The organism is Burkholderia lata, from assembly GCF_902499025.1.
Classification (GTDB): domain Bacteria; phylum Pseudomonadota; class Gammaproteobacteria; order Burkholderiales; family Burkholderiaceae; genus Burkholderia; species Burkholderia lata_C.
In genome coordinates this window covers 229,118-344,460 of record NZ_CABVPW010000002.1, presented here as the reverse complement: position 1 = coordinate 344,460, position 115,343 = coordinate 229,118, and the positions used below count along the sequence as shown (strand labels likewise).

Below are 115,343 nucleotides of genomic sequence, written 5' to 3'. Positions count from 1 at the left end.
CGGGCTCGAACAGATCGGTGGGAACGGCCGGCAGCGACAGGAAGGGCGCCCACGAGCCATCGGCATGCGCCTGGGAGAATCGGGTGCCGTCCGGCGCCGCTGCAACCAGGGCCGGCCGGCCGCATCCGGTGATGTCGATCAGCGCGGCGTCATCGGCGAACCCCAGGCTGGGAAACCGCGCCGGCGCACCGGGCGGCGCATAGCAGATGGCTTCGTCGGCGACGCCGGGGCCGGCCCGCGGGTTGGGCTGCGGACCTTGCGGCGCCAGGAAGAGAATCGTGCTTTGCAACCGAAAAAGAATGCCGGGAATGCCTTCGCCGTAAAGATCCGCCAGTTGAAACGGCGCGGGCGGGGCGACTCCGGGCACCGGCCGGCCGAAACCATCCACCATCGGTTCGAACTGGCCGGTCGAGGGGGCGAAGGGCGTATAGCCGAGTTCCAGCGGCGGCAACGCCTGTGTCGTATAGGCGCCGCCGTTCAGACGACAGCCCAGCGCTTCGATCATGCGCAACTGCGTCAGCACCGGCGACTCGCTGTAGCTGAAGCGCGTCATGTGAACCAGCACCGGCTCAGGGCCCAGCTCCGCGAAGCGATGGAACATCAGCACGTGGCGGCACAGGCGGTAGGTGCGTATTTCAAAGCCGGCGTTGTAGATCGAGAAGGGGTCGGCACGCGCCGGCCACAGCGCACCGGCCGGCGGCCGGTACGGGTCGGGCGGCAGAGGGTTCAGCGAATATTCGCCATAGTCGAAGACGATTTCGAAGTGCCACGAGGCCTGGTCGAGATCGTTCAACGCATGGACCGGCCGGTCATTGCCATAGAGAATTCGGTCCGGGTACTTGTTGGCATTGAGCGCGCGTCCGTGTTCGTAGATCGCGGGCGATACGTTGTCGTCGTTCTCGGGCCGATAGCGGTACGCGACGGCATCACCGCGCGCCATCAGCTCCGCGTCGATCAGCCAGGAGAAGATATGCGTGGGCGCCGACGGATCGGCGATCCTCGATGCATCGTCGCGACCGAAGAAGGTCTGGCGGTTGTCGCCTTCGAGCGTGCGCCAGAAGCTTTTCTGACTCACCGGGTCGATCCAGTGCTCGATGGCCGCGAACGTCGATTCGACGCGGGGCAGATAGGTGAGCACGTCATGGCCGTCGCGATGGCCGACGGGAACCGAAGCGTCGCGCACGAGCGGCGTGCCGTCGGGCAGCAGGAAGGTATCCGTACCGTCATAGCGCGGTTGGCCGCTGCTGGTCTGACGGGTGATCGCCGGCAGGCCGATATCGAAGCCGAGCCCGTAGAGGCCGTTGCCGCTGCCGGATCGATATTGCAGGGTGACGTCGGGCGCGCCGTCGCGGCAACTCGTGACGGGAATGGGAACGGCGAATGCCGCGGCGCCCGTGAAGCCGCCATTCCGGAAATTGGCGCCGATGCCCTGGATCGCGCCGCCGCCTTTGGGCAATGCGACGCGGGCCGCCTTGATTCGGGCGCGGTCACCAGCCGGCGCGCCGTCGCCGGATGCGGACACCTCGGTCTGCGGCGCGACCGGCTCCGGAATCATACGGGTGCCTCCGACAGCGGATTGCCCCAGCGGCTGAAGCCGGGGCGGTTCGGATCCTGGCCGGGACAGCGCTCGTCGGCCAGCCGGGCTTTGTTTTGGGTGACGCAGCCGCACAGCCCGCAGATCTTGCGATTGGCTGTGCCGCCGGTCAGCGCCGCGGCGATTTGATAGGCGACCTTCCGTTCGGGCTTCGTATGATGCGGACAGGCATCGCAGGCGGCCAGCCTTGCCGTATAGAGGGCATCGTCGGCGGTCTTGAAGCCGCTGCGCCCCCAGGCGACGAAGGATTTGGCGGCCTTGATCAGCAGGGCGGCGCTGCTCTGGTCCTGGGGCGTCTCATCGGCGGGTGTCTCATCGGGACGTTGCTGCGCCGTGCGCTGGCAGACCTCGGGATGGTCCAGCAGATGGTCGCGGAAGGCCGGCGCGCGCCGGGAGGTGAACAACGTCGTCGCGTAGGTCGGATTGTCGATCACGGCGGCGAAGACCTGTCGTGAGACGGGACGGTCGAGGCCCAGGTAACGGCCCAGGCTGTCGCAGCCTTCTTCGACGCTGGTCAATGTCTGGAAGTCGGGCGGGATGGTCGTATCGGTCATGGCGAGATTTACCGGGAAGCAGAAGTTCACTCCGCTCCCCATGCCGGAGCATGGGGAGCGGCTCCTTACGTTGCGTTACGGCGTGTGGAAGCCGCTGCTGACGTAGTTCGGATCCAGCGTGTTGCCCTCGCTCGATTTGACGTTGGAGGCCGTGATGGTATAGGCGGTCTTCGGGGCAAAGCCGCCCTTGATGGTCACCTTGTTGCTTGCCGCGCCGTTGCTGATCGTGAGGATCTGGTCCATATGCGGATGGAAGAAGTAGTTGTCCTTGTCTTCTGCCGATGCCATGTCGATCGGCGCGCTGAAGGTCAGCGTGACGCCCGAGTCAGCGGTCGAGGATGTTGCGGACAGCAGCCTCAAGTCAGCCGCCGGCGGGCCGCCGGCGCACATCGGCAGCGGATTGAAACCGATCGCCTGCTGATAGGTCGTGATCCGGCAGTCGAGATTCGTCGGATGGCATCCGGCGGCCGGATGATCGGCCCTGCTCGGGATCAGCTTGAAGGTGGCTTCGACCTGACTGATCGCATCGAAGATCACGTCCGGATAAAGCCGATTGAATACGGTCTGCAGCGGCGCGGGTGCGTAGTAGTCCGCCTCGGGCTTGCAGACGAAACCGGCCGGTTGTTGCGCCTGATTCGGGAAGCGGCTGATCAGGTAGCCCAGTACCAGCGAGAGGCCCTGCCATTCGAGCGGTACGGCGCGCACGAGACCGCCTTGCACCAGGACGTATTTGGTCGTGCCCAGATAGAAGGCGTAACCGTTGGCCTCGCGTGCCGACGCGTCGAAGACGAAATGGATATCCGGGAAATACGCGTGGAAGAGCTTCATCAGCCAAAGGCAATCGCCGGCGCGCTGCGGGTTCCGCGTGACCGGATGGAGGCCCCCGATCCTCAATTCATCGGCCTGAACCTCGGTGAGGAAGCCACCTTTCAGCGCAGCCGGCGGGACCGCCAAGGTCGCACTGTGATCGCCGTGCAGAGTAACCGCGCCGCCCTGGGCATTCGGCTGCCGAATCACCTGATGGGCGCCGGTCGCCGTCGCCAGGAACTGCGCGAAGTCATGGCGCGGCCGCGCAGCCAGCGTGACCGCGGCATTGGCGTCGGCGGCCTGGTCGTGCCCGCGCGTGGTCACCGCCGCATAGACGCCCGGCGCGGTCGCCAGCCCCTGCTTGACCAGATCGTCATAGAACGTCTGGACGGCGAAATCGCCCGACAGGATGCCGTCCGTATCGATCAGGTGGCCGTCGAGATCGATCGGCTTGCCGATCGAGGTGGCGATGTTCCATACACCGCCGGTATAGGATTTGATCTCCAGTCTGGTGACGGCGGCGGTCGTGCCGTCGGCCAGCAGAAGGCCGGTGCCGACCGACAGCATCTGCGCCTGAATCAGCTTGCGCGTGTCCGCCAGGAGGAACGTGTGATTCATCGTCACGGTGACCGTGCGTTCGTCCGCGCCGATCTTGAACGATACGTAGGCCATTTCGGGCTGCACGCTGATGGACGAGGTGCCGTCCGAAAACGCGACGCTGCGTTGCTGCGATGCGCCGGTCGGATCGAAGGCCAGGACGGGGTCCTGTAGCGCGAGCGTTTGAATGGCCTTCGTCTGCGTGGCCGACACCGAAACCGGCGTGTCGAAGGCCAGGCACGAGCAGGTGCAATTGCAACAGTACCCTGTGTCCCGGTCGCAGACGAGGACGAGGTGGTTGACCTGCCAACCCTCCTTTTTGCAGGTTTCGTTGATTTGCGTCGAGTTGAGGCTGCAATGCTGTGCCGAGCAAGTCGGTGTTGCCATACGACCCTCCGAAGTTGACGTTAGAGTGGTGAGACGTGCCGTCCGCAAGCGCATCGCTCAGGGGCGGCGGGCACTGTAGGTCGGCAGAAGGCCGATCGACAGAACTTTGGCGGGGTCGAGCAGACCGGTCGCCGAATCGGCAAGGCCTGGCGGGACACCGCTCCTGGCCACGATCAGCGACCAGGGTTGATCGACCCAGTTGTTGATGCTCTGGCCGGTCAGGCTGGCGGCGCCGTTCACGGCATCGAAGGTCAGCGACAAGCTGGTCGCGCTGTTGCCCGTGCCGATCCGGAGCGTCGCCGTCAGGGGGCCGCCCATCGATACGCCTTGCGCCAACTGCAGGAGGGCATCGATCTCGGTGATCTGATTCAAGTTCAGATTGGCCGGGAACCAGTCCTGCGCCATCACGATGTCGCAGGACTGCTGGGTCGCGCCCGCCGGCGGGTGGGTAAAGCCGAACCACGCGGTCGGGAAATTGGCCGCCAGGTTGAACGCGCGCTGGCCCTGGAAAGGAATGCTGTTTATCTTGTTGCGCACCTGGGATGAGAAGACCGCGCCGCCGTCCTGCGCGGTATAGCGCAGGCGGATGATGACGTCGGTCAACGTCGAATAGTCGATGCGATTGGTGTCGAGCGGCATCTCCAGGCGCCAGGAGGAGATGGCGCCGGTGCCCTCGAACGGCATGTACCGTTCGTCGTTCAGTTCGTCCTGGAACGTGCCGGTATCGCTCAGCCCGGTGGACAGCGCGACCTTTTGACTGGCTCGCCAATTGGCACGCAGCACGCTGGTATCGGGCGTCGCCGATCCCAGGCCCAGCAGATAGTCCACGCCGTTGATGTCCGGCTTCAGGAGGATCTGGCTGCCGGTCTGCCTCAGGATTGCCTTGATGTTCTGGTTAGGGCCGAGGATCGCCGGTATGGTCACCGAGACCGATTTGATCTGTCGGGCGTACTGGCCGGGATAATCCAGATCGAACAAATATTCGCTGAACCGGATATCGCACGTGCCGGTGCGCTGGAATCGCAGGAAGGCTTCCGGATCCAGTGCGAGCAGTGAAATCGTCTTCTCGATTTCAAGGCGCCGATTGTTGCCGCGGTAATAGCTCGACGTCATCTGGGCGAGGCTGGCGGACAGCTGCTCGCCGGCGAGCAGGCCCTTGCGCAGCCCGTCCCAATAGTCGAAGGTGATGAACTGGTCAACCGTATTGGTTTCGAACTGGTAGCACTGCTGGGCCGACACGGCCAGTTCGAGCGCCATCCGATAGGCCTGGCCGTAGATCGTGCTGAGCCGCGAAATCATCCATTGGTAAAGCTCGGCATTGGTGAATTTGCGGCGCAGGAAATCGTCGACCTCGACCGCATTGTCCTGGTTGCGCCGGTGAATGGACAGTTGATGTTGGGCGATCTGCAATTGCAGATTGGCCGCACGGATCTGGCTGTCCAGCACCTCGACGTCGAAACCGGCCTGGGTCAACTGCTGTTGCCAATCCTGGTCGCGCCGCTCGAAGCTGCCGACGGTCTGGCTGACCTCGCCGACGCCCTTGGTGGTCTGGGCCAGGATGTCGAACACCTGGGCGGCCGCGTGCAGGCTGCTGCCGATCTCCCGGCCGCCATAGGTCATGGCGAAAGGCGAGCCGACATCCGGCACCAGGAAGGCGCCCGAGGCAAAGGCTTCCAGCACGCCGCTCGTCGTGCCGAAAGCGGTCGACAGGATCTGCATGGCGATCTGCAGGCGCTCGACCGGCAGCAGGCCGGTGTCGATCAGTGATTGATAGAAGTCGCGCCGGGATGACGCGGCTTCGTGCGACACGGTCAACCCGGCAATCTGTTCCTGGTTTTCCGAAATCTGCAATTCCAGCGATTTGGTGGTCAGGTTCAGGATCTGGACCGTCTGAATCGCGTTCAGTCGCGCCAACGATTCGGCATCCTTCTTTTCCAGGGCGGAAAGAAGGAGATTGCCGAGTTGACTGAGCTGGGCCGAAAAGTCGCCGGCCATCCGCGCGATGGTGGAGAAGCGATAAGGCGGCGCGCCGGACTGCAACTGCTCGGCGACGCGCGCGCCCATGCCGGCGGCTGCGGCGCGCACCAGCGCCATGGGATCGATCGGCGGCTCGAACAGTGCCAGTTGCCGCACGACACCCTGGATGTTCATGCAATGCCGGATCTTGTAGAGACGGTCTTCGACCAGATCCCAGTATTTCATCAATGCGCTGTTTTCCGGCGCGCAGAAATAGGCATCGAGTTCGTTGACCGGGACGTAGCGATCGGCCTGGTTCAGTTGCACCGCGCCCTTCGACGTCGGTGGCGCCACGTTCTCCATGTCGATCAGGAATTGCGGGATATCGGTGCCGTATTTCGCCTGGATCTGATTGAAGGTCGATGGTGGCTGCTGGGTGCAGGCGCCGACATCGACCGGTCGCGGTCCCAATATGTCGCGCGCCAGGACATAGAGGAGGGTTGCCTGGGTGATCGATTCCCAGCTGTCCTTGGTGAATTCGAAATCGCCCCATTCCAGCAGAATGTCGATGTAGCGCATGACGATCGCCTTTTGATAGGCACTGCCACGCAAGCGGGCGATCACGTGTGGCTGGAACGGGTAGTTGTTGTAGGCCCTGATCTGGGCCGTGTCGGTCAGGATCGACTTCAGGGATTCGACGTCGAAGGTGCGGAACGCGATCAGGCGCCAGAAGCGCGTGGACTGGTCCTTGACCGTCGGATCGGAATTGATCGGCACGGTGGGGTTGAAGATGTATTCCAGCCAGCTCCGTGCTTCCGGATAGCGCTGGTTGGCCCGCAGCTGGTTGGCGATCAGCCACGGGCAGTAGAGAAACATCTCCCAGAAGTACAGGCCGTAGGGGCCCTTGTAATCGATCGTGTCGCCGGCGAGGTAGGCGGGAGGATCGATATTCGGCGACTGCTGGCCGTCATCGTAGAAGCGCGTGAACGGATAGCTCGGAATGATCGGGGTGGCCTGGGTCTCCGGCTGAAGCAGCTGGGGCACGCCGCCGACGAACAGCGCCTTGTTGAGGCGGGCGGTCGCGCCGGTCGACAGCCGCTCGGCAGACCAGACGATGTTGTTGAAGTTGCCGGGCGTGTCGGTGTATCCGGTCGAAATCAGATTGGTCTGATTGGTTTCGCCTCTCACATTGACGTGGGCGTAATCCTCGAGCAGCTTGATCCCCGGCTCGGTCGACCGGATCATGAAGGTCTCGTCGCCGTTGTCCCAGATGAACCAGAACGGCTGATTGATGGTCGGCGCGGTGAAGCCCGCGCGGTCGTTGACGTTGTAGAGAAGCGTCAGGTGATTGATGGGCGTCCAGATGTAGGCGGCGCCCTGGCCGACGGCATTCATGAGGAACACGTTGCTGAAGTCGACGATTCTCATGACCGGCGAACTACCGGCCGGCACGACCGTTCGCGGGACGATGGGCACATAGGGCTTGGGCGTGCCGGGCGCCATGTCGTAGATACCGTCGATCACGTAGGTCGGCGACACATCCAGCCCTTGCAGCAGCAACCGGCCCTGATTGACGTAAGTCGAGCCGCGCAGGCCCTGAGTGGTGGCCTTGACCGCGTACAGGCTCGACTCATAGATGTTGGTGGCCAGCGCGTAGGCGTCGGGATTGGTAATGACGCTCGGGTCGGGCCGCGTCGGATCGTTGGGCGAGCCTCCCGGCAAGTCGTAGAACTGGCCGTAATTGACGAGGATCGTATCCTGGGCGCCGTCCTTGCCTTTGATCAGGAAGGGCACGGCCGTCTGCCATTGGACCTGGCTGACGTTGAAGTTTGCCGGGTTGATTTGGGCCGTGCTGTAGTTGCCCTGCATCGGGGCAAAGTTGATCGTGAAATGATCCAGCGTCTGCGGCAACACCCATTTGCCGCTTTGGTTGATGAAACTGTATTTCAGCGTGGCACCGGTATCGAGCGAGTTGGTCGCGCCGCCCCCCTGGATCTGCGAGGCCGAGGTCGCGTTCTGCTCGACCCAGAACAGAAACATCCGGTCGTACGCATAGAGCGGCGCGGCGTTCGGCGTCGGCATCGTCAGATCGATCTTCTCGAACGCCGTCCAGCTGATGTCGTCGATCTTGCGCTGCGCGTAGTAGTCGTAAGGCTCGGTCGCGGTGCGTGAAAGCAGGTAAAGCGTCGGGGTCATCGCGCCCAGTGCATCGGGATCCGGCATCGTGCCGCTATAGGAGCCGACACGCTTCAGCGCGGTCAGCGCGCTGAACGATTCGAAGTACTCGACGTAGGTGTCGTTGACCGTCTCGGGCGTGATGTCATTGGAGGTCAGGGTGTCCTCGGCCGTCTGGAACTGCGGCGTCTTGTCGGGACGCAGGCCGGGCTCGAGGTAGTTTTCCGGATAGAGAAAGACCTTGCGATTGGCTTCCCATAACCGGTAGGCGCCGAGCCACGTCCACCAGACTTCCGGAATGGCCACGTCGGTAATGCCGGGCTCCAGCATCATGCGGGCGCGCTGCATGTAGAGCTGTACCGACTGGATGGCTTGCGCGATATAGGAGATATCGGCGCAGCCGCACATTTCGACGTCGATCAGCAGGTACGTGTAGAGGCTCTCCGCATCGGTGATCACCGGGTATTTCTTGCCCAGGCTGAAAATGGCATAGGGCAGCAGCGCATCGCGCCTGGCCTCGTTGACCGCGTTCTCGATCGGCCGATAGAAGGTTTCCCATTGCGGTCCGCCGTAGCGCGCCTTCAGCGAGCCGATCGTAGCGGTAGCGGCTTGGCTGTATGCCGTCCACGCGGCGTTATCGACTTGGGCCGGCAAGACGTTGAGCCGGGCCAGGGTCAGCGTGCCATGGATATCCAGGCCGAGGCTCGACGCAGTCTTGAAGCAGGCCGCCATTCCCGTCAGGCCCATGACCGTGTTGTAGCCCGATCCCGTGCCGAACAGGGCCGCGCGCAATTCGCAGATCTGGTCGACCGGCCAACCGGTCATCAGCGACAAATCCTTGAACTTGGGATCGCTCGCGCAATCGCCCTGGTCGGGCGCCGCGAGATAGGCAGGCAGGCGGCCGTCCTCGTCGTTGAAGTTCTGCCGCAACTGCCGATAGGCCCACAGCGCACGAATATTGGCGAGGCTGAGGGTGGTCATGTCGGCAATGCCGAACGGCGCGGGATACTGGACGACGAAGCTGACGTCGCTGGCGGTAAAGGCCAGTTGCTTGAACAGCGTGACGAGGCGCGTCATCAACGCCATGAAATCCTGCAGCTTGACCGGCGGAGGATTGCCATCCGGCGGTGTCAGGAAGGCCGCAACGTAGTTGTCCAGTTTGACCGCGGCGGCGACGACCGGCCCCAGCGCGAGCATGCTGCCTGTGTCGGCCCCCAGCGCGACGCCCAATTGCTCGGACAGGTGAAAGCGCTGGATGCCGCGATTGGGATACTCGACCGTGGGGGCGCCGCCGAAATTCAGCAGCACGTCCACGACGTGGTTCAGCCGGCCCTGGGTGGCCAGGAGTATCTCGCGCACGTCGGCGATCATCGCCAGGCGGTCGGGGAGGTCGGTGAACAGGAAGTCCAGATTCGTCGAGGACGAGAATCCGGCACCGAGCACGCCCTGTTGGTTCAACACCTGATGCGTGATCAGGTCGGCGTAAGCGCCCTGGGATTGCGTGGCGGAAATCAGCGGCGTGATGAAGGAGTCGCCGTGCAGCGGGTCGATGAACGCGATCGCGGCAAAATCCGCCGCCTTGTCCAGCACTGCGCCATGAACGGTCAGGAAGCCGGCCTCGGGGGCGGAGAGCTGGAGGAAGTAGGATTGCGACTGGTCGGCGGTGATGTCCTGATTGATGAAGCCATTGCCGAGAACCAGCCAGTTTTGTGCCGTCTGCCACAGGGCGGCCAGGAAATTCGGCAGGTCGGCGGAGAGGAACGCGGGCGAGAAGGTTTTCGATACGCTGCCGGTCATGCCGTAGTCCAGCGCATGGATGCTGAGGCGCGAATGCTTCAGCCATGCGGCCCAACCTGCCGCGCTGATGGTCGTATCGAGGTTGGCGGTTGCGCCGATATTCAGCAACTGCAGCAGGGTCAGGTATTCGGTGACGGTCAGCCCGGCCTGGCGCGCCAGCTTGGCATAGGCGTACAGCAGCGACATGTTCGGGACGGTCAACGGTATGGCCGTGCTGCCGGCGGGCAAGGCCCCCGAGGCGATCAGCCAGTTCAGCGCCGCCTGACCGATGGCGGTCAGATCGTTGTCGACGACGTTGAGGCCCGAACGCAGGCGCGACCGGACACCCGCCACCTCCGGCCCCGTTCCCGCGTCGGCCGCCGGCGTCCAATTGGCGACGCTGTCCTGGTAAAGGGGGTTGCCGGCGTACTGCGGGTGGTAGATCGGCAATGCGTCGGATGGCGTATCCGGGGTGGGGATCACCACCATCACCGCATTGCTCTGGGCCTGGGTGAACGCCGAGCCAACCGTCAACGTCGTATTGGCAGGTACGGTCGATACCACCCGTACCTCGCCATTGACGCGCACGCGCATGCCGGGGGAGATCTGCGTGGTGAAGCTGGTTCCGGTGCCGGTTACCGTCGTGCCGGCGGCGGTGATCGTCACGGAGCCCTTGGCCGTGAAAGCCGGCATCGATCCTGCAGGCGTACCCAGGACCGACGGCGCGTTGAACAACTGGTCGAACGGATCGAGCGGTCGCCTCGGGTCACCGACGCCGATCGTCTTCAGCGGCTGGAACAGGGCACTGGCTTCCAGCAGCGTGCAGGACAGGCTCTCGGCCAATTGTTGTGTCCGGCCGATCCTGGAAATGGCCTCGGCGTCGATTTTGCCTTGGCCGACCGTCTCGATCATCCAGTCGAGATCGGCCGACGCAATGCCGCTGGCATTGGCAAGGCGGATGAAACGGTTCAGCCGGTCCAGCGCCGCCAGGTTCATATTGGCGATACGCGACACCGGGTGGTCCGGGTCGGTTTGATCGACGGTGAGCCTGAGGCAGGTCTGCGCCGTTTGGCCCTGGTTGATGAACAATTGCACCGCGATGCCGGCAGCTATTTCGGCATCCGACAGATTCTGCGACAACAACCCGGACAGCGCCTCATAGGTCATGCCCGTGCGCTGGCAGAAGACCAGCGAGGTGCCGAGATCGGTCGGCGGGGTCAATAGCTTGCCGTCTGCAATGCCGTAATAGGGGCCGATATCCGCGGCGCTCGTCAGGACGGTGGTGACGATCTTCTGCGTGGTCGGGCTGAGGCCGATCGCCTCCCGGCCGATCGCTTCGGGTCCGGGCAAGTTCGAGGCAGGCGGCGTCTGGTCTCTGGCCGCGAACACGTCGTAGAGCTGCAGCAGCGTCGTACCCAACGCCGCGCTGTAGAGCCGCGTTTGGGTCAACGGCAGGATGGTGGGAAGCGCGAACGGATAGACCTGGGCGGTGAACGCGCGGAACACGTCCGGCCATTGGGTAGCGCCCGCGATATTGGCCTCCAGCGCCTCATTGACAATCTGGAGATAGGGCACGAGCTGCCGGGTCATTTCCGGTGTCAGCGGAATGTTGCCGATATCGGGCCGGCGCTGCGCCAGGTGGCAGCCGTCGGGAATGCCGGGGTTGTAGGTCGCCGTATCGATGTACTGATAGACCACGCGCAGCAGGTCGACGAGGTAAGCGGCCGGACTGAAGATCGATTGATCCGGATCGCAATTGCAGTAATCCAGCGACCCGAAAAAGTCCTGATAGCTGGGAATGGCGCCGACATAGTCGAGCATGTCGGCGCCGACCGTGTTCATGGCGCCGGCGCGAAAGGCCGCCGAGCCAACCGAATAACGCAGCGCGAAGGCGGCATTCTGTGCGCGGATCTTTGCCTGGACCGCGCTGCGGTGCAGGGTGCGGGCATCCTCGTCGGTCAGGGCCAGTTGCCGCGCGTGCTCGGCGATGAATTGCCGCTCGGAATTCCGAGCGATCTTGTGTGCCGAGGTCAGCCCCGCGGCGACCAACCGGTCGGCCAGCTTGCCGTCGTCGGTGATTCGCAAGAGTCGCTGATACGTCTTCAGCGTCTCTATCTCATGCGGTGCCAGCGTGTCCAGGCCCGGGGTCGCTTCCGCGCGATGCAGGAAGAAATCATGCGTGCCGAGATTGAAATCCGGATTGCGGTTTATAACTGCGGAAAATCTTCCATCGGCAATATCGTTTAGATAAACCACAATAAACCCCGGTATTGGCTAACAGGCTGTTGAAATCCCGTCAGAAGTTGTCATTCGGGCGGAAATGGCAAGCCTCGGCGGCCGATTCGCTTATACGGATCGGCACAGCAACTTCCGGTATGGGACTGATACCATTCGCCGGTGAACTCCGCGACTCGCAGGCCGAGACGAGACGCTGCAAGATCAGGTCGCGAGCGATGTGGCGAGATATTTCCATTCACTTGAACGACACCACCATGTTCTGCGTATTGCCAATGCGCACGTATCCGAAATTGAGCGACTTTTCGGTAGATCGTGGTGTGCCGTCGATTGCGACAACAGGCGGGTTCAGCTTGGCTGGTTTGGCGAGCGCGCTTCCCGCGTTCGAGTTTCGCGGGGATTCAAGGTAAGGATTTCCGGCACGGTTTGCTCCTGAGTCATTCGAATGTGATTGACGAGACTTCGGATTTTTCTGCTTTGCTTGTGCGTCGAAAGGACTTTATCCGGTTCTTGAAAAACGACATCTGTTAAATCTGACAGGTAAATGGGTTGATTGGTGTTTTTCCCTGGGTTTTGTGGGGAATTATAGAAATGAATTCTTTAATTGTTTGATTGTTGCATGTTTAAAATCAATCCATGATTCGTGCATCAATGGGGGTGCCATGAAAAAATGGCCTCGTGCTTTAATGAAAAATGGATGATCGCGAACGAGTGGTAGCAATATAGGAGAGACTTGCGCTCGAATCGATTACACGTGATTACAACGAGTGTCGTGGGCACGCTTTTCTCGACGAAGCGCCGCGTGAAGGATGCCCGCGCAAGCATTGCGACTCGCCATGGATGCGCTCAAGCGCGTGGATGAAGGAACTGGAAGGCGAGAACGCGCGGCTGCGCAAGACGTACATCGACGAGCAGCAACTGGCGGATTTGTCGTGCGTGCTCATTGCGATCTACGGCAACAAGTACACGGGTCACCCACGCATCCAGTCGCTCATGGAATAGAACCCCATCACGCCCTGCGTAAATCGATTTTATCCTCTTTATTATTTCATTTTTCCGCCCTGTCGCCTCCAATTTGACACTGCGCCAAAGAAGCGCATGGCGCGTTCCATTGCAGATGAAAATTCATTCTTCATTCAAATCAGGTTGCAGTATTAGTGAGCGATTTCTAGAATCAGCCTTAATACAAGGCGTGAAGACACCGCTTTTTGCGGCATTTCCCGGGGGACGCACCATGAAAGCGGCTTGCATCGCTGGATGGGCAGTGTTGATGCTTGTGGCCAACGAAGCCGCGCTGGCGCAATTGGCCGCGCAGCCTTTTCTTCCCCCGCCAAAGCTGGCAGAGAAGGGGCCGCTGGAAGCGCTGGCGACAATCGAGAAGCAACCCTCTGCGACGACATGCAATCCTTCGGGCGATATCACGCGTGACGGGCAGACCGTCACGCTGAACCTGCAGGTCGAGAAGCGAGAGAACAAGATCTACAACCCCGGCAATCCCAACGGGGCGGAGGATCGCGTCAGGCTGCGGTCGTATGGCGGCTGCCTTTCCGGCCCGCTGCTTGAACTGAAACCCGGCAACACGCTGCGGGTGAATCTTGACAACCGGCTGGACAAGAATGACCCGAGCTGTCCTGGCGGGCACGATCCGGCGGGCGGGAGGCCAGGCTGCTTCAACACGATCAACATGCATTTCCACGGACTGCATGTATCGCCTGCCGGAAACAGCGACAATGTCCTGCTCAACATCGGCCCGCAAACAAAATTCGAGTACGAGATCAACATCCCGGCTGATCATCCGTCGGGCACCTTCTGGTACCACGCGCACCGCCACGGCTCGACTGCGCTACAAGTCGCGAGCGGAGCGGCAGGGCCGCTGATCGTGCGCGGCAATCGCCGCTACGTCGGCGCAGCACCGGGAGACATCGATACCATCCTGCACGACGCCTCGGGACGGCCGATCCCCGAGCAAATCTTCCTCTTCCAACAGATTCCGTACGCCTGCTTCGACGACAAAGGCGAGATCATCCAGGCGAATGGCCAATGGTCATGTCCGCCCGGAAAGGTCGGTGTCGTTGAAAAATTCAAAGAGCAACTCTCTTCGGCAACCGTATGGGACGACAGCGGCCGGTTCACAAGCATCAACGGCGTTGTTCAGCCGACGCTACGTAACGTAGCCGCTGGGGAAATCCAGCGCTGGCGCTTCATCCACGCAGGCATCCACGACACGATCAACTTGCAGATCGTGCCGATGGCCACCAATACGCCCGAGTCCCGGGCGGCGCTCGCGGGCGTACTGGCGGGTTCGCGCAAGGAGCAGCTGGCCGCGATCGCGGCACTCTGCCCGGTGCTTGTGCCGGACAAGAGCATGACTGTCGATCTGGTGCCTCAGTTTGAAATCGCATCAGATGGCCTGACCCGTACGGCCATTCGTGCGATCGGCGTCGACAAGAAAAGCGTGAGCGGCGGCATCGGCAGCAATTTCCTGCAGCCGGGCTATCGCAGCGACGTGTTGATCGCGTTCCCGCGGCCAGGTACCTATTGCATCCTGAACCAGGCTGCAACGCCCGAGGAGCGCGCCCACGCTGGCTCCCATGGCGGCGGGCAAGGGCCAAACGAGACGCAACTGCTTGCAACGGTGGTCGTGTCGGACGGCAAGCCTGTGACTGGCGATCTCAAAACCTATGTCGAGCAGGCTCTCTACGACGGGAACAAGGCCGACAAATCGCTTCCGCCGGCGGCCTTGAATGGACTGCTGGCAGGTGACCTGACACCCTGGCGTGCCATGGACGACCTCAAGAGTGTGGCTGTCAACCCCGCTGTGCAGAAGGTCGATTTCTTCATCGGCAATCCGCCCTTCCCGCCGGCGCCGCCTGCCACGCCACCCGCCAAGCCGGGTGCGCCCTGGACTGGCCCGTTCGGTTTCTACATCAACTACAAGGCCTACGATCCGGACCGCGTCGACTTCACGCGCCAAGTGGGCACCACGGACGACTGGGTGCTCAGCTCGCAGGGCGAACCGCACATCTTCCATATCCATGTCAACCCGTTCGAGGTGATGGATGTCCGCCACGCGCTGCCAGGTGCGCAGCCCACGAGCATCTTCGGCCCGAACGGAGAGTGCCTGATTTCACCCGACGAAGCCGGCCTGCAAAACCAGTATTGCGGGATGTGGCACGTCTTCAAGGACACCGTCTTCGTGCAGAACGACTACCAGGTGCTTGTGCGCACGCGCTACGACCGTTACATCGGCGAGTTCGTCATCCACTGCCATATCCTCGATCACGAAGACGGCGGGATGATGACCAACATCCGCATCGTTCCGGATGCGACGGCGCCCGGCGGCGGCATCGGCATGGTTGGCATGAATCACGCGAACCACGACCATCCGGCCGGCGACTTCCCCTAAACCCGCGTCAGGGCTTCCACACCGTAGCCTGGCGACACCATCGCCCATGCATGCGGTGCTGATTGGCCTGCGCGTTGATTTTTCTTTCGTCGAAATACCGCCAGGAGAGATACATGGCATCCAGCCTGGCGGCTTCGGTCGTCGCCAATCCCGGCTGGTATGGACCGCTTCCCGTATGAGTTGATGGGCAACCCCGCCATCGAGGTAAACCCGCTTGAGACGGGCTGACGGACCAGGCGCCTCTTCGCAACAGGCGCCACAGTGAGCCCTTCCCGGAGTGACCTGGAGGTACACCATGACGCAAGAGCGCCCGCCGTTCCACATCACGATCCCGATCTATCCCGGAGTTGACCTGCTGGACGTGGCCGCGCCGGTCGAGCTGTTCAGCTGGATGGCCGAAACCTGGACCACGCGGGCGACGACGATCACCCTGGCCGCGGAGGACTCGAGACCGCTCAACACTCGCGATGGCCTGACCCTCACGCCACAGCGCCGGTTTGCCGACTACGCTGAATCTGTCTCCCAAACCCACTTGCTATGGGTGCCGGGCGGGAATCCGAGTGCCCTGCGGCAGTTGATGCAAGGTGGCCCGTATCTGGACTTCCTGAAGGCGCAGAGCGCTGGCGCGAACTATGTCTCGTCCGTATGCGAGGGCGCCATGCTGCTTGCCGCCGCAGGTCTGCTCGACAACTATCGGGCGACCACGCATTGGGCGTTTATCCCTTGCTTCAGCCGATTCCCCGCGATCAAGGTAGCCGATGGCTTCCCCCGCTATGTCATCGATCGCGACCGGATCACCGGCGGCGGTATTTCGTCGGGACTGGACGAGGCGCTGGCCATCATAGAGCTTGTCGCAGGATCGGATGTCGCCAAGGACGTCCAGATGACCACGCAATATTTCCCGCGACCGCCTTTCCAGCAAACCATCGTTCCGGCCACGCACTGCCCGCTCGATACGTGATGCCGATGGCGAAATGTCTTGTTGACCTTCGGGGCACGGACTTGACCTCTAACGCGTCGCGGGTACGACGGTTGTCCATCGACTACGTCGATCGCGATTTCCGGAGCAGGACTTTACCTGAGGCACACTTGAACCACAGCCGCACCGCACCGACACCGCCCGCGACCGGAATCCGCGGCAACAGGAACGAATCGTCGGACGCACCGGCACAACCGCGCCGGGTCGTCGTCGCATTGCGGTAGCCGGCGGCGGCGACCTGGTCGCGGACGCGCGGATCCAGGTCGCCGTACGGGTAGCAGAACGATTCGACGGGCTGGCCGCCAAACGCTTCGAGCCGCTTCTTCGATTCGGTGATCTGAACCTCCGACACGTGCACCGGCACGTGCGACAGCGCGACGTGATCGAGCGTATGCGAGCCGATTTCATGGCCGTGATCGCGCCAGGCGAGCATGTCCGCGCACGTCATGAGCGGCGAGCGTGCGGTATCGGCGCCCGCATCCCAGTCGTTCTCGCCGCCGAACCGGCCGGCGACGAAGTAGCAGGTCGCGGTGAAGCCGAGTGCGTTCAGCACGGGCATCGCATGCGTCAGCACGTTGAGAAAGCCGTCGTCGAACGTAATGCCGAAGACCTTCCCGCTGCGCTCGCCGCGCAGGTACGGCTGAAGTTCGCGCACGCTCAGGCCGCGATAGCCGAGCCGCCTGAACAGCGTCATCTGGCGTCGGAACGCATCGGGCGCGACGCTCAGGCTGCGCAGCCGGTCGGGCGGCGGCGGCAGCGTGCGGATCTGGTGATACATCAGGATCGGGTAGCGCGTGGCGGACGGCAGCATGAGCGGGTCGCGGGAACAGGGAATTACGCGGCCTTGCGGAAAATCCGCAGGGTCTTGAAGTCGCCGATTTCGACGAAATCGGCATTTGCCGCCCATTGCTCGATGATCGGCTCGGCCTTCCGGTATGCCGACGAGCCCTTGTAGAACAGCAGGTGGCCGTCGCGCGCGGTATGGCGGGCGAACAGGTCGAGCACTTCGGCGTCGGTCTTCGCGCCGTAGCGGCTGTTCGTCTCGTCGCGGAATTCGCACAGATGGAACAGCGTGACGACGTCGAACGCGGGCAGCAGGTCCGAATTGCTCGTGTAGATGTCGCCGAAATAGGCCAGATAGGTCTTGCTCACCTCCGGTTGCCGCGTGACGAGATCGACGTACGACTTGTATTCCTTCGGCGACGCCGTCACGCCGAAGACGGTGTTGTTCAGGTGCGGCCGCGCGCATTCCACGCCGACATGATGGTGGCCGCCGGTGCCGAAGTGATAGATGCGGATGCCGTTGAGGCGCGCGGTTTCCAGCCATTCGACGAAGTGCACGTCGCACGGGCACTCCTGCGTGCGCAGATCCCAGTACTTCTTCCAGATGTTCATTGCCATTAAACGGACCTCAAGGATGTCGCCCAACGATTGGGGTTGTGTCGAATCGATTTCTGATAGACGGACTGCGTCGCGTCGACGAATCGTTCGAACGAGAACTCGCGCTTGCCCTTCAGCCGCGCGCTGCGTCCCATCGCGCGCACGCATCCGGGCTCGCGCATGATCGCGCGCAGGATTTCCCCGATCGCTTCCGGCTCGCGCGGCGGGACGACCCAGCCGTCCACGCCCGGCTCGACGTTCTCGGGCAGCCCGCCCACGCGCGTCACGATCGCGGGGCAGCCGAGCGACATCGCTTCGCGGCACGCATACGACAGGCTCTCGTGGTACGACAGCACGAACGACACGTCGATGATCGAGAACGGCGTCCGCACATCGTCGAGGCGCCCGGTGAAAGCGGTGCGCGCGGCCATCCGGTGCAGCGCGATCTGCTCGCGTTGCTCGCCGGTCGGCTCCGCGCCGACCAGCAGCACGCGAAACCGCTCGCGCTCGTGTTCGGGCAGGCGGCCCAGCGCCGCGATCAGGTCCATCCAGCCTTTTTCCGGCGCGGTGCCGGCGCTGCTGCCCAGCACGATCGCGTCCGCGCCGGACGGCCCGAACAGCGCGATCTTGCGGCGGCGAATTTCATCGCTCGCGAGTCGTTCCGCGGCCTGCCGGCGCACGCCGTGCTTGACGACCGTGACGTTCCCGTACGGCGACCGGAGCGCGAGCATGCCCGCCACGTAGTCGCTGACCGCGATCGTGTGGTCGGTGGCGAGGCGTGCGCGCAGCATGTTGCCGAAGCTGTCGGCCCGATACGTGTTGTGCTTGGTGAGCACGACGGCGGGTCGATACCGGCAGCCGAGCAGCGCGAGCATCACCTGCCGGTGATCGGCGGACCCGTTGACGTGGATGACGTCGAAGCGCTCGGCGACGATCCGCTGGCGCAGCCGGAGGATTTCCTGGCACAGCCGGTTCCAGCGCGGCTTGAATTCCATGTCGAAGATGGCCACGTCGGGGCTGTCGTTCAACAGTCGCGACAGGCGGCTGCCTTCCGGCGACGCGACGGTCACGCGATGATGCCGGCTCATCGCGGCGGCGAGATCGCGGACGTAGGTGTCCTGGCCGCCGCCGTAGTCGCCGTGGAAGTTGGTATACAGAATGTTCATCACGATGCCGCCTTTTCTCGATCATTCATTTGGCAGGACTGCTGAGAAAATGAATGTCTCAACCTGTTGAAAGCAATGACTCGAATCCGGTCCCGCGTTGCCGATGCGCGATTGCGCATCGACACCCGGACGGGGCGTCACCGCGAATCGTTTCCAAATATTACAGACGCATTACGTACCGTAGTGTCAAGGTCTGCGCATCTTTGTGAGAATGTGTCGCGATCGATTGCGGTGTCGTCACGCAGTGCGGTGCCGCCGGGGAGGAGGGGCGTCCGGCGGCGCGGTGCCTGTCGCCGGCGCGTGAACCGTGGCGAGCCCGGCGCGACGGGCGATTTGGCCCGATTAGCCCCCTTCGACCGCGCGGGAAGCGGGCTGGATCGCGACAAAACCCGCCTTTTCGACGACATCCGGACGCAGATCAACTCGACAGACTTTCAGATTTGAAAGCCGGGCGGCCATTTGCGTTAGAATGCCCCCCCTGTCCGCCATGGCGACCGCCGACGGCGGACCTGTCGCACCCAGAGAGACGTGGGTTTCGATTCGTAGCCGGGCGCGAAAGCTGTGCCAGCCGTTAGCAACATACGCTTTGTGATTTGGATTACTAATGAAGAAGAAGCACAACATCACCAAGTACATCGTTGTCGCGATGATTCTTGGTATCGCAGTGGGTTACGCCTGTCATAGCGCGTTTCCCGATCCGAACATGGCGAAGGAGGTCGCCGGCTACGTGTCGTTGCTGTCCGACGTGTTCCTGCGCCTGATCAAGATGATCATCGCGCCGCTGGTATTCGCGACGCTGACCGTCGGCATTGCGCAGATGGGCGACGGCAGCGCGGTGGGCCGCGTCGGCATCAAGGCGTTCGGCTGGTTTTTCATCGCATCGTTCACGTCGTTGCTGCTCGGCCTGCTGACCGCCACGATCCTGCAACCGGGCAGCCATCTGAGCCTGCCGTTGCCGGCGTCCGATGCATCCCTCGGCCTGAAGACGGGCGCCTTCACGCTGAAGGACTTCGTGGTCCACCTGGTGCCGAAGTCGATCGCGGAAGCGATGGCGAACAACGAAATCCTGCAGATCGTCGTCTTCTCGATCTTCTTCGGTACGGCGCTGTCGGCGCTCGGCGAATCGGGCAAGCGCCTGACCGGCGTGATCGACGATCTCGCGCAGGTGATGCTGAAGGTGACGGGCGCGGTGATGTGGTTCGCACCGGTCGCGGTGTTCGCGGCGCTGGCGTCGACGATTACCACCCAGGGGCTCGGCATCCTGCTCACGTTCGCGAAGTTCATGGCGAGCTTCTATCTGGCCCTGGCGCTGCTGTGGGGCGTGCTGACGCTCGCCGGCGTGACGTTCCTCGGCAAGCGCGCGTTCACGCTGATCCGGCTGATCCGCGAGCCGTTCCTGCTGTCGTTCGCGACGGCGAGCTCCGAGGCCGCGTATCCGAAGCTGCTGGACGCGCTCGACCGTTTCGGCGTGAACCGCAAGATCTCGAGCTTCGTGCTGCCGATCGGCTATTCGTTCAACCTCGACGGCTCGATGATGTACTGCACGTTCGCGGTGCTGTTCATCGCGCAGGTGTACGGCATTCACCTGCCGCTGGGCACGCAGATCACGATGCTGCTGATGCTGATGGTCACGTCGAAGGGGATGGCGGGCGTGCCGCGCGCGTCGCTGGTCGTGATCGCGGCGACGCTCAACCAGTTCAACATGCCCGAAGCCGGGTTGCTGCTGATCATGGGCGTCGACATGTTCCTCGACATGGGCCGCTCGGCCACCAACGCGGTCGGCAACTCGATCGCGGCGGCCGTGGTCGCGAAGTGGGAAGGTCAGCTCGACGATCCGCGCGACGACAACGATCCGGACAACGGACGCGCGATGCAGGTAAAGGTGCCGGAGACTTCTACAGCGGCATGATGTGCGACAGTGCGGCAGCGCAGCGTTAGCGATGCGTTGCCTGCTTCCCGGTAAGGGACGATCGCCGGCCTGGATTCGATACGGATCCCGGCCGGCGATTTGTTTTTGGGGCAATGATTCCGTCTTGAATACGGTGGTTTTCCCGATTCCCTGATTGATACCGGCGTTCGCCGTTTCAATCTGTCGTCGTTGAACACGCGACGATATTCCCGCCGGCACGAGCCTGATTTTCCCGATCCCCGATTCGGCGTGTAAGTGACCATTCACTGTCGCGCAGTCGTGCTCGCCATCGGCGCGCTTGGGCGCCGCGGGCAATGCATCGGCGCCTGTTCCGTGAAAGCGCAACGGCACGACCGATTCGCAATTTTTTTCGATTTATATAACGCTATTCTCGCGCTGCGCATTATCGAATGCACGCTGCACGTAATACCGACTGCGCCGGATGATTCAGGGGAAGAAGTGACGTATTGCGGCTTTCAAGGCATCCGGCCGGCCCTTCATGTGAATGTTCGCACCCTCCAGGAGAGCATCCGTCATGGTCGCCCGACAACGGTTTCAGGCTGTGCTTCTCGCCGCAGCGATCGCCGCGATTACCCCTGCCGCTTACGCAAGCAACACCACCGACTGGCTGGCGAACACGTACGGCACGCTCGCGGCCCACGTCGGCAACGTCGCGCGCGCGATGTGGGTCGCGCCCGAAGGCGTGATCTATACGGCGTCGATGTGGGACGAGGACGAAGGCGGTGTCGCGATCTACCAGAACGGCAAGAGCGCCGGCTCGATCGGCACGCACTCGGAGTTCCAGGGCAGCGCGATCACCGGCAACGCGACCTCGCTGTTCGTCGCGCTGCAACCCGGCAAGACGTATGGCAGCGGCGCGGTGGGGCGCTACAACCGCGCGACGAAGTATCGCGACCGCGTCATCCAGGTCAGCGCGGCGACCAACCAGCCGCGCATCGACGTCGTCACCGGGCTCGCGACGGCCGGCTCGCTGCTCTATGCAAGCGACTTCTACGGCAATCGCGTGCGCGTGTTCACCACCGACGGCGTGTGGCAGCGGGACGTCGGCGTATCGGCGCCGGGCGCGCTCGCGGTGGACGGCGCGGGCAATGTGTGGGTCGCGCAGAAGGGCGCGGGCTCGATCGTCGGCTTCAGCCCGGCCGGTGCGCTGCTGAACACGATCCGGATGCCGGCCGGGTCGCAGCCGTCGGCGCTGGTTTTCGATGCGGCGGCCGGCCAGCTGCTGGTGGGCGACGAAGGTCCCGACCAGAACATCAAGCGCTATACGGTGGCCGGCCGGCCCGCGCTGGCCGGCACGTTCGGCGTGCGCGGCGGCTATCTCGACACGACGACGGGCATCAAGGGGCAGGTCGGCGCGCAGCGCTTCACGCGCATCGTCGGGCTCGGCAAGGACACCGGCGGCAATCTCTATGTGCTCAACAATCCGTGGGGCGGCAGCTGGGATCTCGGCCGCAACGGCGCGACCGACATCCATGCGTACAGCAGTACCGGCAGCCTGCGGTGGACGCTGCAGTCACTGAACTTCGAAGGGATCGCCGCGCCGGACCCGGTCACGGACGGCACGCTGTTCTACGGCGGCACGCACGTGTACCGCGGTGGCGCGGGCGGCACGTTCGTCGCGAACACGGTCGATCCGTTCACGTATCCGGCCGATCCGCGCATCGACATGAGCGACACGCAGCGCGACGAGCACTTCGGGCTGCTCACGTCGGTGGGCGCGAACCGGATTCTCGTCGCGGCCGGCCAGAACCCGCCCGTCTTTTACTTCTTCCACTTCAACGCGGCGAACGGCTACATCGCGATTCCGGACGGCTCGATCCCGGGCCCCGCGTTCAACACGACGCGGCGCGTGACGAGCGGCTTCAGCATCGACAGCAAGGGCGGCGTGTGGGCCGGCCTCGACAAGACCGGCGCGATTACCCACTACCCGCTGACCGGCTTCGACGCGAGCGGCAAGCCATCGTGGGGGCCGGGCGTCGCGACCCGCGTGCCCGACAGCATCCAGCCGCTCACGCGCATCGTCTATCTCGCGGACAGCGACACGATGGTGCTCGCGCAAGGCGCCATCGGGAGCAACGACTGGACGTCGATCGGCACGCGCATCGAGGTGTATCACGGCTGGAGCGCGGGCAACACGACGAAGCCCGACCCGGTGATCACGCTGCCGCACAGCGGCGCGAAATCGATCGACGCGGCGGGCAACCATCTGTTCGTCGGTTACTGGTTCAGCAGCAGCGGGCCGCTGTGGCCGAACGTCGATGCGTTCAACCTCACCACCGGCAATCTCGATACCACGCTGGTCAACGCGAGCCCCGCGACCGTGGATACCAGCAGTGCGATCGATGCGATGTACAGCATCCGAGCGTACCGCCGATCGAACGGCGAGTACGTGGTGATGAAGAACAATGTGAAGGGCAACAGCATCACCGTGTACCGGTGGACGCCCTGACTTTGATGTTGCGCGCGCGGCTGCCCCGACCTCGGTCGGCGGCCGGGCTCGCGAAGCCATGATGTGATTCGTCGCGGTTTCGCGCGATTTCCATCGCGTTTCCACAGAATTTCCACATCACGCGCTCGTAATGACCGGCGTGCGCAACGCGCGCCTCCCCGCCCGCCGGGCGGCTGTCCCCAACCACACAACGCGGAAAATCCGTTCCGGGCACAATGACAGCGGCATCGGCAGGCACCGCGCGTGCCCACGACGATGAATCGAATCGACTGACTGGTTGCGCCGGTGCATTGCTGCACCGGTGCATGTGCGCGGCAACCCCTGCCGCGTTTTTTGAGCCGAAGTGACGAAAAGATGAAGACGAAAACCACACCGAACCGCCTGTTGCTGATCGCTGCGCTGGCCGGCGCGTTGAGCGGTACTGCTCACGCAGAGACGGCGGCAACTACGGCGACCGTTGCGACGGTCAACGGCACGCCGATCACGCAGGCCGACGTCGATACGCTGCGGCGCGCGTCCGGGCAACCCGACTCGCCGCAGATCCGCCAGGCGATCAAGAATCAGCTGATCACGCGCGTGCTGGTTCAGCAGGCCGCCGAGAAGGCGAACTACGGCGACAAGCCCGAGGTCAAGGCGGCGGTGCAGCAGGCGAAAGCGAATGCCGAAGTGCAGCTTTACCTGCGCGACAACGTGAAGCCCGAGCCGGTGACCGAAGAACAGGTCAAGGCGCGCTACGACGAGCTCGTGGCCGCGCTCGGCAAGAACGAATACAAGCCGCGCCTGATCATCGTCCAGGATCCGGTGACGGCCGCGACGGTGCTGAGCGAGCTGAAGGCGGGCAAGTCGTTCGAAGGGCTGGCGCGTCAATACAGCATGGCGCCGAGCCGCGATGCCGGCGGCGAGCTGCCGTGGGTGAGCTTCCATACGCCGGCGACGGAAGGCAAGACGTCCGGCCTGCCGTTGCCGGTCGCGCAGGCGCTCGAGAAACTGAAGGTCGGCGCCGCGACGAGCGATTCGATCCCGGTCGATGGCGTGCGGGCGATCGTGAAGCTGGATGCGAAGCGGCCGACGCAGGTGCCGGGCTTCGCGACCGCGAAGCCGGGGCTTCAGCAGCAATTGCAGGCGGCCGCCGTGGAGAAGGCGAGTGCGCAGATGATCGGCAACTTGCTGAAGGACGCGAAGATCACGCAGTAATGCGGCGGCGTTAAAACGCCGGACGTCACGCGCGCCAGATCATGCTCGCGCTCGTGTCGGTTTCCGACTCGCTGCGGAAGCCGAGCCGTTCATAGAGCCGCCGCGCCGGGTTGCCGTGCAGCACGCTGAGCGACACCGGCACGTGTGCACGCGCCGCGTCGTTCAGCAATGCGTTCAGCACGGCTTCGCCGATGCCCCGGCCCTGATGCGCGGGGAGGATCTGGATCTGGTGCACGTGCCACTCATCGGTGGCGCGTGTCACCTTCAGCAAGCCGATGGCTTCATCGTCTTTGCAGACGATCATCGCATCGTCGAAATTCGCGCGAATGCGCCGATCGTGCGCTTCGTCGTCGCACGGCATGCCCGCGCGTTGCAGATGCTCGGTCATCGTGAGGCGACGCAGGTTCAACAGGAACGGCAGGTCGGCGGCAGACGCCGGGCGCAGGCGGATTGCGTGTGTCATCGGGCGGACTCGTTCGTTCGGGAATGCGGGATCGTCGACGGGAAGGGTGAACCCCGCAGCGCATCATTCCCGATGGCGGGCAGCCGGTCAAAGGGCGCGGCGCCGAATCCGGCGAGCATGCGTGACCGATCATGCCGCGTGCCGGCCGGACGCCTGTTACGCATCGGCGAGATTGGCGATCAGCGTGTCGACCACCACGCGTTTCAGGCTCGCGAGCGCGGAAGGCGCATCGCCTCCACCCGCATGAACGCACACGTCGACAGACGGCAGCGGCGGCAGGCCGTCGCGCTCGCCGAGCTGCCGCAGTGCTGGCGGCACACCCGCCATCGTTCTCGCCGTAATGCCCAGTCCGCCCGCGACGCCGGCCCACAGGCTTTGCAGGCTGCCGGTCGTGTAGGCGAGCCGCCACGGGATCCCGGCCTGGTCGAGCGCATCGGTGCCGGCCTTGCGGAACAGGCACGGCGGCTTGTACAGCGCGAGATCCAGCGGTGCGCCGGCGCGCGGACGCACGTCGATGCCTTGCGGCCCGATCCACGCCATCGGCAGCGTGACCAGGTGTTCGGCGTCGGTGCGATGCCCGCGGCCCATCGCGAGCACGAGGTCGAGTTCGCCGCCGTCGAGCCGGTCGAGCAGCGCGCCGTTGCCGTCGACGACGATGTCGACGCGCACGCCCGGGTGCGTGCGCTTGAACTGGCCGAGCGCGACGGGCAGCCACGATTCGGCGAAGTCTCCCGGCAGCCCGAATCGCACGGCCCCCTCGATCGCCGCGCCGCGGATCGCGCCGACCGCCTCGTCGTTCAGGTCGAGAATGCGGCGCGCATAGGACAGCATCAGTTCGCCGGCTTCGGTCGGCACGAGGCCGCGCCCCTGGCGGCGAAACAGCGGCTGGCCGATCTGCGTTTCGAGCTTGCGCATCTGCTGGCTGACCGCCGATTGCGAGCGGCCGATCCGGTCGGCGGCGCGGTTGAGGCTGCCGAGCCGATCCGCGGCGATCAGCGTGCGCAGCGCATCCATGTCGAGATTCGGAAGCGTCATGATTCGGTTTTTCTTATAAGTCGATTTCGAATTATCGTATTTATTGCACATTCCCGTCGCTACCATCCAGTGAACCGGTCGTTCCGGCTCACGGGGATGCGCGCGATACGCGGCTGCGGATGTCCGTGAGGTTGCTTCCCTTCTTTCCGACAAGGACTGTGAATGAACATCCGCTCGATATTCCGCCAAGGCTTTCCCGGCATGCTGCTGGCCGCATCGATGATTCCCGGCGGCGCATCGGCCGCGCCGTTGCTCGCGGGGACATGGACGCTGGTCGCGGCGGACGTACAACATCCCGACGGCACGGTCGGCCGCGACTATGGTGCCGATCCGAAGGGGCTGCTGCTGATCGACGTGCACGGAAACTATTCGCTGCAGATCTTCAGGTCGGAACGCCCGCGCTTCGCGTCGAACGACAAGGCGACCGGCACGCCGGACGAATTCCGTGACGCCGTGCTCGGTTCGAGTACCCACTACGGCACGCTGACCGTCGATCCCGCGAATCACAAGCTCGCGTTTCACATCGTCAATTCGTCGTACCCGAACTGGATCGGGCAAACGCAGACGCGAAGCTATCAATTGAAGGACGGCGAACTGAGCTACCGCGTGCCGCCGCGGGCCAACGGCGACATCCCGATCTCGGTGTGGCGGCGAGTGGATTGAGGCGGGAGGGTGTCAAAGCCCCGGCAACTGAATCTGCAAGCCGGCCGGGCGATGTTCGAGGACATTCGTGACTTCGTATTCGGTTTTTGCTCCGTCCGAGGTTTGCCACTGCTGCATGCGGACATTGCACACGAGCACGTCGCCCTTGCTGAAGCTGATCTGGCTGTTGTTCACGCGCGACAGGAAGCCGGCATCCGTGATCGCCGCGTGAATCGTCGACGTGCCGTCGTACAGCCGCCACTTGTTGTCGTCCTTGAACGCGAGCGACACGATCGAGAACGCCATCTTGCAATGCTCGTCGAGGATCAGCGAGTCGGCGGGTTCGGGCGCGTGAAACCACGCGATTTCGCTCCGGTCGACCGTTTCGACTATCTCCGTATCGGTGCCGACCGCAAACACCACGATGCCTTCGCGCGCGAGCGGCGCAAGCACTTGCTCGGTGGCGCGGCGAACGCCGACGTCGCGCAGCAGCGTGAGGACCGGCAGGTCGATTTCGAGTGTGTCGCCTTCGACGTGCAGGATCGCGGTGTGGTCCTGCATCTGCACCTGCAGGATCTCGCGCCCGCGCAGCCATTTGAGGACGGCGAAGAGCCCCTTTCCCGCCCTCGGCGCGGCGATGCCGAGCGCGGTCAGGATCGTGACCGCATTGGCGAGCGCCGTGCCTTCGTTGCCGCTCAGCATGTCGCGCATGCGGCCGAGCAGCGAGGTCGCGAGCGTGAAGTCGATACCGAAGCTGCCGGTCTTGAAGCTGCCGCGCACGTTCACTTGCGGCCGAACCCGATCGCCGCACAGCGCGCGGGTCGACGCGTCGAGCAGATCCCCGATGGCGAGCAGCGCGGGCGCGAGTTCGCGCGCGTCCATCTCTGACGATTCGAGCGCGGGCCCGTCGTAGGTGGCGCGAAAGCGGCTCATGGCGCAGAGGGGGCCGGGATCGGCCGGGCCGGTACGGTTTTCATTGCGTGCGCTCATGTGGAAAGTTTGCTGATGACGTGGACGATACCGGAAGCACATACTTTCGGAAGTCTTTCATGCCAGGTGCGATCCGCCGGTCGCGGGCGATTTTGGCCGTCCGGCCAAGACGGCGTTCTGACGTGTCCCGACCGGACCCGACACACACCGAACTTTTCCGATCCTTTCCCGGTCACAACCGCCAGCTCGCGGGCGCGCCGGCGCCCCGCACGCGCTTCCGGCCCCCGGTATTCCCCGGCCCGCCCCGTCCGCATATCATTCGCACATCGCGCACCTGCCGACCGCAGGCGCAGCACACAGGGATTCTCGATGGACACCAAACGATCGCGGCCGGGCCTCGTCGCCGCGCTGCTCTGGGCGGCGCTGTATCTCGCGACCGGCTACATCTCGCACCAGTTCAACGGCCCCGTCCGGCTGACGGGCTACATCTGGCTGCCGGCCGGCGTGACGGTCGGCGCGTTCATGCTGCGGCCGATGCGCGAATGGCTGACGCTGGCCGGCGCGTTCCTGGTCGGGCAGCTCGCGCTGAACGGCATCGAACAGGCCAGCCTCGTCAACGCGGTGTTGTTCACGGTCGACGAGGTCGGCGCGGCCGCGCTCGCGGTGTGGCTCGTCCAGCGCGTGCGCTTCTCGCTCGAAGGGCTGTATTTCCTGCGCTCGGTGATCCTCGCCGGCCTGATCGCGGGCGTGGTCGGCGCGATCGGCGGCGCGGCCTGGTACACGGTGGTCAAGGGCGCACCGTTCTTCGACGTGTGGTCGGTGTGGGCCGCGTCCGATTTCGTCGGCGTGCTGCTGGTCACGCCGGTGCTCGCGTCATGGTCGCGCTTTCGCGCGCACCGCTCGGGTGACCACGAGCGCTTCGACCTGGTGCTTGGCATGGTCTCGTTCGTGCTGGTCGTGGGCGCCGCGCTCGTGATCTTCGACGGCGATACGTCGCAGAAATTCGGCACCGGCGCCGGCTTCGCGCTGACGTACATCCCGCTGTTCCTCACCGTCGCGGTGACGCTGCTGCTCGGCGGCCGCGCGGGCTCGTCGTCGGTGCTGGTGCTCGCGCTGATCGTGATCGAGCAGACCGCGCAGGGCGACGGCCCGTTCTCGTCGTTTCACGAGCACTACGGCAGTGCGCTGCTCGAGGCGCAGCTTTATCTGGCGGTCGCGTCGCTGCTGGTGCTGACGGTGAGCACGCTGAAGACGACGCGCGAACGCGTGCACGAACATGCGGCAGTCCTGCAGAACAACATGGAACTCGCGCTCGCGAGCGCCGGCCAGATCGCCTACGTGCTCGATCCGGATTCGGGGCGGATCGAGTGGAGCGGCGACGTCGAGCGCGTGTTCGGCGTCGGCGTCGATGCGGCACAGATCGCGAGTGTGGCGCTCGTGCTCGAGCGCGTGCAGCCGGGCGATCGCGCAGCGCTGCGCGACTACTGGGATGCGGAGATCGCGGGCGAGGATCGCGCGTCGCTGTCGCTGCGTATCGTGCAGCGCGACGGCGGCACGCAGACGGTCACCGATCACGGCGCGCCGCTGCTCGATTCGAATGTCGACGTGACGGTGGTGGCGGGCGTCTGGCAGCTCGAGCGCGTGTGGCCGGCGGCGGACGAATGAGCGGACGCGCGTCATGACGGGCCGCACCGGCGTCCTGCTGATCCATGGGCTCGGCGGCACGCAATACGATCTCGGTTCGCTGCACAAGGCGATGCGGCGCGCGGGCGCCGATACGCACATGATCACGCTGCCGGGGCACGGTACGCGTCCCGAGGATCTCGTCGGCGTGCGCGCGGAGGCGTGGCTCGACGCGGTGACCGAACAGTATCGCGCGCTGGAAAACGAGTACGACACGCTGCATGTCGCGGGCATGTGCATGGGCGCGCTGGTCGCGCTGCTGCTGTGCCATCGCGTGCAGCACGCACGCGGCCGGCTCGCGCTGCTGGCCACGCCGGTGTTCATCGACGGCTGGTCGACGCCGTGGTATCGCGCGTTGCGGCACGTGCTGTACCGCGTGCCGGGTGTCGCGGAGCGGATGCGTGTGGAGGAAGGCGATCCGTTCGGCATCAAGAACGCGACGATCCGCGCGATCGTGAAGAAGAAGTTCGAGCGCGAGGACAGTTTCCACTATGCGTGGGTGCCGCTCGCGTGCGTGCGGCAGGTCGACCGGATGCGCGACTGGGCGCTCAAGGCGGCGGCCGGCACGCCGAGCCCGACGCTCGTGCTACATGCGCGCGAGGATGAGCTGACGAGCCTGCGCTCGGCCGATTTCCTGCTGGAAAAGATGCCCGACGCGCGCGGGATCGTGCTGGAGAACAGCTACCACATGATCTGCGCGGACAACGATCGCGACGACGTCGCGCGCCACGTGCTCGAATTCTTCGGGTTCGATCCGGTGCATGCGGTGAGCCCGGCGATGGCGCGCAGGATGGGGCGGCTGGAGTCGTGACCCGCTGACGGCGGCTTATGCCACTTCGGGCCGGCGCGCGAGCCGCTCGCGGATCTCGGGCGACGCAAGGCAGGTCGCCACGGCTTCGTAGCCGGGCGCACCGGGGTAAGGCGCCACACGCGAAGGCGGGCTGTGATTGGCCGGGCACAGCAGGAGGGTTTCGTCGGGGCCGACCGCCGACAGATCGAGGATCGCCGACGAGCGTGTCAGCAGGAACAGCGGCCGCATGCCGGCGGCGGCGCGTTCGCGCAGATGGGCAATCAGTGCGTGTTGCGTGGGCCGGTCGAGATCCTGTTCGATCATGTCGACGACCAGCGCGCGCGGGCCTTCCGCTTCGAGACTCGCGAGCAGCGCGGTCAGTGCCGCCGATGGTGTCGCGCCTCGGTCGGCGAGCGATGCCGATGCGTGGTCGACACGCGACTTCAATGAAGGATCGGCGCGCAGCGCGGCACGGGCATCGGCACCGTCGTTTGCCAGCCGGTCGAGGCCGACGAACACGGCACCGGGCAGCGCGTCGGCGAGCCGGAGCGCCAGCCGCGTCTTGCCGCTGCCGAGCGAACCGATGATGTAGTTCAACGGCCGGATATCCCGACACTCGAACCATTCGCCGCCCCACGGCCACGGCAGGCTGAATGCCACGCCGGTGCCGCTGTCGTCGACGAGCCGCGTCAGTTCGCCGTCGGCCGGCATCCGGCCGCGCGCGAGCCCGGCGCGGATCGCGCGCACGCGGTCGACCTTGTGCACGAGATCCTGGATGCCGTGGTCGAGCGCCGCTTCGTGAGCGGCCAGCGCGTCGTCCAGGCTGCGTGCGTCACCGTCGAGCACGCTCGCCACTTGCGCGAGACTGAGGCCGAGCGCCCGCAGCGCGGCGATATCGGCCGCGCGGGCGAGCGCGTCAGGGCCGTACACGCGGTAGCCGGCCGGCGTGCGTTCCGGCGTGACGAGGCCGTGCCGCTCGTACAGCCGCAGCGCCTTGACCGATACGCCGAGCCGCGCGGCGGCGGCCGATGCGTTCAAACGGGGCGTGGGCGTACCCATCCGTCACCTCTCTCTGCTGTCGATTCGTTACGACGAGCATAAAGGCGATCCCAAGGGCCGGGTCAAGCGCGACCGCGCGCGAATCGACGAAGGTGCAATCGCGCTACGCGTCAGTCGGCGGCCGCGAACTCTTCGCGCAGCGCGTGATACAGCCGCCGATACCGCGCGAGCCGCCCCGCCAGCAGATCGACCGTGGCGGCATCAGGCGCCACCGTCTCCGTGACGGGCGGCGCGACGCAGACTTCCGCGAGCGTGTCGCCGGTCGCGGCGAGGCGGGCGAGCCGCGCGGCGCCGAGTGCCGCGCCGACCGCGCCGTCCGCATGACGCTGCATCGCGAGCCCGGTCGCATTCGCGCACAGCCGCGCCCAGAACGCGCTCTTCGAGCCGCCGCCGATGAACGACACCGCGTCGAGCGTCGTGCCGGCTGCGCGCAGCGCGTCGTAGCCGTCGGCCATCGCGAACGCGACGCCTTCCATCACCGCATACGCGAGGTCGTACGCATCGTGCTCGTTGGACAGCCCGAAGAACACGCCGCGCGCATGCGCGTCGTTGTGCGGCGTGCGTTCGCCGCCGAGATACGGCAGGAACAGCGGCGCACGCGCCGGCTCCGCGCGTTCGGCGCGTGCGGCGAGCACGCCGGCGGTGGTGCCGTGCGCACGGGCGAGCCAGTCGAGGCTCGCGGCGGCCGACAGGATCACGCTCATCTGGTGCCAGCGCCCTTCGACGCAATGGCAGAACGCATGCACGGCCGCATCCGGGTTCGGCGCGAAGCGGTCGTTGCCGGCGAACAGCACGCCCGACGTGCCGAGCGACAGGAAGCCGCTGCCGGCGCCCGTGACGCCCATGCCGATTGCCGACGCCGCGTTGTCGCCGGCGCCGCCGGCGATCGTCACGGGCCCTGCGATGCCCCACTCGCGCCGCAGCGTGTCGCGCAGCTGTGCGGCGGGCGCGTTGCCTTCGACGAGGCGCGGCATCTGCGCGCGCGACAGCTCGGTCGCGGCGAGCATCCGGTCGGACCAGTCGCGGCGCGCGCAGTCGAGCCACAGCGTGCCCGACGCATCGGACATCTCGGACACGAATTCGCCGGACAGGCGCCAGATCAGGTAGTCCTTCGGCAACAGCACCTTGTGCACCGCGCGGAACACGGCAGGCTCGTATTTCGCGAGCCACAGCAGCTTCGGCGCGGTGAAGCCGGGCATCGCCATGTTGCCGGTGATCGCGCGCGATTCCGGCACCAGCGCTTCGAGCTCGACGCACTCGGTGCCGGCGCGCGTGTCGTTCCACAGGATCGCGGGGCGCAGCACCTGGTCCGCGCGATCGATCAGCGTCGCACCGTGCATCTGCCCCGAGAGCGCGATGCCGCGCAGCGCGGCGAAGCCGGCCGGATGCGCGGCGCGCACCGCCGCGATCGCATCGAGCATCGCGTGCCACCACGCCTGCGGGCTCTGTTCCGACCAGTGCGGATGCGGGCGGCTGATCGACAGCGCGGCCGAGCCGGTCGCGAGGGGGGCCGAACGGGAATCGGTGAGGAGTACCTTGACCTCGGACGTGCCGAGATCGATGCCGAGAAATGTCACGTGTGAAGCATCCTGTCTGGGACGCGCGGCGGCGCACGCCGAAGGGGCGGCGCGTCGTCGCGGCCGCGCGGTTCGTTGAGCCGGTGCAGCGCGCGGAACCTCGACGGCGGCACCTGCTTCATCGCGAGAAACTGACGGTTGAAATTCGACAGGTTGTTGAAGCCAACCCGGTAGCAGATGTCGGTCACCGTCAGGTCGGAAAACATCAGCAGCTCGCAGGCCTCGTTGATGCGCAGCCGGTTCAGGTAGCGCACGAACGACGAGCCGGTATGGCGGCGGAAAAAGCGCGTGAAGGTGCTGACGCTCATCCCGGCGAACGCAGCGACATCGGTCTCGCGCAGCATGCCCGGCAGGTTCTGCTGCAGGTACGACAGCACCTGGTTGATGGTCGACGACATGTAGTGCTGCGCGTCGCTGCGGTAGCCGGGGCCCGCGAGCACGCGCCGCTCGCGGCACGACGACAGCCGGTCGAACAGCGACATCAGGATCTCGACGCGCCGGCAGCCGTGCGCGTTCGCGAGTTCGAGCATCAGCGGCGCGACGTCGCGGCCGACGCGGTCGGGAAACTGCACGCCGCGCGCCGCATCGTCGATCAGGTCGATCACCGGCTGCAGCTCGCTGAACGCGCCGACCATCTTCTCGATCGCATCGCGCGAGAACTGCAGCACGACGTCGCGCGACGGCACGCGCTCGCCGTCGGCGAGTTCGCTGACCCAGTTGTGCGGCAGATTCGGCCCCGTGACGATCAGGTTGCCGGGGCCGAAATCGCCGATGTGGTCGCCGACGAACATCTTGCCGTGCGACGCCTGGATCAGATGGATCTCGTATTCGGGATGGAAGTGCCACTTCGCGACCGAATGCGGATAGTCGTGGATCCACGCGCGGAACGATTCGTCGCGGTGGGTGGGAACGATCTCGAGATCCGGGTTCATCGTGTGCTCCGTCGGGGGCGTGCCGGCGTGCTACGAACGGGACATCGACCAGCCCGTCGCGGCGGGCGGCGTGGTGCGCGTCGCGGCCGCCGGCGGCGCCGCGTGCGCGATCGGGTTCGCGTCCGGCAGCGTGACGTTGCGCTCGGTGCCGGCGTCGAACAGATGCAGGGCTGCTTCGTCGAAGCGGAACGCTACCACGGCCCCCGGCGCCGGGGCCATCGGTGCCGGTACGAGGGCCGCGCACGGCTGGCCGTGCCAGTCCAGCGTGACGAGCGCCTCGGCGCCGAGCAGCTCGACGAGCTCGACCGTACCGGTCAGCGCGAGCGTGCCGGGGGTCGGATCCGGTTCGGTGACGAGCCGCAGGTGATTCGGGCGGATCGCGGCCTTCACCTACTGGCCGTCGTGCAGCCGGGCGAAACGCGGCGACGCGAGCGGCCAGCGCGCGCCGTTGCAGTCGAGCAGCACGTTCGCGCCGAGGTGCTCGATCGTGCCGTCCGCGAAGTTCATCGCCGGGGTGCCGACGAAGCCGGCGGCGAACACCGTGTGCGGCTGCCCGTACAGCTCGGCCGGCGTGCCGATCTGCTCGATGTGGCCGCCGCGCATCAGCACGACGCGGTCGGCCAGCGTCATCGCCTCGAGCTGGTCGTGCGTGACGTACAGCGTGGTCGTCTTCAGCCGCCGATGCAGGCGCTTGATGTCGCCGCGCAACTGCGTGCGCAGCTTCGCGTCGAGGTTCGACAACGGCTCGTCGAACAGGAACACGGCGGGTGTCTTGATCATCGCGCGCGCAATGGCCGCGCGCTGCTGCTGGCCGCCCGACATCGCGCGCGGGCGGCGGTCGAGCAGTGTGTCGAGGCTCAGAATGCGCGCGACGTCGCGCACGCGGCGGTCGATCTCGTCGGCCGGCACCTTCAGGCGCCGCAGGCCGAACGCGATGTTGTCGTACACCGTCATGTGCGGGTACAGCGCGTAGTTCTGGAACACCATCGCGACATTGCGCTCGCGCGACGGCAGGTCGTTGACGACCGCGTCGCCGATCACGAGTTCGCCGCCGGTGATCGCCTCGAGGCCCGCGATCATCCGCAGCATCGTCGACTTGCCGCAGCCGGACGGGCCGAGCAGCACGATGAATTCGCCGTCGGCGATCTCGAGGTCGAGCGGGTGCAGCACGGCGGGGCCGCCGTCGTAGTGCTTCGACAAAGCCTTGCAGGTGATCTGGGCCATGGCTCAATCCATTTCGATCTGAATCTTGACGTCGCGCGGGTGGCCGCTCGCCGCTTCCTCGAACGCGCGCACGCCTTCGGAAAACGGGAACGTGCGCGAGATGAACGGCTTCACGTCGATCGCGCCGGACGCGATCAGCGCGAGCGCGCGCGGAAAGATGTTCGCGTAGCGGAACACCGATTCGATGCGGCCTTCCTTTGCCTGCAGCGCGACCACGTCGAGCGGCACCGGGGCGACCGGCATCCCGATCAGCACCGCGCAGCCGCCCGGGCACATCAGGTCGACGAGGCCCGCATACGCGTTCGCGCTGCCGCTGGCCTCGAACACGACGTCCGCGCCCCAGCCGCCGGAGGCTTCGGCCACGGCGTCGGCGAGCGGCCGCGTGCGCACGTCGACGGTCGTGACGGCCGGGTTGTCGGCGAACAGCGCGAGCTTGTCGGGCACGACGTCGGCGAGGATCACGCGCGCGGCGCCGCCGGCGAGCGCGGCGAGCGCCGTCATCGCGCCGATCGTGCCGGCGCCGATCACGACCGCGAGGTCGCCCGGCTTCATCGCTGCCTTCTTCGCGGCCTGCAGGCCGATCGACAGCGGCTCGACGATCGCGCCTTCGGCGAACGACACGTTGTCGGGCAGCCGGTACGTGAACGCGGCCGGATGCACGACGAACGGCGTCAGGCAGCCGTGTATGGGAGGCGTCGCCCAGAAGCGCACGTCGGGATCGAGGTTGTAGAGCCCGCGCAGCGTCGCGGGCGAATCGAAGCGCGGCACGCCGGGCTCCATGCACACGCGGTCGCCGACGCGCAGGTGCGTGACGCCGGCGCCGGTCTCGACGACGGTGCCGGACGCCTCGTGGCCGAGCACCATCGGCGCGTCGACGCGGAACGGGCCGATCCCGCCGTGAACGTAGTAATGCACGTCGCTGCCGCACACGCCGACCGTATGCACCTTGATCCGGACGTCGCCGGGGCCGACTGCCTGTGGCAGGTCGATGTCGCGCAGCGCGAGTTCGCGCGTGCGTTCGAGTACGAGCGCTTTCAACACATCCTCCTTATTTTCCCTTGACCATCGAATTGAGCAGGCGGCTCAGCATGCCGACGAACACGAGCGGCGGCAGTGCGAGCAGCACCGTCGACGCATTGATCACGCCCCACGGCACTTCCTGGCCGAGCGACGTGAATGCGGACGCGACCACCGGCAGCGTCGCGCTGCGCGACGACGTCAGCGCGAGCGCGATCATCAGTTCGTTCCACACCAGCACGAAGCTGAACACGATGCCGCCGAGCAGCGTGCTCGCGCACACCGGCAGCGCGATGTGCCAGAACACCGCGTAAGGGCCGTAGCCGTCGAGCGCGGCGGCTTCCTCGATCTCGCGCGGCAGCCGGCGGAACACGGGGATCGACAGCCACGTGATGGTCGACAGCGTGACGAGCAGGTACGTGACGATCATCGACAGCTTCGTGTCGTACAGCCCGAGATCGACCCAGATCGCGATCAGCGGCAGCGCGACCGCGACCGGCGGCAGGAAGCGCAGCGACAGCAGGAAGAACTGGATGTCGCGCTTGCCGCGTATCGGGTACCGCGCGATCGCATACGCGGCCGGCACGCCGAGCACGGCGCCGATCAGCACGGCCGCGCCGACGATCACGATGCTGTTGCCGAGCCCGATCAGCACCTCGGGGCTCGACAGCACCTGCTCGTAGTTCGCGAGGGTCGGCGTGAAGATGAAGCGCGGCGTGGGCGTGACGATGTCGAGCAGGTGCTTGAGCGAATTGAGCACGGCCCAGAACAGCGGGAACGCGGCGACGAGCAGGATCGCGCCGGCGATCGCGACAGTCGATGCGGTCGAAACGGTCGCGGCGGTGCCGCGGCGGGCCATCAGTCGTCCCATTTGTTGACCCTCTTCCAGATGAGCGTGAAGACGAGCGTGGTCGCGACCATCATCAGCACGGCCATGCCCGACGCATAGGACACCTTGCCGGCGAGGCCGATGCCCTGCTGGTACGCGTACAGGTCGAGCGTCTCGGTCGCGATGCCGGGGCCGCCCTTGGTCATCACGTAGATCAGGTCGAACGAGCGCAGCGATTCGACCATCTTGATGAACACGAGGCTCACGAGCGGCGCCTTCAGCATTGGCACCGCGATGTACGCATGCACCTGCCACGTCGTCGCGTAGTCGAGCCGCGCGGCTTCGAGCGGCTCGGGCGGCAGCGTCTCCAGCAGCTTCAGGATCACGACCGCGAAGAACAGCCCCCATTGCCACACGTCGACCAGCGCGACCGCGTACAGCGCGAGATGCGGATCGGCGAGGAACGCGGTGTTCTCGATACCGAGCATGCCGAGCAGCCAGCTCAGGATGCCGGTGAGCGGCGCGTACATGAACTTCCAGATGAACGCGGCCGACACGCGCGGCAGCAGCACCGGCATGATCAGCACCAGCGATGCGAGGCGGCGCCAGCGGCCGTGCACGCGCTCGAACAGGAACACGGCCAGCGCGATCCCGACGAGCACCGCGCCGGCCACCGTGACGACTTCCCACAGCACCGACACTTCGATTGCGTTCAGGAAGCGCCGGTCGGATGCGAGCCGGATGAAGTTGCGCAGGCCGACGTATTCGCTGTCGGGATAGCGCAGCACGCGGTTGCGCAGCGCGAGGTTGATCGCGGCGACCGTGGGGACGAGGCTCAGGACCGCGAGCAGCGCGAGCGTCGGCGCGAGGAACACCCACGGCAGGCTCGTGCGGTCGCGGCGCGCGCGGCCGCGCCGGGCGGACGGTGCGGAAGGCGGGGAAGGGGCCGGACGGACGCCGAGCGCGCGTCCGTCGGCACCGTCATTTGCGAGCGCCATGTTCGAGCGCGTCCTTCGCGTACTGGGCCGCATCGTCGAGCGTGCCGCGGCTATCCGTCTGCGTGCCGGTGAACACCTGCTCGAGCGCGATGCCGAGGTTGTCGCCGATGTCCGGCCACTGCGGCGTGCGCCAGATCGTCACCTGCGTGACCGGGTTGGTGTCGTTCAGCCCGGCCTGGATCTGCGGCGCGACGTGCTGCTTGAAGTACGGGCTCGCGATCGTGCTCGACCGGTTGTAGTCGCTGAATACGCCGTTGCGCAGCCGAGCCTGCTCCTGGTCCTTGCTGGTCGCCCACGCGATGAAGCGGCCGGCGGCCATCCGCGTGCAGTCGTCCTTCGCGCCGACCGCCGAGATCGCGAAGCCGTGGCCGTACGCGGCCGACGGCAGCGGTGCGGGCGGGCGCGTGTAGCCGACCTTGCCGGCCACGCTCGACTTGCTCGCATCCTCCATCCAGTCCGCGAACGGCGTCGATTCGATCATGAACGCGACCTTGCCCGAGCGGAACGCTTCGAGCGCGTTGCTCCAGTCGTAGGTCGCGGCGCCCGGCGGCGCGTACTTGAACAGGTCGCTGTAGAGCTGCGTGGCCTTCACGGCGGCCGGCGAGTTGAACGCGGGCTGGCCGCCCTTGTCGGTCCACGCGCCGCCCATCCCGAGCATGAACGGCGACCAGCGCCACACGTTCATCCCCGAGCCGCGCTGGCCGCGTGCGACCCAGCCGTACAGCTTCGGCGGCGCGTTGAGCTTCTTGATCGCGGCGACGAGCTGGTCGAGCGTCTTCGGCACCGGGATGTGCGCGGCGTCGAGCAGGTCGCGGCGGTAGAACAGGAAGTCGCCGCCGCCGATCAGCGGCGCGAAGTACGCGACGCCGTTGTAGCTCGCGACCGCGCGGCGGCCGGGCAGGAAGTCGTCGTAGTCGTATTCCTTCGGGTAGTACTTGAGGAGCGGCACGATCCAGTTGGCCGACGCGAATTCGGCGACGTTCGCCTCGTCGACGTAGTAGATCTGGTACGAGCCCGCGCCGGTCGACGCGTCGAGCCGCGATTTCGCGCGGCGGTCGTTTTCACCGAAATAGCTGATCTCGACCTTGGTGCCGCTCTTCTTCTCGTAGTCGGCCAGCGATTTCTCCATGACCGACAGGCCGAGACTCTTCTGCGCGAGCACCCGAAGGGTCGGCACCTTGCAGACCTGCGCGGCCGCGACGCCCGGCAGACAGGCGCCGAGCAGCAGGCCGGCTGCGACGATTCGCATCTTGTTCACCCGTGTCTCCTTGATTCTGCTTGTTCGAATGCCGTCGATGACGGCAGGAACAATGGTGTGACGGGGGCGATGCGATCACCACATCAAAAGAATTCGCGGACCGATACTTTTTGCTCAGGGTCGGTCGTGCGATGCACAAAATGTGGTGGTGGGGCGGGGGCCGGCCCGGCGGCGGCGTGACCGAGCGCGTTCGGCCCGCGCGTGGCACCATCGCCGGCATTGCGCCTGCGCCCAGTCGAAACGGATGATGAACAAATTTTCCGACATGAGTACGTTCGTGGCCGTGGTCGAGGCGGGGAGCTTCTCCGAAGCCGCTCGTCGCCTCGGCACCACCAAGTCGATCGTCAGTGCCCGTATCCAGAAGCTCGAGCGGCGCCTTGCCTGCACGTTGCTCAAGCGTGGCCGTTCGCTGCAACTGACCGATCCGGGGCAGCGGTTCTTCGAGCAATCTCGGCAGCTGCTGCAGGAGCTCGAGCGCATCGAGGGCGAAGTGAACGAGGCCGGCTCGAGCCTGAGCGGCAGCCTGAAGCTTTCCGTGCCCGTGACCTTCGTCGCGCGCTATCTTGCGCCGCTGCTGTCGCGATTCGCGGACATGTATCCGGCGCTTTGCCTCGACGTCGAAGCGGACGACCGGCTGTCGAATCTTCAGGATGGACACTTCGATGCGGCGATCCGTCTCGGTCCGCTCGCCGATTCCAGCCTGATCGCCCGCCCTGTCACCGTCAACCGGCACCTGATCTGTGCGAGCCCGGGCTATCTCGAGCGGCGCGGCATGCCGGTGCATCCCGACGACCTGCCGCAACACGACGGCCTGCTTTATCTGAATCGCGAACCGCATGGGATGTGGAGCCTGCCGCTCGAGTACGAAAAGCAGTCGTTTCGCGTCAGGGTGCGGATGCGGACCGATTCGGGGTTTCAACTGCTTGCCGGTGCGATCGCCGGGTTGGGGCTCGCGATCCTGCCGACCTTCCTGGCGTCCGAAGCGCTGGTGTCCGGCGAGCTCGTGTCGGTGCTGCCGGAATATGCGCCGTCCGGCGGGCAGGTGAATGTCGTCTATCGCAAGACGGTTCGCACGTCGCCCAAGATCCAGGCGCTGGTCCGGTTCCTGGAAGACGAGATCGGCCATCCGGCCCGCTGGGACATGCCGCTGATCGAACGCGGCCTGCTTCCGCATCCTTCGCATACTTGAACATGCCGTCGCCTCGCCGGCGGGGGCGGCGCGCATGACGGGCAGACGTGCGCGTTCGGAAAAAGCGAACCACCGGTTCGGTTTCCGCTAGCTATCCGGTCGCGAGGCCCGACCGTACTGTGGCACACGCATTCAATGGAGAAAGCGTCTGCCATGAAGAACACCACGCTGCATCATCCCGCGCGCCGCGTCATGCTCGCGCAAACCCTCGCCCGTTCGGCGACGCTCGCTGTCGGTTCGCTGCTCGGCGCCGACGCGATCGCGGCCAGTGCGGCGAGCTCGTCGAGTTCGTCGAACGCGTCCAGCTCGGGCGCCGCTGACGCATCGCCCCGAACCAGGACCGCAAGCGGCCCGCGAACCGTCGATGTACTGGTCGTCGGCGGTGGCTCCGCCGGTGCCGTGATGGCGGCCCGCCTGAGCGAGAAGGCGAGCCGCCACGTCATGCTGCTCGAGGCCGGGCACAACTATGCCGCGTGGGACTACCCGCACGTGATCGCCAGCAGCGATATCGTCGGTGGCGATGCGCGGCATGAATGGGGCTATCGCACGCAGGCCGGCTACATCGATCACCCGATCAACGCACTGCGCGGCAAGATGCTCGGCGGCAGTTCGGCGATCAACGGGGCCGTCGCCATTCGCGCGCGGCCGCAGGATCTGAAAAACTGGAATCTTCCCGGCTGGTCGTACGAGGACATGCTGCCGTCGTTCCGGCGGCTCGAGCATCGCGACAACGACAGCGTGTCGCACGGCCAGGCGGGGCCGCTGCCGGTGCGTCAGCTGACGCGCGACGACATCACGCCGATGCAGCGCGCGTTCGTCGATGCGACGATCGCGAACGGTTATCGCGCGATCGAGGATTTCGACGGCGCGGATGCCAACGGCGTCGGCCCGTATCCGATGAATATCGTCAACGGCGTGCGCGTCAACACGGGCATGGCCTACCTGACCAATGAGGTCCGGGCGCGGTCGAACCTGACGATTCGCGGCGGCGCGCTGGTCGATCGCGTGCTGTTTGCACGAGGGCGGGCCATCGGCGTGCGGCTCGACAACGGTGAGGAAATTCACGCGAACGAGGTGATCCTGAGCGCGGGCGCCTATGGCAGCGCGGCCATTCTGCTTCGTTCGGGCATCGGGCCGGGTGCCGACCTGCGTGCGCTGTCGATTCCCGAAGTGGCCGCGTTGCCGGTGGGCCAGCGCCTGAAAGATCATCCGTTCTACTACAACGCGTATGCGGCACGCCCCGACCGGATCGGCGATCAGTCGCCGTCGATCGGCGCGTTCCTGTGGACCAACAGTTCGACTGCGCAGCACGGCGATCTCGACCTGCACATCACCGCGACGCACCTGTTCCCGCACGACCAGAGCCCGACCAAGGTCGGCTTCGTGCTCGCGGTCGCGCTCACGCGGCCGTTGTCGGTCGGCAGCCTGAAACTCGCGAGCCGGCAGGCAGGCGATGCGCCCGTGATCGACCTGAATTTCCTCGGCGAAGCGCAGGATCGCGCGCGGCTGCTCGAAGGCATCAAGCTGGCGCGCCGTATCGGCCGCACCGCGCCGCTGTCCGGCCTCATTCATTCCGAACTGAATCCGGGGCCGGGTGCGGAATCGGACGAACGGATCCTCGCGTCGGCGCGATCGACGCTCGACACGTACCACCATCCGACTTCGACCGCCCCGATGGGCGTGATCAACGATCCGCATGCCGTCGTCGATCTCGAGGGGCGGGTGCACGGCGTGAGCGGCCTGCGTGTCGTCGACGCGTCGATCTTTCCGGACGCGATTTCGGTCGCGACCAACATCACCACCATCGCGACGGCCGAGCATATCGCCCGCCGCTACAGCTGACCGGGGAACGTCATGAATGTTGCTGCTCCCGTATTGAACTGGATCGACGGCGAGTGGGTGGATTCGCCCGCGCATCGCGATTCCGTCGACCCCGCCACCGGCTCGGTGATCGGCCGTTATGCCGACGGCGGCGAGCCCGAAGCGCGCGCGGCGATCGACGCGGCCCTGCGCGCGTTTCGCGACACGCCGTGGAAATGCGATGCCGCGCTGCGCGCCCGCGTGCTGGACGAACTGGCCGCCGCGTTCGAGCGGCATGCCGACCCGCTGATCGAACTGCTGGCGCTCGAGAACGGCAAGATCAAGCCCGAAGCGCGTTTCGAAGTGTCGATGGTGCCGTCGAAGCTGCGCTACTACGCGGCGCTGACGCGGGCCGAAACGGGCCGCAGCGGAACGCCGCGGCCGGACGTCGTGTCGCTCGTGCTGCGCGAGCCGATGGGCGTCGCCGGCATCATCGTGCCGTGGAATTCCCCCGTCGTGCTGATGGTGCGTTCGCTCGCGCCGGCGCTGGCGGCGGGGACGACCACGGTCGTCAAGATGCCGGGCCAGACCGCGCAGACCAATGCGCTCGTGTCCCGGATCCTGTCCGAAGCGCCGTCGCTGCCGCGCGGCGTCGTCAATCTGTTCAGCGAATCGGGCGCGGACGGATCGAAGACCCTGATCGCCTCTCCCGACGTGCCCGTCATCAGCTTCACGGGCTCGACCGCGACGGGACGCGCGATTTCCGCCGTCGGTGCGCAGCGGCTCAAGCGCTTCGGTCTCGAGCTCGGCGGAAAGACGCCGCACCTGGTGTTCGACGACACCGATCTCGACGCGGCATTGCCCGTCATCGAAAAATCGCTGACGGTGTTTGCCGGGCAGTTCTGCATGACCGGCTCGCGCCTGCTGGTACAACGCGGCATCGCCGACGCGGTGCGCACGCGTCTCGCGCAACGCCTGGCCACGGTGCGGGTCGGCCCGGCCGCCGATCCGCTCAGCGACATGGGGCCGCTCATCGACAAGCCCAACGTCGAACGTGTCGATCGCGCGGTCGAGGAGGCGATCGCGGCGGGTGCGAAAGTGGTCGTTCGCGGCGGCCCGGTGACCGAGGGCGAACTGGCGCGCGGCGCGTTCTATCGCCCGACGTTGCTCGAAGTCGACAGCGCCCGGCTCGAGATCGTCCAGAAGGAAACCTTCGGGCCCGTCATGACGATGCAGGTGTTCGATACCGAGGCGGAAGCCGTCGCGTTGGCCAACGACAGCGAATATGGCCTGGCCGCGGCGGTCTGGACGCGCGACGTGCAGCGTTCGATGCGGGTTGCGCGGTCACTTCAGGCCGGCACGATCTGGATCAACGATTGGGCGAAGGTCTACGACGAATTCGAGGAGGGCGGGTATCGGCAATCCGGGCTGGGCCGCCTCAACGGCGCCGCCGCGATCGACGACTTCATCGAATACAAGCACATCACGCTGACGACCGGAGACGCGCTGTGAAAGCCAAGATCGTACTGGAAGAGCACCTGTCCACTGCCCTCAACAACAGCATGTGGGACGCGTCCGGCGAAGCCGCGCGCAACGGGAAAGCCTATATGGACGACGTCGAGGCGCGTCTGCTCGACGCGGACAGGCGGATCGAGGAGATGGACCGGTGCGGGATTGACGTCGCGGTGCTGTCGCTGACGTCGCCCGGCGCGCAATCGATTCTCGACCGCGCGGCGGCCGTCGATTTCGCGAAGCGGACCAACGACGAGATCGTCGAGCGCTACACCTCCGTGCATCCCGGGCGCCTGCAGGCGTTCGCGACGGTTGCGCTGCAGTCGCCGAAGGATGCGGCGGACGAACTCGAACGGGCCGTCGTGGAGCTTGGCATGCGGGGCGCGCTGGTGAACGGCTATACGAATATCGGCGACGCCGACACCGCGCAGTATCTCGACGAGGCGCCGGTCTGGGAATTCTGGGAGCGCGCGGCCACGCTCGACGTGCCCGTCTATCTTCATCCGCGCGAGGCGTTGCCGAGCCAGCAGCGGATCTATGAAGGCTATTCGTCGCTCGTCGGCTCGGCGTGGGGGTTCGCGCACGAGACGGCCACGCATGCGATCCGCCTGATGCTGAGCGGCCTGTTCGATCGCTACCCGAACCTCACGGTCATCCTGGGGCATCTCGGTGAAGGGTTGCCGCTGATGCTGCCCCGCCTCGAGCATCGTCTTCGCATGCAGCGGGACGGCGCCGGGCTGGGGCAGGCGAAGCGCCCGGTCGGCGAGTATTTCAGCAACAACTTCTACGTCACGACGAGCGGCCACTTTCACACGAAGGGGCTGCTCGACGCGATCAGTGAAGTCGGCGTCGATCGCGTGCTGTTTTCCGCCGATTACCCGTACGAGAGCATGCAGACCGCCAGCGAATGGTTCGACCACGCGTTGCTGAGCGAAAACGACCGGGTCAAGATCGGCCGCACGAATGCGGCGCGTCTGTTCGGGTTCTGATCCCGGCGGCAGCTGAAAGCGGGACAGGTTCCGCTGCTGCGACGGCACGCGGCACGCTCATGGGCGTCGCGTGCCGTTTCATGGGCGCGTGAGCGTCAGTTTGCGTGCCCGGTAGCGGCAGCCGCATCGACATCGATCCGGTACACCCGCAGCGCGTTGTCATGCCAGATCGCGCGGCGTGCCCGTTCGCCGAGATCTGCCATCGCGTCGGCGAATGTCCGCAGCAGCACCGGATAGGTGACGCGCAACCCCGCCACCGGGAAATTGCTCGCGAACAGGCAGCGTTCCCAGCCGAAGATCGCGATCGCGTCACGGATGATCCGTGCATTCTCGGCATCGTTCCAGGCCGCATCCCGCAGGCCGAATTCGGACAGCTTGACGGTCACGTTCGGCGACTCGGCGAGCGCCCGCATGCCGCGCCGCCAGCGCGCGAGACCGGTCGTGGAACGATCCCACGGCAGTCCCGCATGTTCGAGCACGACGTCGACTTTCGGTGCATCGGCAAGCAGCGCGGCCGCCTCCTCGAGATGCCAGAACGGCACGCGCAGATCCCAGCACAGCCCATGCGCGGCGAGACGCTCCAGCGCAGCCGGCCAGCGCGGATCGCGCAGCGTGCCCGGCCCGTCGACCGACGCACCCGGCGCGGCCGCGGTGCGCGGCTTGAAGCGCACGCCGCGTACGCGCGGCCAGGCGGCCTGCTCGGCGAGCCGTTCATCCGCATCGCCGGCCAGCAGGTCGACCCATGCGACGACCGCCGACGGCAGCCCGTGCGACTCTGCGACCTCGTGCAACCAGCGCGTTTCCGCGAGCGCCTCGTCGCGCGCCCGTTCGGCCTCGACGTGCACGCTCGCGACGATCGGCGCACCTTGCGCCGCGTGCCGGAGCTCGTCCACCCCGAAATCGCGGCACAGCGCCGCGTAGTCGCCGAACATGAAGCGCGCCGGATCGTAGTCCTCCTGCAGCCACGGATAGTGCGCGCCCGCATCGAGCCGCCACAGGTGGTGATGCGCATCGACGAGCGCATCCGGCATGCCGTCGAGCGGCGACGTGTCGTGCATGTCAGCGTGCCCCGGCGAGCACGTAAGACGCATCGGGCTCGCGCAGCGTCGCCAACGCGCCGACGAAACGCCACGAATCGAGATCGAGCTCGCGCACGTAGTCGTCCTGGAACGACACGTACGCGACGCGCCGCGACGGATGGAACGACAGCGCGGTCGGATTCGCCGGCAGCGCGATGCGTTCGATCTCCTCGAGCTGCCGCGCATCGAATACGGAGATCGACCGTTCGCCCGAATTGGTCAGCAGCAGCAGGTCGCGGCCGTCCGGCGCGCTCGTGCGGTAGATGCGGTTCGGATCGCTGCGCGTCTTCACGCGGCGCCCGCAGGTCATCGTTTCCGTATCGATCTCGACCAGCGTGTCGTCGCCGCGATTCGCGACGAACAGCGTGCGCTCGTCGCTCGACAGCGCATTGCCTTCGGGGCGCGGGCCGGGCATCACCGCGCGCGGTGCGACCGTCGCGTCGCGCGGATGGAATTGCGTGACCGTATTCGACAGCAGGTGCACGCCATACGCACGGCTCGCATCGCGCGTGAGCGTGACGAGGTGCGTCTTCACGCCGCCGGACGGCACGGCCATGTTCGGTACGGGCTGTCGGGTCGGCTCGTCGAACACGAGCAGCATGTCGTGCGCTTCGCTCATCGCGTACAGCCGGCCGTCGCGGTCGCTCGCCATCCCGTGCGGCCGGTAGTACGGCCACAGGTCGAGCATGCGCGTATGCGTGCGTTCCACGAGATCGATTTCGGCGATCCGGTGATCGCCTTCATGGCCGCGCGACCATGCGGTCTCGATTCCGAAGATGCCGACGTACGCAAAGCGCTCGTTCACGTCGACGGTGAACTCGTGCGGGAAGTTCGGCAGCACGACGTGCTTGAGTGCGGTTTTCGTGTCGAGGTCGTAGAAGCTGAAGGTGTGGGCGCATTTCTGCACCAGCAACAGGATGTCGTTCATGGTGGTGTCTCCGTCAATTCGTCAGCAAGCCTGCGTATTCGTGTATCCGGTCTCAGTCCTCGCAGCGTTTCGGCAGCGTCAGCGCGAGCAGGCCGGCCACCGCGAGCGTGATCGCGAGGCTGTACACGCCGGCCGCGGCGCTCACGTGCTGGGTCAGCACGCCGACCGCATACGGGCCGCAGAAACCGCCGAGATTGCCGAGCGCATTGATCAGGCCGCGCGCGCTGCCGGCCGTCTCGACGCTGCAGAGCTTCGGCGGAATCGCCCAGAACACGCCGGCGGCTGCCTGCAGGAAGAAGCCGCAGCCGATCAGGAACGCGAACGACACGGCCATCGACCCATGCGTGAGCACCGACAACGCCAGGCATGCGGCGAAGCCGACCAGCGGCAGCAGCACGAACAGGCGGCGCTTGCCGGTTCGGTCAGACAAATACGACGTGACGAACATCCCGATCACCATCGCGACATACGGCAGCATCGCGAGCAGGCCGATCTTGCCCATCCCGGTGTGCGTGAGGTTTTTCAGCAGGGTCGGCAACCACATCGTATAGCCGTAGATGCCGACCTGATAGCAGAAGTTGATGGCGATCAGCAGCCAGATCGTCGGGTTGCGCAGCAGCTCGCCGAACGACGCGGCAGCCGGCGTGCCGGCCGCGCGCTTGCGTTCCTGTTCTTCGCGCAGCGCGTCGAGGATGTAGGCCTTCTCGCGCGGCGACACCCAGCGCGCGGTCTCCGGGCCGTCGTCGGCGAACATCAGCCACACGACGAGGCACAGCAGCGACAGCGCGCCCGCGCTGAAGAACAGGTGATGCCAGTCGTACGCGGCGAGGATGAAGCCGGACAGCGGCGCGGTGATCATGCCGGCGAGCGGCACGAACATGATGACCATCGCATTCGCGCGGCCGCGTTCGCGGTCGGGAAACCAGTGGCTGACCATCGTCAGCACGACGGGCAGCATCCCGCCTTCGGCCACGCCGAGCAGGAAGCGCAGCGTCAGCAGTTGCCAGGTATGCGTGACGAGCCCGGTCAGCACCGACAGCACGGCCCAGCTCACGAGCGACCACGCGATGAAGGTCTTGCCGCTGCCGAGCGCCGCGCGCCGGCCGCCGGGAATCTGCAGGAACAGGTAGCCGAAGAAGAAGATGCCGCCGGCGAGGCCGGCCATCGTCGCGTCCATGCCGAGATCGGCGTTCATCCCGCCGGGCATCGCGAACGCGATGTTCACGCGGTCCATGTAGGAAATGATGCAGGCGAGCAGCAGCGGCGGGATCACGCGCAGCCAGCGGCGGCGCGGAATGGCTTCGCCGGCTTCGTATGCCGGGGTGGCCGGGTTCAACAGGGTCATGGTGTCTCCAGTCTTGGTGGTGGGCGGCGGCGGTCTTCTGATGGACCGCTGTCACGCCGTGACGCGCCGGTGTCGTACCGGCCGCCGATGCGCAACGCCCCGCGGCGTTGCACGAATGAACCGATACCAGGCGACTAGCGCCCCCAGCGCAGCACGAGCGGATCGAGCCGCCGCGCCGCGTCGAGCAAGCCGGCGCGCACCTGCGGATGCAGCCCGGGCCACGGCGAGCGCGGTGCATCGCACGCGATCACGCCGCCTTCCCGCATCAGCGCCTTCGCGGTCAGGAAGCCCGACTGGCGATTCTCGTAGTTGATCAGCGGCAGCCAGCGCGCGTACTGCTCGACCGCTTCGTCGCGGCGGCCGGCGAAATACGCGTCGGTGATCCGGCGAATCCCGTCCGGATAGCCGCCGCCCGTCATCGCACCGGTCGCGCCGGCATCGAGATCGGCGAGCAGCGTGATGCCTTCCTCGCCGTCCCACGGCCCCTCGATCGCATCGCCGCCGAGCGCGATCAGTTCGCGGAGCTTCGACGCGGCGCCGGCCGTCTCGATCTTGAAGTACGACACCGCGTCGATCTCGCGGGCGAGCGCGGCGAGGAACGGCGCGGACAGCGCGACGCCGCTCGCGGGCGCGTCCTGGATCATCAGCGGAATGTCGAGGCCGTCGGCGGCTTCGCGGAAGAACGCGCGCACCTGCGCTTCGGGTACGCGGAACGTCGCGCCGTGATACGGCGGCATCACCATCACCATCGCCGCGCCGAGCGCCTGAGCGCGCCGGTTGCGTTCCGCGCAGATCCGCGCGCTGAAGTGCGATGTCGTGACGATCACCGGCACGCGGCCCGCGACGTGCTCGAGCGTGGCGCGCGTGATCAGGTCGCGTTCGTCGTCGCCGAGCGCGAATTGCTCGGAGTAGTTCGCGTGGATGCAGAGGCCGTGCGAGCCGGCATCGATCATGAACTCGATGCAGCGGCGCTGGCCGTCGAGATCGAGCGCGCCGGTCGCGTCGAAGATCGTCGGCACAACCGGAAAGACGCCCTGGTAGCGTGCGTTCATGGCGGACCTCACTCGACGATGTCGAACTGGTCGAGGAACTCGGTCTTCAGCGTGAGGCCGAGTCCCGGCACGTCGTCGCGCAGTTGCACGAAGCCGTTCTCGGCCACCGGCTCGCCGTCGAAGATGTAATAGAACAGCTCGTTGCCGACCTCGACGTCGAACATCGGGAAGTACTCGCTCATCGGCGACGCGAGCGTGCTCATCGTCAGGTGATAGTTGTGCATCTGGCCCGCATGCGGGATCACCGGCACGCTGTATGCCTCGCACAGCGCGTTGATCTTGTGCGCCATCGTGATCCCGCCGACGCGGTTCGTGTCGTACTGGACGACCGACACGGCCTTGCGATCCAGCAGCTGCTTGAAGCCGTACAGCGAGAACTCGTGCTCGCCGCCGGAGATCGGAATGCGCGTGAGCTGGTTCAGCTCCGCGTAGCCGTCGATGTCGTCGGCGATCACCGGTTCTTCCAGCCAGCGAGGCTGGTATTTCTCGAGCTTCGGCAGGATGCGCTTCGCGTATTCGAGGTTCCAGCCCATGTAGCACTCGAGCATCAGGTCGTTGTCGTAGCCGATCACCTCGCGGATCGCCGCGACCGACTTCAGGTTCTCGGTCACGCCTTGCTGCCCGTGCGCGGGCCCGTAGCCGAAGCGCATCTTGAACGCGCGGAAGCCTTCCTTCAGGTAGCGCTGCGCCTCGTCCTGCATCTCCTTCAGGTCGGTGCGGTAGAGCTTCGAGTAGTAGCAGGGGATCTTTTCCTTGGTGCGGCCGCCGAGCAGCTTGAACACGGGCTTGCCGACGCTCTTGCCGAGGATGTCCCAGATCGCGATGTCGACCGCCGAGATCGCCGCCATGCCGATGCCCTTGCGGCCCCATGCGTGGGTCGCGCGATACATCCGCTGGTTCAGGTATTCGTAGTCCCACGGGTCCTGGCCGATCACGAGCGGCGCGAGGTACTGGTCGATGATCACTTTCGCGACATGCGGCGCGAGCGCGACGTTGCCGAGGCCGACGATGCCGTCGTCGGTCTCGACTTCCACGACCGTCCACGAATGGAAGCGGAACGTGCTCATCGTTTCCTGCGGTGCGTACAGCAGGTCCATCGCGTTCGAGCAGAAGTTGCCCTGGGGCGGCACGGTCTTGCCTTTCCACTGGAATACGCGGGCGCGGACGGAACGGATTTTCATGAGGGTGTCTCCGGTAATCGATGTTGTCGTGTGTGGGAGGCGCGCGAACGTCACGCCGAAACGGTGGAGGTACGGCGCGCGGCGCCCATCCGGCAGGCGATCTGCAGCGCCTGCCAGGTGGCGCCGACGTCGGCCGTACCGCGGCCCGCGATGTCGTATGCGGTGCCGTGCGCGGGCGTCGTGATCGGCACGGGGAGCCCGCCCTGCACGGTCACGCCGCGCGAGAAGCCGAGCAGCTTGATCGCGATCTGCCCCTGGTCGTGGTACATCGTGACGATCGCCTGGTAGTCGCCGGCCTGCGCCTTCAGGAAGATCGTGTCGGCGGGGAACGGGCCGTGGAACGGCGCATCGGTCGGCCAGTCGCGCGACTGCAGCTTGCGCACGGCCGGCTCGATGATGTCGACTTCCTCGCGGCCGCAGCTGCCGCCGTCGCCGCCGTGCGGGTTGAAGGCGGCGATCGCCACCTTCGGCGCCGCGACACCGTTCGCGAGCAGCGACCGGTAGATCAGTTCGGAGGCCTGTTCGATCCGCTCGATGCTCAGGTAGCCCGGCGCATCCTTCAGCGGAATGTGCGACGAGATGCGCGCGGTCCACAGCTCGCCGAGCGTGTTGAATTCGCAGAAGTAGCCGGTCACGCCGAGCGCTTCGGCGAAGTGGTGCAATTCGTCCTCGTGCTTCAGCCCGCCGAGCTTCATCGCGTACTTGTTCAGCGGCGCGAAGCAGATCGCGTCGATGTCGCCGGCGAGCGCCGCGTCGACGCACAGGTCGAGCACGGTCAGCGTCGAGCGGCCGCCGGCCGCGCCGGGCTGCCCGACCGTGACGTCGGCCGGGTCGATCGTGTCGATGGCGACGAACGCGGCGCGCGCGGTGGACGGCCGGCCGCGCGCGGCGGCGAGCGACTCGACGGGTTCGACGTCGACCGTCACGCCAGCGACGCGCTGGCCGGCTTCCCACAGCCAGCGATCGCCGATCAGCACGAGATTCGCGCGGGCGGTCGCGTCGGGGCGCGCGAGCAGTTTCGCGATCAGTTCGGCGCCAATGCCGGCGGGGTCGCCGAGCGTCAGCGCGACGACGGGCAGGGGCGTGGTGGGCGCGGGGATGTTCATGCTGTGTCTCCGGTGGCGGCGCGGGGCCGTTTGTCTATGGGGTTGATGCTAGGTAGACGGAATGAGTCGGTAAATTGAAAACTCTTGATGAATCGATAACCTGGAGTAATCAAAGATGGGCTCGATCGACCGACGAGACTCGACCCCGCAGCTGCTGAACCGGCTGCGCATGCGGCAGATCGCGCTGCTGCTGGCCGTGGACGAATGCTCGACGCTGCGCGCGGCGGCCGACCAGATGGGCCTCACGCAGCCGGCCGCGACGAAGATGCTGGCCGAGCTGGAGAGCGCGCTCGGCCAGCGGCTGTTCGATCGCGTCGGGCGCGGGCTCGTGCTGAATCCGGCCGGCGAGCGCGTGCTCGGCTATTTCCGTGGGATCCGCGGCAGCGTGGAGGCGCTGAATCGCGAGCTCGGCGAACTGCAGCTCGGCAGCGCGGGGCGGCTGGCGATCGGCAGCATCATGGCGGCGTCGCCGGGGCGGCTCACCGAGGCGCTGGTGCAGCTGAAGGCGCGTTACCCGCTGCTGGCGATCGACATTGCGGTGGATACGAGTGACCGGCTGATGCCGCAATTGCGCGAAGGCGTGCTCGAAGTGGTGATCGGGCGCCACGTCGGGACCGATTGCGATTTCCGCGTGGTGGACGACGAGGCGCTCGCGATCATCGCGGGCCGCGACCATCCGCTCGCCGGCGCGGGGCCGGTGGAATTCGATGCGCTGCTCGATTACGCGTGGATCCTGCAGCCGGCCGGCAGTCCGGCGCGCGAGGTGGTCGAGCGCGAGTTCAACGCGCGGCACCAGCCGATGCCGCGCGGGCTGGTCGAAACGGGGTCGATCCTGACGACGATGAACCTCGTCGACCGTTCGCCGATGCTCGGCGTGATTCCGCTGACGGTGGCGCAGCGCAATGCGGAGCACGGGCTCGTCGCGATCATCGATTACACGCTCGAACAGAAGCTGCCGTCGTACGGCAGCCTCGTGCGGCGCGACCGGCCGCTGAGCATCCCTGCGCAGCAGTTTCTTGCGCTGTTTCACGGGACCGGGGCCGGAGATGATGACGGTGCTTGATGGGGCGGTTTGCCAGCCAAGGCGGCCGAGCCAGCCGCGCCAACCGCGTTGGCCGAATCAGCCGCGTCGGTCGAACGAGCCCGGCAGGCCGAATCAGCCAAGCCGGCCGAACCAGCCGCGCCGGCCGATCCCGCCGAGCCAACCGAGCCAACCGAGCCAACCGAGCCAACCGAGCCAACCGAGCCAACCGAGCCAACCGAGCCAACCGAGCCAGCCAAGCCAGCCAAGCCAGCCAAGCCAGCCAAGCCAGCCGAACCAACCGAGCCAGCCGAGCCAGCCGAGCCACCACCATCACAAAAAGCAGTGAAGCGTGATGACGCCGCCGGCGAGACGGCCGACGCCGGCGAACCCGCGACGACCCGCTTCAGTGCGCCGACGGCGCGGCAGGCGCGTCGGCGAGCGCCGGCAGCGATTCCGACAGTGTGCGTTCCGGCCGGATCCGCAGCGCGGCGACGATGCCGATCAGCAGCATCGCGACCGAACCGATGAACGGCACCGTCCAGCTCCCCGTGCGATCGACGAGATAGCCGAACAGGATCGGCGACAGGATCCCCGAGATCGCGGAGCCCGCGTTCATCATCCCGCTCGCGATGCCGGCGTGGGCTGGCGCGATGTCGCTCGGCACGGCCCAGATCGGCCCGATCGTCAGTTCGAGGCACAGGAACGACCCCGACAGGCACAGTGCGACGCCGGCCGTCGAGTGCACGACCGCGAGCGGCAGCAGGCACACGAGCGCGCCGACGAAGCTCGCGACGATCACGCTCTGGCGCGACAGCGCGAGGTTGCCGGTCTTGCGGTAGATCCGGTCGCACATCCAGCCGCCGAGCGTGTCGCCCACCACGCCCGCGAAGAACACACCGGACGCGAACAGCGCGGTCGACTTCAGGTTCAGGCCCTGGCCGTTCAGGAAGAACGTCGGCAGCCACGTGAAGAACAGCCACGCGGTCCAGCCGTAGCAGAAGTAGACGAAGATGGTCGGCGCCATCCGGCGGAACAGCGGCCCCCACGGCGTCGGGCCGGCGGGCGGTGCGGGGCGCGCGGCACGCGTGCGGCCGTGGCCGGTTTCGTCACCGAGCGGATATTCGCGGAAGCCGACGATCCACCACGCGAGCCACACCAGCGTCACCGCGCCGATCACGAAGAACGCGGCGCGCCATGACAGCCAGGTCATCAGCGCGGCGACGATCGGCGGCGTGACCGCATTGCCGAGCCGCGAGAACGAATGCGTGAAGCCCTGCACGACGCCGCGCCGCTCGCGCGGAAACCAGTGGGTGATCGCGCGGGCCTGGGCGGGCAGCGTCGCGCCTTCGCCGATGCCGAGCAGCAGCCGCGCGGCGAACAACAGCCCGAGGCTGTGCACGAACCCGGTGGTGAAGGTCGACACGACCCAGATCAGCCCGCAGCCGATCAGCGTGATGCGGGCGCCGAACCGGTCGGCGATCCAGCCGCCGCCGATCTGGCAGATTGCATACGAATACGCGAACGCGGAGAATGCGACGCCAAGTTCGGTGTTCGACAGGCCGAGCTCGGCCTTGATCGCGCCGGCCGCGGTCGCGAGGTTGACGCGGTCGACGTAGAGGATGAACGAAAGCGCGCACAGCAGCCACAGCGTGTGGCGCCGTTGACGAGGGTCGTTAGGCATGTGTCTCACTCCATTCTCGTGCGCGGCGTGGCAATGACACCGCGTTCACTGGCCGGGCCAGCATCGCGCGGCGGCGGAGACACTGTCTAATGAATCTTTGGGATCAATCGATAACCCCAGGTATTCATTCCCGTTTCAGGGGCATCATCCATACCAGCCGCATCAGCCGCATCAGCCGCATCAGCCGCATCAGCCGCATCAGCCGTACCCGACGCAACGGAGCACCACAGGTGAAGAATTGACCGACGACGAAGAACTTTCACTCCACCGCGAGAGCCGCTTCTGGGAGCTGGCGCCGGTGAAATGGTGGATCCGCGGGCATGGCCGCGACGGCTATTCGTTCCGTCTGCTGCTGTGGCCGTCGGTGATCGTGTTCGTGCTCGAATTCGTCTGCATGCTGTTCGACGCGCTGTACACCAGCATCGCCGTCAGCGCCGTCGCGACGCTGTTCCTCGGCTTCGCCGGGTACCACGGCGCGCAGCGCGAATGGCTGGTGCCCGCCGCGACCACGCGCGCGCTCGTGAAGGCACGCATGAAGAAGGCGGCCGAGCGGTTCTCGTCGCTCGGCGTGGGCGCGACGGTGCTCGCGATCTTCGTCGCGGCGACGTCGCTGTCGCTCGTGATGTCGGGTCAGCCGGTGCTGGACAGCGTATCGAAGGACGCGGTGTCGATCTTCATCGCGCTGGTGTTCCTGCCGGTGTACGTGTCCGGCGCGGTGCGCAAGCTGGCGATCGCGCGGATCGAGGAAGTGGAGGCGCTGCGCAACGCGACCGTCGGCACCCGCCTGAAATTCGACCGGGCCGGCGCCGTGCGCGCGGTCGTCGTGCAAGGCGCGGCGGGGAAAGGGACCGTGTCCGTGCGGGAGTACACGGTGCTCGGGTTCAACCCGCCGCTCGAACAGGTCGGGCGCGAACCGGGCGCGTGACGGTCAAAGGCGACGTAAAGACGGCCTCTCAAGCCGGAAAGCGCTCGTTTTCCGGTGCCGGCACGAGGTTGTCCGGCCACTGCACTTCGAACCGCGTGCCGCCGGTGCCGGTCGGCACGCACACCGCTTCACCGTGATGCGCATGCGCGATCGCCGCGACGACGGCGAGCCCGAGACCGCTGCCGCCCGGCTGCGATTCGTCGACGCGACGGAAGGCCTTGAACACGTGCGGCGCGAAATCGGCCGGGATGCCGGGGCCGTCGTCGTCGACGCGCAGCCGGCACATGCCGCCTTCGATGCGCGTCTGGATCCGGATCGCACCGGGCACCGCATGGCGGCGCGCGTTTTCCAGCAACGCGAGCAGTGCCTGACGGATGCGTACCGGGTCGCAGCGCATGCGTCGCGTGTCGAGATCGAGCACCGGATGCTGGCCGGCGGCCTGCAAACTATGGGCGAACACGTCGACCACGGCGCGCACGTCGGCGGCGAGATCGGCGTCGCGGATCTCGATGCTCAGGTGGCCGCCATCCGCGAGACTGACCACGCGCAGATCCTCGATCAGCCGCGTCAGCCCTTCGACCTGCGTGAGCAGGCTGCGGAACTGCGCTTCGTCGGGCTTGAACACGCCTTCGGCGAGCCCCTGTAGGCGCCCGCGCAGCACCGTGACGGGCGTGCGCAGCTCATGCGCGATCGCGGCGTTCCAGATCGCCTGCTCGTTGGTCACGCGCTGCAGCTCGTCGGCGAGCGCGTTGAAGTTGTCGGCGAGCAGCGCGGCTTCGTACAGCGAGCGGTCGCCTGCCACGGCGCGCGCACCGAGATCGCCGCGCGCGACGCGGCGAATGCTGTCCGTGACCGAGTTGAGCGGAACGAGGATGCGGCGCGCGAGATTGACGGCGACCGCGACCGACAGCACGAGGCCGACCGACGTGGTCGCGATCAGCCACACCCACTCGGGCGCGGTCGGCAGCAGGTTCTTCGTGTCGAAATGCGCGGGCCAGTAATTGAACGCGAAGTAGTAGAAGACGTAGGCGGTGAGCACCATCAGCAGCGTCACGCCGAACGCCATCCCGGCCATCGTCAGCGCGATCTGGCGGCTCAGGCCCTCGAGCTTCATGTTCAGCTCCAGAGCTTGTAGCCGACGCCGCGCACGCTGACCGGCACGCCCTGCACGCCGAGATCGTCGAGCTTCTTGCGCAGCTTGCTGACGTGGCTGTCCACCGTGCGTTCCAGCGCGTCGCCTTCCGGCAGGCAGGTGGCCATCAGCTCGGCACGGCTGAACACGCGCCGCGGCGCGCGCGCGAGCTGCGCGAGCAGCTTGAACTCGGTGAGCGTCAGCACGAGCGTGTGCCGTTCGCTGCCCACTTCGAGCGTGGCTTCGTGGCGTTCGAGGTCGATCTCGAACGGCGCGACCCGCAGCACGCGCTGCTCTTCCTGGCGGGAGCCGGCCATCGAACGGCGCAGCACCGCCTGCGCGCGTGCGACGACTTCGGCGGGATTGAACGGCTTCACCACGTAGTCGTCGGCGCCGATGCGCAGGCCGGTGAGCTTGTCGATGTCCTGGTCGAGCGCGGTCAGCATGATCACGGGCGTGTCGCCGCGATGACGGATTTCGGCGAGCACCTTCCAGCCGTCCACGTGCGGCATCTGCACGTCGAGCAGCACGAGGTCGGGCTTGAGCTGCAGGTGCAGTTCGAGTGCGCGACGGCCGTCGGCCGCATGCACGGTGCGCAGGCCGCCGCGCGCGAGATAGGCGGTCAGGATCTCGGCGATCTCGGGTTCGTCCTCGGCGATGAGGACGAGCGCCTGGGCGTCCTGGCCGGCGCCGGGGGATGAAGAAAATTCGGGCATGGCCATTCGTTCAGATCCATCGGGGTTCCATCAGGTCGCCATACTACCGCACGGGAAACGCCGTCGAGCAGAGGTGGGGGGGCGGTGCGCGGCAGGCCGCGTCAGCGGATTGCTTCGAAGGCGGGGCCTGGCCGAAACCTTTCGGTCAACGCGCGATTCAACGGGGGCGTATGCCGGCGCCGCGTCACGCGCGATCGCTCTTCCCGTGCATCACCATGATGGTTTGCTGCATCACTGCGCACAGCGTTTCCTTGTCGCCGGTGACGGCGAAGACTTCCGCCTTGGTGACGATCAGCGTTCGCCCCGGCCGGATCACCTCGCCACGCGCGATCAACTTGTCGCCCGCGGCAGGCGCGACGAGGTTGATCTTGTATTCCACGGTCAGCACCGACGCATCGGCCGCCACCGTGGTCATCGCCGCGTAGCCCGCGGCCGAATCGGCAATCATGCCGACCACGCCGCCGTGGATGAAGCCGTGCTGCTGTTCGATGCCCTGCCAGTGCGGCAGGTGGATCTCGGTCCGCCCGACGTCGATCAGCGGCATGCTGGCCTGGATCAGACGCATCGCGTGCTGCTTGTCGAAACTGGCGGCGACGGATTCGAAGTAGTTCGGGTTGAGGGCGTCGGTCATGGCGCTTTGAGTGGGGTTAGCCGGGCTTCATCCGGGATACCGGCGCGCAAGCCGCTCGCGAACGGCTTGCGGGGGTTTCCGGAAGCGTAACGCAACAGGGCCGGACGCGCGGCGGGCACGCTATGGATAGTCGAAATACTTCGCGACGCCGTGCCTGTCGCCGTCGAAATCGATGTTTCATACGAGATCGGGCCGGGTTCCGGCGCGCTCCGCCATTCGCGTGCGTCCGCTTCCTCCTGGTGGCGGCAATTCACCCAATGAATACCCCCGGATTCAGAAAATAAAGTTTAAAAATGCGTCCCCGCCCCCTATGCTGAATCCTTCTGATCTGGCGGGCATGCGATGGCTGAACTTTTTCTGGTACGGCACGGGCAGGCGTCCTTCGGCACGGACGACTACGACCGGTTGTCCGCGGCGGGCGAGCAGCAGAGCGTCTGGCTCGGCGAATACTTCGCGCAGCAAGCGCTCACGTTCGACCGCGTGATCTGCGGCACGCTGAACCGCCACGCGCAGACGGTCGACGCGATCCTGCGCGGGATGGGCCGGGAAGGCACGCCGGTCGACCGCCACCCGGGCCTGAACGAATACGACTTCCACCGGCTGTTCGCGGCCGCCGCGCACGACTACCCCGACATCGCCCGCCTCGCGGCCGGCTCGATGAAAGAGCATTTCCGCGCGCTCCGGCAGGTGCTGCAACTCTGGTCGGAAGACAAGCTCGGCGATGCGGCCCCCGAGACCTGGGCGCACTTCCAGCAGCGCGTGGCCGACGCCCGCGCGGCGATCCGCCACGGCGGCGGCCAGCGCGTGCTGGCGGTGAGCTCCGGCGGCCCGATCGCGGTCACCGTGCAGCAGGTGCTGGCCGCCCCGCCGTCGAGCGCGATCGCGCTGAACCTGCAGATCCGCAACAGCAGTCTTTCGCAGTTTTTCTTCAACGCCGATGCGTTTCACCTCGCGTCGTTCAACGGCATCCCGCATCTGGAGGATCCCGAACGACACGCGCTGCGAACCTACGGCTGACCCACGAACGATCGCGACGATGACGAACCCTACCCAGCAACTCGACGCAGCCCGCCTCACGCGCTATCTGGAAGCGCATGTGCCGGGCTTCGAAGGCCCGGTCGACTTGGAGAAGTTTGCCGGCGGCCAGTCGAATCCGACTTTCCTGCTGCACGCGAAGAGCGGCCGCTACGTGCTGCGCCGCCAGCCGCCGGGCGAACTGCTGAAGTCCGCGCACGCGGTCGACCGCGAATTCCGCGTGCTGAGCGCGCTGTCGGGCACCGCGGTGCCGGTCGCGCGTCCGTATCACCTCTGCGAAGACCGCGACGTGATCGGCAGCATGTTCTACGTGATGAGCTACGAGGACGGCCGGATCTTCTGGGATCCCGCGCTGCCCGAACTGCCGAAGGCCGATCGCGCGGCGTGCTACGACGCGTTGCTGCAGACGATGGCCGCATTGCACGACGTCGATGTCGACGCGGTGGGCCTTGCCGACTACGGCCGCCCGGGCAACTACTTCGAGCGCCAGATCGGCGTGTGGACGAAGCAGTACCGCGCGGCGGAAACGGAGCGCCTCGACGCGATGGAAACGCTGATCGACTGGCTGCCGAAGGCGTGCCCCGCCGACACGGGCCGGCCGACGCTCGTGCATGGCGATTTCCGGATCGACAACCTGATGTTCGCGCGCGACAGCTATCGCGTGCAGGCCGTGCTCGACTGGGAACTGTCGACGCTCGGCAACCCGCTCGCCGATCTCGCGTATCTCTGCATGTGCCTGCGGCTGCCGTCCGGCGGGCAGGTGCGCGGGCTCGCGGGCCAGGATCGCGCCGAACTCGGCGTGCCGGACGAAGCGGCGATCGTCGCGCGCTATTGCGAGCTGCGCGGCATCGAGCCGATCCGCGACTGGCACTTCTACCTCGCATTCAGTTTCTTCCGGCTCGCGTCGATCGCGCAGGGCGTGAAGGCGCGCGCGCTGCAGGGCAACGCGTCGAGCGAGCAGGCGCTGCGCGTCGGCGAGATGGCCGGGCGGCTCGCCGAGCTGGCCGTCGGCGTGATCGACGCGCATCGCTAAGCCGCCGGGCACGACAACACATCAATGGAGGAGCACAGCAACATGGCAACGAATCTGTTCGACCTGACGGGCAAGATCGCGCTGGTGACGGGCGCGAGCCGCGGCATCGGCGAGGAAATCGCGAAACTGCTCGCGGAGCAGGGCGCGCACGTGATCGTGTCGAGCCGCAAGCTCGACGACTGCCAGGCCGTGGCCGACGAGATCGTCGCGGCAGGCGGCCGCGCCGAGGCGCTGGCCTGCCACGTCGGGCGGCTCGAGGACATCGCCGCGACGTTCGAGCACATCCGCAGCAAGCACGGCCGCCTCGACATCCTCGTGAACAACGCGGCCGCGAACCCGTATTTCGGGCACATCCTCGACACCGACCTCGCGGCATACGAGAAGACGGTCGACGTGAACATCCGCGGTTACTTCTTCATGTCGGTCGAGGCCGGCAAGCTGATGAAGGCGCAGGGCGGCGGCGCGATCGTCAACACCGCGTCGGTGAACGCGCTGCAGCCGGGCGACCGGCAGGGCATCTACTCGATCACGAAGGCTGCGGTCGTCAACATGACGAAGGCGTTCGCGAAGGAATGCGGGCCGCTCGGCATCCGCGTGAACGCGCTGCTGCCGGGCCTCACGAAGACGAAGTTCGCGGGCGCGCTGTTCGCCGACAAGGAGATCTACGAGACCTGGATGGGGAAGATCCCGCTGCGCCGTCACGCGGAGCCGCGCGAAATGGCCGGCACCGTGCTGTATCTCGTGTCGGACGCGGCGAGCTACACGAACGGCGAATGCATCGTCGTCGACGGCGGCCTGACGATCTGAGCGCGCGATGAAGATCGACAGCTACGCCGGGCAAGCCGTGATGATCACCGGCGCCGCGAGCGGCTTCGGCGCGTTGCTCGCGAGCGAGCTGGCCGCGATGGGCGCGCGCGTCGCGCTCGGCGACCTGAACGGCGAGGCGCTTGAACGCGTGGCCGCGCCGCTGCGCGCGGCCGGCGCCGACGTGATCGCGCAGCGCTGCGACGTGCGCGTCGAGGCGGAGGTGGCAGCACTGGTGCACGCGGCCGCCGAGCGTTTCGGCCGGCTCGACGTCGGCATCAACAACGCGGGCATCGCACCGCCGATGAAGGCGCTGATCGACACCGAAGAAGCCGATCTCGACCTGAGCTTCGCGGTGAACGCGAAGGGCGTGTTCTTCGGGATGAAGCACCAGATCCGCCAGATGCTCGCGCAGCGCGAAGGCGTGATCCTGAACGTCGCGTCGATGGCCGGGCTCGGCGGCGCGCCGAAGCTCGCGGCCTACGCGGCGTCGAAGCATGCGGTGGTCGGGCTCACGAAGACGGCGGCGATCGAATACGCGCGCCACGGCATTCGCGTGAACGCGGTGTGCCCGTTCTACAGCACGACGCCGATGGTCACCGACAGCGATATCGGCGACCGCCAGGACTTTCTCGCGCAGGGCTCGCCGATGAAGCGGCTCGGCCGGCCCGAGGAAATCGTCGCGACGATGCTGACGCTGTGCGCGAAGGAAAACACTTATCTGACCGGGCAGGCCGTCGCCGTCGACGGCGGTGTCTCGGCCTTCTGACGGAACCGGACGAACGGAATCGAGGAGTCGATCATGGATTTTGGCTATACCCCGAAAGTGGAAGAACTGCGCAGCCGCGTGCGCGCATTCATGGACGCGCACATCGTGCCGCGCATCCGCCAGTGGAACGAGGAAGTGCACGCGGGCCAGTATCCCGTGTCGTTCATGGAGGAACTGAAGGCGCGCGCGAAGGCGGAAGGGCTGTGGAACCTGTTCCTGCCGCACCTGAAGGACGACGAGCCCGGCATGGGCCTGACGAACCTCGAATACGCGCCGCTCGCCGAGATCATGGGGCGGGTGGGCTGGGCGTCGGAAGTGTTCAACTGCAACGCGCCGGACACCGGCAACATGGAGCTGCTGCACATGTTCGCGACGCCGGAGCAGCGCGAACAGTGGCTGAAGCCGCTGTTGCGCGGCGAGATCCGTTCGGCGTTCGCGATGACGGAGCCCGACGTCGCATCGTCGGATGCGACGAACATCACGACGCGCATCGAGCGCGTGGGCGACGAGTACGTGATCAACGGCCGCAAGTGGTTCATCACGAACGCCGCGCATCCGAACTGCAAGATCTTCATCGTGATGGGCAAGACCGATCCCGAGGCCGCGTCGCACCAGCAGCAGAGCATGATCCTCGTGCCGCGCGACACGCCGGGCGTGACGGTCGTGCGCAACATCACGGTGGTCAATCACCATGCGCCGGAAGGGCACTGCGAGATCACGTTCGACAACGTGCGCGTGCCGGCGAGCAACCTGCTCGGCGAGGAAGGCAGCGGCTTCGCGCTTGCGCAGGCACGCCTCGGGCCGGGCCGCATCCACCACTGCATGCGCTCGATCGGCGCGGCCGAGCTTGCGCTGGAACTGATGGTCGACCGCGCACAGTCGCGCGTCGCGTTCGGCAAGCCGCTGAACAAGCACGGCACGGTCGGCGAATGGATCGCGCGCTCGCGCATCGAGATCGAGCAGGCGCGCCTGCTGGTGCTGAAGGCCGCGTGGATGATCGACAAGGTCGGCGCGAAGGCCGCCCGCAAGGAAATCGCGATGATCAAGGCGCTGGTGCCGACCGTGTACACGGATGTCTGCGACCGCGCGATGCAGGTGTTCGGCGCGGCAGGCCTGAGCCCCGATACGCCGCTCGCCGACCTGTGGACCTGGGGCCGCGCGCTGCGCTTCGCCGACGGCCCGGACGAGGTGCACCTGCAGGCGATCGCACGGATGGAAATCAAGGACGGCGAGCCGGGTTCGACGGCGCCGTACCTGACGCCGCCGCCGCGCGGCTGAGCATCGCGCCACGATGCGCAGGGCCGTGGACGAACGGGAGGCGCCCGCCGTAAGATGCCGGCAAGGAGATCCGGCGATGCGCCTTTCGAAGATTGACCTGAACCTGTTCGTCGTATTCGACGCGATCTACACCAAGCGCAACCTGACGCGGGCGGCCGAGGTGCTGAACCTCACGCAGCCGGCCGTCAGCAATGCGCTGGCGCGGCTGCGCAAGACCCTCAACGATCCGCTGTTCGTCAGCACGCCGGCCGGGATGATGCCGACGCCGCTGGCCGAGAACATCGTCGGCCGCGTGCGCGAGGCGATGCAGCTGCTCGATTCGAGCGCGCATGAAGGCGACGTGTTCGATCCGGCGTCGTCGACGCGCGTGTTCCGGATGAGCATGAGCGACCTGACCGAGGCGCTGCTGCTGCCCGCGCTCGGCGAACTGCTGCAGACGCATGCGCCCGGCATGCACGTGCGCAGCTACACGATGGACCGCCGCGAAGTCGCGACCGCGCTCGCGAACGGCTCCGTCGACATCGCGATCGACGCGCCGCTGATCGGCGATCCGCACCTGCACCAGGCGCTGCTCGTGCGCGACCGCTATGCGTGCATGATCCGCGACGATCACCCGTTCAAGGGCGACACGCTCACCATGGACGACTACCTTGCGATGGGGCACATCCACGTGTCGAGCCGCCGCAAGGGCAGCGGGCACGTCGATGCGGAACTGACGCGCCTCGGGCTGCGGCGCACCATCCAGATGCGGGTGCAGCACTACATGGTCGCGCCGCTGATCGCGATGCGCGGCGATCTCGCGCTGACGGCGCCGCTGCGGCTGCTGCAGCGCTATCCGGCGCGCATTCTCGAACTGCCGTTCGAGATGCCGGCCCTCGAATACTTCTGCTACTGGCATCGCAGCGCCGATCAGGACCAGGGCAGCCGGTGGCTGCGCGAGCAACTGATGATGCTGATGGGCGGGATCGGAGAGGCGGCGTGACGGAGGCGGCCGTGTCAGCGTGACGTGTGCTGTACGTCGAGATCGCCATCAGTTCCGCAACGCCCGCACTAGCACCTTCGCCACATGCACGGCCTGCGTCTGCGCGCCGTCCTGAATCTGATGCCGGCAACTCGTGCCGTCCGCGACGACGATCGCGCCTTCGGCGCGTGCCCGCACGGCCGGCAGCAGCGACAGTTCGGCCATCGCCTGCGACGCATCGTAGTGTTCGGCTTCGTAGCCGAAGCTGCCGGCCATCCCGCAGCACGACGATTCGACCGGCGACACTTTCAACCCTGGAATCCAGCTCAGCACCGTCTGAACCGGCGTGAACGCGCCGAATGCCTTCTGGTGGCAGTGGCCGTGCACGAGCGCTTCGCTTGCATCGATCGCATGCAATGGCAGCGACAACCGGGCGGCCTCCTGCTCGCGCACGAGAAACTCCTCGAACAGGAACGCGTGGCTGGCGAGCCGTGCGGCTTCGTCGCCATACCCGTAGGCCAGAAACTCGTCGCGCATCGACAGCAGGCACGAAGGCTCCAGCCCGACGATCGCAACGCCGCGTTCGAGGTACGGTCGTAATGTATCGAGCGTGCGTTTCGCCTCGGCCTTCGCTTCGTCCACGAGCCCGGCCGCGAGGAACGTGCGGCCGCAACACAGTGACCGCTCGCCTTCGCGCACGTTGAAATGCACGGTATAGCCGGCCGCTTCGAGCACGGCTTGCGCGGCGCGGGCGTTGTCCGGCTCCTGGTAGTTGCTGAACGTATCGACGAAGAGCAGCACTTCGCGGGTGGTCGAGTCGCTTTTGGAAGACGCCGACGTACCCGTACTCACGTTCGCCAGAAACGGTCGCGCGAACGCAGGCAACGCCCGCTGCGGCGCGAGCCCGATCCATCGCTTCACCATCGAAGCAACGACCGGCACGCCATTGGCGAACGTAATCGCACCACGCATCCGCGCGGCCCACGGCGCATAACGCGGCAGGTACGCAACGAGCCGTTCACGCAGCGTCGTGCCATGCTTGCGGTTCCACGCGTGCCGCGCCTCGATCTTGAAGCGCGCCATGTCGACACCGGTGGGGCAATCGCGCTTGCAGCCCTTGCACGACACGCACAGGTCGAGCGCGGCCTTCACGTTGTCGCCGGCGAGGCCATCGGTGCCGAGCTGGCCCGTCACCGCGAGCCGCAGCGTGTTCGCACGGCCGCGCGTCACGTGCTGCTCGTCGCGCGTCACGCGGTAGCTCGGGCACATCGTGCCCGCGTCGAACTTGCGGCAGTGGCCGTTGTTGTTGCACATCTCGACGGCCGACGCGAGCCCGTGCGTGATGTCGGTGCCGGAGCCGGGCGCGGTTTCGTCACCGGTCAGCGGATTGCGCGTGACGTTCCACGCCGACCAGTCGAGCGCCGGTTGCAGCGACAGTGCCGCATAGCCGGGCGCGAAGCGGAAGTGCTCGCGCGCATCCATCTTCGGCGGATTGACGATCTTGTCCGGATTGAAGCGGTTGTCCGGATCGAACAGCGTCTTGATCTCCGCGAACGCCGCATTCAGGCGCGGGCCGTACTGCCACGCGACCCATTCGCCGCGGCACAGCCCGTCGCCGTGTTCGCCCGAATACGCGCCCTTGTACTCGCGCACGAGCGCCGCCGCTTCTTCGGCGATCTCGCGCATGCGGGACGCGCCGTCGCGCCGCATGTCGAGGATCGGCCGCACGTGCAGCGTGCCGACGCTCGCGTGCGCGTACCACGTGCCTTCGGTTTCATGCTGGTGGAACACGTCGGTCAGGCGGCGCGTGTATTCGGCGAGGTGCTCGAGCGGCACCGCGCAATCCTCGATGAACGACACCGGCTTGCCGTCGCCCTTCATGCTCATCATGATGTTCAGCCCGGCCTTGCGCACGTCCCACAGCGCCTTCTGCGCGCCGGCATCGGTCATCTTCACGACGCTGTCGGGCAGCCCGAGATCGGCCATCAGTTCGACGAGCCGGTCGAGCTGCGCCAGTTGCGCGTCGCGCGATTCGCCCGCGAACTCGACGAGCAGGATCGCCTGCGGCTGCCCGACCAGCGCCTGTTCGATCACGGGGCGGAATGCCGGGTTCTCCATCGACAGGTCGATCATCGTGCGATCGACGAGTTCGACCGCTACCGGCTTCAGCTTCACGATGTGCTGCGCGGTGTCCATCGCCTGGTAGAAGGTCGGGAAGTTCACGACGCCGAGCGCCTTGTGCGCGGGCAGCGGCGCGAGCTTCAGCGTGATCTGCCGGCTGTACGCGAGCGTGCCTTCCGAGCCGACGAGCAGGTGCGCGAGATTCGCGTGCCCGTCGTCGGTGTACGCGCGTGGATTCTGGCAGTCGAACAGGTCGAGGTTGTAGCCGGCCACGCGGCGCAGCACCTTCGGCACGCGCTCGACGAGTTCGTCGCGCTCGCGCTTCGCGATGCGTTCGACACCGTGCAGCAGGTCGAGCGTGCGGCGGTCGGTCACCGGCTGCGCGAGCGAGCCGAACCGGCATTCGCTGCCGTCGGCGAGGATCGCGTCGATCGCGAGCACGTTGTGCACCATGTTGCCGTACTCGATCGAGCGCGATCCGCACGAGTTGTTGCCGGCCATCCCGCCGATCGTGCATTGCGCGGCCGTCGACACGTCGACCGGAAACCACAGCCCGTGCGGCTTGAGCCACGCGTTCAGGTGATCGAGCACGATGCCGGGCTCGACGGTGACGGTGCGCGCGTGCGCATCGAATTCGACGATCCGGTTCAGCCATTTGCTGTTGTCGACGACGAGCGCCTCGCCGACCGTCTGCCCGCACTGGCTCGTGCCGGCGCCGCGCGCGAGCACCGGGATCTTGCGGTCGCGCGCGATGTCGAGCGCGATCCGCAGGTCGTCCTGGTCGCGCGGCACGACCACGCCGAGCGGCATGATCTGGTAGATCGACGCGTCGGTCGCATAGCGGCCGCGGCTTGCGCGGTCGGCGTAGACGTCGCCGCGCATTGCCTTGCGCAGCCGCTCGAACAGCGGCGACAGCGCGGCGCCTTGCGACGGCACGAGATGGACGGGGCGAACCAGCGAAGGCGAGACGGCGGATGTCATGGCAGCGGTCGGTATCGGGTGGAAGCGGATCGGGCGGGGATCAGGCGAGGGTCACGCTGACGGGCGGCAGCCCGGGAATGCGGCCGACGGCCGTGCCCGCGGCCTGAGGGAAAAACATCCCCGTGTACGAGCCGGTCGTGACGACGGTGCCGGCCGGCAGCGCGATGCCGCGCCGCGCCGCGTGATTGACGAGCCACGGCAGCAGGCGGCGCGGGTCGCCTGCGGGGTTGGTGCCGGGCGCCGGGCCGGCGATGTCCTGCCCGTCGAACGAAAACGCCGGCGCCGGCGCGAGGAACGGGAAATCGTTGCGATAGCCGGTCATCTCGCCGAGCACGAGCGCGCCGTGGTTCTGCAGGTCGGCGAGCTGCGCGACGGGCGCGACGTCCGGCCATTCGCGAAAGCGGCTCGCGACGATCTCGATCGATGCGCCCATCTGCGCGATGCCGTCGAACACTTCAGCGTCGGCATACGCGGCAGCACGCGGCGCGAAGTCGCGGCCGAAGCGGAACGCGATCTCCAGTTCGAGGCCGAGCGGCCGGAACGCGCCGCGCGGCAGCGTGACGCCGCTCGCATGCCGGCAGTCGTCCGGCAGCGGCGCGCCCTGGATCGGCCCGTCGGGCTGTTTCGCGCCGACCTTCCATGCGCCGATCGCGGCGCTGCGTTCGGCGAGCAGGTGCGCCTGCACCGCATAGGCGGCGTCGGCATCGACGGGGACGAGTTCCGAGGGCAGCGCGGCGAACGCGATGCCGTGTTGCCAGCCGGCGGCGAGCCGGACGGCGAGGTCGTGGGTAGCTTGGGTCATCTTGAGTAACGTGAGGGAAAGGCGGGCGCCACGCGCAGCAGCGCCCCGTTGACATCAGGCCGGCGAGCGACTGGCGGCCGGTTGTTCGGCGGGTGCATCGGCGAAGCGGCTGTCCGGCTGCATGCGGAACGCGAGCAGCACGCCGACGCCCATCAGCACCATGCTGCCGATGAACGGCAGCTCCCAGCTGCCGAAGCGGTCGATCACGAAGCCGGAGATCACCGGCGACAGGATTGCCGCGAGCGCGGAGCCGGAATTCATCATCCCGCTCGCGGTGCCCGAGTATTCCGGCGCGATGTCCATCGGCACGGCCCACATCGGGCCGATCGTCATTTCGGCGAAGAAGAAGCCGGCCGCGAGGCACGCCATCGACACGTACAGGTGATGCGTGAAGAGCAGCGGCAGCAGCGCCAGCAGCGTGAGCAGCATGCAGATCGACACCATCCAGCTGCGCGCACGCTTGAGGCTGCCGGTGCGCGCGTAGATGCGATCGGTGACGATGCCGCCGAGCGTGTCGCCGATCACGCCCGCGAAGAACACCGCGGAAGCGAACACGGCCGATTTCTTCAGGTCGAGGTCGTAGCTGTGCAGGAAGTACTGCGGAATCCAGCTGAGGAACAGCCACAGTGTCCAGCCGTAGCAGAAGTACACGATCGTGACGGGCATCATCCGGCGGAACAGCGGGCCCCACGGCACGTTCGCGGGCTTCTGCTTCGGTTGCGGCAGCGCATCGAGTTCGGCCTGCGTGATGCGCGGGTGGTCCTTCGGGTGTTCGGTGTAGACGAGCGCCCACACCACGACCCACACGATGCTGATCACGCCGCAGATATAGAACGATTCGCGCCATCCGTACACGGCCATCACCGCGACGACGGCGGCCGGTGCGACCGCGTTACCGACCCGCGAGAACGCATGCGTGATGCCCTGCGCGAAGCCGCGTTTCTCGCGCGGCACCCAGCGCGACATCGCCGACGTGGCCGCCGGGAACGTCGCGCCTTCGCCGAGCCCGAGCAAGAGGCGCGCGGCGAGCAGCGACGCGAGGCCGCCGGCCATCCCGGTGAGCAGCGTCGCGATGGCCCACAGCAGCCCGCACGCGAGCAGCGTGCGGCGTGCGCCGAAGCGGTCGCTGACCCAGCCGCCGATGATCTGGAACACGAGGTACGGATACGCGAACGCGGAGAACACGAGGCCGATCTCCGTCTTGTTCAGCCCGAATTCCCGGCCGAACCCGGCGGCGGCCGTGCTCACGTTCACGCGATCGAGGTACGTGATGAAGTACATCACGCATAGCATCACCAGCACGATGCCGGTCGCCCGGAACAGCTTCATGTTGTGTCTCCTGGATGTTGTCTGGCTTGCCGCTGCAGCCGCACCGGCTCTGGGGCCGCTTTCGTGTCGATTTCGTGCCGATGCAGCGCGGCCGCACGTCGTGCGGGCCGCAAAAGGGAGCGAGCGGTGTGCCTGCGGCGGGCCGCAGGCACACGCGCTCAGGCCGCCGCGCGCAGCGCGGGCGTGTGCGTGTTGGTGGCGAGATAGTCCATCGCCGCGACGACGCCGCTCGCGGCCACCGGCACGCCGGCGAGCTTCAGCCCCATCTCGCAGCCGGCGAGCGTGGCCATCAGCGTGAGGTCGTTGCAGTCGCCGAGATGGCCGATGCGGAACATCTTTCCGCGCATCTTGCCGAGCGCCTGCCCGAGCGACATGTCGAAGCGTTCATAGATCAGCTTGCGCACGGCGTCTGCGTCGACGCCGTCGGGCATCATCACGCCGGTCAGCACGGGGCTGTAGACGGCCGGGTCCGCGCACTGGATCTCGAGGCCCCAGGCGCGCACCGCGCGGCGCGTCGCTTCCGCGAGCCGCTGGTGGCGCGCGAACACGTTGTCGAGCCCTTCGCCGAGGATCATGTCGAGCGCTTCGGCGAGGCCGTACAGCAGGTTGGTGTTCGGCGTGTACGGCCAGTAGCCGTTCTTGTTCGCTTCGATGATCTCGTGCCAGCCCCAGAACGCGCGCGGCAGCGTCGCGAGTTCGCTCGCCGCGAGCGCCTTCGGCGACACCGCGTTGAAGCTGATGCCGGGCGGCAGCATCAGCCCTTTCTGCGAACCCGACACGGTGACGTCGACGCCCCATTCGTCATGGCGGTAGTCGGCGGACGCGAGCCCCGAGATCGTGTCGACCATCAGCAGCGCCGGGTGGCCGGCCGCGTCGATCGCGCGGCGCACGGCCGCGATGTCGGAGGTGACGCCGGTGGACGTTTCGTTGTGCACCACGCACACGGCCTTGATGTCGTGCGCGGTGTCGGCGCGCAGGCGCGCTTCGATCATGTCGGGCTGCACGCCACGGCGCCAGCCTTCGATGCCCGGCAGCCCGAGGAACTCGGGCTTCAGGCCGAGCGCGTCGGCCATCTTCTTCCACAGCGTCGCGAAGTGGCCCGTCTCGAACATCAGCACGGTGTCGCCGGCGCTCAGCGTGTTGGTCAGCGCGGCTTCCCATGCGCCGGTACCCGACGCCGGATAGATGATCACCGGCTGCGTGGTCTTGAAGATCTTCTTGATGCCGGCCAGCACCTTGAGGCCGAGCGCGCCGAATTCGGGGCCACGGTGGTCGATGGTCGGATAGCTCATCGCTCGCAGGATCCGGTCGGGCACCGGGCTCGGCCCCGGAATCTGCAGGAAATGGCGGCCGGACGGGTGGAAGTCGAGTTGCAGCATGGTCGTTCTGTCTCCTTGGTTGCATTTTGAATTTTGCATGCAAAATACTTTAGCAGAGCGATCGCGGCAAAACCAAGCGCTGATTTCGCCGAAAATGCCGGTGTTTACCCGACATTGGCGGGGAGATATTCGGGTCGGGCGAGTTGCAGTAGAATCGCGGGAAGCAAGAAGGAAGGACTTTGCATGCAAGATTTGAATGATCTGGAGCATGTCGGCACCGCGCCGGCATTGCCGAAACTGGAGCGGCAGCGGCTGCACGACACGGTTGTCGAGCACCTGCGCAAATTCATCGTCGAAGGCGTGCTCACGCCGGGCATGCGGCTGAACGAGCGCGAGCTGTGCGAGACGCTCGGCATCTCGCGCACGCCGCTGCGCGAGGCGTTCAAGGTGCTGGCGGCCGAGGGGCTGCTGGTGCTGTCGCCGAATCGCGGCGCGAGCGTGTACCGGATGAGCGAATCGGAGATCCGCGAAACCTTCGAGCTGATGTCGGGGCTGGAGGCGTTTTCAGGCGAACTGGCCTGCGAGCGGATCACGCCCGCGGAGCTCGCGGAGATCAAGGCGCTGCATTACTCGATGCTCGCGTGCCGGATGCAGAACGACCTGCCCGGCTACTACAGCCGCAACCAGGAAATCCACGACCGCATCAACGAGGCCGCGCGCAACTCGGCGCTGCGGGCCACGTACCAGTCGATCAACCGCCGGATCATGTCGATGCGGTTCCGCTCGAACCAGCACGTCGAGAAGTGGGATCGCGCGGTGCACGATCACGAGGAGATGATCAAGGCGCTGGAGGCGCGCGACGGCAAGGCGCTCGCGGCGATCCTGCGGCGGCATCTGCTGGAAAAGCGCGACGCGGTGTTGCTGATGCACGCGGAAGTGGACGCGTAGGCACACGCCGCCCGCGAACTGTCACGACGCCTTGAGGGCGCGTGTTCAGAACGCCGTGCGCAGGCCGAGCCCGGTCGAATCGCCGTTCCCGTAGCCGCTCGCGCGGTCGCGCATGTACGCCACGTAGACGTCGGTCCGCTTCGACAGCCGGTAGTCGTAGCCGAGCGCCCAGGTCGTTCTCGACGGGCGGTCGCGTCCGTGGCTTTTCGCGGCCATCACCGATGCGAGTACCGTGCCGAAGCCGAGCGGCACCGCCGCGCCCACTTGCCCGCTATGCGTGCCGAGCCCGCCGCCGTCGATCGCGTCGTGCACGTACTGGTAGAACGCAGTGAACTTCACGAATGTCAGGTCGTAGCCGACGCCGGCCAGCACGGCGTCCTGCTGCGTGAAGCCGGCGATGGATGCGTTCAGGTCGCCGGGCATCCGGTCGAATTTCGCCTGCTGGAACGCGAGCGTCGCGCTGAACGCGCGGTGCCCGTCGTAGGTGACGCTGCCGCCCCACTGGTTCGCGCCGGCGTGGCCCGGCTCGTTGCCGGTCGCATAGATCAGGCTCGCCTGCAGCGCGTGCTCGCCGGGTGTCGAGACCAGCACCGAGTTGCTCCAGCCGTTGTCGCCGACGAGGCCTTGCCCCGCTACGCCCTTGTACATCTGGTTCAACGCCGGCGAAAAGCCGAACGACGTCGAGAACGGGTTGAAGCGCACAACGGAGATGTAATACGGCGTCGTATTGCGTCCGGCGCGCAGCACACCGTACGGCGTCGCGACGCCGACATACGCGTTGCGCCCGAAGAACGTATCGCCGCTGAAGCGGCCGGCGCCGCCGTTCGACGGGCGCATGAATGCTTCGAGCGCGAACTGCAGCGCGTAGCCGCCGCCGAGATCCTCGCGGCCGCCGATTCCCCAGAAGCTCGTCGTAAAGCCGCCCGAATTCATCGCATATGCGCGCGGCTTGCCGAGACTCTTTTGCGTGCCGACGTACACGTCGGCCAGCCCGTACAGCGACACGGAAGACTGGGCCGTGGCGTCGTCGGCGATCGTGCAGGCGATCAGCGATGCACCGACGGCCGACAGCAGCCGGCGGTTGACTGCCGGCGTGAGCCGGTGGTGTCGCCCGTTTTTTCTTCGGTTCGAATGGGTAGGCATACTGATCAAATAGTCTGGAGGAAGCGGATGGAAAGCAGCCGCGCGCCGATGCTTCGCGGCGTTTGCCGAACGACTGACGGCAGGCGCTACGCCTGACCGTCAGCCATCGCGAACGTCAGAACGCGTGGCGGATACCCGCGCGGCCCACCGCCTGCTTCTGGTTGCCCGACGGATTGAAGCCCGCGATCTGCGCGACCGGCGCGTCACCGGCCGCCTTCTGGAATGCCCCCATCACGTAGACGCTGGTGCGCTTGGACAGCGCGTATTCGACGCTCAGGTTGAACTGGTGATACTTCGGCTCCGCGTTCGTCGCGTGGTCGCGGCCCGTCGTGTACGTATAGCCGGCGCCCACCGTCACGGCCGGCGTCGGCGTGACCAGCGTCGACAGCTCGTAGTTCTGGAACGTCGCGTCGTGCCCCGCGCTGCCTTGCTGGAAGTTCGTGTTCGTGAAGTCGGCCAGCACCTTGAGCCACTGCACGACCTGGTACGACGCGCCCACGCCGAACACCTTCTGCGCGCGCGCCGCATCGAGGTAGTTGCCGTAGATCGCGTTCGTGAAGCCCGGATAGTTCTGGTAGCCCTGCGTCGACACGCCCGGGTTGTTGATCCGCAGATAGCCGATGCCGAAGCCGACCGGCCCCGCCGCGTAGCTCGCGCCGACGCTGAACGTCGCGTTGTCCGAGAAGCGGCCCGGTTGCCCGCCGAATGCATAGAGGCCGCCGAACGTGATGCCCGCGATCGTCGGGCTGCGGTACTTCACCGCGTTCGAGATCGGGAAGCCGTTGTCGGTGTTGTCCATGTCGTTCGGGTGCGCGAAGTAATAGCCGCCGATGTTGCCGTTCAGCGTGAACGGCTCGACGTAGTCGACGATCGAATCCCACTGGCGGCCGAGCGTGAGCGTGCCGAGCTTCGTGTCGTTCAGGCCGACGTACGCATTGCGCGAGAACGCGAGCCCGCTGCCGAGGCGGCCGGAGTTGAGGTCGAAGCCGCTTTCGAGCCGGAAGATCGCGCTCAGGCCGCCGCCGAGATCCTCGGTGCCGCGCACGCCCCAGCGGCTGCCGGCCGTCACGCCCGACGCGAGCTGCACGAGATGCTTGCCCTGCACGTTGGACACGTAGTCGACGCCATCCTCGACGATGCCGTACAGCGTGACGCTGCTTTGCGCGTGGGCGGTAGCGGCCGCGGCGAGCGGCAGCGCGAACAGGATTTTTTTCATGATGGTGTTCCGGTGCGGGGTGGTTGAAAGGCGGCGAGCGGTGGTTGGATCCGGTTGCGTGCGGATCGGTACGGAAGCGCCCCGCGCCGCGATCGAACGGCGATCGCGGCGGCGGGTGCGGCAGCTAACGGGTGAGACGAAGGAAGGGCGGTGCGCCGCTCAGTCGCGATACGCGCGCAGCAGTGCATCGGCGGCGCGGAAGTCGGGCGTGAGCGGGCGGTCGCTCTGGAGGAACGCGACCTTCGCGCGCAGTGCGCGGTACAGCGGCTGCGTGGCCGGCGCGAGCGTGAACGACGGCTGCTTGCGCTGGCGCAGGTCGATCGCCTGCGCCGCCTCGATCAGTTCGAGGCCGAGCAGCGTGTAGCTCGCATCGATCTGCTTCTGCACGCGCTGCACGACGTCGGGCGCATTCGTCGCGACGTCCTCGATACCGCCGGCGACCGGCAGGTAGTCGAGCGACACGGGCATCGCGAGCGACTTCACCGTCATCGCGAGCGCGGTCGGCGGCTTTTCCATCGCGCCGAACGCGTGCACGGTGTCCGCGGTGCCGAGGAAGCGCGAGAGGCCGGTGAGGTGCGGATCGTTCAGCTTGACGATGCGCTGCGCGGACGCCAGCGCGTTGTGGCCGAGCGCGAGCCCGAGCTGTTCGAACGCGAGCACCCACGGCAGCGGCTCGAAGTTCGCGCTCGGCAACACCGCGCCGCCGCCGTCGACATAGCCGGCGGCATCCTGAGCGCGGTTCGACTTCGGCGTGACGCCTACCGCGACGCCCGGGTTGTCGTCGCTCGAATTGAGCTGAACCTGCAGCAGCGCACGCGCTTCGTCATGGGTGCGATCCTCTTCGCCGAGCAGGTAGACGCCGGAACGGAAGCTGAGCGGATCCTGCAGCGGCCGGTCCGGATCGCGATTCCACAGGCTGCTGCCCGCGAGCAGCGTGCGCAGTGCGGCGCCGGCGCGCAGCGTGGCCGGGAACGGCCGCAGCGCGAGCGTGTCCTCGCGGAACGGCGACACATTGCCGTTCAGCCCCTGCAGGCTCAGCGCGAACACGACCTTTGACACCTGCGCGAGGCGCGCCATGTCGGTGAGCGCCAGCGCGCCCATCCCGGCCGAGTACGCGTTGGAGCTGAGGATCGCAAGCGCGTCCTTGCCGTACGGGCGAATCGTCGCGATGCCGGCCGACTTCAGCGCGTCGGCGGCCGCGAGCTTGCGGCCCTGGTAGTACACGTCGCCTTCGCCGAGCATCGCGAGGCCGACGTGGCTGAGGATCGTGATGTCGGCTTCGCCGATCGAGCCATCCGCCGGCATCGCGGGCGTGACGCCGCGATTGAGGAACTGCGCGTACGCATCGACGATCGCGGGCTGCACGCCGGCGCCGCCGTCGAGCATCGCGTTCAGGCGGGCGGCCATCGCGGCGCGGGCCACGCGCACGCTCATGTCGGGGCCGACGCTGCCGGAGTGCGCGTGGATCAGCCCGATGTTGAAGCGCGTCGACGCGTCGATGACCTCCTGGCTCAGCTTGCCGTGCGCATCGACCATCTCGCGGTCCTTGTTGAGGCCGACGCCGACCGTCAGCCCGTAGATCTGCTGGCCGGCCGCGGCGGCCTTCAGCAGCACGTCGTGCGCGGCGACGACCCGCTGGCGGGCGGCCGGCGCGATCGACACGGCTTCGCCGTCGGCGATGCGTGCGATCGATTCGGGCGTGACGGACCGGCCGTCGAGCGTGACGTCCGCGAAGGCCGGGACGGCGGCGAAAAGCGCGAGCGCGATCGCGCTCCGCATGAGGAAGCGTTGCATGAAGCAGTTCTCCGATTTCAGGCGTGACGTGACGTGGAAGACAGCGCGGCGATCGACGCGAGCGCGATGACGCTCGCGACCATCACATACCAGGCGGGCGCGAACGGGTTGCCGGATCGTTGCGTGAGCCACGCGAGGATCGCCGGTGCGAAGCCGCCGAAGATCGTCGTGGCGATGTTGTAGGACAGCGACATGCCGGTCGCGCGTACCTGGGTCGGGAACAGCTCCGACAGCGCGGCGGGCGCGACGCCCGTGAAGATCGCGACCATCACGCAGAACGCGCTCTGCACGACGATCAGCGCGGTGAGCGTGTGCACGTCGGCGAGCCAGTGCAGCAGCGGATACACCGACACGAGCATCAGCACGGCGCCGGCCGTCAGCACCTTGCGCCGGCCGAAGCGATCCGACCAGCTCCCGGCGCACACGCAGGTGACGGCCATCAGGCAGTTGCCGACCAGCGACGCGATGAACGCGTCGCGCCCGTCGAAGTGCAGCGCGCGCTGCACGTGGGTCGGCATGTAGATCACCAGCGCATACACGCACACGGCCCACAACACCGAGAACCCGGTGCCGACCACGAGCGCGCGCGGATAGTCGCGCACGACCTGCAGCAGCGGCGCCTTGCGTTCGGCCGGCGCACGCGCGGCACGCGCCATCTCCGCGCGGAAATGCGGCGTTTCGTCGAGCGTCTTGCGCAGCCACAGGCCGACCGGCGCGATCGCGAGGCCGAGGATGAACGGGATCCGCCAGCCCCAGTCGCCGATCTGTTCGCGCGACAGCGTGAGCGTCACGGCGGTCGCGACCAGCGCGCCGAGGATGTTCGACGCGGCCATGCTCGCCTGCAGCCACGATGCGTAGCGGCCCTTCTTGTCAGCCGGCGCGTGCTCGATCAGGAACGCCGCCGCGCCGCCCACTTCGCCGCCGGCCGAGAAGCCCTGCAGCAGGCGGCCGCACAGGATCAGCAGCGGCGCGCCGACGCCGATCGCCGTGTACGGCGGCGCGAACGCGATGATGCCGGTGCCGGCCGCCATCACGAGGATGGTCAGCGTCAGCGCGGCCTTGCGTCCCGCGCGATCGCCGTACACGCCGATCGCGAGCGCGCCGAGCGGCCGCGCGATGAAGCCGATCCCGAACGCCATGAACGCCTCGACCAGCTCGGTGCCCGTGTCGCCGCGATGGAAGAAGTTCTGCGCGATATACACGGCAAAGAATGCGTACACGGAAAAGTCGTACCACTCCAGCGCGTTGCCGATCGACGCCGCGGCGATCGCGCGCCCGGCACTCGAGGTAGGGGGCGACACGGCATCGGCCGTGTCGAGGGGAACCGCGGTTTGCTTCACTTCGATCTCCTGTCCTGTCGTCGTGCGAGCCGGCCGTTACAGCCGGATGTGCGGGATCTGCTTGTGCTGCGCTTCGTCGAGCGCTTCTTCGTAGCCGGCGTCCGCATAGCGGATCACGCCGAGCGCGGTGTCGTTGGTCATCGACAGCGTCAGCCGCTCGTTCGCGGCCGCGCTGCCGTCGGCGACGACGGTGACGCCCGCGCTCGTCATGTAGCCGCTGTAGCCGCCGCCGCCCGAATGGATCGCGACGAGATCGGCCATCGACGAACAGCTCATCATCGCGTTCAGCAGCGGCCAGTCGGCCACCGCGTCGGAGCCGTCGCGCAGGTTCTCGGTCATGATGTTCGGGTGCGCCATCGCACCGGCGTCGAGGTGGTCGCGGGTGAATGCGACCGGCCCGGCCAGCACGCCGTCGCGCACCATCGCGTTGACCGCGAGCGCGAGCCGCGTGCGCTCGCCGTGGCCGAGCCACGCGATGCGTGCGGGCAGCCCTTCGAACGGCACGCATTCGCGCGCCTTGCGGATCCAGTTCGTGACGATCCGGTTGTCCGGGAAGTGTTCGAGCAGGTAGTCGTCGATGAGGCGGATGTCGTTCGGGTCGTTCGACAGCGCGATCCAGCGGAACGGGCCGATCGCGCGGCAGAACAGCGGGCGCAGGAACGCTTCGGTGAACACCGGGATCTCGAACGCGCGCGCCACGCCACCGTCCTTCGCATGCGTGCGGATCAGGTTGCCGTTGTCGAACACGATCGCGCCGCGATCCTTGAAGCCGAGCATCGCTTCGACGTGCCGCACGATCGACGCGCGGCTCGCGTCCATCAGCTTCGTGCGGTCGCTGTCGCGCAGCGCGCGCACCTCGTCGAGCGTGTAGCCCGACGGCACGTAGCCGTACACGAGATCGTGCGCGGCCGTCTGATCGGTGACGATGTCGGGCACGACGCCGCGCGCGAGGATCGCCGGGAACACGTCGGCCGCATTGCCGAGCAGGCCGACCGAGATCGGTTCGCGCCGGGCCTGCGCGTCGCGGATCAGCGCGAGCGCCTCGTCGAGATCGCGCGCCTGCCGTTCGAGGAAGCCGATCTGCAGCCGCTTGTCGATGCGCGTCTGGTCGATCTCGACGACGAGCGTCGCCGCGTTCGCCATCCTGCCCGCGAGCGGCTGCGCGCCGCCCATCCCGCCGAGGCCGGCCGTCAGGATGAAGCGTCCGCGCAGGTCGTTGTCGAAATGGCGCTCGGCGATCCGCGAGAAGATCTCGTAGGTGCCCTGGATCACGCCTTGCGAGCCGATGTACTGCCAGTCGCCGGCCGTGAGCCCGCCCCAGCAGATCAGGTTGCGCCGTTCCAGTTCGTAGAAGTGCTCGGCTTTCGCCCACTGGCCGATCAGGTTGCAGTTCGCCATCACGACGAGCGGCGCGCTCGCATGCGTGCGCAGCAGCGCGACCGGCTTGCCGGACTGCACGACGAGCGTCTCGTTCTCGTCCATCGTCTTCAGCGTGCGCACGATCGCGTCGTGCGACGGCCAGTCGCGCGCCGCGCGGCCGAGCGCCGCGTAGACGATCAGCCGGTCGGGATCCTCGCCGACGGCGAGCACGTTCTCGAGCAGGCGCAGCAGCGCTTCCTGGCGCCAGCCCTTGCAGCGCAGCGTGGTGCCCGAGGTCACTTCGAAGGTGCGGTTCGTCATCGTGCCCTCCGGTCAGCGTGCGAGCGCATAGTCGGCGATCGAGATGCCGAGCGCGGCTTCGACCGGCGGATACACCGCGGGATCGAACACCGACGACGACAGCGGAATGTGCGCCTTCGCCACCCGCAGCACGTGGATCTCCATCCCTTCCTTCAACTGGCCCGCACTGACGGGGCGGCCTTCGGCATCGAGCGTCGTGATCACGTCCGGGTAGGTCGCGATCCGCTCGCCGTGCGCATCGTCCACCGCCATGTGTTCGTTCATCACGTGAATGACCGCGCGCTGTGCGCCGCTGCCGAGATAGACGAGGCCGACGTCGAACGCTTCGCGCGTGTATTCGAGCGTATTGCGCTCGACCTTGCCGCTCGCGATGATCTCGCCTTGCGTGGCCGCGCAGATCGCATCGATCACCGCGCTGCCGCCGCGCCGCTCGGCGTCGATGATCGCTTCGCCGAGCGCGAGCGCGCGGCTGATGCCGCCGAGCGCCGCATGCTGGCGCACGTACGATGCGCGAATCGGGTTGCGGCAGCTCGCGATGAAGCCGCCGGCCATGTCGGCCGCCTTGCGCAGCACCGGCGACACTTTCGCGGTTGCGCCGCGCACGACCACTTCCATGTACGCATGGTGTTCGCGGTTGCCGCCGGCCGCCGCCTGGATCATCGGCGCCGTGCTCGATGCGAGCCCGAGCGAGCCCATGTCGCCGGTCGGATGCGCACGGATGTCGCCCACCGCGTCGACCACCTTGGTGCCGAGCAGCGCGGACGGCAGCCACGCGTTCAGCGTGCTCGACATGCCGTTCTGCCCGATGATGAGCCCCGCGAGCGGCGCGCCGAGCGCATCCTGCACGAGCTGCGCGGCCTTCACGTAATCGGCGCCGAGCATCTGCCAGTCGGTGAGGCCGCCCGGTGCGCCGATCGCGGCGGCCGTGGCGATCCACGCGTCGTCCGGCAACTCGTCGATGGTCACCAGTTCGGGGCGGCCGATCGTGACCGCGAGCGTGCCGAGTTCACGGCCGTGGTCGGCCCAGCCGCCACCGCCGCATGCGAAAACCGAACCGCCCTTGACGGCGGCTTCGACGTCCTTCGAAGACAGAATGCGTCCCATGTGTCGTTTGTCCTGAGAGGGAAAAAGGGCTGTACGCGCCGGCCGGAAAGCCTTGTGTGGCGGTACTGTCCAAACGATTCTAGGGACGCCGAATATTGAGCGTTATTGCTATTTTATGGAGACTTCATAACGCGATGTTAAGCGTAGGGTAATCCCGGTGACGCTCGAACGACGGTTGGCGAACGGCGCAATCCGCCGCCGCCGGTACCGCGCGGAAACGCAGGCCGGATAACGGTTTCAGCCTGTTCGGGCAACGCAATTCACGCGGGGGCGGAGAGCGCGTGCAGCGTGTCGATGAACTCGTGCGCGAGGCGCGACAGCGGTGCCAGCACGGGGTGCAGCACGCTGACCGGCGCGGCAATGGTCGGCACGATCGGCTTCACGACGATCTGCGGCCACACGGGCCCCGCGACCGTCAGCTCGTCGATCAGCGCGATGCCGGTGCCGGCCTGCGCGAGCGCGCATGCGACGTGCGCCTGCTGCACCTCGATCTTGACCTGCGGCACGAGCCCTTCGTCGCTGAACAGCCGCCGCACCAGTTGCCCGAGCGGGATGTCGCTGCCATAGCCGATCAGCGGCTGGTCCGCGAGATCGCGCACGGCCAGCGTCTTGCGGCGCGCGAACGGATGCGACGCGGGCACCGCCGCGACCATCCGGTTTTCATAGAGGCGCTGGCTTTCGACGTTCGGGTGCGTGTCCTGCAGGAACGCGATACCGAGCTCGACCTGCTGCGTGAGCACCGCCTGCAGCAGCACGCTCGGGATCATCGTGTGCAGGATGATGCGCACGTCGGGAAAGCGTTCGTAGAACGCGGCGATCGCGCGCGGCAGCAGCGACTGCCCGAGATTGGGGCTGCACGCGATGCGCAGGTGGCCCATCCGGTTCTCGATCAGGTCTTCCGCGATTTCGTTGACGCGCTGCACGCCCTGGTACACCGCATTCACTTCGACGAACAGCCGCTGCGCTTCCGGCGTCGGGTAGAGCCGCCCCTTGATGCGCTCGAACAGCGCGAGGCCGAGCCGCTGCTCGGCATACGAAATGAGCCGCGAGACAGCCGGCTGCGAGACGTGCAGCAGCTTCGCGGCGCCGCTGATCGAGCCGGTCAGCATGATGGCGCGAAACACCTCGATCTGGCGCAGGTTCAGACGCACAGCCTTAACTCCATGTTATGTGGGGGTGATAAATCGGCATGAGACATTCTGGCAGAGCGCTGCCTAAACTGCTCGTGATCAAAAAAGCGCGAGGCGCAGATGAGCGAATTCGAACAGGTGGTGCGCGGCCGGTTGGTCGATGCGCGCGAGGTGGCCGACGACGGCTGGCTCGCGATCAGGGACGGGCGGATCGCCGCGCGTGGCACGGGTGTGCCGCCGGCGGCGCGCGACACGATCGATGTGCGCGGGCAGTGGGTGCTGCCGGGCGTCGTCGACGGGCAGGTGCATGCGGCCAGCCAGGCGAACCAGGAGGGGCTCGGTCACGCGTCGCGTGCGGCTGCCGCCGGGGGCGTGACGGTGATGGTCGACATGCCGTACGACGATCCGGAGCCGGTCGCGTCGCGCGCGCAGCTCGACCGCAAGATCGCGGAAGCCGAGCGCGATTGCCACGTCGACGTCGCGCTGTACGGCACGCTCAACGCGAAGCACGGCCTCGACGCGGCGGCCGGGCTGATCGACGGCGGCGTGTGCGCGTTCAAGTTCTCGACGTTCGAGGCGACGCCCGGCCGGTTCCCGCGCGTCGAGGAGGACGTGCTGTACGACGCGTTCCGGCTGATCGCGCCGTCGGGCCTCGCGTGCGGCGTGCACAACCAGATGCAGGACATGACGCGCAAGAATGTCGCGCGGATGATCGAGGCCGGCGACACGGGCTGGGACGCCTTCCTGCGCGCGCATCCGCCGCTGATCGAGAATCTCGCGACCGCGCTGATCTACGAGATCGGCGCGGAGACGGGCGCCCGCGCGCACGCGGTGCACGTGTCGACGTCGCGCGGCTTCGAGCTGTGCAACATGTTCCGGCAGGCCGGCCATCGCGCGAGCATCGAGACCTGCGTGCAGTACCTGATGCTCGACCACGAAACGCACACGAAACGCTTCGGCGCGAAGACCAAGCACTACCCGCCGATCCGGCCGCGCGCCGAGCAGGATCTGCTGTGGACGCATATCGCGCGCGGCGAATGCACGTTCGTGTCGTCGGATCACGTGAGCTGGGGGCTCGAACGCAAGGGCGACCCGAACGTGTTCCGCAATGCATCGGGCGGCCCGGGGCTCGAAACGCTGCTGCCGGCGTTCTGGACCGGCTGCGAACAGCATGGCATCGCGCCGACGCGGGTGGCCGAACTGCTCGCGACGAACCCGGCGCGGCATTTCCTGCTTGATGACCGCAAGGGATCGCTCGACGTCGGCGCCGACGCGGATTTCGTGATCCTCACGCCGGAACGCTACGCGTTCGATCCGTCGCGCAGCCTGTCGGCCGTGCAGTGGAGCGCGTTCGAAGGAATGGAATTCACGGTGCGGATCGCCGCCACGTACTGCCGCGGCGCGCTCGTGTACGACGGCGAGCGCATCGTCAATCCGGCAGGCTCGGGTCGCTTCCTCAAGCCGCACGGCAGCCGGTCGATCGCCACGCAACAGGAGCACGCATGAATCCGACACCTTTCCCGCCGCTGAATGCCGAACGCCTGAACGCGCGCGTCGAGCAACTGGCGCGCTTCACGCGGCCCGACGTCCCGTGGACGCGCCGCGCGTTTTCGCCGCTCTTCACCGAAGCGCGTGCATGGCTCGCCGCGCAGTTCGCCGAAGCCGGCCTGACTGTGTCGATGGACGCGGGCGGCAACCTGATCGGCCGCCGCGAAGGCAGCGGCCGCTGCACGAAGCCGCTCGTCACGGGGTCGCACTGCGACACGGTGGTCGGCGGCGGCCGCTTCGACGGGATCATCGGCGTGCTCGCGGGCATCGAGGTCGCGCATACGCTGAACGAGCAGGGGATCGTGCTCGACCATCCGTTCGAGGTGATCGACTTCCTGTCCGAAGAACCGAGCGACTACGGCATCTCGTGCGTCGGCAGCCGTGCGCTGTCGGGCGTGCTCGACGCCGGCATGCTGCGCGCGACGAATGCGGAAGGCGAAACGCTCGCCGAAGCGCTGCGCCGCATCGGCGGCAATCCGGACGCGCTGCGCGAACCGCTGCGCGCGCCGGGCACCACGGCGGCGTTCGTCGAGCTGCATATCGAACAGGGTCCGGTGCTGGAGACGCGCGGCTTGCCGATCGGCGTCGTGACCAACATCGTCGGCATCCGGCGCGTGCTGATCACCGTGACCGGGCAGCCCGACCATGCGGGCACGACGCCGATGGACATCCGCCGCGACGCGCTGGTCGGCGCCGCGCACCTGATCGAGGCCGCGCATGCGCGCGCGTCGGCGCTGTCGGGCAAGCCGCACTACGTCGTGGCGACGATCGGGCGGATCGCGATGACGCCAAACGTGCCGAACGCGGTGCCGGGGCACGTCGAGCTAATGCTCGAAGTGCGCAGCGACAGCGATGCGGTGCTCGACGCTTTCCCCGAGGCGCTGCTGGCCGGTGCGGCCGCGCGGCTCGATGCGTTGCGGTTGAGCGCGCGCGCGGAGCACGTGAGCCGCGCGCGACCGACCGATTGCCAGCCGCTCGTGATGGACGCGGTCGAGCAGGCGGCCACGCAGCTCGGCTATCCGAGCATGCGGCTGCCGAGCGGCGCGGGGCACGATGCCGTGTACGTCGCGCCGACCGGGCCGATCGGGATGATCTTCATTCCGTGCCTGGGCGGCCGCAGCCATTGCCCGGAAGAATGGATCGAGCCGCAGCAGCTGCTCGACGGCACGCGCGTGCTGTATCAAACGCTCGTTGCACTCGATCGTTCGCTCGCGGGCGCGGCGTAACGGCGGCCGGCGCGCGCGGCGGGGGCGCTATGCCGTGCGCTGCCCTTCGCGCGGCCCGTGACCCGTCCACCGCTTGAACGCGCGCCGGAAGTTGTGCGCATCGCTGAACCCGACTTCATGCGCGACGTCCTCGATCGACAGCCGCGGGTTGCTCAGCAGCGTGAACGCGCGCTTCCTGCGGATCGTGTCGATCACCGTTTGATACGACACGCCCTGGTCGGTCAGCCGCCGCCGCAGCGTGCGCTCGCTCATGCACAGTTGCGCGGCGATCGCCGCGAGCGACGGCGCATGGCGCAGGTCGCGCCGCATGATCCGTTCGATCGATTCGAGAAATTCGGTGCCTTCGGGTTCGGGCGGCAGCGCGTCCTGCAGGAATTCGAGCGTCTGGCGATGCGCGAGCGGATCGTGGGTCGCGATCGGGCGGTTGCCGAGCGCGGCGTCGCATGAGAACAGGTTCTGCTCCTGTTCGAACCGCACCGGGCACGGGAACACGCGCGCGTATTGCTCCGCATAGGCCGGCGGCGGGTAGCTGAGGTCGACGACCTTCGGCTGGAACGCGGGGCCGACGAGCGAGCGCCCGATCTTCATGAAGCTGCCGAACGCTTCCTCGACGAGAAACGCCTCGATGTCGGGTTCGAGGAAGACGTTGGTCGCGCGGATCGACAGCGTGCGCGCATCCGACGTCACGTCGAAGCGCAACAGCGGCCCCGTATGGCGCTGCAGTTCCATCCCGACCGAGATCGCGTCCTTCAGCGTCGGGCTCGTCAGCATCGCGTAGCCGACCAGGCCGATCGACGCGATCGTCTCGCTCGTGCCGAGTTCGAGGCCGAGCGCCCGCCCCGGCGCCATTTCGAGCGCGCGGCGGATCATCGTGCTCGCCTGACGCAAGGAAATCCGGCACGACGGATTCGACAGGTCCGCGACGTCGAAGCCGAGCCCCAGGCACAGCCGCGTGGGGTCGATGCCCAGTTCCTTGCTTGTCTCCGCGAGGCACCGCAACAGATGGACCGGCAGATTCGCCGTCGTATAACGGTCGGGTTCGTCCATGGATGCTCCGTATTTTTTTCCATGGATTGTACTCGTCCCGCCCGGCCGGAAACCCGGTGCCTCCCCGGCCACGATTGCCCACATCCTGTGCGGCCCCGCTTCAGAAGTAGTGGCGCAGGCCGACCGTCGCGCCGAGCTGCGTGGTGCTCGTGCTCGGCGCCTGCCCGTTCACGCCGACCAGCTGCGCGCCGGTCAGGCCGCCGCGATAGATCGCGTAGTCGACTTCCGCATAGAGCATGCTGCGCTTCGACAGGCTGTAGCCGGCGATCACCTGGAACTGGCGCGCGCGGCCGTCGAAGTCCGGCGTGTAGCCCGACTGCGTGGTCCACCACGCGTTGACGGCGGCCGTGAACGCCGACGTGAACCGGTAGGTCAGCCCCGCGAGCGCCATCTTGCGGCGCCGGAACCCGCCGGGTGTCGACGGATCGACCACCTGCGCGGGCGAGATGATGCCGAGCGCGGCGAGATCGGTCGGGCTGAACGGGCCGTTCTCGAACGACGTGAAGTCGTTGTCGCGCGCGTTCTCGATATAGCCGGCGTTGACGGTCGCGTTGCCGAGCGTGACGGAGCCGCCGCCGCCATAGATGTCGAATTTCGCGTGCGTGACGTCGTCCCAGCTGCGCATGAACGACGCGCCGACCGTAAACGGCCCCTTGTCCGGCGCATACGCGATCGCCGCGCCGGCCTGGCTGCCGAGCACGCCGCCGCCCGCATGGCCGCCCGGCGCATACTGCGCGAGCAGGTACAGGCTGCCGAGCTGCGCGCCGTACTGGATCATGTTGCTGGTGCGCGCGCCCGCGAGCATCGTCTGCTCCGGCTTGAACAGGTTGAAGTACGGATCCTGCGGGCCGGCCCACAGGTTCGAGCCGTAGGTCAGCGACACCATCTCGAACGGCACGTTGTACTGGCGGCCGAGCGTGAGCTGGCCGAGCGACGTCGACGTGAGCCCGACGAACGCGACCTGGAAGAAGTTCGGCGAGCCGGCCGGCACGATCGCGCCGCTGTTGGGGCCGAAGTGGCTTTCCACGTTGAACTGCGCGGACAGCCCGCCGCCGAGATCCTCCTGCCCCTTGAGGCCCCAGTAGCTTTCCGTCAGGCCGCCACCGTCCGCCATCGAGATCTTGCGGCCTGTCGATACCGGCGAGCCGTCGGCGCCGTAGGACACGCCGTGCGTTTCGTAGCGGATGCCCGCGTCGATCACGCCGTACAGCGTCACGTTGCTTTGCGCGTGCGCGCCGGTAACTGCCAGGATCATCATCGCGCAGCACGCGGCGCGAACGCTATCGTGACGACTCATTGTTCTGGACTCCGCATCGACAGGGGGCAGACGGTTCGCACCGTCGGGAACGAATGTAGAAAGCCAAATTTGCACGGGCCAAGGCCGCGGCGGCCATTCTCGTGGTGCGTCGCGGCCACGGCGTGACGCACTGCGGTCAGGGCGCCGGCGTCGCGCTGGCCACCGCACCGGGCGCCGCGCGGCGCAGCGCGAGCCGCACGAACGGGGCGGCGGCCAGCACGGCCACGCACAGCACGTGGGCGACGCGCGTGCCGCCGAAGCGGCCGAGCAGCGCGCCCGACAGCGCGGTGCCGATGCCGGCCGCGAAGAACGTGACGACGAGCGTGCGCGCGACCAGCGAGCCGTCGGGGTCGACGTCGGACAGCATGCCGGTGAGGAACGGCACGATCACGAAGAACGCGCTGTTCAGCACGAACTGGCTCAGGAAGTACGCGCTGCCGCCGCGCGCGCTGAAGAACCATTCGATCGACGCGATCATCGCGAGCTGCGCGGTCCAGATCAGCGCGAGGCGGTGCGGGTGGCTGGCCGGATGCGACGGAATCGCCGCGCCGACGAAGCCGAGCAGCGACGACACCGACAGCAGCACGCCGATCGTCGTCGGCGACAGCCCGGCACGCTCGCCGACGAAGCCGGCGATCGCCCATTGCGATGCCTGCACGCCGTACACGAGCGCGGTCACGACCCAGATCGCGATGACCGGCCGCCACGGCAGCGCGCCGGCGCGCACGTGGGTCTGCGCGGGTGCGCTCGCCAATGCGTCGATGCCGCGGATCGCGGGCGCCAGCACGGCGACGACGGCCGCCAGCAGCGCGAACACCCAGTGCCCGAGCCAGCCGGCCGGCATCGCGGAGATCAGCACGAGGATGCCGCCGTTGATGATGCCCGCGAGCAGGTTGATTTGCCCCCACAGGCGGTCGGTCGACGCGCGCTGCGACACGCCGGACGCGACGACGACGAACAGCATCCCTTCGAACAGCCCCGTCATCCCGCGCGCGACCGCCGCGGACACGATGCCGGGCGCGACCGCGCTGAGCGCCTGCCCGGCGATCGTGCCGACCAGGCCGGCCAGCGTGAACGGCCGCGCGGCGCGCGCGATCCGGTGCGACAGCAATGCGCAACTGATCGCGATGCCGAGGATCTCGGCACTGACGAGCGCGGTCGCGGTGCCTTCGTCGAGCCGGAAGCGCGTCATCACGGCCGCGACGAGAAACGGCGACAGGATCAGGCCGTTGGTGGCCGCCGCGAACGCGAGCGCGAGACGGACGACGGCGCCGGTCGACGGATCGGGGCGCGACTGCGCGGCGGCATGCAGGGTGGCTGTGCTCATGAGGCCTCCTGGTTGGATCGCGGCCGGTCTTGTGCGATGCCGGCCGTTTCGTGCATCTGGGGTGTCCCTCGGCGGGCGGACGTGATGCGAGCGGTGGCGGCTGCGCTCGCGTGTTGCGGCAGGCCGAACAGCGTGCGCAGGTACGGCGTCAGGAAGCGGCCGTGCGGGTCCATCCGTTCACGCAGCGCGAGGAAATCGTCCCAGTGCGGGTAGCATGCCGCCAGCTCGGCGGCCTTCATCGCATGCACCTTGCCCCAGTGCGGCCGCCCGCCGTGATTGCGGCAGATCGCCTGCACGCCCGAGAAGTACGCGTCGAACGGCATCCCGCGATACTGGTGCACCGAGATGCGCACGCTGTCGCGGCCGTAGTCGGGGCTCAGCCAGATATCGTCGCCGCGCACCCAGCGGTATTCGATCGGGAACATCAGCGGGAAGCTGCGGCGCGCGATGAATGCGCGGATCTCGCGCAGCGCGTCGGCGCCGCGTTCGGCCGGCACCGACCATTCCATTTCGTTGAAGCGCACGCGGCGCACCGTCGACAGCATCGCGTAGCTCGCATCCACGTGCCGGCCGGCCGACACGGTCGACGCACACAGCCGGCTCAGCGCCGGGCACAGCGACGGCACGCGCCGGCCGAGCCCGCACAGCGCGCCGAACACCGTGTTCTCGAGGAACGACTCGGACGCGCGGCTTGCCCAGTGCACCGAGTCGGCCGGCTCGTCGGTCATGTCCCACGCCTTGGTCAGCACGGTGTCCGTATGCGGGAACCAGTAGAACTCGAACGAGCGATGCTTCGCGATCAACGCGTCCGCTTGCGCGAGGCAGTCGTCGAGCTGCATGCCGCCGCGCTCGAGGCGCAGCTTGAACGCGGGCACGAGGCGCAGGCCGATCTCGGTCAGCACGCCGAGCGCGCCGAGCCCGACCCGGCCGCCCGCGAACAGCTCGGGATGCGTGTCGGCGCTCGCGCGGATCTCGCTGCCGTCCGCGCACATGAAGGTCAGGCTGTCGATCTGCGTCGACAGGTTGCCGAGCGTGATGCCGGTACCGTGCGTGCCGGTGCTGGTCGCGCCGGCGATCGACTGCACGTTGATGTCGCCGAGGTTCTCCATCGCGAGGCCGTGCGCGGCGAGCGCCGGGCCCAGCGCCCACAGCCGCGTGCCGGCATGCACGCGCGCGACGCGCCGGTCGCGGTCGACGTCGATCACGCCCTGCATCGCGTCGAGCGACAGGATCACGTCGTCGGTCTGCACGAGCGGCGAGAACGAATGACCGGCGCCGGCCGCGCGCACGGTGGCGCCGGCCGCCGCCGCGTCGCGCAGCACCGCCGCGAGCCCCGCGTGCGACGCAGGCGTCGACACGGTTGCATCAGGACTGCAGACATATCCCGACCAGTTGCGCCACATGGCTTTGTCTCCGTGGTTGTCGTTTGAATGGATCGAGCGGGTTGACCGGTTCGAACCGCGGGCCGTGCGGCCCGCTAGAAAAAGCTCTTGCCTTCGCCGCGATAGGTGGGCGCCTCGCCGACCACGCGGCCGCCGCGGATCAGCAGCAGCGTGTTGAAGCGTTCGCACAGTTCGCCGGCCTTCGCGTGGCGGAACAGGATCGGGTCACCGATCGCCGGCGCGACGCCGCGCGGCACGCGCACGGGCGTCTGCACCTCGCCCGCGCCTTCGTTGTCGATCAGCGTGCAGCCGGCCGGCAGCCACGGCCGCGGCAGGCGGCTCTTGCCGGCCGGGCCCGACGCGATATAGCCGCCGCCCGAGCAGGTCACGATGCCCGGCTGCGGAATCCGCACGACCGGCAGCGCGAAGCCGGCGGCCGGCTGCGCATGAAACGCCGCGTAGTGATCGAACAGCGCCGGCGCGTAGAGGCCGGAGCCGGCTGCAAGCTCGGTGACCGACGCGTCGCCGAGCGTGCTCTCGATACTGCCGGTGCCGCCGCCGTTCACGAAGCGCAGCGTGTGGCCGGCTGCCGCGAGTGCCTGCACGGCCGCCTGGCGGCGCGCATTGATCTCGCGCGCCGAGCGGCGCTTCAGGTGGCGCACCAGTGCGTTGCGTGCGCCGTTGCCCGGTTCGGTGTCGGCCACGCCGGCGATCTGTCCTTCGTAGCCCATCAACCCGTCGAGCCGCACGTGCCGCCGCTCGCCGATGCGGCTCGCGAGCGCGAGTGCGCCGGCCGCGTCGCGCACCGGCGAGCGGTACATGCCGAAGTACAGGCCCGGATACGCGGACGACATGTCGAGATCGATCGCGAGCGGGATCGTCACGCGTTCATCGTGTGCGACGCGGTCGATCGCGTCGACTTGCGCGATGGCGTCGACCATCAGCGTGATCGAGCGGCCGCGCCTGAGCTGCGCGGCCACCGCGCGCAGGTCGTCGGGTTCCACGGTCGGATAGGCGACGACGATGTCGTCGAACCCGTCGTCCGCGAGCCACGCGGCTTCCGCGGCCGAATAGCACAGCAGCCCCTGCATGAACGGGCCGGCGGCGAGCACCGCGCCGATCAGGTCGCGCGAGCGTACCGACTTCGTCGCGAGCCGGATCGGCAAGCCGCGTGCGCGGCGCTTCAGGTCGGCGAGGTTCGCGTCGAGGCAGTCGAGATCGACGAAGGCGGCGGGCAGCCGGCGGCCGGCGAGCGCGTCGCGATAGGCCGGATAGTCGTGGACGGCGGCGGGTGCGCGATGCGGAAGGTCTGCACGGCTCATGGAACGGGCTCGGCTGGGTGGGGTGTGCGTCGCGCCGACCGTTCGGCGCGTGTCGGAAACCAGCATAGGGCTGACCAAAATACCGACCAAGCGCTCAGCGGGTCGTTCGACGGGTCTGATCCGGCCATCCGTATCGGCCACGCCGATGCGTGATCGTCGTGCGCCGCGCGGCTGGATCGCTGCTTGCTTGGTGTCGCCGCGCACACGGCACGCACCGGCCCGAACCGCCGCCGCACGGGCGTGGCGCGCGACAGGGCGTGCTTGCCCAGGCAATCGCGAAATGCGTTTCAAACGTTTTGCCGGACGTGGCCGCCGCCAGCAGGTTTAGTGCCTGCGTTCTAGTGCCGCTTTTGACTGCCTGCCGGATTCGACCTAGAACCTACTCGCGGATGCACCGGCGAAGAACGGCATGACGTGACGAGGAGGCGACATGAAGAAGAACAGGGCACGCTGGCGGCGCACGGGCGCGATCGCGGCGATCGGCGTAACCGTCGTTGCAATCTGGCGATATGAAGCGGCGACACCGGCGCAAGCGGCGGCGTCCGGCACAACGACCACGATGGCGAGCACGCAGCCAGGCGCGGCCGATACGTTCGGCACCGGTGCCGCGACACCCGGCCCGGAGGAGCGGCGGCTCGACGTCGACGCGCTGCGCCGCAGCCTCGCGGGGCGCCCCGACGCGGATGCCGAAGTGAAACGCATCGTCGCGTTCGCACGCTTTCGCGACGAGGTTGCCGCGTATGGGGAGCGTCGCAACGGCATGCCGCAAGCCGAGCGCACCGCGCTCGCGCAGCGGATTCTCGACGAACTGCCCGACCATGTCGCGCGCAACGAGATCGTGCCCGTACAGGCCGAAGCGCTCAGCGCGGCGCTGCTGACCGATACCGAAGCCGACCCCGCGACACGCAGCGCGGCGATCCGGTCGATGCGCGCGCAATGGGACACCTATTCGCAGCAGACGGTCGGCCCGTCGCCGGCGCAGGACCCGCGCTATCTGTCGTACGAACAGCAGAGCCGCGACGTCGTCAGGCAGGTGCAGGCGAGCATTCCCGATCCCGACCAGCAACAAGCCGTCATCGCGCAACGCCTGCAGGCGCTGCGCGTCCAGCTGTTCGACGGCGCGTCACCGTCCGGCGTGCACTGAGCGCCGAATCCGCGACGCCGGGACGGAACCCGGCGGCCGCGTCATGTCCATCGACAAGGAGGGGAGATGTCCACAGCACGAAGCCTGCTGCGCGCGGCCGTTGCCGCACTGCTCGGTTGCGCGGCACTGAACGGTCACGCCGCCGATACGACGATGCCGGATCCGTCGATTCCTTATTATTCGTGGTACGAAGTGACGTTGCCCGAGAGCACCGGTGCGTCGTGCGGCAACGGCACGCCGATGCGCTTCTACATCAATCGCGCGCAGTCGGACAACCTGCTGTACATGATGGAGCCGGGCGGCGCGTGCTGGGACTACGGCACCTGCACGCAGACGTCGACCGGCGCCGAGGCCGGCCTCGGCGGCTTCAACCCGGACGGCATCCCGCACAACTACATGAACGGCACGGCGAACGAGGCGCTGTTGTCGTCGTTCCTGTCGCCGTTGCTCACGCGGATGGATCTCGCGCACATGCTCGTCGGCGAACCGAAGGTCGAGACGCAGCAGTGGACACAGGTTTTCGTGCCCTACTGCACCGGAGATATCCACATGGGCAGTGCGGTGCGCAACTACACGTCGCCGACGGGCGACTGGCGGCTGCAGCACTACAGCGGGCTGAAGAACATCCAGGCCGTCGCGCAGTGGCTGACGTCGCACGGCTTCGGCAAGCCGAACCGGCTGCTCGTGTACGGGATGAGCGCGGGCGGCTACGGCACGCTCGCGAACTACGCGACGCTGCGCAACACGCTGCAGCCGCAGGCGCATAGTTCGCTGCTCGACGACGCCGGCACCGTGTTCAACACGCCGTTCGATGCGGACGCGGCCGCGCATCCGTCGGTCGGGCTGTACGACCGCGTGCGCACCGAGTGGGGGATGACGGGCCCCGACGGGATGATCACCGTGAACAGCCGGCTGACCAGCCATTTCGATCCGGGCAACATGGGGAGCGCGTACGCGGCGCTGTCGGCGACGTATCCGCACGACCGCTTCGGCTTCTCGAGCTACCAGCGCGACAAGATCATCGCCGCGTATCACTATCGCGCGTTCGTGCCGGCCGTGATCGCGGCGCCCGACGACGCGACGAAGGACTCGCTGTCGCTCGCGATGTTCGACCAGGAGCTGGACGGGCTGAAGCAGACGCTGAACCCGCTGCCGAACTTCGGCTACTTCATGCCGTGGGCGCGCAACGATTTCATCGACAACCACCAGGTGACGGCGGTCAGCTTTACCGGGTCGGGGATCCACGAGAACGGCATCGACGCGGATATCGGCACCTTCGTCGACAACCTGCTGAACCAGCAGGACCCGGCCGATACGCCGGTGATGAAGGCATTCCGCACGCAGCAGTGGTCGGATTTCACGTTCTCGACGTTTCTGGCGTGGATCGACAGCGTGTTCAACCTGACCGGTGAGGCGGGGCCGATCTCGGGGCATCGGGCCTGAACCGAAGCAGCGGTTCGCCCGAGCGGGCGACCGCGGCGCAGTGCGGCGGCCGGGTGTCGTGGCCGCCCGCCTGCGTCGATGCGGGGCCGTGCGTTACGGCGTCAGGGCTTCACCACCGCCACCGCCGGCGCACCCGAATCCGTGCCCGGCGCACCGTTCGACCCGTAGGCCGCTTCGGCGCTCTTGCGCTCGGCGAGCCGCTTGGCAGCCAGGCGTTCCTGCGCGGCGACGATGTCGTCCGGATAGTTGTCGCCGTCGCCGGCGATCGGCTCATAGCCGACCGATTCGAGGTCGAGCAATTCCTGGCGAACCTGCGCACGCGTGAGCGTCGAGTGCGACGACTGCGCGTACGACGCGGTCGGTGCGGCGAGGAGAGCGGTGGCGGTAGCGGCGACGGTGGCGATGGTGACGATGATGGATTTCACGGTTTCCTCAGACGGTTTCGTTGCGGTTCGGCGCGATTGCGGCTGGCTGAACCGACGAGACAAGTTTAGGAACCCGGACCAGCCGGATAAATGCCGATTCCTGGCCAGCTGTGTTCCTGAATCCGTGAGAGTGGGTGACGTGCGGCGCCGGGGGGGCCGGTTTTGACTTGTGTTGGTCGCGCGGACCGCCGATCGATGAGGGGCGCGCAGCGGTTCCATCGGACCGGCTACGCACGCGATGCTCGGCGGGCAGGCGCAGGCCCGCCCGACCACGCTAGTCGTCGAAACGCGGGAATGCCCGTTGGCGCTTCATGTCCTTCAGCCATTCCTTGACGTTCGCCGGATCGTCGAACTCGCGCAGCGTCAGGTTCAGATCGTGGATGCTGCGCTGCGTACCCGCGATGTCGCGCGTGAGCATGCGCATGACGGTATCGGGCGCGACCTTGACCGACGACGCAATCCCGTAAGTCCGCCGGAAACCGGTCTCGACGTCCTGGATCTCCTGATCCAGCTCGCGAAGCTGATCTTCCAGAATGCCGTTGTAGCGCGCGAGCCGATCTTCGCCGAGGCCGTTGATCGCGTGCCGGTCGATCTGCTCGATCTCCAGTTGCAGCTCCAGCAGTTGCAGGAGCTTGCCGTTCGCATAAGCGTGGTTGACCCGCTGCATCAGCACGGTCTTGCGTTCCTGTTCCCGGGGATCGGTTTCGCGATCGGGGTGCAGCGCGCTCGCCAGCTTGCGATAGACCTCGCGGATCGAGCGGCTCGCTTCGGCCTGCTCGGCTTCGCGCTTCGCCAGCGCGGCCGATTGCCGGGGCGCTTTCTTGCGCTTGGCGCGCTGTGCCTCGCGGGCCGCGTGCTCGGCCATGTCCCGCTCGAACTGCTCGTCCAGTTCGGCCTGCATGCGCGCCATGAGTTCTTCGGGCGACAGCGCGTCGAGATCGTCTTCCGCGGCCACGCCGGGCGTCGATTCCGGTTCCGCCTTCGGTTCCGGCTCGTCCGCTGCGTTGCTGCCGTGATCGGCGGCGCTGTGCCGGTCGTGGATGGCCTTCAACTGCGCATCGTCGCTGAAGTCGAGCAGGTCGCGCGCCATGTTGGCGATCATCCCGGAGAGGGTGTGCTGCTCGGCCTTGCTCAAGCCTTTTTGCAGGTACGCGTCGTCGAGCTGATTGAGCAACCGGATCCGCAGTGCGGTCGACGTCTGTTCGAGCGGCAACAGCTCGTCGACGAATTTCTTCTGGAAGACCGGCATCGCGGCTTCCCACGCGCCGAGCCGCTCGCGCCGCTTCTCGATCTGCTGGACGAGCGCATTGAACGCTTTCTGGGCTTTCGACAGGCTGGCTGTCTCGTGGCCGGGCGCGATGGCGACCGCTGTTCCGCGACGTGCGGTCATGATTGATGTCCTCCGGCCGCGGCAGGACGCGCAGCAGGCCGGTATTTTAGCCGGATGTGCCGCGGGGCAGCCCGGACGGGCATGCTGCCCCCGCAGCGACCGGCCGCACGCTAGCGCTTCACCGCTGCCACCGCCGGTGCGCCCGAATACGTGCCCGGCGCGCCACTCGACCCGTAGGCCGCTTCGGTGCGCTTGCGTTCGGCGACGCGCTTCGCGGCCAGGCGTTCCTGCGCGGCGACGATGTCGTCCGGATAGTTGCCGCCGTCGCCGGCGGACGGGTCGTAGCCGACCGATTCGAGGTCGAGCAGCTCCTGGCGCACCTGCGCACGCGTGAGCGTCGACTGCGACGACTGCGCGTACGACGCGGACGGTGCGGCGAGGAGAACGGTGGCGGTAGCGGCGACGGTGGCGAGGGTGACGATGATGGATTTCATGATTTCCTCAGAGGGTTTCATTGCGGTTCGGCGCGACGGTGTCGGGCCGGACCGATGGGGCAGGTTCAGGAGCCCGGAACCGCCGGATACACGGCGATTCCCGGCGAGCGGTGTTTCGGAATGAGCGACGGTGAGCGACGCGCGCATCGATGCGATCAGGCATCGGCGATCGCAGCGATCGCCGCGCCGGCATGGACGGCAGCGGACGACCGCGGTACGGCGAGCGACGGCAGCCTGAAGCGCGCGGTCGCCAGATCGACGAACGCGCGGACCTTGCCGGGCAGGAATTCGCGGCCCGGATACACGAGCGACACCGTGACGCTGTCGTTCACGATCCGGTAGTCGTCCACCACGCGGGTCAGCGTGCCGATGCGCAGATCGTTCGCGACCACGTACTCGGGCAGCAGCGCGATACCGCTGCCGGCCAGCGCAAGCTGGCGTTGCATCAGTGCGCTGTTCACCGTGATCGGCGCGTCGAGTGCGATCGCGTCGATCGTGCCGTTCGGGCCGGCCCACCGGTAGGCGCGCGCACTGGCCGCCAGGCCGACGATCCGGTGCGCGGCCAGGTCGACCGGCCGGCGCGGCGTTGCCGCGTTCAGCAGATAGGCCGGCGACGCGACGGCGACGAGCGATGCATGGACAAGCGTGCGCGATACGACGGACACCGACGTGATCATCGTGTCGGCGACGATGCCGACGTCGAATCCGCCGCCGAGCAGGTCGACTTCCGATTCGGTCAGCGTGATGTGCAGCGACACGTCAGGATGGCGCGCCTGATAGTCGGCGAACAGGCCGGCGAGTTCCGGCGACATCACGCTGTGCAGCACGACGACGTTCAGGTCGCCGGCGATCCGGCTCGATTCCTGCGTGGCGCGCGATTCGATTTCGGCGAGACCCGTCAGCAGCGCGCGGCACCCTTCCGCGTAGCGGACCCCGATCTCGGTGAGCACCGTCTTGCGGGTCGAGCGTTGCAGCAGCTTGACGCCGAGGTGCGATTCGAGATCGCCGACATAGCGCGTCACCAGCGACGGCGAAAGGTTCAGTTGGTTGGCCGCATGAGAGAAATGGTGCGTGTCTGCAACCTTGAGAAAGACCCGCATCGCACTGAACAGATGATTCACGTCGGTTTCCGGGGAGGCGTTGAAGGGAGGGGCGTGGCCTGCCGGGCGCTTCCGCAGCGGGCCGGATGACGCCGCGGGGTCAGCTGCCGAAGTAGACGTTGCAGAAGCTCACCGGGCCGACGCAGTCGGCATCCGGCGCGGCCGGATGGCTTGCCGGTGCAACGCGTAGCGGTACGACGGCCCGGGTCGCGGCGGCGGCATGCGTGCCCTTGTCGTCGCTCGAGCGTGCGGCGAGCTGCGCGGTGTAAGACCCGGCGGCGGGTTGCGATGCCTGGGGAACCGCCGGCGGAGCCGGTTGCTGCTGCGCGCAGGCACTGGCGGCTGCGCCGGAGAAAACGATCAATGCAAGGGCGAGACGGGGCAAGATGGATTTTGACATTTAGGATTCCGATAATAAATAGATGCTTCCGGATCGACCTGGTATGCCGGAGTGTGTCGAACCTTCCGTCGAGTCTGGCCGGCGTCATGCGGAAGGTGCTTGCGACATGAGCGCCGGGGACTCGACGCCGGGATTCGGCGCGACCGATTCACCTGGAATCGATAGAGAAAGAATGAAGGAAAACCCTGATCGCGTCCAAGGCGAATTTCCGATCCTGTCGATAAGGCAAAGCGATGGCTCGTCCGGATCGGAATCCATTCACTATGGATTGCGAATCAAAATGAACGACGATCGGCGCGCGGCGAACGGACGGCGCGCGCGTCATGCGGGCGACGGTGCGGGGTGCGGGTGCGGGGAGTATGCCGGTGCGTCGTCAGGCCGACGACGCACCCCGCAAGGTCAGGCCTGGTCGAGCGTCGTCAGCGTGCGCAGCGATGCCAGGCTGCCGTGCTCGAGCATCTCGCGAACCAGCCCGGTGAAGGCGGTGGACGCGACAGTGCGATAGGCGCCCTTGCGGCGCAGCAGCGCGACGGTCCGCACCGGGAAGGGCGGATCGAGCGGCACGTACTGCAAGTCGCGATGCTCGAACTCGATGGTGCCGGGCAGGATCGTCGCGATCTTGCCGCGGCTCACGATCTTCAGTACCGCGCTGATCGAATTCGCCTGCAACGCGACATCGGGTTGCATGTCGTACGTCTGGAAATAGCTGTCGATATAGAAGCGCGACACGAAGCTCGTTGTCAGCAGCGCGAGCGGCGTGTCGGCGAGCTGCACGGGCGTGACGGGCTCGCGCTGGGCGGTCAGCGGATGCGAGCGGCCGACCACGAGCATCAGGCGCTCGGGAAACAGCGCTTCGGCCTCGATTTCGTCGTTGCGCACATCGACGAACCCGAACGCGAGGTCGACCTGGTCGTCGCCGAGCGCGGCTTCCACCGCATCGAGCGACATCTCGGTCATCTCGATCACGATGCCCGGATGACGCTCGTGGAACTGCTCGATGACGGGCGCGACGAGATACTCGGTGAAGGTCGGCGTGAAGGCGATCCGCAGCGTGCCCCGCGACAGGTCGTGCACGTCGTGCAGCGCGCGTTGCGCAGTGAGCAGGTCGTTGTGCGCGCGGCGCACGTATTCGAGGTAGACGCTGCCGAAATCGGTGAGCTGGACCATGCGTCCGCTGCGGTCGAACAGTTGCGCGCCGAGCTCGTCTTCAAGCTGGCGCACTTTCTGCGACAACGCCGATTGCGACACGCTGAGCGCTTCCGCCGCGCGCGTGAAATTGCGGTGCTCATCGATTGCGAGCAGGTAGCTGATGTTGCGGAGCAGCGGGCTGCGTTGGGTGAACTTCATTTTTCGCGGAATGGGTCGCGGGGCGCATGGGTCCGGCATCCCGCCATTATGCGCCGGAAGGCGGGCTGCGGATCGGGATGGCGCCGGGGATTCGGCGACGCTCTCGTGGTTCGTCATTGCCAGCCGCCTCCGAGTGCGAGGAACGTGGCGATCTGGTCGTTGTTCACTTCCTGCGAGGCCGCCGCAACGGCCGTTTCGGCCGCGAGCCACGTGCGCTCGGCGTCGAGCGCCGCGAGTCCGCCGATCCGCCCGCCGCGCCGCAGTTCCTCGGTGCGCGCCATCACGTCGCGTGCCGCGTCGCGCGACGCCTCGAGGCGCTGCAGCCGGTCGAGCGCACCCGCGTAGGTGTCGAGCGACGTCTCGGTTTCGCGCAGCGCGGTGAGTACGGTCGCGTCGAAGTGTGCGAGGCTCGCGCGGCTGTCGGCCTGCGCGGCGGCGATGCGGTCGCGGATCGTGCTGCGATGGAGATTCCACGTGACCATCGGGCCGACCGCGAAGCGGTTCGTCAGCGGCGTGAAGAACGCGGCGGCGCCGCCGGTCGAACCGATGCTCGCGCCGAGCCGGATGTCCGGATACAGCGCGGCCGTTTCGACGCCGATGCGCGCGGTCGATGCGGCGAGCCGGCGCTCGGCCGCGCGCACGTCGGGCCGGCGCTGCAGCAACGCGCGCCCGTCGCCGGACGGAATCGGCTTCGACAGTTCGAGCGGCTTGTTGCACGACAGCAGCGCGCGATCGTAGTTTTCCGGCGGCTGGCCGGTGAGCGTCGCGAGACGGAACGCCGCATTCAGTCGGCGTGCCCGCAGCGGCGCGAGCTGCGCGCGGCTGTTCTCGATGCCCCCCTGGTCGCGCTGCTGCTCGAAGGTCGGCGCACGCCCGTTCGAGATCAGCTGGCGGGTGAGGGCGAGGCGGCGCTGCTGGACGTCGATCGAGCGCTGCAACGTGTCGATCTGGTTGCCGGCGTTGCACAGGTCCGAATACGCGCGCGTGACTTCCGCACCGACGTTCACGCGCACGAGATCGCGTGCAGCAGCGACGGCCTCGTTGTCGGCGGACGCCGCTTCGATCCCGCGCCGGATCCCGCCGAACAGGTCGAGGTCGTAGCTCATCTCGAATCCGATGTTGTAGATCTCGTGCCGCGGCGGCTCGACATGCGACAGGACCGCCGCCGCCGATTGCTGCGTGTAGTTGGTTGACGCATCGATGCCGACGCTCGGCTCGCGCGCCGTGCGCGTCGCCGCGAGCAGCGCATTGCTGCGTTCGAGGTTCGCCTGCGCGGCGCGCAGGTCGACGTTGCTCGCCAGCGCCCGTTCGACCAGGCCGTCGAGCGCCGGGTCGTTGTAGAGGCGCCACCAGCGGTCGGGCAGCGGATCGTTCGACGCGACCGGTGCTCCTGCAACGAACGCATGGTTGGCGGCCGGTGCGTTGACGAGTGCGTTCGACGGAACGCGATAGTCGGGGCCGACCTCCGCGCACGCGGCGAGCACGATGCACAGCGCCGCGATGGCGGTCGTACGCAGGCTTACCATGGCAGGCTCCGGTGCACCGTCACGTCGCCGGCGCGCGCATGAATCTCGACCGATGCGGTTTGCCCCGGCACGAGCCGCACGCCCGGCGGCACCGAATCGATCGCGATCCGCACCGGGATGCGCTGCGCGAGCCGCACCCACGTAAACGCCGGGTTCACGTTCGCGAGCTGGGCGTCGCCGCCCGCTCGCTCGCGGTCCTCGACGCCGCCGGCGATGCTCTGCACGTGGCCGCGGATCTCGCTCGCGACGCCCATCAGGTAGATGCTGGCCGGATCGCCGACATGAATCGCCGGCAGCTTGGTTTCCTCGAAGTAGCCTTCGACGCGCAGCGACGCGTCGTTCACCAGCGCCATCGCGCCCTTGCCTGCGTTCAGGTACGCGCCGGGCAGCAGCCCGACGTTGGTCACCGTGCCGTCGATCGGCGCGCGGACGAGCGTGCGGTCGAGGTTCAGCGCGGCGAGGTTGCGGGCGGAGCGGGCCTGCGCGAGCGCGGCGCGCAGCTTCTCGACGCGTGTCGTGCCCTGCTGGGTCGACTCTTCGGCGACCACGTCCGGCATCGCGCGATTGCGGCGGTCCTCGCGAATCGCTTCGTCGAGCTCGGCCTGTTCGCTCGCGACGTTCGCGTCGGCCTGTTCGAGTGCGATCCGGTAGCGCGACGGGTCGATCACGAGCAGAACCTGGCCCTTCGTCACCGTCTGGTTGTCGTGGACGCGCACGTCGGTGACGAGCCCGCTGACGTCCGGGGCGATCGGCACCACGTCCGAGCGCACCTTGCCGTCGCGCGTGAGCGGTTCGATCTGGTAGCGGACCCACAGCCCGTAGATCGCGCCGAGGATGCCGAGGAGGATCGCGACCGTCAGCACGGTGCGTAGCAGGGGAATGATTCGCTTCATGGTCAGGAAAGGAGGCGATACGGGAAATACGCGTCGGCGAGGCGGGCGATGCCCCACCAGAGCACGAAGAAGGCGGCCAGTTCGAGCAGCGCCGGTTGCCAGAGCAGCACGCGTAGCGGCAGGCGATGCAGCACGCCGCGCAACAGGAACGTGACGAGCAGCGCGACGACGGCCCACGCCAGCGCGGAAGGCAGGTAGATGCCGAAAATGTGGATCTCTTCGATCATCGCGCCGCCCCTTCGACGAGTTGCACATGCGGGAACAGGTTGCAGCGCATGCCGACGAGCGCGAGCAGCGTGGCGTCGTCGCGGCCGGTCGTATTGCGCGCGGCTGCGCCGATCGCGCGGTTCAGCGTGCGCATCAGCGCGGCGGTGGCGGGAACCGGATGGTGTGCATCGGCGCGGGCGCGATAGAGCGCCGACACGGCTTCGAGCGCGGCCTCGATCGCGACACGCGTCTGCGCATCGCTCCGGTCGAGTCCTTCACGCACCTGGATGATGTTGCGGCCGATCCGCAGGTCGCTCAACCCGTCGACCGCATGCAGCGCATCGCCCGGATTCGCGAATGCCATGCGCGCGGCGACCTGGCCGAGCCGGTCGACCGCGCGCGCGGTCCAGGCCGGCGCGTCGAGCGGCCGGTGCGGGTCGGCCATCTGCGCGAGATCGGCCCAGTTCCGGCGCACGATCCGGTAGGCGGTCCAGCGCGTGCTGGCCGAGCGGAACAGTTTGGTCACGACGAGCGTCGTGACGATGCCGCCGACCTGCGCGAGCCCCGTATTGAGGAACAGCGCGAAATCGGCCTGGAAGCGATCGAGAAAGCCCATGGCGACGATGAAACAGGAAAGCATCGGGAGGGCGCGCGCGGTGCGCGCCGGATCGGCCTGGATGTAGCCCATCCAGATCAAGGCCGGTGCCAGCGTCAGGATCAGCATCCCGGCGCCGTCGACACGCGGCAGGATCACGAACAGGTACAGCGCGGCGAGCGGAAAGGTGACGAGCGTCGAGACGAGGTAGCGGCCGATCACCGGCGCGGGATCGTCCTGTGCGGCGAACGAGCAGGTGACGAGCGCGGCGAACGCGGCGGTCGCCGAGCCGTTTGGCCAGGCGAGCAGGATCCACACCGCGCAGTAGAGGATGATCGCGGTGGTCGTGGCGGCACCCGCGAGCAGCGCGAGCACGTGATCGCGCGCGAGCTTGAAGCGGCGCGTGCCGTCGGCGAGCGGCAGGTGGCGTTCGAGCTCGGCATCGCTTTCCGCGAAGGTACGCACGAGCCCGCGGGCCGCGTGCAGCGTGTCGATGAATTCGGCGGTGCGGTCGAACAGGTTGGCGGCGAGCAGCGACGTCCAGGCCGGATCGGCCAGGCGCTCGGCGGCCAGCGCCCGGCAACGCGCGGCGAGGCCGACGTCGAGCGCGTCTCCCACTTCCTGCGACGCATGCAGGTCGTCGATCACCGCATCGACCAGCGCGGTGGTGTGCGCATCGACCGCGTTCAGCGAACGCAACTGGTCGAGCCGGTTCGCGGCGGCCGACGCGATCGACAGCAACGCCGCGAGGCGATGCTGCAAGGCTGTGACCGTATCGCGCGTGGCGAGCGCGAAGCGCTGGTCGAACGGCAGCGTCGTCGCGATCATCCCGAGTTCGGTGACGTCGGCCGCGAGCTTGCGGCGATGCTCGTGCTCGAGCCGCGTGTGATGCGTGCCGAACGCTTCGGCTGTCCAGCGGCACGCATCGCCGAGAAACGACAGCGCACGTTCGTGGATGACCGGCCGGCTGTTCGCGGGCTTCAGCAGCATGTGCGTGATCGTCACGCACAGGATCGCCACCGTCATTTCCTCGACACGCGACACCGCGGTGATGAAGATGTTGGTCGGATCGTCGAGATACGGGAAGCAGATCACGGCCGAGCTGAACGCGGCCATCTGGAACAGGAACGCGCGCGGCGTGCGGTCGAGCACCGCGAGATAGATGCAGAAGCCGATCCACAGCGCGAGGCACAGCACCAGCAGCACCGGCGAGTTCTGCAGATTGGGTGCGACCGCGACCGTCACCACCGCACCCGCGGCGATGCCCGCGAGCCGGTAGATCGTCTTCGGGCGGAACGCGCCGGCCATCGGCTGCGCGGTCACATAGACGGTCAGCAGCGCCCACCACGGGCGCGGGAAGCTGACCGTGAACGAGATCAGCAGCACGAGTGCGGCCGCGATAAACGTGCTGATCGAGAACAGGAGCTTTCTCGGATCGATGGAGAATGGGTCGCGCGGCCGAAGCGGCGCGACAGTGGCTTGCGACACGTCGGGTTCCTTTGGCGAGACTGACGAAGGGGTTGCGGCGATTGCGCTAGGGCGCGGGACGCGGTGCGCCGCACGTCATGTCGTGCAGTGCCGTTGTGCGGCGTGTGCCGCGCGGGAGGGAGGCGGGTTGCATGGAACAGGATCTCCACGCGAAACGGGGTGTGGTGGCAGGCATGTCAAGCACGAGTGCGCGCCTTTTCCTTTTTATTCAAGCACATGGCCACACGTTGGGGGGACGGCGGGTGCCACGGAAACTCGGGTACGAAGGATCAGGGTTTCATTCGATTGCGATGCCCGGAATTGTGCGCTGCGGCGCGCGCGGCGTCCAAGTCGGATTTCCGACCGGGGCAATCGGTTTTACTTATCGTGCGGCGTGCCGGGGCGTCAGAATGCCGATCGATGCGGACGCGACGAATCGGCAGGCCGATCGCGAGTGCGCGATGCGCTGCGTGACGGGAATCGGTTGTACGCGCAACCGGACAGGCCGGATGGCGTTCCGTCAGTCGCCGAACAGCTGCCCCTGCCCGGAGATCACGCGCTCGAAATCGTCGCGCAGGAACGGCAGGATCGCGTCGGCCACCGGCTGCAACTGACGGCTCAGGTAGAACGCATAGTCGATCGGCGAGCGCATGGTTTCGAGCGGCTCGGGGCCGGCCGTCGTCATCACGTAGCTGATCCAGCCGCCGCGCTGATACTGCAGCGGCCGGCCCTGCGCGAGGTTGAACTCGTCGGCCATCCGCGCCGCGCGCACGTGCGGCGGCACGTTGCGCTCGTACTCGCGCAGCGGCCGGCGCACGCGCTTGCGGTAGACGAGCTGGTCGTCGAATTCGCCGGCCAGCGTGCGCCGCACGGTGTCGCGGATGAAATCCTGGTACGGCTCGCGGCTGAACACGCGCCGGTACAACTCGCGCTGGAACTGCTGCGCGAGCGGCGTCCAGTCGGTGCGCACCGTTTCGAGCCCCTTGAAGACGAGATCCTCGCCGCCGTCGGCGGCCGCCGCGAGGCCCGCGTAACGCTTCTTGCTGCCTTCCTCCGCGCCGCGCACGGTCGGCATCAGGAAGCGGCGGTAGTGCCGCTCGTATTGCAGCTCCAGCGCACTCTCGAGCCCGAAGCGGTCGCGCAGGTGCGCCTGCCACCAGCGGTTCACGTGCTCGACGAGCGCGCGGCCCTTGGTGCCGGCTTCGTCGTCGTCGTGCGCGCGCCCGAGCCACACGAACGTCGAATCGGTATCGCCGTAGATCACTTCGTAACCCTGAGCTTCGATCAGCTCGCGCGTGCGGTGCATGATCTCGTGCCCGCGCATCGTGATCGACGACGCGAGGCGCGGGTCGAAGAAACGGCAGCCCGTTGAGCCGAGCACGCCGTAGAACGAATTCATGATGATCTTCAGCGCCTGCGACAGCGGTGCGTTGCGCTGCCGCTTCGCGTCGTCGCGGCCTTCCCATACGTGGCGCACGACATCGGGCAGGCAGTGCGCGGTGCGCGAGAAACGCGCGCCGAGGAAGCCGGGCACCGATGCGTCGTCGCCGGGATTCGCGAGCCCTTCGATCAGCCCGACCGGATCGATCAGGAACGTGCGGATGATCGACGGATAGAGGCTCTTGTAGTCGAACACGAGCACCGAGTCGTACAGCCCCGGGCGCGAATCCATCACGAAGCCGCCGGGGCTGTTCTGCCCCGTCACGTCGCCGAGGTTCGGCGCGACATAGCCGAGCCGGTGCATGCGCGGCAGGTACAGGTGCGTGAACGCCGCGACCGACCCGCCGGTGCGATCGGCCGCGAGGCCCGTGACGCTCGCGCGTTCGAGCGCGAAGGACAGCAGGTCGGCCTTGTCGAAGATGCGCGTGACGAGCTCGCAGTCCTTCAGGTTGTAGCGCGCGAGCGCCGGCTTGTCGTGATCGAAGCGGCGCTGGATCTCGTCCATCCGCTGATACGGATTGTCGATCGACTTGCCTTCGCCGAGCAGCGCCTGCGACACGTATTCGAGGCTGAACGACGGGAACGTCCACGTCGCGGATTTCAGCATGTCGATGCCGTCGAGGATCAGCCGGCCGGCCGCGCCCGCGAAGAAGTGGTCGGGCTGCTGGCCGTGCGCGCGCCAGTCGAGCACGCTGCCGCCGCGCCCGAGCTTCAGCGGGATGCCGTATTGCTCCGAATGCGTATGCAGGATGCGCAGGTCGAACTGCACGAGGTTCCAGCCGATCACCGCATCGGGATCGTGCTCGTCGAACCATTCGTTGAGCCGCGCGAGCATCGCGGGCCGGCTGTCGCAGTAGTCGAGACGGAAGTCGATCGCGCCTGCTGCGTCGCTGTCTTCTCCGTTCGGCGGGCCGAGCATGTAGACCTGCCGTTGTCCGCAGCCTTCGAGCGCGATCGAATACAGCTCGCCGTGGACGCTGGTTTCGATGTCGAGCGACACGCAGCGCAGCGCCGGGCGATAGCCGGTCGCGGTTTTCAGTTCGGCGCCGGTCAGCGTGCCGTCGCGATCGGGCTGTCCGCGAAACTGCACGCACGCCGTGATGAAGCGCTCCATCGCGTAGCGGTCGGGCGGCTGCACGTCGGCTTCGTAGACGTCGACGCCGGCGGCCGCCAGGCGCTTCTGCAGCCCGGACAGATGGCGATAGCGCTTGCAATAGAGGCCGACCACCGGGCGCTGCCGGAAGTCGCGCAGCGCGAGCGGGCGCAACTCGGCCTCGCGCTCGCCGGCCAGCGCGCGTTCGGCGAGCGCCTGCTGTTCGGCCGGAATGAAGGCGACGGCTTCCTGCGGGCGCAACCGCACGCGGCGCGGACCGTGTTCGGTTGCCAGCCAGAACTCGATCTCGATGCCGGATGCGGTGTCCCGCCAGTGGCGGGTAAGGATGAAGCCCTGCTCGAACGCCGTCAAAACGCTTGCTCGTCGTGGATGCTCAGGCGGCGGATTTTAGCGCTTGGGCGGGCGATCCGCAGGCGCCGGCCGCGAGAGCGTCACGACGTCACCGTATCACGACGGCCGCATCAGTACCCGCATGCCCGGCGCGATGGACCGCGTCACGTCGCCGAACCTGGCGAAGTCGACGCGCGCGGACGCTTGCCGGTCGGCCGGGGACAACCGGCTGCGCGGCTGGACGACGATCTCGCGCATCTTGTCGGGGATGCCGTCGAAGACGTCCTTGGTCGTTTTTTCCCAGTTCTTCGCCATCTGCAGCCACGATTGCAGGTACCGGATCCGCGCTGCCCCTTTCAGGAAATTGCCGATTTCCGGATGGTTCGGGTCGTAAGACGACCGGAAGAACTGTCCGAGTTCGGTCGCGATCTTGTCGAACCGCAGCGATTCGGCCACGCAGAACACGACGAGCGATTGCGCGAGGAAGCGGTCGTCGGGCCTGAGCATGCGTTTGTCGCCGCCCTGTGTGCGCAGCAGGCCGCGAATCGCGCTGTCGAGCGAGAAGCCGCGCTCCGCGTCGCCGCCGCTGGTGGCGGTTGCTTCGAACGGCATCCTGTCGAGGTTGTGCGAGTAGTTCTCGAACGGATGGCCGCCAATCAGCTCGACGTACAGGTCGCGCGTGCGCATGTTCAGCACGAGCGGCGGGCTGACGGTGCTGGGGAGCACGCTGATCGTGAAGGAAGGCGGCAACGCGTTCGAGCAGATCCGGTACGACGTGTTGTCGTAGCGAATCAGGTTGGTGTCTTCGGTAACGGCGTCGCGAATGGCGGCGATCTGGGTATCCCAGGTACGCCCGACACGCAGGTTGAAATTCATGGCGATGTCTCCTGATGGCGGACCGGAAGTCCGCACGGCCGGATCGGAACGATGTGGCGGGTACGCGTGGGGTCCCGTCGTCTCTCGGTTGCTTTTCTTGGGTGCTGCCGGTGCTCGCGCCGATGGGGAGGCTGTTCGGTCACCTCTTCTGCGAGGGGCCGACAGGGGACGCGAGGCGAACGATCATAACAGGGCGCAGGGGGCGAGCATCGCAGTTGGCGGGCGTCGTGCGGAGCGAACGTCAGGCGGCGGCTAGCCGCTCGGCGACACGCCATGCCGTGCGCGTGGTATCGACAGGCCGCAGCAGCCAGCGGCGCGCGCTGACCTTGTGGCGCTTCTGCGTGACGTATTCGTCGACGGCGAGTTCGAGCGCTTTGTCGTCGACGCGGGAAAGCGTGGCGGTGGCGCCGGATCCGTCCGCGAATTCGATGACGGCGGGATGCGGCGTCGCATGGTGCGGCGCGTCATTGCCAAGCGTCACCGTGCTGCCGGGATACAGGTGCGAATGGGATGTTCGGAGCAGCAGGGTTAAATTACTAAAGCCATTCATATGGATGAATGAATAATTACAGTTTTCAATTATTTGAATTCCACCCGATTGACGTCACAGAATCGTCATTCGTAGAATCGCGAACCAAGAACAACATAATTCTGAGAGAGGCGCTATGGATGCGCACGGCATGATTGCGGCGATCACGGGAGGGCTGGCTCAGCAGGAGCGACTTCTCAAGCTTGATACCCCGCTTGGCAGCAATGTTCTGATCCCCCACCGGGTAGTTGGGCAGTCCCGCATCGGTCGAGATTACCTGTTCATGATCGACTGCGTGTCGACGTCGAACGATGTCCAGCTCAAGACACTGATTTCGCAGCCGATCACGCTGTGGATCCAGCAGACCGACAAGACCTATCTTCCTCACCACGGCTACGTTCATACCGCGAGAAAACTCGGCGTGGACGGTGGCCTCGCGTGTTACCAGCTCAGTTTCTCGTCGTGGCTGCATTTTCTGAAATTCCGCCGCGACCAGCGCCACTGGCAAGACAAAAGCGTCGACGCGATCATTGCCGATGTATTCAACGATCATCCGCAGGCACGCGGGATGTATCGCTTTGAATTGTCGCAACCGCTGCCTTCACGCTCCTACTGCCGTCAGGACGAAACCGACTGGAATTTCGTGCATCGGCTTCTCGAATCCGAGGGCCTGTACGGCATCTGGAAACAGGCGCAGGACGGCAAATCCCATACGCTGGTGATTACCGATCGACTTCAGACGCTCGAGCCGCTTGCGCCGGCAACGGTCGAATTTTCCCGCGCGAGCGTTCATGGCGAAGTGGACGCGTTTACGCAGTGGGCAGGAACCCGGTCGTTGCAGTCCGTCCTGCTGTCGACGCGAACGTTCGACTACAAGAATCCGGCCACGCCAGCCAATCCGAAGGCGACGTCGGTTCCCACGATGGCCAATCAGGGCGACCTCCCGTCGCAGGCCGAGGTGTATGAATACACGGGCGGTTATACGTACCCCGAACAGGAGCGTGGCGACCATCTCAGCAAGATCCGCATGGAGGAATGGGAGTCGCAGGCCAAGCGCTACGACGGTGTCGGCGGGGTGCGCCGCATCGATGCGGGGCGGCGATTCACGCTGACCGGACATCCCGAGCATGATCAGGACGCGGCTGACCATCGGGAGTTCGCGGTGATCGAGGTCGAGTGGATCATCGTCAACAACGTTCCGCTTTCCGGGCACGAAGCGAATTACCCGCATAGCCTCTATCAGGCAGTGAAGCAGGCCGATGCGGACGACACGGACAAGGTGTTCGCCGTGTCGCATGCCGATGGCTCGACGGGCTTCTATCGAGTGGCCATCGAAGCGCAACGCACGTCGGTTCCGTATCACAGCCCACTCGAACACCGGAAACCCGAAGCGAAGCTCGAATCGGCGATTGTTGCCGGTCCGAAGGGGGAGCAGGCATATACCGACGACCTGAACCGGATCAAGGTGCTGTTCATCTGGGATCGGCACAACGAAGGCGACGAGCGCGCTTCGTGCTGGGTGCGTGTCGCGCAATCCGATACCGGCGACGGGTACGGCGGCGTTCACATGCCGCGCGCGGGCGAGGAACTGCTGATTGGCCATATTGGGAACGACATCGATCGTCCGATTGCGCTACACCGGGTGTACAACGGGGGCGCGAAGCCGCGATGGCATTCGAACGCCCTGCTGTCGGGTTACCGGTCCCGTGAATTCTCCGGGGACGGGTACAACCAGATGGTCATGGACGACTCGACGGGCCAGAACCGCGTGCACCTGTATAGCAGCAGCACGAATGCCGCGTTGCATCTGGGCTACCTGATCGACCAGAGCGACAACGCACGGGGCAGCTACCTGGGTAAAGGTTTCGATCTGAGTTCGGACGCCTACGGTGCGCTGCGGGCCGGGCGAGGGCTGTTCGTCACGACGCACCCGGTCGCCAGTCAGCCGCTCGATACGACGTTGGCGACGCGTCAATTGAACGGCTCGGCGAATATCCTCGATGGCCTGTCGCAGGCAAGCGAAACGTCGAAGGCGGAAAGCCTGAAGGATGGCCACGACACCTTCAAGGCGTTTGCGGATGCGGCGCAGCACAACGAGTCGGGTGCGACGGGTGGTGGCGGTGTGACCGCCGGTGGAGGGACGGGCGACGCCGGCGCGTTCAAGCAGCCCGTGATCCTGGTTGCCGCGCCCGCAGGCATCGGCCTGTCGACGCAGAAGTCGACGCACGTTGCAGCCGATCAGCACGTCAATATCGTCAGCGGGCAAAGCACGCACGTTGCGACCGGCAAGTCGCTCGTCGCCAGCATTACGGAGAAACTGAGCCTGTTCGTGCAGAACGCCGGGATGAAGCTGTTTGCGGCGAAGGGGAAGATCGAGGTTCAGACCCACGCGGACAATGTCGAAGTGACGGCGCAGAAGTCGCTGTTGCTGGCGTCCGTGACCGAGAAGATTCAGGCATCGGCACAGCAGGAGATCCTGCTGACGTCGGGCGGTGCGTACATCCGGCTCAAAGGCGGCGACATCGAGATTCATGCGCCCGGCAAGATCGACGTCAAGGGGGCGCAGCATGCGTTCAGCGGTCCGACGAGCATGGATGTGACCAATCCCGCATTCAAGGATCTGCCGACGCGACGGCTGATGCTGAATACGATGGCGTCGCCGTCCGCGACCAGTGTCGTTCCGGTGGGCATGCCGTACAAGCTTTACGCAGACGGAGCGCTGGTCAAGCAGGGCGTGTTCGACAAGACGGGGCAGTTGCCGATCGATCACCAGGTCACCACGCAGAAGTACACGCTGGAGATGGCGAACGGCGTAAAGCACGAGATTCCGGTGCCGGGGGAGTATCGGGATGCGGCGAATGGGAAGCTCGCCAATCAGGGGTTTCAGTTCCTTGAGAGTGCGCCCGACGACGAAGCCGCTCCCGATCGGGCCGTCCACCGACAACAGTACAACGATCTGCTTAACCCTTCTTCGGACGCATAGCTCATGGCAATGCCGAACAATACCTTCACTACGCCGCTGGCTCTGAATCACACGTCGAACGCGACGGCGACGTTGCCATGGTTTCTGCAATTTACCGAATACGCGGCGAAGCAAGCGACATTCAGGCCCTTGGTAAACGGTAAAGAAGCATTTGAGATGCTCTACGATGTGCTCATGAAAGCACAGCACACCATCGACATCATTTGCTGGGGATTTCAGCCGTCCATGTATTTCAAGCGCGACGGCAAATCACTTCGGATCGGAGAGCTGCTTGAGCAGAAGGGGCAGAAAGGCGTCAAGATCCGATTGCTGTGTTGGCGGGACCCGTTGTACCTCACCGAATTGGGTGAGAACAACATGCCGGGCTACGACGTGGTGACCGGGTTGAAGCAACATATATCTGACGACACCTATCGCCGGAGCACGATGTTGTCCCGTGACTATCAAACTGATGAAGAAAGAAAATTCGACGCGGAATGGTATTGGCGCGCTGACTTGAATAACGTAACAAGCCATTCACTGGTGTCGCCCGTGATGCCCCTGAAGCCCGTGGCGAAACTGGCCTATGAAAAAGCGCGTGCGCTGTACTACAAAGACCACGCGCTAAAGAATGTCGACTTCGCCACTCGGGGTTTCAGTCCCGCCAATCGGGCGGAGATTGCATGGCGTACTTTCTGGCATGGGAAAGACAAGGACCGTGACCTCGAAACCAAGGCGATGAACAGTGTTGGCATGGGTGCGGGAATTCCGACACATCACCAAAAGATGGTGCTTGTCGATTATGAGGACCCGGAGAATGCCGTCGGCTTTGTGATGGGACATAACATGCTCGATCAGTATTGGGATACGGATGATCACAGTTACAAGCCAAAGACGCCTTCGACCGGGCGAAATGGTCCAAGTCCATGGCAGGACATCTCCAGCTATGTGACCGGTCCGGTATTGCAGTATCTGAATGCGAACTTCTGCCAGGCATGGGACGATGCCACCGGCCAAGGTCTTGGCAAGGCACGGGATGGTCTTAAGAATCGCCTCAAGGTTCGATACGATCCGGGCGGTGATACGCCGATGATGGCCCAGATCGTGCGCACACAGTCCCAGAAGGGGCGACGTGACATCGAGAAGCTTTATCTGCAGGCAGTGAACAACGCAACGCAACACGTTTTTATCCAGAATCAATATTTTCGATGGCCACCGCTTGCGAATGCGATCAAAGCGGTCGCTTCCAAGCACGTCACTTGGGGACGCAACGTCACCAAGGATGGCCCGCTGTATCTGTTCGCCATCACGAATTCGGGTGAAGAGGCAGTCGGAACCGGGACCGTCAATACTTACCGGATGCTGAACGCGTTGGGGAAGGCGCAGAGCATTCCGGGTGTCGCGACGTTAGAGCAAGAGGACGCTCGCCAGGCCGACTTGAAGAATCAGATGGCGGCGGTTGTGGATCAGCAGTCGCAGGCAAACCAGGCGTTGCTTGGGGCGTTCGAAGTGCAAGGCATCGTCGACTCGCCCGACTCGGCAAAGCGGGTTGCCGATGCGAAGGCGAGAATCGAGCAACTGAAGCAGCAACGGGAATCGATTGCATCGCAAATGAAGAGTGCGCCGCAGCCTGTTCTGAACAAGGAATACGATGGCCTCAAGGTTCATGTCTGTACACTCGTGGCTCCGGATTCCCCGCCGGGCAACTGGGTGCCCGTCTACGTTCATGCAAAATTGATGACGATCGACGATGTGTTTACGACACTGGGTTCGGCGAACATCAACACACGTAGCATGGAGGCGGATAGCGAACTCAATATCTGTCATGAGAATGGTGACGTGACCAAGAGGCTACGCCGGCAGTTGTGGAGCCTGCATACAAATAAGGAGGGTGCGCAGGATGCTCCGGCTGCGGCTTTTACCACATGGACCGATATTATTAAGAAGAATGCGGATCGCCAGGATGGTGGCGTTAAATCCCCATACGCTTCGATCGTTCGTTTCATGCGCATGTCAAACGAACGTACCTACAAAGACTGAAAAATGAGAAAGTTGCTTTCAATTTATGCAGTCGTGTTGCTGGCGTGCGCGTGCACCCCGAAGGAAGACTCTGTGGAATCGAATCTACCCGATATGTCGGCCGTACGGGCCAATCTTTCATTCACGTGCTCCCATGAAGCCGAACACCTTGCACCACTTGATCCGAAGGCAGATCAGTTGTTTCAGTATGGGCGGTATGTGCAGAAACTTGATGGTCCAAAGGATTTCAATGAGATCGCTCGGTACTATCGAATAGCTGCAGCGTATGGTCACTATAAAGCTAATGCCAATGCGCAGAAATTGATTTCTCAAGGAATGGCCAATTCCCCGGACGGTGCAAAGGAAACCATTGAGCTTGCAAAAAAATTAGTCAATGATGGCGTTCCTGGTGGCTATTACGACATCGGCCACTATCTTGAAGTTGGCTATGGGTTAAAGCAAGACGCCGAGATGGCCTTGCGGTATTTCAGGAAGGCGGCCGACTTGGGGAATCCTGAGGCCCAAACCTACGTCGCTGAGCAGCTTGCGCCGCATGATCGGGCTCCCGATATCGCTCGGCAGATGCGACAGTGCGCCACCGATCAAGGCTATGGCGAAGCTGCCGGAGTGCTCGGAATTAATCTTCAGGAGAAGGAAAATTATCAACTTGCAGTGAAAACATTTCAGTCGGGCGTACGAGCTGGGGATATAACCTCGGCCTCATATTTAAAAAATGGATTTGTTTCTTCGTCACCTAAAGACGAACTCTATTACTTGGGCCTCTCGGAGGACGCCGAGCGATCAAAGCGCTACGAAGCTATCTGGAAATTCCTGACCGATAATGAAACCAGGAACCCCAAGGTTCCCGATATCGACAAGATCGTTCCATTGCCGCCCGCGAAACTTCCTCAATGGGACGGCACATTCCAATGGCAGAAGGAGCAAGACGCAGCTACGCCGCCCCAGAAGCCGTCGGATGAGTTCATCAACGAGATGGCGAAGGCGAAGCATCTCGATCCCGCGACCGGGTTGCCGCTTCCGGGATCGGCAGACAAGACGTCACAGGCCGAGCAACCGGAAAACGTCGCATCCCGCGTGCCGTTGGGTGCGGTTGCGCGCACCGGCCAACCTTGTCCGGAAGACGGCGTATGGTGCGCGAAACTTACTACCGGCCAGGTTGGCGACGCGCAGCGTCGGTTCCTCAAGGGAGACGCGTTGCCTTCCGTCGTCGTGCATGAACCGAGAAAGCTGGCGGTGCTCGACAGCATGATGGGTACGCGCCAGCACGTCGAACAGGTTTCGTGGGAACTTGTGGCGTACCTTGATCAGGCTTGATCGACTCATTCACCCATGCCGCGTGGCCAATCGCTCATGCGATTGCGGCCACGCGAAACAGGCTCGATCAATCATGCGTAGAACGCGTATCGTCCTCCTGATTTCGTGTCTGTTGGCAGCTTGCTCGAAGAGCGAAAATGCCGCGAATCCGTTACCTGATGTGAGCGCGGTACGTCTGAATCTAGCCTTCACCTGCGTGCACGAGGTCGATCATCTGCCCCCTCTCGATCCGGAGGCGGATAAATTATTTCAATACGCCCGGTATCTTGAGAAAAAAGAAGGGCGGAAAGATCTCAACGACGTCGCTCGCTACTACCGGATTGCAGCAGCGCTCGGGCATTACAAGGCTAATCACAATCTACAAATTCTGATTTCGTCCGGGGCAGCGTCGTCACCTGACGCCGAGAAGGAGAGTGTCGATCTTGCAGAGCAGTTGATCACGGCGGGTGTCGCTAGCGGCTATTACGATATTGGCCACTACCTGCTGAACGGCTATGGCCTCCAGCGCGATGAAGATGCCGCGCGCCGGTATATTCGTAAAGCGGCTGATCTGGGCAACGCCGATGCTCAATATTACGTTGCGAACTTGCTTGATCCAGCCGACGCGGCGCCCGACATCGCCCGTCAGATGTTTCAATGTGCAGCGGAGCAAGGTCATGCCGAGGCGGCGAACTACCTTGGCGTGAGTCTTCAGACCGACAAGAAATTCAGTGATGCGGCCAAAGCATTTCAAATCAGCGTCGCTGCAGGAAGTAGTCAGTCTGCACTGCTTCTTGAAGAATCATTTGACGTGAAGGCAGGGAGGAGTCCGCTATATGCACTGGGCGAACAGCCGGATGCGGAGCGAAGCCGTCGCTATGAGCGGATTGGAGCGTTTCTGAGAGACAACGACGGCCGTAACCCCAAGGTTCCCGACCTCGACAAGATCGCTCCACTACCGCCCGCGAAGCTTCTCCCATGGGACGGCACATTCCAGTGGCAAAAGGAACAAGACGCCGCCACACCGCCCACGAAACCCTCGGACGAACTCATCAAAGAATTGGCAAAAGCCAAGCATCTCGATCCCTCGACCGGACTACCGCTTCCCGGAAGCCCGGTACCGCACGGCTGATTACCTCATCGACTCCGGAGTCCACATGAATTCACCCACCCGCCCCGTCTCGTTACCCGGTGCGGCGGCACTCGTCGCAGCGTTCATCATCACGGTGCTGTTTCTGTCCGGCCTCTACGTGCAGTTGACGAGGTTCTCGCTAGACACCCAGATGCTGGCGTTGCAACTGGCCAGTTTCGTCGAGAACCTGGTGCTTCGAACCGGCCTGGTTTATCTGATCGTTCGATGGCACGGGGAGCATCGTGATCAGCTTGCGTTCCGTCGCCCCGCGAGGCTGCTCGCGAGCTATGCGTTATGCCTGCTGGTCTGGCAGATCGCACAGATATTCATCATCCAGGCGGTGGTGCTGAGTGTGGCCAGAAATGGCACCCATCTGACGGTCGTCGTGAACCTCATCGCGCCGGTGAGTGCCGCTCTTTATGCGCTCGTAGCCTGGTTTGCGTGGTGGCTTGTCACGCGCATGTTCAGCAACGATGCGTTACCCGAGGCGCCACGAGGTCGCGCAGCGCGGTACATTGCCGGTCTCGCGGCGTGGCTGTTCGCCAGCGTATGTCTGCTCTTGATGACGACGACGGTGCCGATGTTGCTCGACTATTTTGACGACGACCTCGTGCACATGATGGTTGGCTACGTCGGCGCGGTTGCGGTTCCCGCAGCTCTGGTCTTCGCGGGAGCGAAGCTTGGCCTGCCTCGTGATCTCGTTCGACTGCACGGCTGGCGTTTGCTGGGCGCGTCGCTCGCGGCGATGGCATCCACCTCGGTGGTGTTCTATTTGGCGGTGCAGTTGCTTGGCGGCATGCTGGGGGCGGGCGTGTTGTCCGGAATGATGGCGATCGTTGTTCTTGGCGGAGCCTTTGTGGCTTGTTGGGTGTGGTTCCGCGTGTTCTACGCGTCCGTGAGCCGCGACACGGTTGAAACCCCGCGGGGCATGCCGTCGCCGTAGCAGCAATGCCTGCGACACGTATTCGAGGCTGAACGACGGGAACGGCTTCCCGCGGGCACAAGCGCACGCGACGGAAAGAAGAAGGCTACTCGCGACGCAACGTTTCGAGCACCGCCGCTGACGGCTGCCGGCCAGCGCCAGCATCATCGCCCTTCGACCGCAGCCCCGGCATCATGCCGACAACAAAGTCGATGAACGCCCTGACCTTGGCCGGCACGTGGTTCCGGCTGGGGTAGTAGACGTAAAGCGGGAACGTCTCGTCGCACCAGTCCGTCAGAACCGGCTCCAGCGTGCCGGCCCGCAGGTGGGTGTCGATCCCGAGGTCGATCACCTGAGCGATCCCGTAGCCTGCAAGGCAGGCACCGATTTTGGTTCCTGCTTCCGTGAGCGTCAGCTTCCCGTTGACGGCCACCTTCACTTTCTCGTTGCCACGCCAGAACTCCCAATCGAAGGGCCTGCCGGTAGCCGGGTCGATGGCCAGGATGCATTCATGGCCATCGTCGACCAGATCCTGCGGCGACCTCGGCCGACCGCGTTGCTCCAGGTAGGACGGCGCGGCCACGGTCAGAACCCGCGGACTGTACAGCCTGCGGCAGACCAGCGTTGAAACGGTTGGCGGTCCGAACCGGATGGCGAGATCGAATCCGTCGCTGATCAGGTCCGGGAGGTCGTTCCGGGTCTCCAGCTTCACGTGAAGCGCAGGGTGGTCCTTCATGAACTGGGCCAGCTCCGGCGCGAGCACGAGGCGGGCGAACACGGCATCGCACGCCACACGAAGCGTTCCGTTGACTGTCGAGGTCTGGTGAGAGGCGCCGGCGGTTGCCTCTTCTATCCCCTGGAGTAACGGCAGCACCTTTGACAGCAGCGCATGGCCGGCGTCCGTCACTTCGACGTGCCGGCTGGTGCGATGCACGAGCTTCGCGCGCAGGCGGTCTTCCAGACGCTGGATCGCGCGACTGACCGCCGGCTGCGTCTTGCCCAGACGCGATGCAGCGCGGCCGAAGCTCCCGGATTCGGCGATGGCTGCCAGAACGAGCAAGCCGCTGACGAGCCCTCCATCGAGGT

The 115,343-nt window shown here is 66.4% G+C and carries 89 protein-coding genes and 1 pseudogene (2 of these 90 running past the window's edge); 32 read left to right on the top strand and 58 right to left on the bottom strand.

Annotated elements, in window-relative coordinates; genetic code table 11:
- From BDI24065_RS03075 to BDI24065_RS03060, 4 genes are all read right to left on the bottom strand, one after another.
- Positions 1 to 1,555, bottom strand: the 5' end (the start) of a protein-coding gene (locus BDI24065_RS03075; RefSeq protein ID WP_175029969.1) for a SpvB/TcaC N-terminal domain-containing protein. The gene continues 5,753 nt to the left of window position 1, outside the view; 1,555 of the gene's 7,308 nt are visible here — the first part of the coding sequence; the start codon lies at positions 1,553 to 1,555; its stop codon lies off the left edge, out of view.
- The gene (locus BDI24065_RS03070) at positions 1,552 to 2,148 is read right to left on the bottom strand and encodes a hypothetical protein (RefSeq protein ID WP_217481801.1); all 597 of its coding nucleotides are present in this window, start codon (positions 2,146 to 2,148) and stop codon (positions 1,552 to 1,554) included. Before BDI24065_RS03070 ends, BDI24065_RS03075 begins: the two co-directional genes overlap by 4 nt.
- 75 nt (positions 2,149 to 2,223) lie before the next feature.
- Positions 2,224 to 3,939 (bottom strand): Ig-like domain-containing protein, encoded by a 1,716-nt coding sequence (locus BDI24065_RS03065; RefSeq protein WP_175029967.1) that lies wholly within the window; start codon positions 3,937 to 3,939, stop codon positions 2,224 to 2,226.
- A gap of 57 nt (positions 3,940 to 3,996) precedes the next feature.
- Positions 3,997 to 12,102, bottom strand: coding sequence for a neuraminidase-like domain-containing protein (locus BDI24065_RS03060; protein ID WP_217481800.1), 8,106 nt, complete (start codon positions 12,100 to 12,102; stop codon positions 3,997 to 3,999).
- A gap of 837 nt (positions 12,103 to 12,939) precedes the next feature.
- On the opposite strand from BDI24065_RS03060, the gene BDI24065_RS03055 reads away from it, so the two are divergent.
- The 3 genes from BDI24065_RS03055 (at position 12,940) to BDI24065_RS03045 (ending at position 16,448) form a co-directional block, all read left to right on the top strand.
- Positions 12,940 to 13,083, top strand: a complete 144-nt coding sequence (locus tag BDI24065_RS03055) for a hypothetical protein (RefSeq protein WP_175029722.1) — start codon at positions 12,940 to 12,942, stop codon at positions 13,081 to 13,083.
- 190 nt (positions 13,084 to 13,273) lie between these two features.
- Positions 13,274 to 15,487 (top strand): multicopper oxidase family protein, encoded by a 2,214-nt coding sequence (locus BDI24065_RS03050; protein WP_175029966.1) that lies wholly within the window; start codon positions 13,274 to 13,276, stop codon positions 15,485 to 15,487.
- Positions 15,488 to 15,782: 295 nt separating this feature from the next.
- Entirely contained in the window at positions 15,783 to 16,448 is a 666-nt protein-coding gene (locus BDI24065_RS03045; protein ID WP_175029965.1) for a DJ-1/PfpI family protein, read from the top strand.
- An 82-nt stretch (positions 16,449 to 16,530) separates the two neighbouring features.
- Here the strand turns inward: BDI24065_RS03045 and BDI24065_RS03040 are convergent, their stop codons facing one another.
- From BDI24065_RS03040 to BDI24065_RS03030, 3 genes are read right to left on the bottom strand one after another with little or no spacing between them, the layout of a single operon-like run.
- On the bottom strand, positions 16,531 to 17,277 hold the full coding sequence (locus BDI24065_RS03040; protein WP_175029964.1) for a polysaccharide deacetylase family protein: 747 nt from the start codon (positions 17,275 to 17,277) through the stop codon (positions 16,531 to 16,533).
- A 23-nt stretch (positions 17,278 to 17,300) separates the two neighbouring features.
- The gene (locus tag BDI24065_RS03035) at positions 17,301 to 17,867 is read right to left on the bottom strand and encodes a hypothetical protein (protein WP_241025846.1); all 567 of its coding nucleotides are present in this window, start codon (positions 17,865 to 17,867) and stop codon (positions 17,301 to 17,303) included.
- Positions 17,867 to 19,012 (bottom strand): glycosyltransferase family 4 protein, encoded by a 1,146-nt coding sequence (locus BDI24065_RS03030; protein ID WP_175029963.1) that lies wholly within the window; start codon positions 19,010 to 19,012, stop codon positions 17,867 to 17,869. Before BDI24065_RS03030 ends, BDI24065_RS03035 begins: the two co-directional genes overlap by 1 nt.
- A gap of 604 nt (positions 19,013 to 19,616) precedes the next feature.
- On the opposite strand from BDI24065_RS03030, the gene BDI24065_RS03025 reads away from it, so the two are divergent.
- The 3 genes from BDI24065_RS03025 (at position 19,617) to BDI24065_RS03015 (ending at position 24,585) form a co-directional block, all read left to right on the top strand.
- Positions 19,617 to 20,921: a dicarboxylate/amino acid:cation symporter gene (locus BDI24065_RS03025; RefSeq protein ID WP_175029962.1), complete on the top strand. Its 1,305-nt coding sequence runs from the start codon at positions 19,617 to 19,619 to the stop codon at positions 20,919 to 20,921.
- A 535-nt stretch (positions 20,922 to 21,456) separates the two neighbouring features.
- Entirely contained in the window at positions 21,457 to 23,391 is a 1,935-nt protein-coding gene (locus BDI24065_RS03020) for an SMP-30/gluconolactonase/LRE family protein (protein ID WP_175029961.1), read from the top strand.
- Between the two features lie 354 nt (positions 23,392 to 23,745).
- Positions 23,746 to 24,585 (top strand): peptidylprolyl isomerase, encoded by an 840-nt coding sequence (locus tag BDI24065_RS03015; RefSeq protein ID WP_175029960.1) that lies wholly within the window; start codon positions 23,746 to 23,748, stop codon positions 24,583 to 24,585.
- Positions 24,586 to 24,610: 25 nt separating this feature from the next.
- On the opposite strand, the gene BDI24065_RS03010 is transcribed toward BDI24065_RS03015, so the two are convergent.
- Positions 24,611 to 25,048, bottom strand: a complete 438-nt coding sequence (locus BDI24065_RS03010) for a GNAT family N-acetyltransferase (RefSeq protein WP_175029959.1) — start codon at positions 25,046 to 25,048, stop codon at positions 24,611 to 24,613.
- A 156-nt stretch (positions 25,049 to 25,204) separates the two neighbouring features.
- Positions 25,205 to 26,083, bottom strand: a complete 879-nt coding sequence (locus BDI24065_RS03005; RefSeq protein WP_175029958.1) for a LysR substrate-binding domain-containing protein — start codon at positions 26,081 to 26,083, stop codon at positions 25,205 to 25,207.
- A 162-nt stretch (positions 26,084 to 26,245) separates the two neighbouring features.
- Here BDI24065_RS03005 and BDI24065_RS03000 point away from each other — a divergent pair, with 162 nt between their 5' ends.
- Positions 26,246 to 26,746 carry a lipocalin-like domain-containing protein gene (locus BDI24065_RS03000; protein WP_175029957.1) on the top strand — a complete coding sequence of 167 codons (501 nt, stop codon included), beginning with the start codon at positions 26,246 to 26,248 and terminating at the stop codon, positions 26,744 to 26,746.
- Positions 26,747 to 26,758: 12 nt separating this feature from the next.
- Here the strand turns inward: BDI24065_RS03000 and BDI24065_RS02995 are convergent, their stop codons facing one another.
- Positions 26,759 to 27,715, bottom strand: coding sequence for a hypothetical protein (locus BDI24065_RS02995; RefSeq protein WP_175029956.1), 957 nt, complete (start codon positions 27,713 to 27,715; stop codon positions 26,759 to 26,761).
- 309 nt (positions 27,716 to 28,024) lie between these two features.
- Here BDI24065_RS02995 and BDI24065_RS02990 point away from each other — a divergent pair, with 309 nt between their 5' ends.
- A complete protein-coding gene (locus BDI24065_RS02990) occupies positions 28,025 to 29,320 on the top strand; it encodes an MASE1 domain-containing protein (RefSeq protein WP_175029955.1) in 1,296 nt (431 codons plus the stop codon).
- A gap of 13 nt (positions 29,321 to 29,333) precedes the next feature.
- Positions 29,334 to 30,149 (top strand): alpha/beta hydrolase, encoded by an 816-nt coding sequence (locus BDI24065_RS02985; RefSeq protein WP_175029954.1) that lies wholly within the window; start codon positions 29,334 to 29,336, stop codon positions 30,147 to 30,149.
- 15 nt (positions 30,150 to 30,164) lie between these two features.
- Here the strand turns inward: BDI24065_RS02985 and BDI24065_RS02980 are convergent, their stop codons facing one another.
- The 8 genes and pseudogenes from BDI24065_RS02980 to BDI24065_RS02945 all read right to left on the bottom strand — a co-directional run bounded on the left by BDI24065_RS02980 (position 30,165) and on the right by BDI24065_RS02945 (position 39,013).
- Positions 30,165 to 31,187 (bottom strand): MerR family transcriptional regulator, encoded by a 1,023-nt coding sequence (locus BDI24065_RS02980; RefSeq protein ID WP_175029953.1) that lies wholly within the window; start codon positions 31,185 to 31,187, stop codon positions 30,165 to 30,167.
- A gap of 110 nt (positions 31,188 to 31,297) precedes the next feature.
- A complete protein-coding gene (gene xylB, locus BDI24065_RS02975; RefSeq protein ID WP_175029952.1) occupies positions 31,298 to 32,764 on the bottom strand; it encodes a xylulokinase in 1,467 nt (488 codons plus the stop codon).
- Positions 32,761 to 33,696: an AraC family transcriptional regulator gene (locus BDI24065_RS02970; RefSeq protein WP_175029951.1), complete on the bottom strand. Its 936-nt coding sequence runs from the start codon at positions 33,694 to 33,696 to the stop codon at positions 32,761 to 32,763. Before BDI24065_RS02970 ends, xylB begins: the two co-directional genes overlap by 4 nt.
- A gap of 30 nt (positions 33,697 to 33,726) precedes the next feature.
- A pseudogene (locus BDI24065_RS02965) lies at positions 33,727 to 34,920 on the bottom strand (ABC transporter ATP-binding protein).
- Between the two features lie 3 nt (positions 34,921 to 34,923).
- Entirely contained in the window at positions 34,924 to 35,958 is a 1,035-nt protein-coding gene (locus tag BDI24065_RS02960) for an NAD(P)-dependent alcohol dehydrogenase (RefSeq protein ID WP_175029950.1), read from the bottom strand.
- Between the two features lie 10 nt (positions 35,959 to 35,968).
- Positions 35,969 to 36,808 carry a carbohydrate ABC transporter permease gene (locus BDI24065_RS02955; protein WP_175029949.1) on the bottom strand — a complete coding sequence of 280 codons (840 nt, stop codon included), beginning with the start codon at positions 36,806 to 36,808 and terminating at the stop codon, positions 35,969 to 35,971.
- On the bottom strand, positions 36,796 to 37,764 hold the full coding sequence (locus tag BDI24065_RS02950) for a carbohydrate ABC transporter permease (protein ID WP_254609666.1): 969 nt from the start codon (positions 37,762 to 37,764) through the stop codon (positions 36,796 to 36,798). The genes BDI24065_RS02955 and BDI24065_RS02950 overlap by 13 nt, the downstream gene beginning before the upstream one ends.
- On the bottom strand, positions 37,748 to 39,013 hold the full coding sequence (locus BDI24065_RS02945) for an ABC transporter substrate-binding protein (protein ID WP_438819995.1): 1,266 nt from the start codon (positions 39,011 to 39,013) through the stop codon (positions 37,748 to 37,750). Before BDI24065_RS02945 ends, BDI24065_RS02950 begins: the two co-directional genes overlap by 17 nt.
- A gap of 256 nt (positions 39,014 to 39,269) precedes the next feature.
- Between BDI24065_RS02945 and BDI24065_RS02940 the strand changes: the two genes are divergently transcribed.
- The 4 genes from BDI24065_RS02940 to BDI24065_RS02925 all read left to right on the top strand — a co-directional run bounded on the left by BDI24065_RS02940 (position 39,270) and on the right by BDI24065_RS02925 (position 44,512).
- Complete coding sequence (locus BDI24065_RS02940; RefSeq protein ID WP_175029947.1) at positions 39,270 to 40,211, top strand: LysR family transcriptional regulator; 942 nt, start codon at positions 39,270 to 39,272, stop codon at positions 40,209 to 40,211.
- Between the two features lie 153 nt (positions 40,212 to 40,364).
- Positions 40,365 to 42,053 carry a GMC family oxidoreductase gene (locus BDI24065_RS02935; RefSeq protein WP_175029946.1) on the top strand — a complete coding sequence of 563 codons (1,689 nt, stop codon included), beginning with the start codon at positions 40,365 to 40,367 and terminating at the stop codon, positions 42,051 to 42,053.
- Positions 42,054 to 42,065: 12 nt separating this feature from the next.
- Positions 42,066 to 43,523, top strand: a complete 1,458-nt coding sequence (locus tag BDI24065_RS02930; RefSeq protein WP_175029945.1) for an aldehyde dehydrogenase family protein — start codon at positions 42,066 to 42,068, stop codon at positions 43,521 to 43,523.
- Positions 43,520 to 44,512 carry an amidohydrolase family protein gene (locus tag BDI24065_RS02925; RefSeq protein WP_175029944.1) on the top strand — a complete coding sequence of 331 codons (993 nt, stop codon included), beginning with the start codon at positions 43,520 to 43,522 and terminating at the stop codon, positions 44,510 to 44,512. The genes BDI24065_RS02930 and BDI24065_RS02925 overlap by 4 nt, the downstream gene beginning before the upstream one ends.
- Positions 44,513 to 44,607: 95 nt before the next feature.
- Here BDI24065_RS02925 and BDI24065_RS02920 read toward each other — a convergent pair whose 3' ends face one another.
- The 6 genes from BDI24065_RS02920 to BDI24065_RS02895 all read right to left on the bottom strand — a co-directional run bounded on the left by BDI24065_RS02920 (position 44,608) and on the right by BDI24065_RS02895 (position 51,203).
- Complete coding sequence (locus tag BDI24065_RS02920; RefSeq protein WP_175029943.1) at positions 44,608 to 45,570, bottom strand: amidohydrolase family protein; 963 nt, start codon at positions 45,568 to 45,570, stop codon at positions 44,608 to 44,610.
- A gap of 1 nt (position 45,571) precedes the next feature.
- The gene (locus BDI24065_RS02915) at positions 45,572 to 46,519 is read right to left on the bottom strand and encodes a YncE family protein (protein ID WP_175029942.1); all 948 of its coding nucleotides are present in this window, start codon (positions 46,517 to 46,519) and stop codon (positions 45,572 to 45,574) included.
- A 52-nt stretch (positions 46,520 to 46,571) separates the two neighbouring features.
- On the bottom strand, positions 46,572 to 47,864 hold the full coding sequence (locus BDI24065_RS02910; protein ID WP_175029941.1) for an MFS transporter: 1,293 nt from the start codon (positions 47,862 to 47,864) through the stop codon (positions 46,572 to 46,574).
- 134 nt (positions 47,865 to 47,998) lie between these two features.
- Entirely contained in the window at positions 47,999 to 48,916 is a 918-nt protein-coding gene (locus BDI24065_RS02905; protein WP_175029940.1) for a dihydrodipicolinate synthase family protein, read from the bottom strand.
- Between the two features lie 8 nt (positions 48,917 to 48,924).
- The gene (locus BDI24065_RS02900; protein WP_089443636.1) at positions 48,925 to 50,097 is read right to left on the bottom strand and encodes an L-rhamnonate dehydratase; all 1,173 of its coding nucleotides are present in this window, start codon (positions 50,095 to 50,097) and stop codon (positions 48,925 to 48,927) included.
- Positions 50,098 to 50,147: 50 nt separating this feature from the next.
- Positions 50,148 to 51,203 carry a 4-hydroxythreonine-4-phosphate dehydrogenase PdxA gene (locus tag BDI24065_RS02895; RefSeq protein WP_175029939.1) on the bottom strand — a complete coding sequence of 352 codons (1,056 nt, stop codon included), beginning with the start codon at positions 51,201 to 51,203 and terminating at the stop codon, positions 50,148 to 50,150.
- 115 nt (positions 51,204 to 51,318) lie between these two features.
- Between BDI24065_RS02895 and BDI24065_RS02890 the strand changes: the two genes are divergently transcribed.
- A complete protein-coding gene (locus BDI24065_RS02890; RefSeq protein WP_175029938.1) occupies positions 51,319 to 52,266 on the top strand; it encodes a LysR family transcriptional regulator in 948 nt (315 codons plus the stop codon).
- A gap of 364 nt (positions 52,267 to 52,630) precedes the next feature.
- Here the strand turns inward: BDI24065_RS02890 and BDI24065_RS02885 are convergent, their stop codons facing one another.
- Positions 52,631 to 53,908, bottom strand: coding sequence for an MFS transporter (locus BDI24065_RS02885; protein WP_175029936.1), 1,278 nt, complete (start codon positions 53,906 to 53,908; stop codon positions 52,631 to 52,633).
- Between the two features lie 89 nt (positions 53,909 to 53,997).
- On the opposite strand from BDI24065_RS02885, the gene BDI24065_RS02880 reads away from it, so the two are divergent.
- Both BDI24065_RS02880 and BDI24065_RS02875 read left to right on the top strand, forming a co-directional pair.
- On the top strand, positions 53,998 to 54,150 hold the full coding sequence (locus BDI24065_RS02880; protein WP_175029935.1) for a hypothetical protein: 153 nt from the start codon (positions 53,998 to 54,000) through the stop codon (positions 54,148 to 54,150).
- Positions 54,147 to 54,833 carry a hypothetical protein gene (locus BDI24065_RS02875; RefSeq protein ID WP_175029934.1) on the top strand — a complete coding sequence of 229 codons (687 nt, stop codon included), beginning with the start codon at positions 54,147 to 54,149 and terminating at the stop codon, positions 54,831 to 54,833. Before BDI24065_RS02880 ends, BDI24065_RS02875 begins: the two co-directional genes overlap by 4 nt.
- Positions 54,834 to 54,861: 28 nt before the next feature.
- On the opposite strand, the gene BDI24065_RS02870 is transcribed toward BDI24065_RS02875, so the two are convergent.
- The 3 genes from BDI24065_RS02870 to BDI24065_RS02860 all read right to left on the bottom strand — a co-directional run bounded on the left by BDI24065_RS02870 (position 54,862) and on the right by BDI24065_RS02860 (position 57,312).
- Entirely contained in the window at positions 54,862 to 55,947 is a 1,086-nt protein-coding gene (locus tag BDI24065_RS02870) for an ATP-binding protein (RefSeq protein ID WP_175029933.1), read from the bottom strand.
- A 2-nt stretch (positions 55,948 to 55,949) separates the two neighbouring features.
- Positions 55,950 to 56,681, bottom strand: coding sequence for a response regulator (locus BDI24065_RS02865; RefSeq protein ID WP_175029983.1), 732 nt, complete (start codon positions 56,679 to 56,681; stop codon positions 55,950 to 55,952).
- A gap of 184 nt (positions 56,682 to 56,865) precedes the next feature.
- Complete coding sequence (locus BDI24065_RS02860; protein WP_175029932.1) at positions 56,866 to 57,312, bottom strand: PaaI family thioesterase; 447 nt, start codon at positions 57,310 to 57,312, stop codon at positions 56,866 to 56,868.
- Positions 57,313 to 57,654: 342 nt separating this feature from the next.
- Between BDI24065_RS02860 and BDI24065_RS02855 the strand changes: the two genes are divergently transcribed.
- From BDI24065_RS02855 to BDI24065_RS02830, 6 genes are all read left to right on the top strand, one after another.
- Positions 57,655 to 58,329, top strand: coding sequence for a histidine phosphatase family protein (locus tag BDI24065_RS02855; protein WP_175029931.1), 675 nt, complete (start codon positions 57,655 to 57,657; stop codon positions 58,327 to 58,329).
- 19 nt (positions 58,330 to 58,348) lie between these two features.
- A complete protein-coding gene (locus BDI24065_RS02850) occupies positions 58,349 to 59,380 on the top strand; it encodes a phosphotransferase (RefSeq protein WP_175029930.1) in 1,032 nt (343 codons plus the stop codon).
- A 42-nt stretch (positions 59,381 to 59,422) separates the two neighbouring features.
- Positions 59,423 to 60,187, top strand: a complete 765-nt coding sequence (locus BDI24065_RS02845; protein WP_175029929.1) for an SDR family oxidoreductase — start codon at positions 59,423 to 59,425, stop codon at positions 60,185 to 60,187.
- 7 nt (positions 60,188 to 60,194) lie between these two features.
- Complete coding sequence (locus tag BDI24065_RS02840; protein ID WP_175029928.1) at positions 60,195 to 60,953, top strand: SDR family NAD(P)-dependent oxidoreductase; 759 nt, start codon at positions 60,195 to 60,197, stop codon at positions 60,951 to 60,953.
- 33 nt (positions 60,954 to 60,986) lie between these two features.
- A complete protein-coding gene (locus BDI24065_RS02835; RefSeq protein WP_175029927.1) occupies positions 60,987 to 62,231 on the top strand; it encodes an acyl-CoA dehydrogenase family protein in 1,245 nt (414 codons plus the stop codon).
- Positions 62,232 to 62,307: 76 nt separating this feature from the next.
- Positions 62,308 to 63,213, top strand: coding sequence for a LysR family transcriptional regulator (locus BDI24065_RS02830; RefSeq protein ID WP_174988022.1), 906 nt, complete (start codon positions 62,308 to 62,310; stop codon positions 63,211 to 63,213).
- Between the two features lie 48 nt (positions 63,214 to 63,261).
- Here the strand turns inward: BDI24065_RS02830 and BDI24065_RS02825 are convergent, their stop codons facing one another.
- The 4 genes from BDI24065_RS02825 to BDI24065_RS02810 form a co-directional block, all read right to left on the bottom strand.
- Positions 63,262 to 66,294 carry an FAD-binding and (Fe-S)-binding domain-containing protein gene (locus BDI24065_RS02825; RefSeq protein WP_175029926.1) on the bottom strand — a complete coding sequence of 1,011 codons (3,033 nt, stop codon included), beginning with the start codon at positions 66,292 to 66,294 and terminating at the stop codon, positions 63,262 to 63,264.
- A gap of 40 nt (positions 66,295 to 66,334) precedes the next feature.
- The gene (locus BDI24065_RS02820; protein WP_175029925.1) at positions 66,335 to 67,096 is read right to left on the bottom strand and encodes a 2-keto-4-pentenoate hydratase; all 762 of its coding nucleotides are present in this window, start codon (positions 67,094 to 67,096) and stop codon (positions 66,335 to 66,337) included.
- 54 nt (positions 67,097 to 67,150) lie between these two features.
- Entirely contained in the window at positions 67,151 to 68,425 is a 1,275-nt protein-coding gene (locus BDI24065_RS02815) for an MFS transporter (RefSeq protein WP_175029924.1), read from the bottom strand.
- Between the two features lie 158 nt (positions 68,426 to 68,583).
- Positions 68,584 to 69,804, bottom strand: a complete 1,221-nt coding sequence (locus BDI24065_RS02810; protein WP_175029923.1) for a pyridoxal-phosphate-dependent aminotransferase family protein — start codon at positions 69,802 to 69,804, stop codon at positions 68,584 to 68,586.
- Between the two features lie 183 nt (positions 69,805 to 69,987).
- Between BDI24065_RS02810 and BDI24065_RS02805 the strand changes: the two genes are divergently transcribed.
- Positions 69,988 to 70,692 (top strand): GntR family transcriptional regulator, encoded by a 705-nt coding sequence (locus BDI24065_RS02805; RefSeq protein ID WP_175029922.1) that lies wholly within the window; start codon positions 69,988 to 69,990, stop codon positions 70,690 to 70,692.
- Positions 70,693 to 70,737: 45 nt separating this feature from the next.
- Here the strand turns inward: BDI24065_RS02805 and BDI24065_RS02800 are convergent, their stop codons facing one another.
- From BDI24065_RS02800 to BDI24065_RS02770, 7 genes are all read right to left on the bottom strand, one after another.
- Positions 70,738 to 71,835, bottom strand: coding sequence for a porin (locus BDI24065_RS02800; RefSeq protein ID WP_175029921.1), 1,098 nt, complete (start codon positions 71,833 to 71,835; stop codon positions 70,738 to 70,740).
- A gap of 115 nt (positions 71,836 to 71,950) precedes the next feature.
- Positions 71,951 to 73,051, bottom strand: a complete 1,101-nt coding sequence (locus BDI24065_RS02795; protein WP_175029920.1) for a porin — start codon at positions 73,049 to 73,051, stop codon at positions 71,951 to 71,953.
- Positions 73,052 to 73,210: 159 nt separating this feature from the next.
- A complete protein-coding gene (locus tag BDI24065_RS02790) occupies positions 73,211 to 74,845 on the bottom strand; it encodes an HAL/PAL/TAL family ammonia-lyase (protein ID WP_175029919.1) in 1,635 nt (544 codons plus the stop codon).
- 17 nt (positions 74,846 to 74,862) lie between these two features.
- Positions 74,863 to 76,185: an MFS transporter gene (locus BDI24065_RS02785; protein WP_175029918.1), complete on the bottom strand. Its 1,323-nt coding sequence runs from the start codon at positions 76,183 to 76,185 to the stop codon at positions 74,863 to 74,865.
- Between the two features lie 36 nt (positions 76,186 to 76,221).
- A complete protein-coding gene (locus BDI24065_RS02780) occupies positions 76,222 to 77,865 on the bottom strand; it encodes a urocanate hydratase (protein WP_175029917.1) in 1,644 nt (547 codons plus the stop codon).
- Positions 77,866 to 77,877: 12 nt separating this feature from the next.
- The gene (locus BDI24065_RS02775) at positions 77,878 to 78,969 is read right to left on the bottom strand and encodes a DUF917 domain-containing protein (protein WP_175029916.1); all 1,092 of its coding nucleotides are present in this window, start codon (positions 78,967 to 78,969) and stop codon (positions 77,878 to 77,880) included.
- A 260-nt stretch (positions 78,970 to 79,229) separates the two neighbouring features.
- Positions 79,230 to 80,120 (bottom strand): LysR family transcriptional regulator, encoded by an 891-nt coding sequence (locus tag BDI24065_RS02770; protein WP_011356603.1) that lies wholly within the window; start codon positions 80,118 to 80,120, stop codon positions 79,230 to 79,232.
- A gap of 99 nt (positions 80,121 to 80,219) precedes the next feature.
- On the opposite strand from BDI24065_RS02770, the gene BDI24065_RS02765 reads away from it, so the two are divergent.
- Both BDI24065_RS02765 and BDI24065_RS02760 read left to right on the top strand, forming a co-directional pair.
- Entirely contained in the window at positions 80,220 to 81,605 is a 1,386-nt protein-coding gene (locus tag BDI24065_RS02765) for a dihydroorotase (protein WP_175029915.1), read from the top strand.
- Positions 81,602 to 82,873: a Zn-dependent hydrolase gene (locus BDI24065_RS02760; RefSeq protein ID WP_175029914.1), complete on the top strand. Its 1,272-nt coding sequence runs from the start codon at positions 81,602 to 81,604 to the stop codon at positions 82,871 to 82,873. The genes BDI24065_RS02765 and BDI24065_RS02760 overlap by 4 nt, the downstream gene beginning before the upstream one ends.
- 27 nt (positions 82,874 to 82,900) lie before the next feature.
- On the opposite strand, the gene BDI24065_RS02755 is transcribed toward BDI24065_RS02760, so the two are convergent.
- The 5 genes from BDI24065_RS02755 to BDI24065_RS02735 all read right to left on the bottom strand — a co-directional run bounded on the left by BDI24065_RS02755 (position 82,901) and on the right by BDI24065_RS02735 (position 89,248).
- Positions 82,901 to 83,920: an AraC family transcriptional regulator gene (locus BDI24065_RS02755; protein ID WP_175029913.1), complete on the bottom strand. Its 1,020-nt coding sequence runs from the start codon at positions 83,918 to 83,920 to the stop codon at positions 82,901 to 82,903.
- Positions 83,921 to 84,020: 100 nt separating this feature from the next.
- On the bottom strand, positions 84,021 to 85,217 hold the full coding sequence (locus tag BDI24065_RS02750) for a porin (protein ID WP_175029912.1): 1,197 nt from the start codon (positions 85,215 to 85,217) through the stop codon (positions 84,021 to 84,023).
- A 136-nt stretch (positions 85,218 to 85,353) separates the two neighbouring features.
- Complete coding sequence (locus BDI24065_RS02745) at positions 85,354 to 86,544, bottom strand: MFS transporter (protein ID WP_175029911.1); 1,191 nt, start codon at positions 86,542 to 86,544, stop codon at positions 85,354 to 85,356.
- Entirely contained in the window at positions 86,541 to 87,947 is a 1,407-nt protein-coding gene (locus BDI24065_RS02740; RefSeq protein ID WP_175029910.1) for a D-arabinono-1,4-lactone oxidase, read from the bottom strand. Before BDI24065_RS02740 ends, BDI24065_RS02745 begins: the two co-directional genes overlap by 4 nt.
- A 74-nt stretch (positions 87,948 to 88,021) precedes the next feature.
- A complete protein-coding gene (locus tag BDI24065_RS02735) occupies positions 88,022 to 89,248 on the bottom strand; it encodes an amino acid deaminase/aldolase (protein ID WP_175029909.1) in 1,227 nt (408 codons plus the stop codon).
- A 430-nt stretch (positions 89,249 to 89,678) separates the two neighbouring features.
- On the opposite strand from BDI24065_RS02735, the gene plcR reads away from it, so the two are divergent.
- Positions 89,679 to 90,392 (top strand): phospholipase C accessory protein PlcR, encoded by a 714-nt coding sequence (plcR, locus tag BDI24065_RS02730; protein ID WP_175029908.1) that lies wholly within the window; start codon positions 89,679 to 89,681, stop codon positions 90,390 to 90,392.
- 66 nt (positions 90,393 to 90,458) lie between these two features.
- A complete protein-coding gene (locus BDI24065_RS02725) occupies positions 90,459 to 91,835 on the top strand; it encodes a pectin acetylesterase-family hydrolase (protein WP_175029907.1) in 1,377 nt (458 codons plus the stop codon).
- 101 nt (positions 91,836 to 91,936) lie between these two features.
- Here BDI24065_RS02725 and BDI24065_RS02720 read toward each other — a convergent pair whose 3' ends face one another.
- The 13 genes from BDI24065_RS02720 to BDI24065_RS02660 all read right to left on the bottom strand — a co-directional run bounded on the left by BDI24065_RS02720 (position 91,937) and on the right by BDI24065_RS02660 (position 105,929).
- The gene (locus tag BDI24065_RS02720) at positions 91,937 to 92,260 is read right to left on the bottom strand and encodes a DUF4148 domain-containing protein (protein ID WP_175029906.1); all 324 of its coding nucleotides are present in this window, start codon (positions 92,258 to 92,260) and stop codon (positions 91,937 to 91,939) included.
- 274 nt (positions 92,261 to 92,534) lie between these two features.
- Positions 92,535 to 93,650 (bottom strand): J domain-containing protein, encoded by a 1,116-nt coding sequence (locus tag BDI24065_RS02715; RefSeq protein WP_175029905.1) that lies wholly within the window; start codon positions 93,648 to 93,650, stop codon positions 92,535 to 92,537.
- A 110-nt stretch (positions 93,651 to 93,760) separates the two neighbouring features.
- On the bottom strand, positions 93,761 to 94,084 hold the full coding sequence (locus BDI24065_RS02710) for a DUF4148 domain-containing protein (RefSeq protein ID WP_175029904.1): 324 nt from the start codon (positions 94,082 to 94,084) through the stop codon (positions 93,761 to 93,763).
- Positions 94,085 to 94,239: 155 nt separating this feature from the next.
- Positions 94,240 to 95,205, bottom strand: coding sequence for a LysR family transcriptional regulator (locus tag BDI24065_RS02705; RefSeq protein ID WP_254609665.1), 966 nt, complete (start codon positions 95,203 to 95,205; stop codon positions 94,240 to 94,242).
- A 79-nt stretch (positions 95,206 to 95,284) separates the two neighbouring features.
- Complete coding sequence (locus BDI24065_RS02700) at positions 95,285 to 95,584, bottom strand: hypothetical protein (protein WP_254609664.1); 300 nt, start codon at positions 95,582 to 95,584, stop codon at positions 95,285 to 95,287.
- Between the two features lie 399 nt (positions 95,585 to 95,983).
- The gene (gene cynR / locus BDI24065_RS02695) at positions 95,984 to 96,931 is read right to left on the bottom strand and encodes a transcriptional regulator CynR (RefSeq protein ID WP_254609663.1); all 948 of its coding nucleotides are present in this window, start codon (positions 96,929 to 96,931) and stop codon (positions 95,984 to 95,986) included.
- Positions 96,932 to 97,044: 113 nt separating this feature from the next.
- On the bottom strand, positions 97,045 to 98,457 hold the full coding sequence (locus BDI24065_RS02690) for an efflux transporter outer membrane subunit (protein ID WP_175029902.1): 1,413 nt from the start codon (positions 98,455 to 98,457) through the stop codon (positions 97,045 to 97,047).
- Positions 98,451 to 99,350, bottom strand: coding sequence for an efflux RND transporter periplasmic adaptor subunit (locus BDI24065_RS02685; RefSeq protein WP_175029901.1), 900 nt, complete (start codon positions 99,348 to 99,350; stop codon positions 98,451 to 98,453). The genes BDI24065_RS02690 and BDI24065_RS02685 overlap by 7 nt, the downstream gene beginning before the upstream one ends.
- A 2-nt stretch (positions 99,351 to 99,352) precedes the next feature.
- Positions 99,353 to 99,577 (bottom strand): DUF1656 domain-containing protein, encoded by a 225-nt coding sequence (locus tag BDI24065_RS02680; RefSeq protein ID WP_175029900.1) that lies wholly within the window; start codon positions 99,575 to 99,577, stop codon positions 99,353 to 99,355.
- Positions 99,574 to 101,640, bottom strand: a complete 2,067-nt coding sequence (locus tag BDI24065_RS02675) for an FUSC family protein (protein ID WP_175029899.1) — start codon at positions 101,638 to 101,640, stop codon at positions 99,574 to 99,576. Before BDI24065_RS02675 ends, BDI24065_RS02680 begins: the two co-directional genes overlap by 4 nt.
- A gap of 499 nt (positions 101,641 to 102,139) precedes the next feature.
- Positions 102,140 to 104,524 carry a DNA polymerase II gene (locus BDI24065_RS02670; RefSeq protein ID WP_175029898.1) on the bottom strand — a complete coding sequence of 795 codons (2,385 nt, stop codon included), beginning with the start codon at positions 104,522 to 104,524 and terminating at the stop codon, positions 102,140 to 102,142.
- Between the two features lie 96 nt (positions 104,525 to 104,620).
- Positions 104,621 to 105,379, bottom strand: coding sequence for a hypothetical protein (locus tag BDI24065_RS02665; RefSeq protein WP_175029897.1), 759 nt, complete (start codon positions 105,377 to 105,379; stop codon positions 104,621 to 104,623).
- 241 nt (positions 105,380 to 105,620) lie between these two features.
- Complete coding sequence (locus tag BDI24065_RS02660; RefSeq protein WP_175029896.1) at positions 105,621 to 105,929, bottom strand: hypothetical protein; 309 nt, start codon at positions 105,927 to 105,929, stop codon at positions 105,621 to 105,623.
- A gap of 115 nt (positions 105,930 to 106,044) precedes the next feature.
- Between BDI24065_RS02660 and BDI24065_RS02655 the strand changes: the two genes are divergently transcribed.
- The 5 genes from BDI24065_RS02655 (at position 106,045) to BDI24065_RS02635 (ending at position 114,278) form a co-directional block, all read left to right on the top strand.
- Positions 106,045 to 108,891, top strand: coding sequence for a type VI secretion system Vgr family protein (locus BDI24065_RS02655; RefSeq protein ID WP_175029895.1), 2,847 nt, complete (start codon positions 106,045 to 106,047; stop codon positions 108,889 to 108,891).
- Between the two features lie 3 nt (positions 108,892 to 108,894).
- Positions 108,895 to 110,910: a phospholipase D-like domain-containing protein gene (locus tag BDI24065_RS02650; protein ID WP_175029894.1), complete on the top strand. Its 2,016-nt coding sequence runs from the start codon at positions 108,895 to 108,897 to the stop codon at positions 110,908 to 110,910.
- Between the two features lie 3 nt (positions 110,911 to 110,913).
- On the top strand, positions 110,914 to 112,224 hold the full coding sequence (locus tag BDI24065_RS02645) for an SEL1-like repeat protein (RefSeq protein ID WP_175029893.1): 1,311 nt from the start codon (positions 110,914 to 110,916) through the stop codon (positions 112,222 to 112,224).
- A 73-nt stretch (positions 112,225 to 112,297) separates the two neighbouring features.
- Positions 112,298 to 113,335: an SEL1-like repeat protein gene (locus tag BDI24065_RS02640; RefSeq protein WP_175029892.1), complete on the top strand. Its 1,038-nt coding sequence runs from the start codon at positions 112,298 to 112,300 to the stop codon at positions 113,333 to 113,335.
- 25 nt (positions 113,336 to 113,360) lie between these two features.
- Positions 113,361 to 114,278 carry a hypothetical protein gene (locus tag BDI24065_RS02635; RefSeq protein WP_175029721.1) on the top strand — a complete coding sequence of 306 codons (918 nt, stop codon included), beginning with the start codon at positions 113,361 to 113,363 and terminating at the stop codon, positions 114,276 to 114,278.
- Between the two features lie 85 nt (positions 114,279 to 114,363).
- Here BDI24065_RS02635 and BDI24065_RS02630 read toward each other — a convergent pair whose 3' ends face one another.
- Positions 114,364 to 115,343: the 3' portion of a LysR family transcriptional regulator gene (locus BDI24065_RS02630; protein ID WP_175029891.1), read on the bottom strand. It continues 7 nt past the right edge of the window; the window shows 980 of its 987 coding nt (coding positions 8-987); its start codon lies beyond the right edge, outside the window — the gene reads right to left on this strand; its stop codon occupies positions 114,364 to 114,366.

What these genes read in the sequence shown, in the direction of transcription:
- BDI24065_RS03070 (WP_217481801.1), bottom strand. Translation starts at nt 2,148, where the DNA reads ATGACCGATACGACCATCCCGCCCGACTTCCAGACATTGACCAGCGTC.
- BDI24065_RS03065 (WP_175029967.1), bottom strand. Translation starts at nt 3,939, where the DNA reads ATGGCAACACCGACTTGCTCGGCACAGCATTGCAGCCTCAACTCGACG.
- BDI24065_RS03055 (WP_175029722.1), top strand. Translation starts at nt 12,940, where the DNA reads ATGAAGGAACTGGAAGGCGAGAACGCGCGGCTGCGCAAGACGTACATC.
- BDI24065_RS03045 (WP_175029965.1), top strand. Translation starts at nt 15,783, where the DNA reads ATGACGCAAGAGCGCCCGCCGTTCCACATCACGATCCCGATCTATCCC.
- BDI24065_RS03040 (WP_175029964.1), bottom strand. Translation starts at nt 17,277, where the DNA reads ATGCTGCCGTCCGCCACGCGCTACCCGATCCTGATGTATCACCAGATC.
- BDI24065_RS03035 (WP_241025846.1), bottom strand. Translation starts at nt 17,867, where the DNA reads ATGGCAATGAACATCTGGAAGAAGTACTGGGATCTGCGCACGCAGGAG.
- BDI24065_RS03030 (WP_175029963.1), bottom strand. Translation starts at nt 19,012, where the DNA reads ATGAACATTCTGTATACCAACTTCCACGGCGACTACGGCGGCGGCCAG.
- BDI24065_RS03025 (WP_175029962.1), top strand. Translation starts at nt 19,617, where the DNA reads ATGAAGAAGAAGCACAACATCACCAAGTACATCGTTGTCGCGATGATT.
- BDI24065_RS03020 (WP_175029961.1), top strand. Translation starts at nt 21,457, where the DNA reads ATGGTCGCCCGACAACGGTTTCAGGCTGTGCTTCTCGCCGCAGCGATC.
- BDI24065_RS03015 (WP_175029960.1), top strand. Translation starts at nt 23,746, where the DNA reads ATGAAGACGAAAACCACACCGAACCGCCTGTTGCTGATCGCTGCGCTG.
- BDI24065_RS03010 (WP_175029959.1), bottom strand. Translation starts at nt 25,048, where the DNA reads ATGACACACGCAATCCGCCTGCGCCCGGCGTCTGCCGCCGACCTGCCG.
- BDI24065_RS03005 (WP_175029958.1), bottom strand. Translation starts at nt 26,083, where the DNA reads ATGACGCTTCCGAATCTCGACATGGATGCGCTGCGCACGCTGATCGCC.
- BDI24065_RS03000 (WP_175029957.1), top strand. Translation starts at nt 26,246, where the DNA reads ATGAACATCCGCTCGATATTCCGCCAAGGCTTTCCCGGCATGCTGCTG.
- BDI24065_RS02995 (WP_175029956.1), bottom strand. Translation starts at nt 27,715, where the DNA reads ATGAGCGCACGCAATGAAAACCGTACCGGCCCGGCCGATCCCGGCCCC.
- BDI24065_RS02990 (WP_175029955.1), top strand. Translation starts at nt 28,025, where the DNA reads ATGGACACCAAACGATCGCGGCCGGGCCTCGTCGCCGCGCTGCTCTGG.
- BDI24065_RS02985 (WP_175029954.1), top strand. Translation starts at nt 29,334, where the DNA reads ATGACGGGCCGCACCGGCGTCCTGCTGATCCATGGGCTCGGCGGCACG.
- BDI24065_RS02980 (WP_175029953.1), bottom strand. Translation starts at nt 31,187, where the DNA reads ATGGGTACGCCCACGCCCCGTTTGAACGCATCGGCCGCCGCCGCGCGG.
- BDI24065_RS02970 (WP_175029951.1), bottom strand. Translation starts at nt 33,696, where the DNA reads ATGAACCCGGATCTCGAGATCGTTCCCACCCACCGCGACGAATCGTTC.
- BDI24065_RS02955 (WP_175029949.1), bottom strand. Translation starts at nt 36,808, where the DNA reads ATGGGACGACTGATGGCCCGCCGCGGCACCGCCGCGACCGTTTCGACC.
- BDI24065_RS02950 (WP_254609666.1), bottom strand. Translation starts at nt 37,764, where the DNA reads ATGGCGCTCGCAAATGACGGTGCCGACGGACGCGCGCTCGGCGTCCGT.
- BDI24065_RS02945 (WP_438819995.1), bottom strand. Translation starts at nt 39,013, where the DNA reads ATGCGAATCGTCGCAGCCGGCCTGCTGCTCGGCGCCTGTCTGCCGGGC.
- BDI24065_RS02940 (WP_175029947.1), top strand. Translation starts at nt 39,270, where the DNA reads ATGAACAAATTTTCCGACATGAGTACGTTCGTGGCCGTGGTCGAGGCG.
- BDI24065_RS02935 (WP_175029946.1), top strand. Translation starts at nt 40,365, where the DNA reads ATGAAGAACACCACGCTGCATCATCCCGCGCGCCGCGTCATGCTCGCG.
- BDI24065_RS02930 (WP_175029945.1), top strand. Translation starts at nt 42,066, where the DNA reads ATGAATGTTGCTGCTCCCGTATTGAACTGGATCGACGGCGAGTGGGTG.
- BDI24065_RS02920 (WP_175029943.1), bottom strand. Translation starts at nt 45,570, where the DNA reads ATGCACGACACGTCGCCGCTCGACGGCATGCCGGATGCGCTCGTCGAT.
- BDI24065_RS02915 (WP_175029942.1), bottom strand. Translation starts at nt 46,519, where the DNA reads ATGAACGACATCCTGTTGCTGGTGCAGAAATGCGCCCACACCTTCAGC.
- BDI24065_RS02910 (WP_175029941.1), bottom strand. Translation starts at nt 47,864, where the DNA reads ATGACCCTGTTGAACCCGGCCACCCCGGCATACGAAGCCGGCGAAGCC.
- BDI24065_RS02905 (WP_175029940.1), bottom strand. Translation starts at nt 48,916, where the DNA reads ATGAACGCACGCTACCAGGGCGTCTTTCCGGTTGTGCCGACGATCTTC.
- BDI24065_RS02900 (WP_089443636.1), bottom strand. Translation starts at nt 50,097, where the DNA reads ATGAAAATCCGTTCCGTCCGCGCCCGCGTATTCCAGTGGAAAGGCAAG.
- BDI24065_RS02895 (WP_175029939.1), bottom strand. Translation starts at nt 51,203, where the DNA reads ATGAACATCCCCGCGCCCACCACGCCCCTGCCCGTCGTCGCGCTGACG.
- BDI24065_RS02890 (WP_175029938.1), top strand. Translation starts at nt 51,319, where the DNA reads ATGGGCTCGATCGACCGACGAGACTCGACCCCGCAGCTGCTGAACCGG.
- BDI24065_RS02885 (WP_175029936.1), bottom strand. Translation starts at nt 53,908, where the DNA reads ATGCCTAACGACCCTCGTCAACGGCGCCACACGCTGTGGCTGCTGTGC.
- BDI24065_RS02880 (WP_175029935.1), top strand. Translation starts at nt 53,998, where the DNA reads ATGAATCTTTGGGATCAATCGATAACCCCAGGTATTCATTCCCGTTTC.
- BDI24065_RS02870 (WP_175029933.1), bottom strand. Translation starts at nt 55,947, where the DNA reads ATGAAGCTCGAGGGCCTGAGCCGCCAGATCGCGCTGACGATGGCCGGG.
- BDI24065_RS02865 (WP_175029983.1), bottom strand. Translation starts at nt 56,681, where the DNA reads ATGCCCGAATTTTCTTCATCCCCCGGCGCCGGCCAGGACGCCCAGGCG.
- BDI24065_RS02860 (WP_175029932.1), bottom strand. Translation starts at nt 57,312, where the DNA reads ATGACCGACGCCCTCAACCCGAACTACTTCGAATCCGTCGCCGCCAGT.
- BDI24065_RS02855 (WP_175029931.1), top strand. Translation starts at nt 57,655, where the DNA reads ATGGCTGAACTTTTTCTGGTACGGCACGGGCAGGCGTCCTTCGGCACG.
- BDI24065_RS02850 (WP_175029930.1), top strand. Translation starts at nt 58,349, where the DNA reads ATGACGAACCCTACCCAGCAACTCGACGCAGCCCGCCTCACGCGCTAT.
- BDI24065_RS02845 (WP_175029929.1), top strand. Translation starts at nt 59,423, where the DNA reads ATGGCAACGAATCTGTTCGACCTGACGGGCAAGATCGCGCTGGTGACG.
- BDI24065_RS02840 (WP_175029928.1), top strand. Translation starts at nt 60,195, where the DNA reads ATGAAGATCGACAGCTACGCCGGGCAAGCCGTGATGATCACCGGCGCC.
- BDI24065_RS02835 (WP_175029927.1), top strand. Translation starts at nt 60,987, where the DNA reads ATGGATTTTGGCTATACCCCGAAAGTGGAAGAACTGCGCAGCCGCGTG.
- BDI24065_RS02830 (WP_174988022.1), top strand. Translation starts at nt 62,308, where the DNA reads ATGCGCCTTTCGAAGATTGACCTGAACCTGTTCGTCGTATTCGACGCG.
- BDI24065_RS02825 (WP_175029926.1), bottom strand. Translation starts at nt 66,294, where the DNA reads ATGACATCCGCCGTCTCGCCTTCGCTGGTTCGCCCCGTCCATCTCGTG.
- BDI24065_RS02820 (WP_175029925.1), bottom strand. Translation starts at nt 67,096, where the DNA reads ATGACCCAAGCTACCCACGACCTCGCCGTCCGGCTCGCCGCCGGCTGG.
- BDI24065_RS02815 (WP_175029924.1), bottom strand. Translation starts at nt 68,425, where the DNA reads ATGAAGCTGTTCCGGGCGACCGGCATCGTGCTGGTGATGCTATGCGTG.
- BDI24065_RS02810 (WP_175029923.1), bottom strand. Translation starts at nt 69,804, where the DNA reads ATGCTGCAACTCGACTTCCACCCGTCCGGCCGCCATTTCCTGCAGATT.
- BDI24065_RS02805 (WP_175029922.1), top strand. Translation starts at nt 69,988, where the DNA reads ATGCAAGATTTGAATGATCTGGAGCATGTCGGCACCGCGCCGGCATTG.
- BDI24065_RS02800 (WP_175029921.1), bottom strand. Translation starts at nt 71,835, where the DNA reads ATGCCTACCCATTCGAACCGAAGAAAAAACGGGCGACACCACCGGCTC.
- BDI24065_RS02795 (WP_175029920.1), bottom strand. Translation starts at nt 73,051, where the DNA reads ATGAAAAAAATCCTGTTCGCGCTGCCGCTCGCCGCGGCCGCTACCGCC.
- BDI24065_RS02790 (WP_175029919.1), bottom strand. Translation starts at nt 74,845, where the DNA reads ATGCAACGCTTCCTCATGCGGAGCGCGATCGCGCTCGCGCTTTTCGCC.
- BDI24065_RS02780 (WP_175029917.1), bottom strand. Translation starts at nt 77,865, where the DNA reads ATGACGAACCGCACCTTCGAAGTGACCTCGGGCACCACGCTGCGCTGC.
- BDI24065_RS02775 (WP_175029916.1), bottom strand. Translation starts at nt 78,969, where the DNA reads ATGGGACGCATTCTGTCTTCGAAGGACGTCGAAGCCGCCGTCAAGGGC.
- BDI24065_RS02765 (WP_175029915.1), top strand. Translation starts at nt 80,220, where the DNA reads ATGAGCGAATTCGAACAGGTGGTGCGCGGCCGGTTGGTCGATGCGCGC.
- BDI24065_RS02760 (WP_175029914.1), top strand. Translation starts at nt 81,602, where the DNA reads ATGAATCCGACACCTTTCCCGCCGCTGAATGCCGAACGCCTGAACGCG.
- BDI24065_RS02755 (WP_175029913.1), bottom strand. Translation starts at nt 83,920, where the DNA reads ATGGACGAACCCGACCGTTATACGACGGCGAATCTGCCGGTCCATCTG.
- BDI24065_RS02750 (WP_175029912.1), bottom strand. Translation starts at nt 85,217, where the DNA reads ATGAGTCGTCACGATAGCGTTCGCGCCGCGTGCTGCGCGATGATGATC.
- BDI24065_RS02745 (WP_175029911.1), bottom strand. Translation starts at nt 86,544, where the DNA reads ATGAGCACAGCCACCCTGCATGCCGCCGCGCAGTCGCGCCCCGATCCG.
- BDI24065_RS02740 (WP_175029910.1), bottom strand. Translation starts at nt 87,947, where the DNA reads ATGTGGCGCAACTGGTCGGGATATGTCTGCAGTCCTGATGCAACCGTG.
- BDI24065_RS02735 (WP_175029909.1), bottom strand. Translation starts at nt 89,248, where the DNA reads ATGAGCCGTGCAGACCTTCCGCATCGCGCACCCGCCGCCGTCCACGAC.
- plcR (WP_175029908.1), top strand. Translation starts at nt 89,679, where the DNA reads ATGAAGAAGAACAGGGCACGCTGGCGGCGCACGGGCGCGATCGCGGCG.
- BDI24065_RS02725 (WP_175029907.1), top strand. Translation starts at nt 90,459, where the DNA reads ATGTCCACAGCACGAAGCCTGCTGCGCGCGGCCGTTGCCGCACTGCTC.
- BDI24065_RS02715 (WP_175029905.1), bottom strand. Translation starts at nt 93,650, where the DNA reads ATGACCGCACGTCGCGGAACAGCGGTCGCCATCGCGCCCGGCCACGAG.
- BDI24065_RS02710 (WP_175029904.1), bottom strand. Translation starts at nt 94,084, where the DNA reads ATGAAATCCATCATCGTCACCCTCGCCACCGTCGCCGCTACCGCCACC.
- BDI24065_RS02700 (WP_254609664.1), bottom strand. Translation starts at nt 95,584, where the DNA reads ATGTCAAAATCCATCTTGCCCCGTCTCGCCCTTGCATTGATCGTTTTC.
- cynR (WP_254609663.1), bottom strand. Translation starts at nt 96,931, where the DNA reads ATGAAGTTCACCCAACGCAGCCCGCTGCTCCGCAACATCAGCTACCTG.
- BDI24065_RS02690 (WP_175029902.1), bottom strand. Translation starts at nt 98,457, where the DNA reads ATGGTAAGCCTGCGTACGACCGCCATCGCGGCGCTGTGCATCGTGCTC.
- BDI24065_RS02685 (WP_175029901.1), bottom strand. Translation starts at nt 99,350, where the DNA reads ATGAAGCGAATCATTCCCCTGCTACGCACCGTGCTGACGGTCGCGATC.
- BDI24065_RS02680 (WP_175029900.1), bottom strand. Translation starts at nt 99,577, where the DNA reads ATGATCGAAGAGATCCACATTTTCGGCATCTACCTGCCTTCCGCGCTG.
- BDI24065_RS02665 (WP_175029897.1), bottom strand. Translation starts at nt 105,379, where the DNA reads ATGAATTTCAACCTGCGTGTCGGGCGTACCTGGGATACCCAGATCGCC.
- BDI24065_RS02660 (WP_175029896.1), bottom strand. Translation starts at nt 105,929, where the DNA reads ATGAATGGCTTTAGTAATTTAACCCTGCTGCTCCGAACATCCCATTCG.
- BDI24065_RS02655 (WP_175029895.1), top strand. Translation starts at nt 106,045, where the DNA reads ATGGATGCGCACGGCATGATTGCGGCGATCACGGGAGGGCTGGCTCAG.
- BDI24065_RS02650 (WP_175029894.1), top strand. Translation starts at nt 108,895, where the DNA reads ATGGCAATGCCGAACAATACCTTCACTACGCCGCTGGCTCTGAATCAC.
- BDI24065_RS02645 (WP_175029893.1), top strand. Translation starts at nt 110,914, where the DNA reads ATGAGAAAGTTGCTTTCAATTTATGCAGTCGTGTTGCTGGCGTGCGCG.
- BDI24065_RS02640 (WP_175029892.1), top strand. Translation starts at nt 112,298, where the DNA reads ATGCGTAGAACGCGTATCGTCCTCCTGATTTCGTGTCTGTTGGCAGCT.
- BDI24065_RS02635 (WP_175029721.1), top strand. Translation starts at nt 113,361, where the DNA reads ATGAATTCACCCACCCGCCCCGTCTCGTTACCCGGTGCGGCGGCACTC.